This window comes from Paludibaculum fermentans (assembly GCF_051172195.1).
Taxonomy (GTDB): Bacteria; Acidobacteriota; Terriglobia; order Bryobacterales; family Bryobacteraceae; genus Paludibaculum; species Paludibaculum fermentans_A.
On the sequence record NZ_JBPJAQ010000001.1, the window covers coordinates 3,446,039 to 3,561,381 of the forward strand.

At 63.2% G+C, this 115,343-nt stretch carries 98 protein-coding genes (2 of these 98 running past the window's edge); 51 read left to right on the forward strand and 47 right to left on the reverse strand.

Annotation, left to right across the window (positions count from 1 at the left end; translation table 11 throughout):
• The 3 genes from ACR9Y2_RS14055 to ACR9Y2_RS14065 all read left to right on the forward strand — a co-directional run.
• On the forward strand, positions 1-673 hold the 3' portion of the coding sequence (locus tag ACR9Y2_RS14055) for an ABC transporter permease (RefSeq protein ID WP_435041965.1). The gene continues 74 nt to the left of window position 1, outside the view; the window shows 673 of its 747 coding nt (coding positions 75-747); its start codon lies off the left edge, out of view; the stop codon is at positions 671-673.
• Between the two features lie 2 nt (positions 674-675).
• The gene (locus ACR9Y2_RS14060) at positions 676-1,290 is read left to right on the forward strand and encodes a TetR/AcrR family transcriptional regulator (RefSeq protein ID WP_435041967.1); all 615 of its coding nucleotides are present in this window, start codon (positions 676-678) and stop codon (positions 1,288-1,290) included.
• A gap of 94 nt (positions 1,291-1,384) precedes the next feature.
• Entirely contained in the window at positions 1,385-2,020 is a 636-nt protein-coding gene (locus tag ACR9Y2_RS14065; protein WP_435041968.1) for a hypothetical protein, read from the forward strand.
• A 72-nt stretch (positions 2,021-2,092) separates the two neighbouring features.
• Here ACR9Y2_RS14065 and ACR9Y2_RS14070 read toward each other — a convergent pair whose 3' ends face one another.
• Positions 2,093-2,536, reverse strand: coding sequence for a hypothetical protein (locus ACR9Y2_RS14070; protein ID WP_435041969.1), 444 nt, complete (start codon positions 2,534-2,536; stop codon positions 2,093-2,095).
• Between the two features lie 245 nt (positions 2,537-2,781).
• On the opposite strand from ACR9Y2_RS14070, the gene ACR9Y2_RS14075 reads away from it, so the two are divergent.
• Together ACR9Y2_RS14075 and ACR9Y2_RS14080 are read left to right on the forward strand one after the other, a co-directional pair.
• Positions 2,782-3,768 (forward strand): hypothetical protein, encoded by a 987-nt coding sequence (locus ACR9Y2_RS14075; protein ID WP_435041971.1) that lies wholly within the window; start codon positions 2,782-2,784, stop codon positions 3,766-3,768.
• Between the two features lie 16 nt (positions 3,769-3,784).
• Entirely contained in the window at positions 3,785-6,535 is a 2,751-nt protein-coding gene (locus ACR9Y2_RS14080) for a GH116 family glycosyl-hydrolase (protein ID WP_435041972.1), read from the forward strand.
• A 69-nt stretch (positions 6,536-6,604) separates the two neighbouring features.
• Here ACR9Y2_RS14080 and ACR9Y2_RS14085 read toward each other — a convergent pair whose 3' ends face one another.
• Positions 6,605-7,078, reverse strand: coding sequence for a DinB family protein (locus tag ACR9Y2_RS14085; RefSeq protein WP_435041973.1), 474 nt, complete (start codon positions 7,076-7,078; stop codon positions 6,605-6,607).
• 89 nt (positions 7,079-7,167) lie between these two features.
• Between ACR9Y2_RS14085 and ACR9Y2_RS14090 the strand changes: the two genes are divergently transcribed.
• Positions 7,168-7,635: a MarR family winged helix-turn-helix transcriptional regulator gene (locus tag ACR9Y2_RS14090; protein WP_435041975.1), complete on the forward strand. Its 468-nt coding sequence runs from the start codon at positions 7,168-7,170 to the stop codon at positions 7,633-7,635.
• Between the two features lie 60 nt (positions 7,636-7,695).
• Positions 7,696-8,568, forward strand: a complete 873-nt coding sequence (locus ACR9Y2_RS14095; RefSeq protein WP_435041977.1) for a pirin family protein — start codon at positions 7,696-7,698, stop codon at positions 8,566-8,568.
• Positions 8,569-8,608: 40 nt separating this feature from the next.
• On the opposite strand, the gene ACR9Y2_RS14100 is transcribed toward ACR9Y2_RS14095, so the two are convergent.
• From ACR9Y2_RS14100 to ACR9Y2_RS14130, 7 genes are all read right to left on the reverse strand, one after another.
• Positions 8,609-9,961, reverse strand: a complete 1,353-nt coding sequence (locus ACR9Y2_RS14100; protein WP_435041978.1) for a sigma-54-dependent transcriptional regulator — start codon at positions 9,959-9,961, stop codon at positions 8,609-8,611.
• Complete coding sequence (locus ACR9Y2_RS14105) at positions 9,958-11,724, reverse strand: ATP-binding protein (protein WP_435041979.1); 1,767 nt, start codon at positions 11,722-11,724, stop codon at positions 9,958-9,960. The genes ACR9Y2_RS14100 and ACR9Y2_RS14105 overlap by 4 nt, the downstream gene beginning before the upstream one ends.
• Positions 11,721-12,980 (reverse strand): ABC transporter substrate-binding protein, encoded by a 1,260-nt coding sequence (locus ACR9Y2_RS14110; RefSeq protein ID WP_435041980.1) that lies wholly within the window; start codon positions 12,978-12,980, stop codon positions 11,721-11,723. The genes ACR9Y2_RS14105 and ACR9Y2_RS14110 overlap by 4 nt, the downstream gene beginning before the upstream one ends.
• Entirely contained in the window at positions 12,943-14,037 is a 1,095-nt protein-coding gene (locus ACR9Y2_RS14115; protein ID WP_435041982.1) for a hypothetical protein, read from the reverse strand. Before ACR9Y2_RS14115 ends, ACR9Y2_RS14110 begins: the two co-directional genes overlap by 38 nt.
• Before the next feature lie 64 nt (positions 14,038-14,101).
• Positions 14,102-15,247, reverse strand: a complete 1,146-nt coding sequence (locus ACR9Y2_RS14120) for an SPFH domain-containing protein (protein ID WP_435041984.1) — start codon at positions 15,245-15,247, stop codon at positions 14,102-14,104.
• Positions 15,171-15,755 (reverse strand): L,D-transpeptidase, encoded by a 585-nt coding sequence (locus tag ACR9Y2_RS14125; RefSeq protein ID WP_435041985.1) that lies wholly within the window; start codon positions 15,753-15,755, stop codon positions 15,171-15,173. Before ACR9Y2_RS14125 ends, ACR9Y2_RS14120 begins: the two co-directional genes overlap by 77 nt.
• A 116-nt stretch (positions 15,756-15,871) precedes the next feature.
• On the reverse strand, positions 15,872-16,732 hold the full coding sequence (locus ACR9Y2_RS14130) for a Nif3-like dinuclear metal center hexameric protein (RefSeq protein ID WP_435041986.1): 861 nt from the start codon (positions 16,730-16,732) through the stop codon (positions 15,872-15,874).
• 90 nt (positions 16,733-16,822) lie between these two features.
• Here ACR9Y2_RS14130 and ACR9Y2_RS14135 point away from each other — a divergent pair, with 90 nt between their 5' ends.
• Positions 16,823-18,145, forward strand: a complete 1,323-nt coding sequence (locus ACR9Y2_RS14135) for a glucuronyl esterase domain-containing protein (RefSeq protein ID WP_435041987.1) — start codon at positions 16,823-16,825, stop codon at positions 18,143-18,145.
• 57 nt (positions 18,146-18,202) lie between these two features.
• On the opposite strand, the gene ACR9Y2_RS14140 is transcribed toward ACR9Y2_RS14135, so the two are convergent.
• Together ACR9Y2_RS14140 and ACR9Y2_RS14145 are read right to left on the reverse strand one after the other, a co-directional pair.
• The gene (locus ACR9Y2_RS14140) at positions 18,203-21,553 is read right to left on the reverse strand and encodes a carboxypeptidase regulatory-like domain-containing protein (RefSeq protein WP_435041988.1); all 3,351 of its coding nucleotides are present in this window, start codon (positions 21,551-21,553) and stop codon (positions 18,203-18,205) included.
• 227 nt (positions 21,554-21,780) lie between these two features.
• A complete protein-coding gene (locus ACR9Y2_RS14145) occupies positions 21,781-22,857 on the reverse strand; it encodes a hypothetical protein (protein WP_435041989.1) in 1,077 nt (358 codons plus the stop codon).
• A 92-nt stretch (positions 22,858-22,949) separates the two neighbouring features.
• Here ACR9Y2_RS14145 and ACR9Y2_RS14150 point away from each other — a divergent pair, with 92 nt between their 5' ends.
• Positions 22,950-24,035, forward strand: a complete 1,086-nt coding sequence (locus ACR9Y2_RS14150; protein ID WP_435041990.1) for a carboxypeptidase regulatory-like domain-containing protein — start codon at positions 22,950-22,952, stop codon at positions 24,033-24,035.
• On the opposite strand, the gene ACR9Y2_RS14155 is transcribed toward ACR9Y2_RS14150, so the two are convergent.
• From ACR9Y2_RS14155 to ACR9Y2_RS14170, 4 genes are all read right to left on the reverse strand, one after another.
• Complete coding sequence (locus ACR9Y2_RS14155) at positions 24,026-24,460, reverse strand: DUF6924 domain-containing protein (RefSeq protein WP_435041991.1); 435 nt, start codon at positions 24,458-24,460, stop codon at positions 24,026-24,028. The genes ACR9Y2_RS14150 and ACR9Y2_RS14155 overlap by 10 nt on opposite strands.
• A gap of 200 nt (positions 24,461-24,660) precedes the next feature.
• Positions 24,661-25,140, reverse strand: a complete 480-nt coding sequence (locus ACR9Y2_RS14160; RefSeq protein ID WP_435041992.1) for an SRPBCC family protein — start codon at positions 25,138-25,140, stop codon at positions 24,661-24,663.
• On the reverse strand, positions 25,140-25,481 hold the full coding sequence (locus tag ACR9Y2_RS14165) for an ArsR/SmtB family transcription factor (RefSeq protein ID WP_435041993.1): 342 nt from the start codon (positions 25,479-25,481) through the stop codon (positions 25,140-25,142). The genes ACR9Y2_RS14160 and ACR9Y2_RS14165 overlap by 1 nt, the downstream gene beginning before the upstream one ends.
• A 260-nt stretch (positions 25,482-25,741) precedes the next feature.
• Positions 25,742-26,275 carry a two-CW domain-containing protein gene (locus ACR9Y2_RS14170; RefSeq protein ID WP_435041994.1) on the reverse strand — a complete coding sequence of 178 codons (534 nt, stop codon included), beginning with the start codon at positions 26,273-26,275 and terminating at the stop codon, positions 25,742-25,744.
• Here ACR9Y2_RS14170 and ACR9Y2_RS14175 point away from each other — a divergent pair.
• The 8 genes from ACR9Y2_RS14175 to ACR9Y2_RS14210 all read left to right on the forward strand — a co-directional run bounded on the left by ACR9Y2_RS14175 (position 26,164) and on the right by ACR9Y2_RS14210 (position 33,926).
• Positions 26,164-26,520, forward strand: coding sequence for a hypothetical protein (locus ACR9Y2_RS14175; RefSeq protein ID WP_435041995.1), 357 nt, complete (start codon positions 26,164-26,166; stop codon positions 26,518-26,520). The genes ACR9Y2_RS14170 and ACR9Y2_RS14175 overlap by 112 nt on opposite strands.
• Before the next feature lie 303 nt (positions 26,521-26,823).
• Positions 26,824-27,573: a hypothetical protein gene (locus ACR9Y2_RS14180; RefSeq protein ID WP_435041996.1), complete on the forward strand. Its 750-nt coding sequence runs from the start codon at positions 26,824-26,826 to the stop codon at positions 27,571-27,573.
• Positions 27,570-28,730 (forward strand): tetratricopeptide repeat protein, encoded by a 1,161-nt coding sequence (locus ACR9Y2_RS14185; protein WP_435041997.1) that lies wholly within the window; start codon positions 27,570-27,572, stop codon positions 28,728-28,730. Before ACR9Y2_RS14180 ends, ACR9Y2_RS14185 begins: the two co-directional genes overlap by 4 nt.
• Before the next feature lie 154 nt (positions 28,731-28,884).
• Positions 28,885-30,363, forward strand: coding sequence for a sensor histidine kinase (locus ACR9Y2_RS14190; RefSeq protein ID WP_435041998.1), 1,479 nt, complete (start codon positions 28,885-28,887; stop codon positions 30,361-30,363).
• A 3-nt stretch (positions 30,364-30,366) separates the two neighbouring features.
• A complete protein-coding gene (locus ACR9Y2_RS14195; protein ID WP_435041999.1) occupies positions 30,367-30,819 on the forward strand; it encodes a response regulator in 453 nt (150 codons plus the stop codon).
• Positions 30,820-30,825: 6 nt separating this feature from the next.
• Entirely contained in the window at positions 30,826-32,661 is a 1,836-nt protein-coding gene (locus ACR9Y2_RS14200; RefSeq protein ID WP_435042000.1) for a sigma 54-interacting transcriptional regulator, read from the forward strand.
• A 144-nt stretch (positions 32,662-32,805) separates the two neighbouring features.
• Complete coding sequence (locus ACR9Y2_RS14205; RefSeq protein WP_435042001.1) at positions 32,806-33,084, forward strand: hypothetical protein; 279 nt, start codon at positions 32,806-32,808, stop codon at positions 33,082-33,084.
• A 56-nt stretch (positions 33,085-33,140) separates the two neighbouring features.
• The gene (locus ACR9Y2_RS14210) at positions 33,141-33,926 is read left to right on the forward strand and encodes a sensor histidine kinase (protein ID WP_435042002.1); all 786 of its coding nucleotides are present in this window, start codon (positions 33,141-33,143) and stop codon (positions 33,924-33,926) included.
• A 122-nt stretch (positions 33,927-34,048) separates the two neighbouring features.
• Here ACR9Y2_RS14210 and ACR9Y2_RS14215 read toward each other — a convergent pair whose 3' ends face one another.
• From ACR9Y2_RS14215 to ACR9Y2_RS14235, 5 genes are all read right to left on the reverse strand, one after another.
• On the reverse strand, positions 34,049-35,263 hold the full coding sequence (locus tag ACR9Y2_RS14215; RefSeq protein WP_435042003.1) for a glycosyltransferase: 1,215 nt from the start codon (positions 35,261-35,263) through the stop codon (positions 34,049-34,051).
• Complete coding sequence (locus ACR9Y2_RS14220; protein WP_435042005.1) at positions 35,260-36,438, reverse strand: PHP domain-containing protein; 1,179 nt, start codon at positions 36,436-36,438, stop codon at positions 35,260-35,262. Before ACR9Y2_RS14220 ends, ACR9Y2_RS14215 begins: the two co-directional genes overlap by 4 nt.
• Positions 36,439-36,573: 135 nt before the next feature.
• Entirely contained in the window at positions 36,574-37,107 is a 534-nt protein-coding gene (locus ACR9Y2_RS14225) for a hypothetical protein (protein WP_435042006.1), read from the reverse strand.
• A gap of 73 nt (positions 37,108-37,180) precedes the next feature.
• The gene (locus tag ACR9Y2_RS14230) at positions 37,181-38,554 is read right to left on the reverse strand and encodes a M20/M25/M40 family metallo-hydrolase (protein ID WP_435042007.1); all 1,374 of its coding nucleotides are present in this window, start codon (positions 38,552-38,554) and stop codon (positions 37,181-37,183) included.
• 44 nt (positions 38,555-38,598) lie between these two features.
• The gene (locus tag ACR9Y2_RS14235) at positions 38,599-39,888 is read right to left on the reverse strand and encodes a hypothetical protein (RefSeq protein WP_435042010.1); all 1,290 of its coding nucleotides are present in this window, start codon (positions 39,886-39,888) and stop codon (positions 38,599-38,601) included.
• A gap of 140 nt (positions 39,889-40,028) precedes the next feature.
• Here ACR9Y2_RS14235 and ACR9Y2_RS14240 point away from each other — a divergent pair, with 140 nt between their 5' ends.
• The 4 genes from ACR9Y2_RS14240 (at position 40,029) to ACR9Y2_RS14255 (ending at position 48,829) form a co-directional block, all read left to right on the forward strand.
• Positions 40,029-43,328 carry a TonB-dependent receptor domain-containing protein gene (locus tag ACR9Y2_RS14240; protein WP_435042011.1) on the forward strand — a complete coding sequence of 1,100 codons (3,300 nt, stop codon included), beginning with the start codon at positions 40,029-40,031 and terminating at the stop codon, positions 43,326-43,328.
• Between the two features lie 308 nt (positions 43,329-43,636).
• A complete protein-coding gene (locus ACR9Y2_RS14245; protein WP_435042012.1) occupies positions 43,637-47,044 on the forward strand; it encodes a TonB-dependent receptor domain-containing protein in 3,408 nt (1,135 codons plus the stop codon).
• A 338-nt stretch (positions 47,045-47,382) separates the two neighbouring features.
• Positions 47,383-47,946: a DJ-1/PfpI family protein gene (locus tag ACR9Y2_RS14250; RefSeq protein ID WP_435042014.1), complete on the forward strand. Its 564-nt coding sequence runs from the start codon at positions 47,383-47,385 to the stop codon at positions 47,944-47,946.
• Positions 47,936-48,829 (forward strand): alpha/beta hydrolase, encoded by an 894-nt coding sequence (locus tag ACR9Y2_RS14255; protein ID WP_435042015.1) that lies wholly within the window; start codon positions 47,936-47,938, stop codon positions 48,827-48,829. The genes ACR9Y2_RS14250 and ACR9Y2_RS14255 overlap by 11 nt, the downstream gene beginning before the upstream one ends.
• A gap of 172 nt (positions 48,830-49,001) precedes the next feature.
• Here ACR9Y2_RS14255 and ACR9Y2_RS14260 read toward each other — a convergent pair whose 3' ends face one another.
• Positions 49,002-49,961 (reverse strand): GlxA family transcriptional regulator, encoded by a 960-nt coding sequence (locus ACR9Y2_RS14260; RefSeq protein WP_435042017.1) that lies wholly within the window; start codon positions 49,959-49,961, stop codon positions 49,002-49,004.
• Positions 49,962-50,031: 70 nt separating this feature from the next.
• Between ACR9Y2_RS14260 and ACR9Y2_RS14265 the strand changes: the two genes are divergently transcribed.
• Both ACR9Y2_RS14265 and ACR9Y2_RS14270 read left to right on the forward strand, forming a co-directional pair.
• On the forward strand, positions 50,032-50,886 hold the full coding sequence (locus ACR9Y2_RS14265; protein ID WP_435042018.1) for a DJ-1/PfpI family protein: 855 nt from the start codon (positions 50,032-50,034) through the stop codon (positions 50,884-50,886).
• Positions 50,887-51,364: 478 nt separating this feature from the next.
• Positions 51,365-51,718 carry an antibiotic biosynthesis monooxygenase family protein gene (locus ACR9Y2_RS14270; RefSeq protein ID WP_435042020.1) on the forward strand — a complete coding sequence of 118 codons (354 nt, stop codon included), beginning with the start codon at positions 51,365-51,367 and terminating at the stop codon, positions 51,716-51,718.
• Positions 51,719-51,996: 278 nt separating this feature from the next.
• Here the strand turns inward: ACR9Y2_RS14270 and ACR9Y2_RS14275 are convergent, their stop codons facing one another.
• Together ACR9Y2_RS14275 and ACR9Y2_RS14280 are read right to left on the reverse strand one after the other, a co-directional pair.
• Positions 51,997-53,976, reverse strand: coding sequence for an alpha-N-arabinofuranosidase (locus ACR9Y2_RS14275; protein WP_435042022.1), 1,980 nt, complete (start codon positions 53,974-53,976; stop codon positions 51,997-51,999).
• Positions 53,977-53,989: 13 nt separating this feature from the next.
• Positions 53,990-55,042, reverse strand: a complete 1,053-nt coding sequence (locus tag ACR9Y2_RS14280; protein ID WP_435042024.1) for an alpha/beta hydrolase — start codon at positions 55,040-55,042, stop codon at positions 53,990-53,992.
• 1,521 nt (positions 55,043-56,563) lie between these two features.
• Here ACR9Y2_RS14280 and ACR9Y2_RS14285 point away from each other — a divergent pair.
• On the forward strand, positions 56,564-57,154 hold the full coding sequence (locus ACR9Y2_RS14285) for a carboxypeptidase regulatory-like domain-containing protein (protein WP_435042025.1): 591 nt from the start codon (positions 56,564-56,566) through the stop codon (positions 57,152-57,154).
• A complete protein-coding gene (locus tag ACR9Y2_RS14290) occupies positions 57,133-57,336 on the forward strand; it encodes an XRE family transcriptional regulator (RefSeq protein WP_435042026.1) in 204 nt (67 codons plus the stop codon). Before ACR9Y2_RS14285 ends, ACR9Y2_RS14290 begins: the two co-directional genes overlap by 22 nt.
• A gap of 357 nt (positions 57,337-57,693) precedes the next feature.
• On the opposite strand, the gene ACR9Y2_RS14295 is transcribed toward ACR9Y2_RS14290, so the two are convergent.
• Positions 57,694-58,344, reverse strand: a complete 651-nt coding sequence (locus ACR9Y2_RS14295; protein ID WP_435042028.1) for a hypothetical protein — start codon at positions 58,342-58,344, stop codon at positions 57,694-57,696.
• A 1,116-nt stretch (positions 58,345-59,460) separates the two neighbouring features.
• Here ACR9Y2_RS14295 and ACR9Y2_RS14300 point away from each other — a divergent pair.
• Together ACR9Y2_RS14300 and ACR9Y2_RS14305 are read left to right on the forward strand one after the other, a co-directional pair.
• A complete protein-coding gene (locus ACR9Y2_RS14300; RefSeq protein WP_435042029.1) occupies positions 59,461-61,095 on the forward strand; it encodes an ABC-F family ATP-binding cassette domain-containing protein in 1,635 nt (544 codons plus the stop codon).
• A gap of 29 nt (positions 61,096-61,124) precedes the next feature.
• Complete coding sequence (locus tag ACR9Y2_RS14305; protein ID WP_435042030.1) at positions 61,125-62,156, forward strand: glycosyl hydrolase; 1,032 nt, start codon at positions 61,125-61,127, stop codon at positions 62,154-62,156.
• Here ACR9Y2_RS14305 and ACR9Y2_RS14310 read toward each other — a convergent pair.
• Positions 62,153-62,761 (reverse strand): hypothetical protein, encoded by a 609-nt coding sequence (locus ACR9Y2_RS14310; RefSeq protein ID WP_435042031.1) that lies wholly within the window; start codon positions 62,759-62,761, stop codon positions 62,153-62,155. The two genes, ACR9Y2_RS14305 and ACR9Y2_RS14310, sit on opposite strands and share 4 nt — an antisense overlap.
• 100 nt (positions 62,762-62,861) lie before the next feature.
• Between ACR9Y2_RS14310 and ACR9Y2_RS14315 the strand changes: the two genes are divergently transcribed.
• The 5 genes from ACR9Y2_RS14315 (at position 62,862) to ACR9Y2_RS14335 (ending at position 67,044) form a co-directional block, all read left to right on the forward strand.
• A complete protein-coding gene (locus ACR9Y2_RS14315; protein WP_435042032.1) occupies positions 62,862-63,464 on the forward strand; it encodes a sigma-70 family RNA polymerase sigma factor in 603 nt (200 codons plus the stop codon).
• Positions 63,457-65,463, forward strand: coding sequence for a protein kinase domain-containing protein (locus ACR9Y2_RS14320; protein ID WP_435042033.1), 2,007 nt, complete (start codon positions 63,457-63,459; stop codon positions 65,461-65,463). Before ACR9Y2_RS14315 ends, ACR9Y2_RS14320 begins: the two co-directional genes overlap by 8 nt.
• A complete protein-coding gene (locus ACR9Y2_RS14325) occupies positions 65,460-66,161 on the forward strand; it encodes a 3-keto-disaccharide hydrolase (protein WP_435042034.1) in 702 nt (233 codons plus the stop codon). Before ACR9Y2_RS14320 ends, ACR9Y2_RS14325 begins: the two co-directional genes overlap by 4 nt.
• 3 nt (positions 66,162-66,164) lie before the next feature.
• Positions 66,165-66,545: a cupin domain-containing protein gene (locus tag ACR9Y2_RS14330; RefSeq protein ID WP_435042035.1), complete on the forward strand. Its 381-nt coding sequence runs from the start codon at positions 66,165-66,167 to the stop codon at positions 66,543-66,545.
• A gap of 79 nt (positions 66,546-66,624) precedes the next feature.
• Positions 66,625-67,044, forward strand: a complete 420-nt coding sequence (locus ACR9Y2_RS14335; protein ID WP_435042036.1) for a c-type cytochrome — start codon at positions 66,625-66,627, stop codon at positions 67,042-67,044.
• Positions 67,045-67,065: 21 nt separating this feature from the next.
• Here the strand turns inward: ACR9Y2_RS14335 and ACR9Y2_RS14340 are convergent, their stop codons facing one another.
• Positions 67,066-67,488 carry a rhodanese-like domain-containing protein gene (locus ACR9Y2_RS14340; RefSeq protein ID WP_435042037.1) on the reverse strand — a complete coding sequence of 141 codons (423 nt, stop codon included), beginning with the start codon at positions 67,486-67,488 and terminating at the stop codon, positions 67,066-67,068.
• A 131-nt stretch (positions 67,489-67,619) separates the two neighbouring features.
• Between ACR9Y2_RS14340 and ACR9Y2_RS14345 the strand changes: the two genes are divergently transcribed.
• The 3 genes from ACR9Y2_RS14345 to ACR9Y2_RS14355 all read left to right on the forward strand — a co-directional run bounded on the left by ACR9Y2_RS14345 (position 67,620) and on the right by ACR9Y2_RS14355 (position 72,437).
• On the forward strand, positions 67,620-69,644 hold the full coding sequence (locus ACR9Y2_RS14345) for a M13 family metallopeptidase (RefSeq protein ID WP_435042038.1): 2,025 nt from the start codon (positions 67,620-67,622) through the stop codon (positions 69,642-69,644).
• Between the two features lie 123 nt (positions 69,645-69,767).
• Complete coding sequence (locus ACR9Y2_RS14350; protein WP_435042039.1) at positions 69,768-70,778, forward strand: LacI family DNA-binding transcriptional regulator; 1,011 nt, start codon at positions 69,768-69,770, stop codon at positions 70,776-70,778.
• Between the two features lie 63 nt (positions 70,779-70,841).
• Positions 70,842-72,437, forward strand: a complete 1,596-nt coding sequence (locus tag ACR9Y2_RS14355) for a hypothetical protein (protein WP_435042040.1) — start codon at positions 70,842-70,844, stop codon at positions 72,435-72,437.
• A gap of 55 nt (positions 72,438-72,492) precedes the next feature.
• On the opposite strand, the gene ACR9Y2_RS14360 is transcribed toward ACR9Y2_RS14355, so the two are convergent.
• A complete protein-coding gene (locus tag ACR9Y2_RS14360) occupies positions 72,493-73,542 on the reverse strand; it encodes a sugar phosphate isomerase/epimerase family protein (RefSeq protein WP_435042041.1) in 1,050 nt (349 codons plus the stop codon).
• A 127-nt stretch (positions 73,543-73,669) separates the two neighbouring features.
• On the opposite strand from ACR9Y2_RS14360, the gene ACR9Y2_RS14365 reads away from it, so the two are divergent.
• Positions 73,670-74,824, forward strand: coding sequence for a VOC family protein (locus ACR9Y2_RS14365; protein ID WP_435042042.1), 1,155 nt, complete (start codon positions 73,670-73,672; stop codon positions 74,822-74,824).
• On the opposite strand, the gene ACR9Y2_RS14370 is transcribed toward ACR9Y2_RS14365, so the two are convergent.
• On the reverse strand, positions 74,821-75,690 hold the full coding sequence (locus ACR9Y2_RS14370; protein ID WP_435042043.1) for a metallophosphoesterase family protein: 870 nt from the start codon (positions 75,688-75,690) through the stop codon (positions 74,821-74,823). The two genes, ACR9Y2_RS14365 and ACR9Y2_RS14370, sit on opposite strands and share 4 nt — an antisense overlap.
• Before the next feature lie 50 nt (positions 75,691-75,740).
• Entirely contained in the window at positions 75,741-77,828 is a 2,088-nt protein-coding gene (locus tag ACR9Y2_RS14375) for a 3-hydroxyacyl-CoA dehydrogenase NAD-binding domain-containing protein (RefSeq protein WP_435042044.1), read from the reverse strand.
• A 21-nt stretch (positions 77,829-77,849) separates the two neighbouring features.
• Here ACR9Y2_RS14375 and ACR9Y2_RS14380 point away from each other — a divergent pair, with 21 nt between their 5' ends.
• Positions 77,850-78,311, forward strand: a complete 462-nt coding sequence (locus tag ACR9Y2_RS14380; protein WP_435042046.1) for a PaaI family thioesterase — start codon at positions 77,850-77,852, stop codon at positions 78,309-78,311.
• Here ACR9Y2_RS14380 and ACR9Y2_RS14385 read toward each other — a convergent pair.
• The 3 genes from ACR9Y2_RS14385 to ACR9Y2_RS14395 form a co-directional block, all read right to left on the reverse strand.
• A complete protein-coding gene (locus ACR9Y2_RS14385) occupies positions 78,308-79,129 on the reverse strand; it encodes a hypothetical protein (protein WP_435042047.1) in 822 nt (273 codons plus the stop codon). The two genes, ACR9Y2_RS14380 and ACR9Y2_RS14385, sit on opposite strands and share 4 nt — an antisense overlap.
• A gap of 319 nt (positions 79,130-79,448) precedes the next feature.
• A complete protein-coding gene (locus ACR9Y2_RS14390; RefSeq protein ID WP_435042048.1) occupies positions 79,449-80,042 on the reverse strand; it encodes a hypothetical protein in 594 nt (197 codons plus the stop codon).
• 108 nt (positions 80,043-80,150) lie between these two features.
• Positions 80,151-80,432 carry a DUF5666 domain-containing protein gene (locus ACR9Y2_RS14395; protein ID WP_435042049.1) on the reverse strand — a complete coding sequence of 94 codons (282 nt, stop codon included), beginning with the start codon at positions 80,430-80,432 and terminating at the stop codon, positions 80,151-80,153.
• Between the two features lie 459 nt (positions 80,433-80,891).
• On the opposite strand from ACR9Y2_RS14395, the gene ACR9Y2_RS14400 reads away from it, so the two are divergent.
• The 4 genes from ACR9Y2_RS14400 to ACR9Y2_RS14415 all read left to right on the forward strand — a co-directional run bounded on the left by ACR9Y2_RS14400 (position 80,892) and on the right by ACR9Y2_RS14415 (position 90,127).
• Positions 80,892-83,357 carry an ABC transporter permease gene (locus ACR9Y2_RS14400; protein WP_435042050.1) on the forward strand — a complete coding sequence of 822 codons (2,466 nt, stop codon included), beginning with the start codon at positions 80,892-80,894 and terminating at the stop codon, positions 83,355-83,357.
• 88 nt (positions 83,358-83,445) lie between these two features.
• Positions 83,446-84,891, forward strand: coding sequence for an arabinose isomerase (locus ACR9Y2_RS14405; protein ID WP_435042051.1), 1,446 nt, complete (start codon positions 83,446-83,448; stop codon positions 84,889-84,891).
• Between the two features lie 64 nt (positions 84,892-84,955).
• Positions 84,956-86,356: a Gfo/Idh/MocA family protein gene (locus tag ACR9Y2_RS14410; protein ID WP_435042052.1), complete on the forward strand. Its 1,401-nt coding sequence runs from the start codon at positions 84,956-84,958 to the stop codon at positions 86,354-86,356.
• A 168-nt stretch (positions 86,357-86,524) separates the two neighbouring features.
• Positions 86,525-90,127 carry an ATP-binding protein gene (locus ACR9Y2_RS14415; protein WP_435042053.1) on the forward strand — a complete coding sequence of 1,201 codons (3,603 nt, stop codon included), beginning with the start codon at positions 86,525-86,527 and terminating at the stop codon, positions 90,125-90,127.
• Here ACR9Y2_RS14415 and ACR9Y2_RS14420 read toward each other — a convergent pair.
• Positions 90,124-91,515, reverse strand: a complete 1,392-nt coding sequence (locus tag ACR9Y2_RS14420) for a DUF1501 domain-containing protein (RefSeq protein ID WP_435042054.1) — start codon at positions 91,513-91,515, stop codon at positions 90,124-90,126. The genes ACR9Y2_RS14415 and ACR9Y2_RS14420 overlap by 4 nt on opposite strands.
• Positions 91,516-91,527: 12 nt before the next feature.
• Positions 91,528-93,762, reverse strand: a complete 2,235-nt coding sequence (locus tag ACR9Y2_RS14425; RefSeq protein WP_435042055.1) for a DUF1549 domain-containing protein — start codon at positions 93,760-93,762, stop codon at positions 91,528-91,530.
• A gap of 89 nt (positions 93,763-93,851) precedes the next feature.
• Here ACR9Y2_RS14425 and ACR9Y2_RS14430 point away from each other — a divergent pair, with 89 nt between their 5' ends.
• A complete protein-coding gene (locus tag ACR9Y2_RS14430; protein WP_435042056.1) occupies positions 93,852-94,223 on the forward strand; it encodes a DUF423 domain-containing protein in 372 nt (123 codons plus the stop codon).
• Between the two features lie 66 nt (positions 94,224-94,289).
• On the forward strand, positions 94,290-95,129 hold the full coding sequence (gene yaeI, locus ACR9Y2_RS14435) for a phosphodiesterase YaeI (protein ID WP_435042057.1): 840 nt from the start codon (positions 94,290-94,292) through the stop codon (positions 95,127-95,129).
• A 587-nt stretch (positions 95,130-95,716) separates the two neighbouring features.
• On the opposite strand, the gene ACR9Y2_RS14440 is transcribed toward yaeI, so the two are convergent.
• The 4 genes from ACR9Y2_RS14440 to ACR9Y2_RS14455 all read right to left on the reverse strand — a co-directional run bounded on the left by ACR9Y2_RS14440 (position 95,717) and on the right by ACR9Y2_RS14455 (position 99,642).
• The gene (locus ACR9Y2_RS14440) at positions 95,717-96,400 is read right to left on the reverse strand and encodes an adenylate kinase (protein WP_435042059.1); all 684 of its coding nucleotides are present in this window, start codon (positions 96,398-96,400) and stop codon (positions 95,717-95,719) included.
• Between the two features lie 42 nt (positions 96,401-96,442).
• On the reverse strand, positions 96,443-97,618 hold the full coding sequence (locus ACR9Y2_RS14445) for a pyridoxal phosphate-dependent aminotransferase (RefSeq protein ID WP_435042061.1): 1,176 nt from the start codon (positions 97,616-97,618) through the stop codon (positions 96,443-96,445).
• Positions 97,618-98,475 carry a fumarylacetoacetate hydrolase family protein gene (locus ACR9Y2_RS14450; RefSeq protein ID WP_435042063.1) on the reverse strand — a complete coding sequence of 286 codons (858 nt, stop codon included), beginning with the start codon at positions 98,473-98,475 and terminating at the stop codon, positions 97,618-97,620. The genes ACR9Y2_RS14445 and ACR9Y2_RS14450 overlap by 1 nt, the downstream gene beginning before the upstream one ends.
• Before the next feature lie 114 nt (positions 98,476-98,589).
• Positions 98,590-99,642, reverse strand: coding sequence for a hypothetical protein (locus tag ACR9Y2_RS14455; RefSeq protein ID WP_435042065.1), 1,053 nt, complete (start codon positions 99,640-99,642; stop codon positions 98,590-98,592).
• Positions 99,643-99,716: 74 nt separating this feature from the next.
• Between ACR9Y2_RS14455 and rpmB the strand changes: the two genes are divergently transcribed.
• From rpmB to ACR9Y2_RS14480, 5 genes are all read left to right on the forward strand, one after another.
• Positions 99,717-99,953 carry a 50S ribosomal protein L28 gene (gene rpmB, locus ACR9Y2_RS14460; RefSeq protein ID WP_435042066.1) on the forward strand — a complete coding sequence of 79 codons (237 nt, stop codon included), beginning with the start codon at positions 99,717-99,719 and terminating at the stop codon, positions 99,951-99,953.
• 9 nt (positions 99,954-99,962) lie between these two features.
• On the forward strand, positions 99,963-100,118 hold the full coding sequence (rpmG, locus tag ACR9Y2_RS14465) for a 50S ribosomal protein L33 (protein WP_194449013.1): 156 nt from the start codon (positions 99,963-99,965) through the stop codon (positions 100,116-100,118).
• Positions 100,119-100,236: 118 nt separating this feature from the next.
• Positions 100,237-101,379: a tetratricopeptide repeat protein gene (locus ACR9Y2_RS14470; RefSeq protein WP_435042068.1), complete on the forward strand. Its 1,143-nt coding sequence runs from the start codon at positions 100,237-100,239 to the stop codon at positions 101,377-101,379.
• Entirely contained in the window at positions 101,376-101,813 is a 438-nt protein-coding gene (locus ACR9Y2_RS14475) for a hypothetical protein (protein ID WP_435042069.1), read from the forward strand. The genes ACR9Y2_RS14470 and ACR9Y2_RS14475 overlap by 4 nt, the downstream gene beginning before the upstream one ends.
• Positions 101,814-101,826: 13 nt before the next feature.
• Positions 101,827-102,519 (forward strand): hypothetical protein, encoded by a 693-nt coding sequence (locus ACR9Y2_RS14480; RefSeq protein ID WP_435042071.1) that lies wholly within the window; start codon positions 101,827-101,829, stop codon positions 102,517-102,519.
• Positions 102,520-102,528: 9 nt separating this feature from the next.
• Here the strand turns inward: ACR9Y2_RS14480 and ACR9Y2_RS14485 are convergent, their stop codons facing one another.
• The 9 genes from ACR9Y2_RS14485 to lpxD form a co-directional block, all read right to left on the reverse strand.
• Positions 102,529-103,563 (reverse strand): serine hydrolase domain-containing protein, encoded by a 1,035-nt coding sequence (locus ACR9Y2_RS14485; protein WP_435042072.1) that lies wholly within the window; start codon positions 103,561-103,563, stop codon positions 102,529-102,531.
• A gap of 56 nt (positions 103,564-103,619) precedes the next feature.
• A complete protein-coding gene (locus ACR9Y2_RS14490) occupies positions 103,620-104,450 on the reverse strand; it encodes an AraC family transcriptional regulator (protein ID WP_435042073.1) in 831 nt (276 codons plus the stop codon).
• A 42-nt stretch (positions 104,451-104,492) separates the two neighbouring features.
• The gene (locus tag ACR9Y2_RS14495; protein WP_435042074.1) at positions 104,493-105,575 is read right to left on the reverse strand and encodes an AI-2E family transporter; all 1,083 of its coding nucleotides are present in this window, start codon (positions 105,573-105,575) and stop codon (positions 104,493-104,495) included.
• A gap of 5 nt (positions 105,576-105,580) precedes the next feature.
• Complete coding sequence (gene tsaE, locus ACR9Y2_RS14500; RefSeq protein ID WP_435042076.1) at positions 105,581-106,012, reverse strand: tRNA (adenosine(37)-N6)-threonylcarbamoyltransferase complex ATPase subunit type 1 TsaE; 432 nt, start codon at positions 106,010-106,012, stop codon at positions 105,581-105,583.
• On the reverse strand, positions 106,009-107,481 hold the full coding sequence (locus tag ACR9Y2_RS14505) for an NAD(P)H-hydrate dehydratase (protein WP_435042077.1): 1,473 nt from the start codon (positions 107,479-107,481) through the stop codon (positions 106,009-106,011). The genes tsaE and ACR9Y2_RS14505 overlap by 4 nt, the downstream gene beginning before the upstream one ends.
• A 13-nt stretch (positions 107,482-107,494) precedes the next feature.
• Positions 107,495-108,505, reverse strand: a complete 1,011-nt coding sequence (locus tag ACR9Y2_RS14510) for a potassium channel family protein (protein ID WP_435042078.1) — start codon at positions 108,503-108,505, stop codon at positions 107,495-107,497.
• A gap of 4 nt (positions 108,506-108,509) precedes the next feature.
• The gene (locus ACR9Y2_RS14515; RefSeq protein ID WP_435042079.1) at positions 108,510-110,516 is read right to left on the reverse strand and encodes a PP2C family protein-serine/threonine phosphatase; all 2,007 of its coding nucleotides are present in this window, start codon (positions 110,514-110,516) and stop codon (positions 108,510-108,512) included.
• 67 nt (positions 110,517-110,583) lie between these two features.
• Complete coding sequence (locus ACR9Y2_RS14520; protein WP_435042080.1) at positions 110,584-111,372, reverse strand: TIGR00730 family Rossman fold protein; 789 nt, start codon at positions 111,370-111,372, stop codon at positions 110,584-110,586.
• Positions 111,369-112,406 carry a UDP-3-O-(3-hydroxymyristoyl)glucosamine N-acyltransferase gene (lpxD, locus tag ACR9Y2_RS14525; RefSeq protein ID WP_435042081.1) on the reverse strand — a complete coding sequence of 346 codons (1,038 nt, stop codon included), beginning with the start codon at positions 112,404-112,406 and terminating at the stop codon, positions 111,369-111,371. The genes ACR9Y2_RS14520 and lpxD overlap by 4 nt, the downstream gene beginning before the upstream one ends.
• A gap of 135 nt (positions 112,407-112,541) precedes the next feature.
• Between lpxD and ACR9Y2_RS14530 the strand changes: the two genes are divergently transcribed.
• From ACR9Y2_RS14530 to ACR9Y2_RS14540, 3 genes are all read left to right on the forward strand, one after another.
• Entirely contained in the window at positions 112,542-113,738 is a 1,197-nt protein-coding gene (locus ACR9Y2_RS14530) for an inner membrane CreD family protein (protein WP_435042082.1), read from the forward strand.
• 18 nt (positions 113,739-113,756) lie between these two features.
• On the forward strand, positions 113,757-114,230 hold the full coding sequence (locus ACR9Y2_RS14535; RefSeq protein WP_435042083.1) for a TlpA family protein disulfide reductase: 474 nt from the start codon (positions 113,757-113,759) through the stop codon (positions 114,228-114,230).
• 70 nt (positions 114,231-114,300) lie between these two features.
• Positions 114,301-115,343, forward strand: partial view of a hypothetical protein gene (locus ACR9Y2_RS14540; protein WP_435042084.1) — the 5' end (the start) only. It continues 1,735 nt past the right edge of the window; 1,043 of the gene's 2,778 nt are visible here — the first part of the coding sequence; its start codon is at positions 114,301-114,303; its stop codon lies off the right edge, out of view.

The following is a 115,343-nucleotide window of genomic DNA, read 5'->3' on the forward strand; positions in this document are numbered from 1 at the left end:
GCTGGGGCAGCCGCTGCTGTACCTGGTTGCGCTGGGTTTCGGCATGGGGCCCATCTTCCAGAAGGCCGGCCAGGGCAGCTACCTGCAGTTTGTGGCGCCTGGTGTGATCGCGATGTCGGTGCTGTTCAGTTCGGTGTTTTCGGGGATCGGCCTGCTGTGGGACCGGCAGTTCGGCTTCCTGAAGGAGACGTTGGTGGCTCCGGTGCCGCGGATCCAGATCATGCTGGGCAAGACACTTGGTGCGGCGACGGTGGCCGTGATCCAGGGCCTGCTGGTGGTGGTGGTCTGTTTCCTGGCGGGCTTCCGGGTTGCGAACCCGGCGATGCTGCCGTTCGCACTGCTGTTCATGGTGCTGATCGCTTGTGTGTTCAGCGCGCTGGGGACGGCGATTGGATCCGTCCTGGAGAACATGCAGGGCTTCCAGCTGATCATGAATTTCCTGGTGATGCCGATCTTCTTCCTGTCTGGCGCGCTATATCCGCTGAGCAATCTGCCCTCCGTGATGACGGCGGTTACGAGGCTGGATCCGTTAACCTATGGAGTGGATGGACTGCGGACTTCGCTGATTGGGGTTTCCCATTTCAGCCTGGGCCTCGATGCGCTGGTGCTTGTCAGCGTGGCGACGGTTCTGATGTTCGTGAGCAGCTACTTATTCTCGAAGATTCAGGTCTGACCATGGCTCGTACACGAAGCGTCAGTGCGCATCGAAAGGTCCTGGATGCAGCGCTGGCACTTTTTGCCGAGCGGGGCATCGACGGCACCAGCATGGACTCGGTAGCTGAGCAGTCGGGTGTCAGCAAGGCGACAATCTACAAGCACTGGGCTGATAAGGATGCGCTGATCCTCGAAGTGATGGCCGACATCAACGGCCTGAACGCGCGGCCCTCCTTCGATACAGGCAATACCCGGGCGGATGTGCGCGCGGTGCTGGCCTACCGGAACCCGGAAGGGGCCGAGGTGCACCAGAAGTTCATGCCGCACTGCATCGCTTACTCGGCGCGGAATCCGGAGTTCGGGCTGGCGTGGCGGCACATGGTGATGGAGCCGCCGCGCCGCGAATTGAGGCACCTGCTGCGGCTGGGGATTGAGCGGGGCGAACTGGAGCAGGATCTCGATGTCGAGGGCTCGCTGGCGTTGCTGCTGGGCCCGGTGCTGTATTGGTACATCTTCTTCAAGGGCACAAAGGAGAAGCCGACGGTGGTGGCGGAGCGGGTGGTGGATGCGTTCTGGCGGGCTTACGGTGTGAAGGCGGCGGGCGCTCGCGGCAAGGTAAAGCGCGCCAAGTCCTGAGGCCGGCGGCGTGGGTACGCAGGCCGATTGAGAAAATCTCATGAGCTGGTGATCCGGATCGCATTGTGTCTGCGCGTCTCTTCAGTGAGGAAACATGAAACTCACTGTTCTCGCTCTCGGAGCACTACTCACGGTGGCCGCCCACGGCGCCACTCTCTACGACACACTGGGTCCGGCCAACAGCTATCAGCTTTCCGGATCCACGATTGGCGGAGTCTATGACCAGGTGGTCGCGGACCTCTTCGAGCCCACCGTGGACGGGAAGATCAGCCAGATCACCCTGGCCATGGGCCATACCTCGGGGCAGAATCTCTATCGGCTGGACATCGTCGCCAACAATGGCGAGGAGGGCCCGACGGGTGCGAATCTCTTCACGCTCGATTTCAGCCTGACCGGATACCTTACGACACTGAACCTCTCGAACGGCCCCTCACTGCAGGCTGGTGGTCTCTATTGGATGGTGATCAGCGGCGCGGGTGAAGGCACGCAGGGCGCCTGGTGGGGCAACAGCGGCGGGTTCCGCGGCACCACCGGTTGGCACAACACGCAGCCCGGTTTCTCGGCGAACGCGGTGAACTGGCATCTGAATGGCGACAGCTATCTGAACGCGTTCCGGGTGAGCTCGGGGACGACGCCGCAAGATCCACTGGCCACGCCGGAGCCGTCCACTGCGCTGCTGGCTGGCCCCGCGCTGTTGCTGCTGGGCTGGCTGCGGCGGCGGAGGTCATAACGGACCTGGCGCCCTATCGACGAGCGCGCCCTCCACGTTGAGATGGCCGCCGTGGATTCCGGCGTCAGGGGCCTAGTCGGTGCTGCCCGCGACGCGCAAGGCGTCCTCAATTTCGTACACGCGGTCTTCCAGATCGCGGGTTGGTTTGCCGGCCGCCTGGGCCGTGTCGAGCTTCTTCTGAGCCGCCGCCAGCCGTTTCTGAAGTCCCTGCAGCTTCGGATCCGGTTTGGCCGGCGGCTGTTCTTTTTTAGGAGGCGCCGCAGCTGGGGCTGGTGTGGTTGCTGGAGCCTGTTTGCCGGGAGCCGCCTTTTTCGACTTGCCTGCTTTGTAGCGGAACGATGTCACAGCCGGCGGGGGCTTCAGGCCAGGTCCGAAATCGGCGCGATACTCCTCGGAAAGCTTCACGGCCTCCTGTAGCAGTTCGCGGAAGCGGGCCTCCATGGCAAGTTTGGCCTTGGCGCGCAGATCGCCTCCCTTTTGTTTCCACTGCTGATACTCGGCAATGACGTCGCTCATGATTTCCATCCTACCCTGTTTCTTCGCCCCTGCGCAGATGCATCGTACACTGGCGGGACTCCTTCAGGTTACGCCGTGCAGAGGGTGCTGATGTGAGCGGTGGGGGACCCCCAGGAACTGCTGTGATAGAGTGTTGCGCAACGGCGGTCAGCCGCGTCCGTGCTGAGGTCGCGAATGGGATCCCTCACAGGGGCTGGGCGCGCAGTTCATCACAGACTTTGTCACCGAAAGGACTTCCCAGGCCCATGGCGCAAGTAGGAATGGCGATTGCCGCATTGGCAGGCCTCAGTTTCGTCTGTAGCGCGGCTGTCACCGTAGAGAAGCAGAACTATCAGGGGTGGCGCAACAGCTACCGCATCAGCAACGGCGAGGTGGAACTGGTGGTGACCGGTGACGTCGGGCCTCGTGTGATTCGCTTTGGATTCGTGGGCGGGCAGAACCTGTTCAAGGAATACAAAGAGCAACTGGGCAAGAGCGGGGAGGCGCAGTTTCAGGCGCGGGGCGGCCACCGGCTATGGAAGGCTCCGGAGGATCCCGTGGCGACCTGGGCTCCGGACAACGTACCAGTGGATGTTCGGCAGACCGCAAACGGGGTGATCGCGCGTGAGCCGAAAGAGCCGCTAACAGGGCTCCAGAAAGAGATTGAGATCCGGCTGGCGGCCAGCGGCAGCGGCGTCACAGTAATCCACCGGCTCACGAATGGTTCGCTGTTCCCGCTGGAGTTCTCAGCCTGGGCGCTGACACAAATGGCCCAGGGTGGTACGGCTGTCACCGGGTTTCCGCCCCGTGGAAAGCATCCGGTGAATCTGGAAGCCACGAATCCGCTGGTCATGTGGGCGTACACGGATCTGGCGGACAAGCGCTGGACGTTCACGAAGAAGTATCTGATGCTGCGCCAGGACCCGGCCAATGCGGAACCGCAGAAGCTGGGGACGTTCAATGCGGATACGTGGGCCGTATATGTGCTGAACGGAGAGGCGTTCGTCAAACGGGTGAAGGCTGATCCGACTAAGACCTATCCAGACTTCGGCTGTTCGTTCGAGACGTTCACGAACGATGAGTTTCTGGAAGTGGAGACGGTGGGTCCGCTGACCAAATTACAGCCAGGGCAGACGGTGGAGCACGTGGAGAGCTGGAGTCTGCACAAGAATGTGCGTCTGAATGCGAAGACGGATGCTGCGTTGGACCAGGTGATTCTTCCGTTGGTCCGGATGACGAACGGAGCCCGTTAGCGGAGAGCGAGGATTCATGAGTCGAAAGCAGAGTGACGGTGGTCCCGGTCGAAGAGGCTTTCTGAGGACGGTGGCTCTGGGCGCTGCGGCGGTGCCGGCCTTGGAGCAGACGGCGGCTGGGCAGGCTGCTGCTGGCGTGCAGCCGGCTGCTTCCGCGGGGTTGGGGACTGCGTCCAGCGCTTTCGAGTACCCACGCTCTTTCCGCGGCCGGCAACTAGCGACCATCGCTTTTCCGCTGGGCGGTGTAGGCGCGGGGAGTGTGAGCCTGGGCGGGCGTGGACAACTGCGGGATTGGGAGATTTTCAATCGTCCGGAGAAGGGACGATTGCTGAACTACACGTTCCCGAGCATCTGGGCGCAGACTGGCACGGGCAAGCCGGTGGCTCGAGTACTGGAAGCGCGGCTGCTCTCGCCCTATCAGGTGGGCCGGGGTTTGGATCCGGCCCAGGTATCGGGGTTGACTCGGCTGGAGGACGCGAAGTTCACGGGCGAGTTCCCCATGGCGGGGATTGAATTCCGAGACCGGACGCTGCCGGTAAAAGTGAAGCTGGAGGCCTTCACGCCCTTCATCCCCTTGGAGCCCGACGATTCCGGGCTGCCGGTGGCCGTGCTGCGGTACAGGGTGACGAATCCGGGTAAGGTGGCGGCCAAGGTGTCGATCGCCTACTCCATGGATAATCCGGTCGGCTTGAACCCGCGTGCGCGACAGGAGCGTGGACGGGCTCCGGAGCAGGCTCGCACAAATGAATTCCGGACGGGCGAGGGGCTGCACGGCCTGATGATGACCGATGCCAAGGCCGAAGCCGGCGCTCCGATGACTGGTTCCGTTGCGCTCTGCATCCTGAACGCGGGCGATGGAAAGGTGACGCATCTACGCGGCTGGCAGAAAGCGAAGTGGTGGGCCAGCCCGCTGCTCTTCTGGGATGACTTCTCGGACGATGGGCAGCTGGGGCCTGAGCCGGAGTCACGGAATACGGTGGGGTCACTCTGCCTGCAGAGGACCATCGCTCCAGGTGCCGAGGCTAATTTCACGTTCCTGCTGGCCTGGCATTTTCCCAACCGGACGCCCGCTTGGTGCGGCTGGGTGGCGCCACAGGGCGACGAGAATGTTGTGATCGGCAACTACTACGCACAGCGTTTCGCGGATGCCTGGAAGGTGGCCGAGTACACGGCATCGCACCTGCCGCCCTTGGAGAAACGGACCCGTGCGTTCACGGCTGCCATCCGCGCATCGACGCTGCCCGCCGCTGTGAAGGACGCTGCGACTGCCAACCTCTCCACCCTGGTGACGAATACCTGTTTCCGAACGGCTGATGGCAAGTTCCGCGGCTTCGAGGGGATCGACGATGAGCGCGGCTGCTGCTTCGGCAACTGCACGCATGTATGGAACTATGAGGTGGCGACGCAGCATCTGTTCCCGTCGCTGGCGCGTTCGATGCGAGAGTCAGCCTTTGAACTCGGCGCGGCGATGCAAGGTGTGATCCCCATCCGTCTGATGATTCCGGAGAAGAAGCAGACTTCCGGGACGACCGCGGCCGATGGCACGATGGGGCAGATCATCAAGGCCTATCTGGACTACCGGCTTTCCGGCGACGAGGCCTGGCTGAGGAGTATGTGGCCGAAGATCAAACAGGCCATGGAATTCGCGTGGGTCGAAGGCGGCTGGGATGGCGATCGCGATGGTGTGGCCGAAGGTGTCCAGCACAACACTTACGACGTCGAGTTCTATGGGCCGAATCCGATGTGCGGCGTCTACTATCTGGGCGGACTGAGGGCCTGCGAAGAGATGGGCCGTGCCACGGGCGACACCGAGTTCGTCCGGCGGTGCGCGGGCCTGTTCCAAGCCGGCAGCCGCTGGATCGACGCGAACCTGTTCAATGGCCAACACTACATCCAGAAGATCCAAGGGATGCCGGTGGCGAAGATCGCGCAGCCGCTACGCTCCACCGGGGGAGCTGAGGATCCGGAGCATCCGGATTTCCAATTGGGCGAGGGCTGCCTGACCGACCAATTGATCGGGCAGTATCTGGCAGATCTGGCCGGACTGGGGCCGTTGCTTGACCCCGCGCACATCCGCAAGACCCTGGAGAGCATCTACCGCTACAACCATCGCTCCACCCTCACCAATCACGATTCGGTGGAGCGGATCTACGCCTTGAACGACGAGGCGGCGGTACTGATCTGTGATTATGCGGCGGGCAAGCGGCCGCGCATCCCATTTCCTTATGCCTCGGAGGCATGGACGGGCATCGAGTACCTGTTCGGGACTCAGCTCATCGCCGCTGGAATGGTCAGTGAGGGTACGCAGTGTTTCGAGGACGTACGCCGGCGATACGACGGAGAGAAGCGCAATCCCTGGGACGAGATCGAGTGCGGCCACCACTATGCGCGCGCGATGTCGGCGTGGTCCGGCGTGCTGGCTCTGACAGGCTTCCAGTATCACGGCGGCGCCGGCAGCCTCGCCGTCATGCCGAGAATCCGGCCCGAGAACTTCACGTCGTTCTGGTCGACCGGCGGCGGCTGGGGCATGTTTGCCCACTCGATGAAGGGCGGGCGTACTCAGCTCTCAGTCTCGGTCACGGAAGGCAAGCTGTCGTGCCGGACGGTTGAGGTGTCCGGCGACGTTCCGTCCGGCGGAACCTCGGCAGCCAGCATCGGCCACCGCAAGCTGGTCCACGAGGTGAAGCGGGAAGGGAAGCGGGTTCGTTTCGTATTTGCTGAACCGCTGGAGATCGCGAGTGGGGAAACGTTGACGCTCTCGGTCTAGGCTCCGGTGCCCACGGAGGCGGAGGATCATTCAACCGGTCCGCCGCCTCCGACTTTGTTACGACCCTCGTCAGCGCGCGGCGATTGCCTCAATCTGACGCAAGTGATTGATGTCGTGCCCCGCCATCGTTTCCACCAAAACCCCAAAGGACATGGTGCCCCGCTCAGGGTGTGTGAGGAGTTTCGAGAAATCCGCGGGCGGGATGGAATGGATGAAGGCTATGTTCCATTGCCTCACCGTACTGAAAGTCGTGAGTGCGGCTTCCGTGGAATAGGGGGCATAAGAGAACGCCCACCGGTCCTGGTCGAACGGCTGGATGATGTGATGTTCGTCGGAGATGGATTGCCGCAAACGAAAAGCGAAAACGATTTCGGTGTCCGCAAGATGACAGAGGATCTCCCGAGCGTTCCATTTGCCCTCGGACGGCGGAACATTGGCACGCTCGGGTCCCAGACTAGTGAACAACTCCTGTAGCCGCGCAGGCGTCCCGGCAATGATTTGCTGGGGATCGCCCCCGCCTGTGAAGGAAGCATAGGGGTTCATAGGGGTCGAATGTAGCACACACCCGGCGGTGGTGCTCGACCGCTTGAATCTTTTCTTGATATCAAGCATCTCTATGTCAAGAGAACAAGATGCAGAACGGCAATCCAACTGATCACAAGGCTCTGGCGGTTCATCTTTGGCTGGTCCTCTCGCGGGCGGCACATGTGATTGAGATGCACGCGGTAAGAAGCATCGAATCGATGGGCATCGGCAAGAGCGACTTCGCGGTGCTTGAGGCGCTGCTGCATAAGGGATCGCTGCCGGTGAACCAACTGGGCCGAAAGGTATTGCTGACCAGCGGCTCGATCACCACGGCGGTGGATCGTCTGGAAGAGCGCGGCCTGGTCCAGCGGTGCAACGATGCGAAAGACCGCCGGGCCCGTATCGTCTCACTGACCCAGGCTGGCTCGGAGTTGGCGGAGAAGCTCTTCGCCGCCCACTCGGAAGACATGGAATGCGCGGCCGCGGTGATTTCGGAAGAAGAGCAGGTGACCCTGATCCATCTGCTGCGCAAGCTGGGCCTGGGGGCCGGGGCGTTGCTGCGCCCGCCTTCTTAGAGAACGGTGGGCTGCGCATCCCCAATGAGCAACAGAGTGGCAAAAGAAATGAGGATGAATATGAGCGAATTCAAAAAACTGACTGGTGTCCACGGCTCCGGTTCCACGCACTGGGTGGGCGATGGTTTCCCGGTACGCAACCTGTTTCCTTCGAACGGCCTGAACGGCGAGGTGAGTCCGTTCCTGATGCTGGACTACGCCGGCCCGCGCATGTTTGAACCGGCGGCCCGGCCGCGGGGCGTGGGCGAGCATCCGCACCGCGGGTTTGAGACGGTGACGATTGCGTACCAGGGTTCAGTGGCGCATCGTGATTCCGCCGGCAACTCCGGTGTGATTGGACCGGGCGACGTCCAGTGGATGACCGCTGCTTCGGGTGTGGTCCACGAAGAGATGCACGAGGCGGAGTTTACGAAGAAGGGCGGCATCTTTGAGATGGTGCAGCTTTGGGTGAACCTGCCGGCCAAGGAAAAGATGTCGAAGCCGCGCTACCAGGGCATCGAGAGCGCGCAGATTCCGGTGGTCGATCTCGGCGAAGGCGCCACGGCCCGCATCATCGCCGGTTCCTGGGCGGATGCGCAGGGCGCCGCTCGGACCGTCACTCCGGTGGAGTTGTTCGACCTGCGGATGAAGGCGGGCGCCAAGGTCGAGATCCCGGTGCCTGAGGGCCACAATGCGGCGGTCGTGCTGTTGCGCGGCGGCGTGACCTTGAACGGAGAGAAGACCGTCAAGGGTGAGGCGCAGATCGCGACCTTCACCACACATGGCGGACTGATTGCAGTGGAGGCCCTGGAAGACACGACCCTGTTGATTCTGGGCGGCGAGCCCATCAACGAGCCCGTGGCCAGCTACGGCCCGTTCGTCATGAACACCCGCGAGCAGATCATGCAGGCGATTGAAGACTTCAACGCCGGCAGGATGGGGCGGCTGAGCTAAGCGGATCGCGAAAATGGCCCGGCGTGACTGCCGGGCCTATTTACTGCCCTTTGCGCAGCGACTCGACTTCGATGCCCGCCTGCGCGCATTTCTTGTAGAGATGACTGCGTTCCAGGCCCAGCGCCCGAGCCGTCTCCGTCATGTTGTACTGCTGGCGTTTCAGCTCCTGGAGGATGGTCTCTTTCTCGAAGGCGTCCATCCGGGCGGCCAGCGTCCCGGTCGCCGCGCCAGCTTCCCTCGAATGCGGCAGGCAGAGGCGCACGGCCTCCTCATCCACGTCGCCTTCGGCCAGCAGCAGCGCCCGTTCTACTGCATTGCGCAGCTCGCGGACATTGCCCGGCCAGGAATATCCTTCCAGCGCCTGCAGCGCTCCGCTGGTGAAGCCCCGCACGCGCCATCCGTTTTGCTGGCTGATCTGCGCCGCCAGATGCTCCACCAGTACCGGAATGTCGCCCTTGCGGTCACGCAGCGGCGGCAGTTGGACCGGGATGACGTAGACGCGGTGGAAGAGATCCTGGCGGAAGCTGCCCGCGCGCACTTGCTCCTCGAGGTTGCGATGCGTGGCGACGACCACCCGGACGTCTACGCGCACCGTGCTGCTGGAGCCGATGCGCTCGATCTCTCCCTCCTCCAGCACCCTGAGGAACTTGGCCTGCATCACGGCCGGCATGTCGCCGATCTCGTCGAGAAACAAGGTGCCGCCATGAGCCTGTTCGAATTTGCCCAACTGGCGGGAGGTGGCTCCGGTGAACGATCCCTTCTCGTGGCCGAACAGCTCCGACTCGATCAGCTCCTGCGGGACGGCTGCACAGTTCAGCGTGATGAAAGGGCCGCCCCGGCGGTGGCTCTTCTCGTGGACAGCCCGGGCGATGAGCTCCTTTCCCGTGCCGGTCTCGCCGAGAATGCAGACGCGCGACTCGCCGCTGGCGACACGTTCCACCTGGGTCATCACCCGGCGCATGGCGTCGCTCTTCCAGACGATCTCGTGACGGCCCACACGCTGCCGCAATTCGCGGTTCTCGGCTTCGAGGCGGGTCAGCTTGAGAGCGTTGTCGAGCGCCAGCAGCAGCCGGTCGGTGGAGAGCGGTTTCTCCAGAAAGTCGAGTGCGCCCAACTTCGTGGCGCGCACGGCCATGTCGACGGTAGCCTGGCCCGAGACCATGATCACCGGCGTGGAAATGCCCAGCCCCCGAATCTCTTCCAGCAGGGCGATGCCGTCCTTATCCGGCATGACCACATCCGAGAGGATGAGGTCGAAGACCTGCGTGCGGACACATTCCAATGCGCGCTGGGCACTGTCGGCGAGAGTCGTCTGGTGGCCGGCCAGGCGGAAGGCGAGAGAGAGCGATGCCAGGGTATTGGCTTCGTCGTCGACAATCAGCAGGTGGCTCACTCGATCCTCCCAGTGGGCAGCGTGATCAGGAAACGCGCGCCTTTGCCCGGCTCGCTGGTCACGCTGATCTTACCCTGGTGGTCGCTGACGACGCTCTGGACGATGGCCAGCCCCAGGCCGGTGCCGTGGCGTTTCGTTGTGTAGTAGGGCGTGAACAGCCGCTCGCACTCTTCCTGCGTCAAACCCTGGCCACTATCGGAAACTTCCAGGGAGACACTGCCGCCGGCTTGCGCGGTGAGGATGCGGAGTGTGCCGCCGGCCGGCATGGCATCCATGGCATTCAGCACCAGATTCTTCAGCGCACGGCCCATCTGCTCCTGGTCGAGCTGGACGGGCAGCGGCTCGACGGAGAGCTGCAGGGCGAGTTCGATGGGTGCCGTTGTCCGCGCGGCAAACTGGGCTTCGAACAGACGCACGACGCCCCGCACCACCTCATTCAACTCGGCTGGCCCTTTGGTGGGCTGCGGCATCTTGGCGAAGTCGCTGAAGCGGTCGACGATGCCGCGCAAATTGCCGAGCTCGGCGAGCAGGGTAGAGGTACACTGCTCGAACACCTCCTCAAATTGCTGCGGATGGTGGGCACGCGCCTTGCGCAGATTCTCCACCGTAATCTGCAGTGGAAATAGAGGATTCTTCAATTCATGCGCGAGCCGCCGGGCCAACTCGCGCCAAGCAGCGACACGTTCTGCCTGGATGGCGCGGGCTCGCTGTTCCGAGAGCTGCACGGTCATCGCGTTGAACGATTCGGCCAGATCGCCGATCTCGTCTCCGGGCGAGATGGTCACCTGCGCATTCAGATCCCCGCCGGCCACGGCCTTGGCGCCGGCAGCCAGCAGTTTGACGGGCCGCGTCACGCGTTCCGTGGTCCACAATCCGGTGAGCAACCCCAGCAGGATGCCCGATGCGCCCACCAGCAGGCCGGTCCACAGGATCGAGCGCTGCAGCCGGATCTGCTCTCTCAGTGATGTCCCGATGAAAAGGACGCCCACCACTTTGCCGCCGCTGAGGAACGGCATGGCCTGCAGCGCTTCGGCGCTCTCATTGGATGCGTCCCACTGTATGGTGGCGTTGGCGGGCTTGCCGGTGCGCTCCACTTCGCCGGCCAGCGAGGCAAGCCGCATTCCTTGAGCCAGGGGGCCATTCGCGTCGAACACCTCCTGGTCGGACAGCCACAGCATGGCGCGGGTGCCGGGGCTGGCGCCGATCGAGGCTAAGAACGATGGATTCAGCCGCTCGGCGCCGAGTACAAGGATCTTCTTTTCGCCCGCGTTCACCGTCCGGACCGCGGCCAGCGCGGCGGCGCTGCCTTCCTGTGTCGGGACTCGAGTCAAGAACGGATCCGGCGAGGTTCGGCCGTTCTCGGCGCCAGCCCAATCATTCTTATAGCCGAACCGGGCGGGCCAATGAGCGGAGGAAAGGATGGAGAGGTCGGGCTGGACCAGATCAAGGAAGTCGAGGCTTTGCGTCTCGGCCAGCGTGCGCGCGTCGTTGAGCAGCAGCGACAGGTCGGGGGCGGCCCGGTTTGCCTCAATCGCGACACGGATCGCTGTTTCTGAGGCAGCCGCCTTCTGGACCCGCGCCGCCACCTCCTGGCCACGCATCGAGAGATCTTTCTGGAACTGGCGCAGCGCGGTCTGTCGCCGGTCCAGGTCCATCCGCTCAAACGTAAGGCGCGTCCAAAGCGAAATGGCTCCTGTAGCGAGAGCCACACTGCCCGTGACGGTGAGCGAGGTGATAAGCAGAAGTTTCGTGCGGAATGTCATGGACGCGCCTCAGGCAGCCACACGTCGGCTAGGGTCCAGCGTACGGCCGGGTTCCACTGCCGAACACGCGGATTCACCAGATAGGAGGCCGGCAGGTGGACGATGGGGATCACCCGGAACCCCTCCAGCAGCGCCTGCTCCCGCTCCCATCCGCTAGCGGCCCGCTGGACAGGCGGTAGCGCCAGGGCGAACTGGTCGAGCGTCCATTCGAGATCGGGTTGGGTGGCGCGCAGCCGGATCAGCCGCAGTCCGGGGCTGCCGGTCGTGGTCCGCAGCGTCAGGCCCGCTTCGGCCGCATTTAAGGCGATCCGTTCCGCCACGCTTTGCAGGACGGGATCCTGCCGGTCGTACGAGAACGAGAGCGGTGCGGATCCGGCGGCCAATTGCCTGGCTTTGATGAGATCCCGGTCTGTCGGGAAGACGAAGGCATAGCCACTAAGCCACTGCGGCGCCAGGGCTCCGCTGGTCTCACCCCACTTTTGGAGCAGCACACTTTGGATGGCGCTGCGGTCCAGGGACAATGCGACAGCTTCCCTCTGAGCGGGGGTGGCGGCGTTGTCGAAGACGATCGCGAGCGTCTCCAGCAGCGGCGATTGCAGCACGATGCTCCCCCGCTGCCGGGCGCGCCTCACCTCGGTGATGAGGATCTCCGCGATATCCGCGCGTCCCATCTCGAAGTCCAGTGCCTGCTCGCGCAGTGGGCGGCCCATGCGGATTTCAATGGAGTCCAGGAACGGCCGTCCGCCCCAATAGTTTTCATTCGCGGCCAGGACGATACTCGTGTTGGGTTCGAACTGCGCCAGCCTGAACGGGCCCGTGCCGACCAGCGCGCCGTCCGATCCGCGGATCACCAGCGCATTCCTGGGCCGGGCGAGATCCCGCAAAATCTGCTCGATGGGCCGGTCGTCCGCAATGCTGATGACTCCTCCGGGCGGCGCCCACGGTACTCCATTGTGAAACTGCACCTTCGAGCGTGCCGAGAAGACCCACTTCCTGCGCGCGGTGTCGTGGATCCAAGCAGTGGCGAGCAAGGGCTGGGGCTCGCCGCGATCGTCCAGCCGGACGAGCGTCTCGTACACCTGTCCGATCAATTGTTCCTTGGCGGCAGCCTCCGCCGGCTCGATGGCAATGTCGGTGGGGTCGAGATTGCGCACTACCGCGCGGATCTCGATTCTCAACGTCCCGCCGTAGTGCGGTCGCTGCCCTGCAGCCAGCAGGTTAGCGGCTGCAATCCAGAGTAAGGCTATACGCTGCATATCTTCCTGAATTGGCCATGCGGCAAACCACGAGAGCGCCGCCCGGAGAGGGCCAGATCGCGGTCACCAAACCTGGCAATTCCGAGGGCTCCGAGGTCTCCACTGCCCGGCCATCCGCGATGCGGTAGGCGGTGACGACATCGAGTCCAGCTCTTGTGCTGGCTTTGGCCGCCAGCACCTGCCCGCCGCAGGCTGGTGCAAAGTCGCTGTTCCAATCGTCGATTGCGGCCAGCGGGCGCTGATCCTGGTTGTACAAATGAGTCCGGCCGTCGAGGCCCGAGAGCAGGTGTAAGGGCCTGGCGGGTGTGCCCAGCCGGGCATAGGAGTAGAAGGCCGGCCAACCCTCGGTTTCCAGGCTGTTGCGCGCCGGGGTGAAGTGAGCCGCGGTGGGACCCGCTTCGAACCCGGCCACCTGGTTGTCGCAGTTCAAATCGAGCGCCGGTTGCCAGGGGCCGCGGCAACTCAGGCCCGGGGCCAGCACGCGAAGGTTCTCCGCTTCGAGCAGCAACCGGCCGCGCGGATCGCGCACCGCCGGCATTTCCAGTTCGCGTGTGGAACTGGGTTCCCAGATGCCGGACCGGCGTGTGTATACTGTCACCTTTTCCGGATCGAGCACGACCAGGCGGTCCTGCGCCAGCAATGCGTCAAGAATGGGGCGTTCCTGCTCCCACAACAAGCGCCGTTCCAAAGTGGGCAGATTCGATGTGACCAACGCTGGTGGCCGGTAGGGCGCCATCTCCACTTCGCGTTCACTGTCGCGCCGGATTTCCACAATCAACAGGAATTCCCTTGGGCTTTCTGAGAGTGTCAGCCGCACTTCCGCCACCGGAGCCTGGCGCGGGGTCCGACGCCGCAAGGCGCGGTCGATCGCCCGCTGCGCCACGGCGAGGTCTGCATTGCTCAGGCTGGAGAGGTTCCGGCCGGTCAGGTGCACCGCGGTGCCCGCCGGGATGCGGGCTGCCACCCTGCGGCCCAATGCCTGCGCGGTCTCATCCAGCGTCTGCGCAAACACGATTTGCGAGACGAAAAACAGCACCGCAATGACTTTTTGGATCAACGCCCGGATCATAGCAGAATGCACACGGGGACGGGCCATTTCCTGCCCGCCCCCATAGCGCTCCTCATTGCGCGGAATGCCCGGTCATGGCGCTGCGCAGTACATCGGTGGCGAAGAAGTTCTTCACATCAGCGGGAATCATCATGATCTGCACCTTGTCGGAAAGGCGTTCGGCGATGATCTTCTGAATCAGCATGGGATTCTCCTTCAGTACCACCGCTTCCAACCGCATTTTCTCCGAATTGGCCGAGGCGACGCGCCGAATTCTCACCTCTTCGGCTTCCGCCAGTAGCTTTTGGCGTTCCGACTCTGCCCGGCTGTCCAACAGTTTGGCTTGCGCCTGCCCTTCGGCCTCCTTGATGGCGATGTCGCGCTGGCTGGAGGCTTCCATCTGGGCGACCTTTACCTCTTTCTCCTTGGCCTGCAACTCCACGGTGAGGCGTTCGTTCTCCTGCTCCTTCAGAAGCATGGCTTCCAGGCCGCGAGCGTATTCGGCGGGCAGTTGCACATCGCGCAGGATCACCTCCTTCACCACGATGCCATCCGCTGAAAGGCGCTTGGCGATGCGCCCGGCCGCGATCTGCCGGATCTCGTCGCGTTTGCCCGCGAAGAGGTCGCGGATAGGGTAGTTGGTGGTGAGTTCGCGGAACGCGCTGGTAACGACCGGCGCGACCACGTCTTCGTCCACCAATTCTGGTAGCGAGGTATGGATTTTGTAGAGTTGGTTTGGGTCCAGGCGGTAGCGCACCGTGACGGCCAGGCTCACGTTCAATCCCTCCTTGCTCTGCGAACGCAGTCCTTCCGGCTTCTTCTTCGGATCCTCAGAGGCGGCGGCGGTGAACACGCTCTCGCGAATGTTGTACAGCACAACGCTATCGATCATGGGTGTTACGGCGTGGACGCCGGGATATAGTGTACCGGGCAGGGGCCCGGAGATCTGGCTGACTCGGATCCCGGCGGAGCCGCTGGGGATCACGAGGATACTCAGCGCAATCAACACCGGCGGGACGGCCAGGATAGCCAGGCGCAGGCCGAGCCGCCACCGGATAGGGCGAACGGGTTCCGGTGCCCCCGCCGTTTCGACATCACCCTCCGCGGGTTCCACGCGGCGGACTTTCAGCAGCAGGTAAAGGTCATGGACGAGGATGATCGCCGCCGCCAGCAGCAACGATGCTCCGGTCGCCATCAAGAGGTACTTGAGCAACAACATTGAGGTGGTCTCCTTTGGGTTGGAACAATTCGGAAGTCTCGACGGACAGCTCGACCGTGGCGCCGACGTGCACGAGCTCGAACAGCTCTTCCACGTCCTCGTTGCGCATGCGGATGCAGCCTTTGGAAGCAGCCTTGCCGATGGAGTCGGGCCGGTTGGTGCCGTGGATGCCGTACCCCTTGACGCTCAGGCCCATCCAGCGCGTGCCCACTGGATTGGTCTTACCGGGTCCTACAACCTTCGTCGGGCCGTACCAGGTGGGATTCGGAATGCGATTGACGATCTCAAACGTGCCGGTGGGGCTGGGTGTCGTGGTTTTGCCAACCGCGACATCATAGATCTTCACCACCACGCCGTCTTCCACCAGCGCCAGCTTGCGGTCCGGGATACTGACCACAATCCGCTGAGCCGTGTTCGCATTCTCGGCGGCGCGCGACTGCGCCGCTGCCAGCATCACCACCGCCAACAGGCGGCTGAACTGTCCGTGTCCGTATTCCTTGTGTTCCATGCACACATGGAATGCAGGCCGGAGGCCAAACGTTATGTTATTGAAAATAAATAACTTGTATGTTTATTGGCGCGTGTCCGCTCAGACACGCCGTGTCTGCACAGACACGCGCCCACTCAGGCTGCCGGGCGCCAGAACGGTTCGCCGGCTGAGATCCATTCCACGGGTACTTCGGCAATAAATGTCTTCAGCCAATCCGCGCAGAGCCGCATGCCGGGCTCCTCTGAGACCTCATGCCCCAGGAAGATGACGCCTTTGCGGATGCCCGCCGTGATGACATCGCGGGCGTACGCTCCACCTTCCCATTCGGTTGATTCGCCGCCGACGAAGACCTCGGATTCCGGGTTCATCTTCACGGCGAACATCGGATTGCTGGCGCCCGGGTAGAGCACGACCCGGCTCACCCGCGTCTTGGGATCACCGACCACTCGCATCGTCCGCGACTTCATGCTCTTCTGCATCTGCTGCGCCAGTTGGCCCAATGGCAGTTCGGGCAGTACGCACAGGCGTGGGTCTTTTTCTGAAAGGTACTTCGTCCAGCCCAGATCCTGGATCAGGCCAGTGGTGACGGGGTCCGGTTTGCGCATGTGCCAGTGGTCGTGGAAACGCCAGACCACCAATCGGTTCTTCTCGATGAACTCGCGCTTGTGCTGGTACACCGGGTCTTCGGTCAACTGCGTCACGACGTCTGTATGCGAATAGAACGTCGGTTCATGCGTGATGATCAGGTTCTTTCCCGCGGCTGCGGCGCGCTGCAGCACCTCAAGGGTCGTCATGAAGGTGGTGGCAATGCCCTTCACCACGGTCTCTGGATTGCCGGCTTTGAATGTATCTATGGTTGCCGAACGCCAGGGGACTCCCACGTTCTTCTGGATGCGCTCCACCACCTGTTGCGCGGTCAATCCGGCGGGCTGTGCGGTTGCGGTGGCTGCCGCGAACAAGCCGAACTCCCGGCGGCTGAGGCGATCGTGAGACATGGAGTGCTCCTTTTCCAAATAGGCCTGGGCTGTCTGAATTATAGAAGAGCCATGCCCGGTCCTGAACCGCATTGGGGATAAGATGTCTGCATGCGATTCCAGCCCCGGCTCGCCACTACCCTTGCCGTCTTCGCCTGGTTCACGACTCAAGCAGGCGCGCAGACCCCTCCGCCGACGGCACCGGCGGCTGCCAAGCCACCTTCCGTCGTGGCCGGCTTCCCGGTCAACTACGATGAGGCTCTGGCGGGCGGTTACACACTGCCCGACGTCCTGAAACTGGTTAACGGCAAGCCGGTGAAGAACGCCAAAGACTGGAACACCAAGCGCCGCCCCGAACTCGTGAAGCTCTATGAGGAGCAACAGTTCGGCAGGATGCCGGGCCGCCCCGCCGCCATGAGCTTCGATGTCTTCGACAAGGGCACTCCGGCCATGGATGGTAAGGCGCTGCGCAAGCAAGTCACGGTCTACTTCTCGGCGGACAGGAACGGTCCCAAAGAAGACATTGTTATCTATGTGCCGGCGAAGGCCACGAAGCCTGTACCGCTTCTGCTGTGCATCAACTTCTCCCCCAACGCGGCTATCTTCGATGATCCTGGCATCAAGCTCGGCGAGATGTGGAATCGCGAGAAGAAGAAGGTGCCGGCGCAGCGCGGGACCGGGCTGGGCCGCATGAAGATCGACGGGCTGTTGGAGAAGGGCATTGGCGTCGCCGGCATCTACTATGGGGATATCGATCCGGACTTCCTGGGCGGCTTGCCTTTCGGAGTTCGCGCACTCTACTTGAAGCCGGGCCAGACGCAGCCGGCCGCCGACGAGTGGGGGACCATCAGCGCCTGGGCTTGGGGGCTGAGCCGGGCCATGGACTACCTGGAGACAGAGACGTCAGTCGATGCCAAACGGGTTGCGCTCTATGGCGTATCGCGCCTCGGCAAAACCGTACTCTGGGCCGGGGTCCACGATACACGCTTCGCACTGGTGGTGGCCAGTTGCTCCGGTGAAGGGGGAGCCGCCTTGAGCCGCCGCAATTTCGGCGAAACCATCGCGCACATGACCGCGGAGTCGCGCTTCGGCTACCAGTTTGCCGCCAACCGGGCCAAGTACGCTGAACATCCTGAGCAATGCCCGGTTGATGCGCACATGCTCGTCGCCTTGATGGCGCCCCGGCCGGTGTTCCTGCAGACCGGCGACACTGACCTGTGGTCCGATCCCACGGGCGAATTCCTCGCCGCCGCCGCAGCTGAGCCCGTCTACAAGCTGCTGGGTAAGCAGGGCCTCGGCACCGATCAGATGCCCAAGGCCGGCGAGCCCATCTTTCACGACATCGGCTATCACATGCATGCCGGCGGTCACGGCACCATCCCCGGCGACTGGGTGCCCATCACCAAATACCTCGAGATGTACCTGCATCCCTAAAAGAAAACGGGCAGCCCTGGCGGCCGCCCGTTGACTCGACTGGACTGGGACTTGCCCCTAGAAGATGAGCTTCAGGGCGAACTGCACATACCGCGGATCGAAGGTGGAACCGGAACGCCCGAAGGACGCGCTGGACAGATCCACCGTCGGAGCCGTGAAGTTCGTCTTGTTGAACAGGTTGTAGAACTCGCCCCGGAACTGCAGCCGAGCGCCTTCGTTGATCATCGGCAGTGCGAAGTTCTTGGCGAGCACCATGTCGGTCTGGTAGAGCGGGAAACCGTAGGCCACGTTGCGGCCCAGGTTGCCGAAGGGCGAAGTGACGGCAGGAATCGCCAGGTTCGCCCGGTTGAAGTAGTTGGTGTAGTCGCTACCTGCGGCCCGCACCCCGGCCGTGCCGTCGATCACGTTGGGTCGCAGCGCCACATTGCCTAAGAAGTCCGGCTGCCCGTCTGAAACGATGCCCGCCGTGTCGGGATAGCGGATGTTCAATGGCTGGCCGCTCTGTAGCGTCACAATCGAAGACACCTGCCATCCGCCAGTGATCGCATCCAGGGCATAGGGCATGCTCTTGCCCCAGCGACGGGCGCGGCCATACGGCACGTCGAACACGAAACTCGTCACCGAGTTGAAGCGCTGGTCGAAGCTCGACGCGCCCTTGTCGTTGGCTACGTTTCGAATGTCCTGCGGATTCGGACTGCCGCCGTTCGTCGACTCCAGCACCTGGCCCACTGTGTCGATCGCCTTCGAGTAGGTGAACGAGCTCAACAGGGTGACCCAGTCGGAGCGGTGCTCGAACTTCACCTGCAGGGAGTGATAGTTCGAGAAGGCCGTGGGCACAACGCCGGTGATGTTGTTGAACCCCTGATAAGGACGGCGTGCCAGCAGGGTGCCGCCCGTGGTCAGGCCAGAGGCAAGCTCCTGCGCGGTGATGGGCCGCGCCTGGTTGAAGTCGCCCAGGACCGGCAGGTGATCGGCGCGATTGCCGACGTAGGCCAGATCCAGCAGTGTGTCCTTGAATAGCGTCCGCTGGATGGTGAAGTGCCAGTTCTGCACGTAACCCCAGGGCGTTTTCGGATCGATGTAGAGAATCACGTTCGACGGCAAGCTCGTCGGGTAGCCCATCTCTCGCGTGCGGAAGCAGCCGCTGTAGTTGTTGTCGCTGCACAGCGTGCCGAGATTCGCGGCGCTGTTCAGGGCAGAGAAGCGGGTGACAAACGGAGCGTTCGTATCCAGGTACTCCGCCGAGGCCATGCGGTTCCAGAAGTTCCAGCCGAAGCCGTAGCCTCCGCGAAACACCGTCTTTGCATTCAACTGGTAGGCCGCGCCCAGGCGCGGAGCGAAGTTGTTGTGCTTCGTCTGCTGCAGGCTGCGGTCGGAATCCGAGGCCACAATCAACTTATTCTGGGCCGGATCGAAGTTGGCGAGCTTGTTGTCGGCATCGTAAACAGGCGTCATCAGCTCGTAGCGCAGGCCCATGTTCAGCGTGAGCTTGCTGTTCACGCGGTAATCGTCCTGCACAAAGAACCAGTTGCCGCGCTGCCGCGACCGGGCCTGCACCTGTGTCGCGAGTTGGTAGGACGAACGCGCGCCAAAGTAGAAATCGGCCAGCGAGTTGATTGTGTTGGCCACACCGGCGTAGGAGCCGAAGTTCTGCCCCGGGATGCGCGAATACAGGCCGCCGAAGCCGTCGATGCCATACAGCGGGTTCGTATCGTCCACCGTGATCGCCAGGTAGAGGCTCTCATACCCGGCCTTCAGATTGTGCCGGTTCAGGATCTTCGATACGTTCAGGCGGCCGTTCACCGTGGTGGGGAACTGCGCCTGCGGATTCGTCGACTGGCGTCCGAATCGAGGGAAACCCGTGATGTCCTGCGGCGTGATGCCGCCCTGGATGCGCGGCCCTTCCGGCAGTCCCGTGATCCCGAACAGCTCCTTCATCGAAGGTCCGCCGATGGCAGCCGGCAGCCGGTCCATGCCCAGCCGCGTCACCGCGAACCGGCCCTCCCAGACTTCGTTCGAGCGCCGCGCCCACGTCACCCCCGCGATGCCCTGCTGGTTGAAGGTGTCCAGATAGCCCAGGTTGTTGCCGCCCGAAAAGCCAGTGATCAGGCCGGGCGCGAAGATGTTCTGCTTGCGGTGTGTGTAGCGGAAGAACGTCGTCAACTGGTCGGTAAACTTGTGGTCAACCTTCACCGCGCCTTTGTCCTCGTCGAGTCGGTTCAGGTCGAAGCCGCCGAAGTTGTTGGTGATGCCGATCGCGCCCGCTCCAGTGCGATTGGGAGCCGGCAGTTCTGCCAGCACCTTGCGTGCGAACTTCGTCATCGGCACCGCCTGTCCAGCCGGGATCACCGTGCCGGCTGCGACACTGCGGCCCTGGTCATCGGTGAACGTGATCGGCACCCGAACGTCAACCGGTAGAATGCCGTTGCGCAGGTCGGCAGTCGGCAAGGAGGTCAACGCGAACGGAGCCAGCCGCCAGCGCGAGCCCTCATAGTCCACGAAGAAGAACGTGCGGTCCTTGACGATCGGACCGCCGAACGTCGCGCCAAACTGATTTCGCTTGTTGAGCGGCTTCTGGTTCAGCACCGGCTTGAAGAAGCCCGTCGCATTCAGTTTTTCGTTCTGCAGGAACTCCCACGCCGAGCCGTGAAACTTGTTGCCGCCCGACTTTGAAGCCACATTCATCACAGCGCCGCCGCTGCGGCCAAACTCGGCGGAATAGGCATTCACCACCATGCGGAACTCAGCCACCGAGTCCGGCGAAGGCTGTGCCGACTGGTTCGAAAAACCCTGATTGGTGGTGCCGTAGAAGTTGTTGTCCACCCCGTCCAGCAGGAAGTTGTTCCAGACACTGCGCAGGCCGTTGACGTTGTAGGACCCTTCCCGCCGGAACGCGATGGAGCCCTGATTGCCCACCTGCGATTGCCTTACGCCGGGCGCCAGCAGCGCCAAGCTGGAATAGGTGCGGCCCTGGAGAGGCAGTTCCACCATCTGCCGCGTGGCGATCACCTGGCCCTTGGACGAATTATCCGTCTCTAGCAATGGTACGGTGGCGTCGACAGTGACCACTTCATTTACCTGGCCGATCTTCAGCGTGAAGTCCACACGTTGCCGCGCATTCACGCTCACGGTGACATTCTCAGCGGAGCCTTTCGCAAAGCCTTTGGCTTCCGCCGTCAGGTGGTAGGTGCCGATGCGGACCGTTGGAAATGCAAACTCCCCTGATTCGCCTGTCGTGGAGGTGATGGCGATGCCGGTATCGTTGTTCCGCAGCGTGACAACAGCGGCCGAAAGCGGCGCGCCCTGCTCATCGCGTACTGCGCCGACGACAGCGGCGGAATCGAATTGCGCCCATACTGCAGGACAGATCAGGAGTGAAAACGCAAGTAGAGTGGATCGAATTGACATGGACCCCAAGTGCTCCCGTTACAAGAATTTCTCCATTACATCTTGCCGTGCAAAGGTTTCAACTCTGAGAATCTATCATGAAGGTTTGACTTCAGAGCCTCAATTAATTCGATTGTTTACGGGGAGTTACGCGATGATTCGCAGTGTGTGGAGCACGCCGGCGCAAGGGGCGCGGATGTAGTGCGCCCATGGCAGGTGGCGCGTCGCCTGGCTGCGGGAGCGCGGCTCTATTTACGGTTGATCCCGAGGAAACGGCCGGTTTCCCGGAACGTCGCGCGCAGGGCGCGTCCCGTTGCCTTGGTGCTCTTTGTTGCCGCATTCCCTGTTTTTACGCCTGCCGTTCCCAGCGCTCCCCATGCTTTATCCGCGCTTTTCATTACGGCCGTGTCTGTACTGCCGCCCGCGGCCGCCAGCGCTCCGCCCGTCTTGCTGCCGCTGGCAACCAGGGCATCCGCTGTCGAATCCCCGGCCAGAAGCACGGCTTGCGGAGTCCGCAACGGAACGTGCAGCGTCATTACGCCCGGATCCTTCCGCTTGCTTAGCGAAACCATCAGCTCTTCAGTAAAGTCGATGCCCAGTTTCTCCAACATGGGCCAGCGGGTCGACCGGATCCACCCAGCTCCATTCAGCAGCGCTGCGGCTTCGCCGATGTTGACGACACGGCTGGCCCGCCAGGACTTGCTGCCCTCGCACACATCGCTTCCGCAGCCCCACGTACAGGCGCCGCGATGGAGGAACGACGCGTGTTTCCCGCGAGACACCCAGACGGTCGCCCCACGGTCCTCTGCCTCCAGGTCCTTTGCCTTCGCCGCGCTGCTGAAGTCGCAGACCGTATCCTCGTGCGCGGCGGCATACCAGAACAGGGCCTTCCACTCCTCACGGGCTGTGGTCGTGGATTGATCCCGCACTAGGACGGACACGTGCTCAGCATCCAGGGCATGCCCGCCCCGGCCGCAGTCCCGCGTCCAGAGGTGGTAGTAATGCAATTCGATCAACCGCCCTGAGACCGTAGGCGATGTACGTGGAAACGACTGCCCGTACAGGGTGCCATTCCGGGCCAGCAATTGCGGCTGCGGCAATCCGGGCCGAAATTCGGCCGGCGACCCGTCACACTCGCCCGCGCTCAGTTGCAGCACCGGCACGAACTGCTCCAGAAGCGCCTGCTCCAGGTCATCGTCCAAACCGTCTCGATCCGCATCCAGGCTGACCGTTGCCCGGGCCTCCTTCGCCGCATTCGCCGGCGTCGAAGCCAACGCGGTGGATACCAACAGGAAAAGAGGCAGTACTGTCCGAAAAGAACCCACCTTCCCAGCCTAGCCCAATGCCAGTAATGGTGTCCGTGCTCCTGCAACCCTGCCCGCTTGCCGCCTTCTCCCACATGCCCTAACATGTGCAAATGCGTCTGGTCGCCACCGCATTTCTGATTTCCACTCCCGTTTTCGGCTGTTGGTGTGAAAATGCCTTCAGCCCTTGCCAGGAAATGCGGAGCGGGAAGACTGTTTTCGTCGCACGGGTAATCGTCGATAGCGGCGAAGGTCACGGATCTGGTCCTGCTCGCGTCGTCATCGAGGAGCCATTGTGGAACGTGCCCCAGGGTATGCGCGAAGTGGATGTTGACACAATGGCCGGAACCAGTTGTTATCGCCGGCTCAAGGCTGGTGAGCGGTATGTGATCTTTGCGGAATCAACTCCTGGGCTGAAGCCCCGCTTCTTCATGTCGTCCTGCTCCAGGACATTCTCCCTCGCGGGCAATGAACACATCCTCGATGCTCTGCGTGTGAAGGCGCAGGGTGGGCCCTCTCGAATTGTCGGCATCGTCACCCGAAGCGGCGTTTCCAACGCCACCCGCCGTCCAATTCCCGGCGTCACGGTCATGGCGCGATCCTCCGGCCAGGCGTTCGAGACCATCACGGACAAGGAAGGCCGCTATGAACTCCGAGCCTTGCCGCCGGGTAGCTATGAGTTCGCGGTGGCGAAGCCTGGATTCCTTCCCGACGATGAGTACAACAATACTCAGCCTGGCTGGCCCGCACGAAGAAAAGAATCAGAGCCATTCGGTGCGTTGCCTGCGCCGGTCAGCGTGCCCCTCGCCGCTGGATCCTGCGAAGTTTGGGATCTGGCCCTTTGGCCGCGCGGTCGCATTTCTGGCAAAGTCTCCTTTCCTGACGGTCGACCGGTCGCAGGTGTCCTTGTCCAGGCTGTTGAGTCCTACAGTCAGGATTGGAAAACATCGAAGCCAATGCGTACCGCCCGCACCGATGCCGCCGGACGCTATTTGATCGAGCCCTTACCGGGCAGCGACTACGTCGTTGCTGTGAATCCAGGCAGCGTTCGTGACCTCGCGCCATCCGCGGCAGTATTCTTCACCAATACGCCGGGTGAGTCCAAGCCTACTGAGGTCCGGGTGAAGGACGACGAGGAGTCCACGGGCGTAAATATTACCCTGCCTCTGGCGCGCCAGTTCGCGCCTGTTCACCGCTGAGGAAAGCCGCGAAAAACTCCGTCTTTCCCTGCTGAGTCCGCGAACTCGAAGAAATCCATGTTGGCGATGGATAGATTGTTCTCAATGGCCTGTATCGAGGACGGGATCGCCCGGAACGAGCGCCCTCTCTGCGTGTTCAGATCAACCACCAGAATTGGGAAATCCGCTTGGCGCAACGTCGTTCCATCCACTACGAACAACACCGAATGGTTGTAGTTCCTGGGTGCCAGCGCCACCAACTGGTCCTTGTTCAGGCCCCGGAACGCGACGTCATCCAGAAAGTCCACATGGGCGTAAAATGCATCGCCAGGCAGCTGTACCGGCGCGCGGATCAGTTCACAGATTCTCTTCCAAGTTGCCTCTTGAGCGAACTCAGTCCGGATCACGAGTGGATTCACGCTGCTGGGCAGAGTCTGGGAAGACAAGGGGTGGGGAGCGTGGCACGCGGTCGCAATCGCGCACATCAAGAGAGTGCCGCAGTAGATCCAGGCGCGCATCGCGTTTTATAACTCTATCCCAGGCTACAACTCGGTTGCGCCGTGGCACACGGCCGCCGGCTCGCGTGCTACTCCTGGTGTGCAATCTGCGGGCAGCCGGAGCAACTGGCCCCGGTTGCCCGCGATAGTCACAGCGCCGCCACCAGTTCGTCGATCTTCTGGTAGCACTCCTGCACGCCCAATTCCATGCCCGACTTCAGGCATAAGTCCCGCTCTTCCTTGCTGTCAAACACCATCTCCATCGAGAGTGTGGTTTGCCCGTCCCGCTCATCAAAGCTAATCGTAACCAGGGCGCCAGGGCCGGGCATCGCCTCAAAGACCTCAGTCCTCTGCAGCCGGCGCGGCGGATCGATCTCTGTGAATACTCCTGAGAATGCGACCTCCATCCCCGTGGGTGTGACAATCACCCAGCGCCAAGCGCCCCCCACCCGCAGGTCGATGTCGCACACCGTCATTGTGGTGGATCGCACGGCGTACCATTTCCGCACATGCTCCGGCTTCGTCCACACATCGAACAGGACTCGTGCCGGAGCCTCGAATACGCGCTGCATCAGGATCGTTCTGTCGTTGGGCAGCGTGAGCGTCCCTTCCCGCTTGATACCGTGCATCACTTGCTTTCCCCCTTCACCGTGATCTCCGCCAGATACTGATCCAGCCGCTCGAACGTCTCCTCCCAGTTGCTGCGGAACCGTTCCGCCCAGATCGCCACATCCTGCAATCGGGCCGCATTCAACCGGCAGGGCCGGCGCTGCGCATCTCGCCGTTGCACCACCAACCCCGCCTTCTGCAGAACTTTCAGGTGCTTTGAAACCCCGGGCAGGCTCATCTTGAGAGGGCCTGCCAGCGTGTTGACGGTCGCCTCGCCCGAAGCGAGCCGCTCCAGAATCGCCCGGCGCGTCGGGTCCGCCAGTGCTGCCAAAGTGGTGCTGAGCGCATCGGCAGTTTGCATTGTATATTTCACCAAGTAGTTAATTAACTAGTTGGAAGATTAGCAGGGCAAACGTATCGAGTCAATGAAAAAGTTCACTCCACTGTGCGGGAGGCACGGTTGCCGTGCAGTGCTGGTTGCGTCAGCGGTTCCCGGTGAACCATGACTGCTCATCCAGCGAATGTGCGATCAGCGTCAGTCGTGCTGGCAACCTGCTCGATGGAGACGGCCAGGCACAGTCGGCCTATATTGATGGGGACAAACGGTTTTGGCTTGGGTGCTTACAGCCGTGCCTGAACGGCCTTGAATGACTGGAAGTTCTTTCCTTCTTCCCTCTGAACCTGCTGGTAGAAGTCGCATTGCATGCAGTTTGAAAGCTTTTGGGCGAAGGATCCCTGCACTGTGCCGCCGCACAGTGTGCCCGTTAACGCCCAGCAGACCCGGCCGCCGCTCTGGCCGCCATTCAGTCCGCTGGCCTTCTCGTCCACTGCGGCTGGGCAAATGCCCAGGTCGGCGCTTCGGCTTCCCCCTGGTTGCCGGCCACACTTCTTGACATCCCAACAGTTAGAGTTCTGGTTCACCTGGAACCTCCAATCCCTTATCGGGAATAAAACAGGATATGTTAGTCTGAATATGGCTATCCTGCGTACCGGCCAGGCCGCTTCGGCCAAACCGGCGCCGGAAGCAGCGGATAGGCTTTCACATGCAACCACCACCGGAGCGAACCGCGCCCCTGGTCGCGGTGAAGCTCCTTCATACGGCCGTTTGGCTCTTCTTTGTTCTCTGCATCTTCGCGATCCCTGTTGCCGGCGCACTCCGGGAATTCATCTGGGCCGCCGCTCTCGCGGCGCTCGTCCTGATCGAATGCGCCGTACTGGTTGCCAACCATGGCCGCTGTCCGTCCACTGATTGGGCTGCTCGCTATACCGGCGCTCGCACGGACAACTTCGACATCTATCTCCCCCTCTGGCTCGCCCGCTATAACAAGCAGATCTTCGGCCCCGTCTTTCTTGCGGGTTCCCTTTACGCGCTGCTCCAGTGGTGGCGGGCCAGGCCCTAGAACCGGGACATTGGGAGAACCTCTTCGCTTCCCCCGGAGCGCCGTGATGACGCACTTCTCCTGCTTGCCGAACTTGTAACATTAACCCCCTGCTGTAGCCGCACCCGCGCGGAAATCGGGCACAGTAGAGCAGGGCAATCGATGAATCGGGCGGCATGTTCAGGGAATGGAACGGGCCTTCCGCAACATCGGGTACCTATGACTCGTTATGGAAGCAATGGAAGGTACACATACTACTTGAGAAGGCCAGGGCTTTTCGAACTCCATGACAGCGCCTGGTTCCCGGCGCATCTTCGGGATCTCGTGACTGAAGCGCTGCAGGCCGTTTGGGAGATGACGAATGCCTACCAGCCCATTGCGCCGCTGTTACGCGAGGCCTTGGCTGCCGCTGGCGCCACTCACGTCCTCGACCTCTGCTCCGGCGCGGGTGGTCCGTGGATCCAGCTTTCGCGCCACATGAGGGATTCCCATTGCTTTCCGGTCACCGTCTGCCTCACCGACAAACATCCAAACCTGGATGCTTTCGCCCGGGCGTCGCTGAACTCGGATGCACGCATCAATTTCCACCCGAAACCCGTAAATGCGGCCCGGGTACCGGCCGGGTTGACCGGCTTTCGCACAATCTTCTCTTCAGCGCATCACCTCTCCGCCGACGAACTCCGAAATGTCCTTGCCAATGCGCTCGCCGGCAGGACCGGCATTGCCATCTTCGAGGCCAGCCAGTGCGAACTGCGGACCCTGCTCTCCGTGCTGTGTGTGCCGCTGCTCGGCCTTCTCGCGACGCCGCGCATTCGTCCATTTCGCTGGTCTCGGCTCTTCTGGACTTACCTCATTCCAATTGTTCCCTTCACACTCCTATTCGATGGGTGGATGTCCTGTCTCCGATCCTATTCCCGGGAAGACTTCGAAGACCTGATTGAACCCCATTCCGGTGCCGCTTACCGCTGGCGGTTGGGCATCGAGCGGTCCGGTCTGGTGCCCATTACTTATCTCATCGGTTATCCGGTCAAAGGGGCAGGCCTTCCGGCTGGCGCCGCCTGGGAAGCCGGATGAACGCGAAGCCCAACCTGATTCTGCTGCTCACCCTCGCCCTGCCTGCGGTCCAGGTTGGCGCCGGCTCTTTTGAGTCGGCCCTCCGCCTTGCGGATCAATGGAAAGCGTCGGGGCAGTTTCAACGCGCCGAACGTGAATATGACCTCCTCCTGCAACGACGGGATCTTACTGCTTCGGAACACCGGCTGGTGCTCAGCCGCCGCGCGGTGCTTCTCATTGAGACGGAGCGACTCGACGAGGCTGAGGCGCTCGCCCGCCGAATCTATGAAGCCGACCTCCGTGACCACGGCACTTTCAGTTCAGAGACGGCCTCCGCTCTCAGCCTGCTCGGTGTCGCCATCACTCGTCAGCAACGCCTGGAAGAGGCACTCAACCATCTGGAGCAGGCCTCGCGCATTGCACGCTCCCTCTTAGGCCCGCGCCACCTCGAGACCGCACGGATCAATGTGAATCTGGCCTCAGGCTACGCACTCCACGGAGACTTGCGGCAAGCGGAGCGGACCCTCGTCGAATGCGAAGAGGTGATGTCCGCCGCACTTGGCCCGCATCACTGGGAAGTCGCGGTTGTCTCCCACGACCTCGGTTACCTCTATCTCAGGCAGGGCCGCCTGGACATGGCCGAATCGGAGTTTTTGCACGCCCTCACCGCTTGGCGGCGGCTGCTGGGAGAGAACAGCCCCAACTTCGTTAGAACCGCCAATCTCCTCATCCATGTGCAGTTCTCAAATCGGCGGTTTGCGCCCGCCCAGTTGCTGCTCACCCGTACCTTGCCCCTGGCGGCTGGGCTCTTCGGACCGGATCACCCTGAAACCGCGCGGGCACTTCTGAATCAGGCCCGCCTGGATTCCGCCCTCGGCCGTCCCGTCCAGTCGGCTGCAGCAGTGCGTCGTGCTGTGTGGATTCTCGCCCGGCGGGTCCCCGAAGCCAGGGACGAATTGCTCAACTCGATCGCTCTCTATCGAAGCCTCTTGCGAACCTCGGGGGATAAGCCCGGCGTTCAACGCCTCGATCGCTGGAGCCGCCGCATCCGCCGCGCCGGCCTGCAGCTCAATCACTCCACGTTCTCTTCCTGGCCCTGCGCCGTTGAACCCGGCGAAGCAGTCCGCACGGACGGCGGCCAATTCCAGCAGCAACCGCCAGGACCATTGCGCCAATAGCCCGCTGCTCCAGCCGTTCTGCTGTCCCCGGGTTGTCCGGTACGACGAGCCGAACCGGTTCCCAAATCGGGTTATCATAGTGCCTAACATTCGACCCTGACAAGGGTCTCTGGGTAACCTGGCTGGGCACGTCATGGCGCACCTGAATCCTCAAATGCCGAAACTCCATTCGCCCGCGGCGCGCCTTGCCCTGGCGGTGGCCTCCGTCCTGTTAGCTCTTCTCGCATCCCGCCTGATGGAGATGCTCCAGCTGCGCGACGCCGCGGTCCCCCTGTTCCTCTTCGCGCTCGCCATCACCGCCTGGTTCGGCGGCCCCGCTGCCGCCGCCGTCGCCCTGCTCCTCTCCTGCGTGAGCTTCGACTACTACTTTGTCGAGCCGCTCCACTCCCTCGTGGTCTCCCCCTCCGACCTGCCTTACTTCCTCGTCTTCAGTTCGTTCGCCCTGCTGGTCACCTGGTTCAGCTCTGTTCGGCGCCGCGTCGAGGCCGACCTCCGCGAAGCTCTAGATAAACTCGCCCTGGAAGTCGAAGAGCGCAACAGGCAGGCAAGCCTGTTGAACCTCACGCATGACACCATCTTCGTCCGTGACATGAGCGATACCATCACCTACTGGAATCGTGGTGCGCAGGAGTTGTTCGGCTGGACACCGGAGCAGGCTGTCGGCCGCCAGGCTCACGAGCTCCTGATGACCGTCTTTCCCCTGCCCATCGAGGAGATCCGCGCTGAGCTGCTGGCCGCCGGCCGCTGGGATGGCGAGCTGGAGAAGACCCGCTCCGACGGAACCCGCGTCTTCGTTGCCAGCCGCTGGTCTCTTCGCCGCGATGAACTGCAGCGCCCTGTCGCCATTCTCGAAACCAACAACGACATCACGGATCGCAAACAGCGCGAACAGGAGATCAATACCCTCAATCAGGAGCTGGGCAAACGCACGGTCGAGCTTGAGGCGATCAACAAAGAGCTCGAAGCCTTCGCCTATTCCATTTCGCACGACCTCCGTGCACCCCTGCGGCACATGGCCGGGTTTACTGAGCTGCTTCAGAAGAACGCCGCTCCTGTCCTCAACGACCGCAACAAGCGCTATGTCGCCATGGTTCTGGAATCGGCCCAGCGCATGGGTGCTCTCATCGACGATCTCCTGGCTTTCTCCCGCATCGGCCGCGCCGAAACGCGCATGACTAGCGTGAACCTCCAGCAACTCGTACAGGAAGCGCTGGCGGAAGTACGGCCCGAAGCTGCGAAGCGCGACATCGTTTGGACTGTCGGGTCACTCCCTTCCTCCTACGGCGACCGCTCCATGTTGCGCCTGGTTTTCGTGAACCTCGTCGCGAATGCCGTCAAGTTCACTCGCACCAGGCCTCGTTCCGAGATCGAAATCGGATGCCAGGGTCACGCGGATGGCCAGGTCGTACTCTTTGTTCGCGACAACGGCGTAGGGTTTGACATGCGCTATGTCAATAAATTGTTCGGTGTCTTTCAGCGGCTTCACCCGCCCGAAACTTTTGAGGGCACTGGCATCGGCCTCGCCACCGTGCAGCGCATTGTTCACCGCCACGGCGGCCGGGTGTGGGCTGAGAGTGTGCTCGATCAGGGCGCCACGTTCTACTTTTCACTTTCCACTTCAAAGGGAGTCTAATCGATGAGCAAGTTAGGAAGAATTCTTCTGGTCGAAGACGACCCCAAGGACGTGGAACTCACGTTGACTGCCTTGGAGGAGTACAACCTCGCCAACGAGGTGGTCGTGGCTCCCGATGGCGCCGAAGCCCTCGACTACCTCTATTGCCGCGGGAAATACAGCGACCGCGCGAACGACAATCCGGCTGTCCTCCTGCTGGATCTGAAGCTGCCCAAAGTCGACGGGCTGGAGGTCCTCCAGCAGATCAAATCGGATGCCCAACTGAGGTTGATTCCGGTTGTCGTGCTCACCTCCTCCAATCAGGAGAAGGACATGGTCGCCAGCTATCGCCTAGGCGTCAACGCCTATGTGGTCAAGCCGGTGGATTTCCACGAGTTCGTAAACGCCATCAAAGAATTGGGCGTGTTCTGGGCCATCATCAACGAGCCGCCGCCGGGCAGCATGCCGAAGAACTAGCCCGCAATGACTGCTCCGTTGCGCATCCTGTATCTCGAGGACGATCTCACCGACGCGGAACTCGTTCGGGCTTACCTGGATTCCGCTGACATCGACTGCGAAATCACGCGAGTGGAGACTGAAAACGCGTTCACCGCCTCGCTCGAAGAAGGTGGCTTCGACCTCATCCTGGCGGACTACACGCTTCCGTCCTTCGATGGCCTCTCCGCTCTGCGCATCGCCCGGCGACTCTGCCCCCAACTCCCCTTCCTCTTTGTCTCCGGAACGCTCGACGAGGAGGTTGCGATCGAGGCTCTCAAGATCGGCGCCACCGACTACGTCTTCAAAACCCGCCTTTCCAGAATGGTGCCCTCGGTGCAAAGGGCCCTGCGCGAAGCAGGCGAAAGAGCTGAACTGGCCCGCGCCGAGCACTCGCTCCGTCGCAGTGAAGCCTACCTCGCTGAAGCGCAGCGCATCAGCCACACCGGCAGCTTCGGCTGGGACGTCGACAGCGGGGAGGTTTACTGGTCCCGCGAAACGTTCCGCATCTTTGAGTACGATCCGTCCATCAAAATTACCCTCGACCACGTCACCCGGCGGACCCATCCCGACGACCTGCCCACATTGCACCAGGCCTTTCAGCGGCTGGCCGGAGAGAAGACGGAATTCGAATTGGAACACCGCCTCCTCATGCCCGACGGCTCAGTCAAACACCTCCACGTGCGGGGCCGTTCCAATGCCGGCGAATCCGGCCGCACTGAACTGCTCGGCGCGGTTTCCGACATCACGGACCGGAAGCGTGCCGACGCGGAACTCCAGCACGCTCTCGAAGAAATCCGCAAACTGCGCGACATTCTCTTCAAGGAGAACCTCGCCCTGCGCGAAGAAATCGCCAAGGCGTCGATGTTCGAAGAAATCGTCGGCGAGTCGCCCGTGCTGCGCTCCGTCCTCGCCCGTGTCGCCAAAGTGGCGCCGACTGACTCCACCGTTCTGATCACGGGCGAAACCGGCACGGGCAAGGAACTCGTGGCCCGCGCCATTCACAAACGCTCCAATCGTGCGGCCCGCGCCTTCGTCACCGTCAACTGCGCGGCTACTCCAGCCGCGCTGATCGCCTCCGAATTGTTTGGCCACGAAAAAGGCGCCTTCACGGGAGCCCTGCAACGGCGCCTCGGACGCTTTGAGCTCGCCGAGGGAGGTACCCTGTTTCTCGACGAAATCGGGGAACTGCCGCCCGAGACCCAAATCGCCCTCCTGCGCGTTCTCCAGGAACGCGAGTTCGATCGCCTCGGAGGTAGTCAGTCGATCCGCGCCGACGTACGCGTCATCGCCGCCACCAATCGCGATCTGGAAAAATCAGTCGCCGCCGGCCTGTTCCGCAACGACCTCTTCTACCGACTCAATGTGTTCCCCATCCAGACCCCAGCCCTCCGCGAGCGAACCGATGACATCCCCACCCTGATCGACTACTTCATCCACCGCTACTCCAGGAAGGCGGGCAAGAAGATCAGGACGATCGAAAAGCAGACCCTCGAATTGCTGCAAGCCTACTCCTGGCCCGGCAATATCCGCGAACTCCAGAACGTCATCGAACGCTCAGTCATCGTCTGTGAGTCGGACGTCTTCTCCGTCGATCCAAGCTGGATCACCCGCGAGCCGGCGCCGTCCGATGCGGCGGCCCCTGCCACCCACCACCTGCCCGCGAGCGAAGAAAAAGCGGAGATTGAGGCTGCTTTGGCCTCCACCGGCGGCCGGGTTTCCGGTCCTTCCGGCGCCGCCGCCCTTCTCAACATGCCAGCCTCCACCCTCGAGTCCAAGATCCGCTCCCTCAGGATCAATAAGTTCCGTTTCAAGAACGCCTGACCCACCGCTGGCGACTTCGTGAATTCCGTCGCGGGTTCGCGAAAATCTCGCGAATTCGCGAACTTACGACCATCGGCAGGCCTGTTTTCAGTGCTTTACGAGTGGCATGTAGCATGCTTAATCAAGCGCAGTGAATGGACGGACATGGTAATCATTCAGCGGACTGCCCAGCCGGGAGTTGTCCTGGCATTGAGCGGCCACATCGAGGTCGGGGATGTCCCGGAGATTCAACGCGTGGTGAGCCAGGAGACGGGCTGCGAACCGGTCAGGCTCGATCTGCAGGACATCACCCTGGTCGATCGGGAGGCTGTCCAGTTCCTCGCCGGCTGCGAAGCGAACGGCGTCGAACTGGGAAATTGTCCACCCTATCTCCGTCAGTGGATCAATACCGAATCGGGCAGCGATCGAGGTCCAGAGTGCTGAACGGCCGCGGATGAAGTCGTTCGAAACGATCATTCTTGGAAATGGGAAGGCTTGCAATGAGACTCGAAGGTATCGTAGAACCTGGAATCCATTCCGGCGCGACGCATTTCACCGGAGACCTCTCGCCACAAATCCTGGGCCGCCCAGTGGCGATCCATCGTTCCTTAGCTTCCGCCGCCCCGGGTACCGATGAACTTCCCCTGCGAGTGGACGAACGCGAGGCCGAACGCACCCGCATCGCCCGCGACCTCCACGACACCCTGCTGCAAGGCTTCTTCGCCGCATCCCTGCGCCTGCATTCAGTCCTGGATGATCTACCCGTGGATTGTCCCACCACGAAATCGAGGTTGAACGAGGTGCTTCAACTACTTGACCGCGTACTCGAGGAGGGGCGCTGCGCCGTGCAGGGATTACGCTCACCAGAAAACCGCATTTCCTCCCTGGGTGAGGCACTCGCGAATGTTCCAGAGGACTCCGGCTTGCCCGCTGAGGTCAGCTTTCAGGTGGTAGTCCTCGGCCATGAACGCAGACTCCGCGCCGGCCTCCAGGATGAGGTGTATCGTATCGGGCGGGAAGCGATCATCAACGCCCTCCGCCACGCACACGCCTGCAAGCTGGAGACGGAGATTGAATACAAGCACTCTGAACTCCGCCTCGTAGTCCGCGACAACGGATGTGGGATCGATCCACTAGCCATCGGCCGCGCCGGGCATTGGGGCCTCCAGGGCATGCGCGAACGGGCCGGCCGCCTCGGTGGCAAGCTCCGCATTCTGAGCCGGGCTGCCCTGGGCACGGAGATCGAACTCACCATTCCCAGCCGCATTGCATTTGAATCCAGGTAATCTCAGGCGCCGTTACTGGGCCAGGCCATCGCAATTGTGCGGAGGGCCGTGTCCAGGAGTTCGATGGATGCCTTCTAAGGTTGGCGCCCGCTTTGGGCAGACACGCACCGCTGTGGCGCGTCTCAAGCCTCCTCTGCCACCGCCGCCCTCACCCGTTCCTCCGCCTTTCTCCGCGCCACCAACGCCTCCCCATAGGCGGTGTATACCCCATCGAAGACCCGGTCCCACGATTGGCTCTCCGCGAACTCTCGCGCTGGCCGCCGCATAGCCCTGCGCTGCTCACTGTCTAGTGCCAACCGCACCACCTGCTCGATAAACGCGTCCTCGCCCTCACCAATCAGGCCCGTCTCGCCCGGCCTCACCAGGAACCTCGGGCCGCCTCGGCCCGTCACCACCACAGGTACTCCACTGGCCATCGCCTCGACCACCACGTTCCCATACGTGTCTGTCTCGGAAGGGAATGCGAACAGGTCCATGTCCGCGTAAGCCCGTGCCAGTTCGACGCCCCTCAGCACTCCGGTGAATCGCGCCCTCCGCAATCGAGACTCCAGCCACGCCCGCTCGCTCCCATCCCCGACAATCAGGAAGGAATACCGGCCCGGCATCGCCCGCTCCAGCACTGCCTCCACCTGGGCCAGTAACCGCACGTTCTTCTCCGGCGACAGTCGCCCCACGAATCCGATCACCACCTCGTCCGCGTCCGCTGGCCGGGTGCGCAGGGCGGGGTCGAACCGCTCCGGATCGCTCCCCCGCGTCATCAGCCGCACGGGCCGCCCCGTCTGTTCGTGCAGCAATGTACACAACTCCGGACTCGGGGCCAGCAGCACCTGCGCCAACTGGTAGAACCGCGCCGCCAGCCGCAGGGATGCTCGCTCGCCCCACTCATCCACACAGCCCGCCACCAGGTGCGGGAAGGGCTGCAGCAATCGCCGCAACCGCAGGCCTGCGTATTCGTGGACATTCGTGTGCCATGAAAGCACCAGCGGCACCCGCAGTTGATGCGCCAGCCACGCCGCCGGCAGCCCCATATCTCCAGGACCTGTCGCGTGAATCACGTCCGGCTCAAACTCACGCAACAGCTTCAGCATCGACGAGACATTCCGCCAGCACAGCAGGTCGAACGACAAATCGCGTTCCAGGTCCAGCCGCCAGGCGCTGCGCTCATATTCCGCCATCCAGAACTCGCTTTGCTTCTCGACTCTCGTCTTCACCCCATAGTGAATCGACAGGAACGGATACTGCCTCCGCCGTGCGACTTCGTGCAGGCTCCGGCTCGTCAGCGCCACTCCATTTACTTCATGGAAACTGTCGGTGAAAAAGGCGGCCCGCGGGATCACAGCGCTGCCTCCTCGCTACCGGAAAGCGCCGCCCGCACCATCTCGTGCACCCTCGAGTTGCTGAACAACTGCACCAACCCTACGAAGTGCCGCACCACCGCCGGACCCTCGCCGCACCACAACTCTGCAAGGGTCACCGGCTCGCCTCGCTCCGGCTGATACCAGACGCGCTCCGCCCACGACTCACGGCCCGCCGCATCCGGCAAGTGGCACAACGCATCGCGCATCACCTCGAAACACCGCAGCAGGAATGGCTCACGAAACTGCGGTAGCACCAGCATGTGGCTGGAGCCCTGCGTCCGCACTTCGTCCACAAATTCGCAGAACGTCGCTGCGTTCGTCAGGTTCACCACCGCATTCGGTTCCAACCCGTGCCGGTCACCCCCCGAAACCACCGGCAGGCCGCAATCCTGCCCCAGTTCCAGCACGGCCCGATTCTCGCTCCAGGGTCGCAACCCGTTGAACTCCAGGGCATGGATCCAGCCCCGGTGCCTGTGCAGGAACCCCGCAATCAGCGCCGCATGCCGCGCCCCTCCAATGCAGGCTTCATCCCACAACGGGTGGTTCAGCACCACCAGGGTCTCCCCAGACCCGTGCAACTCCTCCAATAGGCCCGCCAGCAGGTCCGCGTCCGGACTCGCCGAATACTCCCTCATCCCGGCTTCCAGGGCCGGCAGCGGACCGCGTGGAATGTTGTGGATGCCCAGGTGCACGAACGACGGGCCAAACGGCACCGTCCACTCCACGGAATGCGGTACCAATCGCGCCGGCTCCACCACCGTCAACAGCCTGGGAGCCTCCATGTTGTCGTGATCCGTCAACGACACCAGGGCCTCCAGGCCCAGGGTCTCCGTGATCTGCCGCCCCTCCAGTTCCAGTGCCTGGGGACCGCTCAAGGGCGGAGTCCACCATGCTCGCGTATAGTCAAGGTCGTTCCCGGTTCGCTCGCGATAGCGCCGCTCCTGCGCGCCCACCAGCGCACCCAGCACCGGGATGTGCGGCACATGCCGGGGAATGAACGAGAGAGTCTCCCGCGAGTGCATCGTGTGGCTGTGCAGCGATACTCCGCGGCGATACCGCGCTGCCGTCCTTGGCTCGCGCCATTGCAGGTCCATCCTGGTCCGGTTCAAGGTGCCTCCCTCGGTGCGGCCAATCTTGCCGGCCGCTCCGCGCATTCATCGCCACCAGGATCGGCCACCAGCCCTTGCAACTTGATGCAGAACGGATGAAACTGCGGAAACATTGCAGTCCGGTTCTGTTCTAGCCCAGGGCTCCGCTCGCCGCGCCCGTCCCCACCGCATCAGCATCCGCTACCTCTTCCAGGGCACAGCCCTCAGAAACCCGGCTACCAGCCCCGGTGTACGCCGAAAATCATCCATGATCGAGGTGCCCTCCGCCCCTGTCAAATACGCGCCTTCCCGTGTGCAATGCAGATGGAAAAGCGTTGACAGAATCGTGAGAACCGTTGAAGCCCATAGCCCGGTCCGCAACTGCGGAGTGCCCCGCACCAGATGCAAACCCAGCTCCAAGGCCTGCAACCCCAAAGGCATGACGACAAGACTCACCAGCGCGCCGTGCCACTCAGGTCGAACATGCCGCAACGACTGCGTGAATGCCCCGCAGAATCCAGTGGTGAGGATGCGCAGGATAAACTCCGCGGTCATGGCGCCCACGGCGGCCCGCCACCCTGACCTCAATGTCGTTATCAGGAACAGCAACGCCCGCATCGTCGCGCTGAACAACGCCGCCTTCCAATGCCACCCAACCCAAAGGACGCAAAACGGTTCCCGGCCCAGGCGCCGCAAAGCGCTGCCCAGGCTCTCCTCGTGTTCCGTACACGTCAAGCCATCAGGCTACAACCGGGCCATTCCATTTCCATGACAGACCCGCGCCAATTGTGTGGAAACCTACCCCCGCCTACTTCGACAACGCTTTCACAAACTCATAGAGAAACGTCTGCCCCTCATAAAACGACTTCACCGGCATCCGTTCGTCCCGGCCATGCGCCCGTACATCGTCGCGATCCAGAAAGAAGCCCTGCACCCCGTACGTCGGGATCCCGGCGCTCCGCAAATAGCGCCCGTCCGTGCCGCCCACCGCCATGCTGGGCACTGTGATTACGCCCGGCCACATCGTATCCGTAATCCGCGTAAAGGCCTTCATGATGTCGTCTCGCAGCGGCGACACCGGGCTGGCCCCTTCATTCGTGGTCACGCTGATCTTTACCTGGTCGTCCCCCACCAGCTTTGTCAGTTGAGCCACCACGCTCTCCACCGAATCGTCCGGCAGCAGCCGGCAATTCACATTCGCGGCGGCCAGTTGCGGCAGCGCATTGGTCGCGTGCCCGCCTTCCAGTTGGGTAGCCACGCAAGTGGTGCGCAGCATCGCATTCAACGGAGCGGACGCCGCCGCCACACGCCGCATGGCTGCCCGGTCTCCCTCCGCTACGCGAGCCATATCCGCCGCCAGCCCGCTCGCCTCCATCTTGGCCGACTGCCGGAAGTACTCCCTCGTCACTTCATTCAAGGCGAAATCAAACTCAAAGCCGCTCAACCGCTGCAGGGCCGCCGCCAGATGATAAATGGCGTTGTCCGGAACCGGGCGCGCGCTATGACCGCCCTTGTTGCGCACCTCCCAGCGCAGGTTCAGGAACTGCTTCTCCGCCAGCCCGATCTGGTGCTCCACTCGCTTGCCGCCCACCATCATGCCGCGCGCTCCCTCGTTCAACGCATACTCGGCATCAATCAGGGCGCGGTGCTTCTCAATCAGCCAGTTCACTCCGTTGTAGGGTCCGCCGCCTTCTTCGTCCGCCGTCAGCGCCAGAATCAGGTCCCGGTCCGGCCGGTAGTTCTCCCGCTTCAGCCGCAATAGCGTGGCCACCCACACCGCCGCCTGCGCCTTGTCATCCGACGTCCCACGGCCGTAGAAGTAGCCATCCTTCTCCAGGAAGACGAAAGGATCTACCGTCCAATCCTCCCGTTTGGCCTCCACCACATCGGTATGTGCCAGCAGCAGCAGCGGTTTGCGAGCCCCTGTACCCCTATACCGCACCACCACATTGGCCTTGGTCGGAATCGCTCCGCCGACAAAGATGTCCTCGACCGGGAAACCCGCCGCCTTGAATCGGGCCGCCACCGACTCGGCAATCGGAGTTGTGCTGCCCGTCGTAAACCCCGACTTCACCTCGATCATCTCCTGATAGATCACCCGGGCCAGTCGTTGTTCCGGCTCCGGTGGCATCACATCGGCAGCCCAGGCGGACAGACACAACAGGAAGATCGTGAATCGCATTGCGAAATTATGCCACAGCGGCGCGATCCCACCGCCTTGCACCCTTAATGGGTATGCACGGCCAGAATCTCATAGCTCTGCATCGTGTACTCCACATGCTTCACCCGCAGCAGCGCCTCAAAATGCGGCACTCCGTCGCCCTGCTGTGGGAGCTTGGCCAGAACCTCCTGGAAGAGCCGGTCCGTCGTCACCAGATTGGCTGCCGCTTCGGTGCCCGACATCTCCTGTCCTGACAGGATCAGGATATTGCCCGTCTTGCTCGGGTTTGGCAGGAAGGCGACCACCGAGAACCGTTCCCCGATCCCCGTGCCCGCCTCCGGCAGTGAGAAAGAAACCGGTTCACCCCCCACCGGCCGGCGATTCTCCACCCTGACACTGCGCGTCTTCTCGTCATACACGAAATGGAAGTCCAGCGATTCGTCAAACAGGTCGACCCACGGCACCGCTCGCCGGGAACCCACCAGGATGTGGTTCCCTTTTTGGAAATTCCGCAGGTTCAGGTCACGCGAGTAAAGGACGGACGTGCGCGCCGGGTCAAGCACCCTCGCAGCCCACAACCGCTTCATCAACATAATGTCAGCCAGCGACGTGTAGCGCCTCTCCATCAGGTAACGCAGCACGTCCTTCTTCTCGGCCGAATACTCCGGCTTGTCCAACTCTGTCCGGTACCCGCGGCTGACGTACTCGCTCAAAAGGATAGGTCGGTGAAGGATATCCTGCACGGCGGAAAAGGCCGCATCCGCGATCACGATGGTCGTCTCCTGGCCCGCTGGTGCAAACGCAGACCAGAAACGGCGCAGCACGGCGCCTTCGATGGCGGGTTCGGTTCGGCGCACGGCCAGCCAGATACTCAGGCACCCCAGCAGCAGGCACGCTATCGACAGCAGTCGCACCGTCCAGCGGTGACCCGCCGCCTCCACTTGGACTGACGCCTCCGCGGCCGGTGGAACCACCGCCGCTGTCCGCTCCCGCAGCACCGGCTCGTAAGTCCCCTTGGCGATCTCCAGCACCACCGGCTCGTCCCGGCCTTCATCGCTGAAGTAACGTTCCAGCCGCTTCCTCAGTTGCGATGCCTGCACTCGCACCAGGGTGTCCTGCGCCGAGTCGTAATCCGCCGACCGCTGGAACACGTCAACCCCAATGTCGTGGTCCCGGATCTCCACCACCCCGTCCACCCAGCAGCGGTGGCAAAGATAGATCAGCAGGTCTCGTAACTTCGCTGATCTCTGCAGGGGCCCTGAGTTACACACCCGCTCCACTACCGCCCAGCGGTCATCCATTTCCGCCGGCAGGGCGAACTTGGACTTCTCGCGGAGTGGTGCATCCCTCAGCATATGAGGAATAGTAACACCTCATGCTTATGAACGAGTTGCAGAAACTCTTCGCGGAGAATTCGCGAGAATTCACTTGTTCCGGCCCTGCAGGCTGGCCATGATACCTGGAGTCAAGATTACTGTACAAGGGGCTCACCAAGATGCTGACGTCTAGACTTGTCTCGCTGGCGTTACTGTTCGCCACCCTCCTCTCCGCCCAACAGATCACAGGTACGGTTACCGGCATTGCCACTGACCCGAGCGGCGCCGGACTGCCCGGTGTCGTGGTCAAGCTCACCAATCTCCAAACCAATGTCGCCCGCGAAACGGCCACCGAGGCCAGCGGCGCCTTCTCCGTGCCCTTCCTGCCCGCAGCCTCTTACTCGCTGACGGCCACCGCCAAGGGCTTTCGCACCTTCCAGATCGACTCCTTTGTTCTCCAGGTCGGCCAGACCGCCCGCCTCGATCTCGCGCTCGAGATCGGTGACGTCACCCAGACCCTCAACGTCTCCGGGAACATCGTCGCTCTTCAAACCGAATCCACTTCCGTGGGCGCCGTCATTAGCGCCGAGAGCATCGTCGACCTGCCTCTCAACGGTCGCAACTTCATCCAACTCGCCCAGTTGATCCCCGGTGTGAACCCGGGCACGCCCGGCTCCATCTCTGTCCGCCGCGGCCGCGGTTCCATCGGTGAAACCTCTTCTGCCTTCGGCGGCACCGGCATGTCGGCCAACGGCGCCCGCGACACCAACAACCGCTTCTACCTCGACGGCGTCGAGTTCATGGACTACGATGCCTACACTTACCCCTTCGCCCTCTCCGTCGACTCACTCGCCGAGTTCCGCGTCGAAACCTCCACCTTCTCCGCCGAGTACGGCGGCTCCCCCGGCGGCCAGGTCTCCATCCTCACGCGCCGCGGCGGCAATCAGTTTCGAGGCACCCTGTGGGAGTTCAACCGCAACGACGCCCTCACCCAGACCTACGACGCCATCGCCAAGACCTCCGTTGCCAATCCCCGCCTGAACCGCAATCAGTACGGAGCCAACATCGGCGGTCCCGTGCTGCTGCCTAAGATTTACAACGGTAAAAACAAGACCTTCTTCTTCTTTAACTGGGAAAGCGGCCGCCTCGCCTCCGGCGCCACCGCCTCTTACCGCCTGGTTCCGCCCACCGCAATGCGGAATGGCGATTTCAGCGGCCTGCGCGATGCCCGCACCGGCCAGTCCCTCACCTTGAAAGACCCAATGGGCGCCGGCATCGTCAATAACCAGATCCCCAAGTCGCTCCTCAGCCCCCAGGCCGTCGCGTTCCTCAAGTTCACACCGGAACCCAATACCGCCGTCGGCACCCAGAACTTCATCAATTCTCCGAGGAGCGCCGTAGCCACCCAGGACAACTACACCTACCGTCTCGATCACAACCTCACTTCCAAGGACTCCCTGGCCTTCCGCTACGTCCTGAACTCCACCAAGGAAAAGGGCACGCCCTACTGGGGCAATGATGTGCGCGACAACGATGCCAGGACCCAGAACCTCGCCGGCACCTGGACCCGCATGTTCAGCCCCACCATCGTCAACGAAGCCCGCTTCGGCTGGAACGATATGACCGAGGACGAGATCTTTGGCACCACCAACAATCCGGCCTTCGACATCGCCGGCGCCATGAAGCTCCCGCTCGTCTCCCGCCTTCCCATTGACTTCGGCCCGCCCAGCATCTCCATCGCCAACGGCCTGGACGGCGGCTACAGCGTCTTCGACCTCCAGCGCCAGATCGGCCCCCGCGTCCGCGCCAATGCCGTCTACAACTTCAACGACATCGTCTCCATGCAGCGCGGCAAACATTTCATCAAGATCGGTGCCGACTTCGTCCGCCGCGGCTTCACCTTCGAGCAGGCCCGCAACGCCCGCGGCACCTTCCGCTTCGACGGCACCTACACCGGCTCCTCCCTGGCCGACTTCATGCTCGGCTACGTCAAGTACGCCGAAATCAACCCGGATCACACCAACACCGACCTGAAGGGCCTCTGGCAGAGCTACTTCGTCCAGGACGATTGGAAGGTCACCCCCAATCTCACCGTCAACCTCGGCCTCCGCTACGACTATCTCCAGCCCCTCTTCGACTCCCAGGGCCGCATGGCCAACATCGAACAGAACGGTGTCTACGTCACTAAGCTCGTAACGCCCTCCACGGCCAGCTACCCGCGCATGGTCAGCGGCGATAAGAACAATTTCGCCCCGCGCGTGGGCCTCGCCTGGCGCCCCACCTTCGTCAAGGACTTCGTCGTGCGCGCCGGCTATGGCGTCTACTACAACCACGTACACCCCAACGCCCCCTTCGGCATGACCGAATCCTCCCAGGCCAAGGGCAGCTACCAGGTCGACGGAGCGCCCGCCGGCAAGCCCACCGTCTTCTTCAACGACCCGTTCGCCAGCGCCCTCTCGCCCACACCCCAGTTGAATGCCGTGCCGTCCAACGATCCCAACTATCGCGACGCCTACATCCAGCAGTGGAACCTCACCCTCCAGAAGAAGCTCATCGGCGGCTTCGTCCTGGATACCGGCTATGTCGCCTCCAAGAGCACACGCCTCAGCGTCACCCTGCCATCCATGAACCGGCCTGACGTGCTGGTCGATCCCCGTACCCCCGGCCTCGCTTCCATCAACGCCCGCCGCCCCAACCAGGCTTTCCAGCGCTCCATCCAGGGCGACAAGTCCATCGGCAACTCCAACTACCATTCCCTTCAGGTGCGCGCCGACCGCCGCATGAGCCGCGGCCTCAACCTGCTCACCTCCTACACCTGGTCCAAGTGCCTCTCCGGTCCCAGTGACATCGGCGCCGACATCGGCGGCGGCTCCTTCATCGGCACCCTCCAGAACATCTACGACATGCGCGGCGAACACTCCCTCTGCGGCTTCGACGTCACCCAGCGCTTCGTGCAGTCCGTCGTCTACGACATCCCCTTCTTTACCGGAGCCCCCTCCGTCATGCGTTCCCTCCTCGGCGGTTGGCAGGCGTCGTCCATCGTCGTCGCGCAGAGCGGCTTCCCCGCCGAGGTCGCCTTCGGTGTCGATACCACCGGCACCGGCGTCGGCTCCCGTCCCGACATGGTCGCCGGTCAGCAGGCGAACCTCGACCCCGGCGAACGCAGCTACCAGCGCTGGTTCAACACCGCCGCTTTTGCGGAACCCGCCTTCGGCCGCTACGGCAATGCCCCCCGCACCGGCGCCATCCGCCTGCCCGGCCTCGTCAACGTCGATTTCTCGGTGAATAAGCAATTCCGCATCGGAGAAACTCGCCGCGCCGAACTCCGCACCGAGTTCTACAATCTCTTCAACCACTACAACATCCAGCCCGGCTCCGTCGACCGCGGCATCCGCTCCGTCAACTTCGGCAAAGTCGGCTCCGGCCTCCAGGGCCAGACCACCCGCGTCATCCAGCTCGGCGCGAAGTTTTACTTCTGAGAAATCTCACAGCGCCAGTCCAACGTATCCCTACGTTTACACCAGTGCCGGTTCTCTTCCTTCCTGAGGAGAACCGGCCTTTTTTATTGAATCCAAGCCGGCAATCTGATATTTATCGACCCTGGGCTGGGCAGTCTGTGTCAGAACTCCCGCTAGCCGTGCGGCGAGGGATTGCGAGCCCAGGGCGCGAAGAGCTGGCCGAACTAGTGCCGCCCAACCCGGCGGGTCGATTCATCCGATCCTAACGTCCTGTTGAAGCAGTCGTAACCTCCGGTTGGTAGCCTCCGGAAAAAGGTCTCATCCATCAAATGAAACAGAAACCACTCTTGCTGGTAGTGTCGCTACTGGCCTGCTCCACCGCGGCGTGGCCGCAAACCTCAACGGGGACCATCATCGGCACTGTCACCGACGGCAGCGGTGCCGTGGTTGCCGCCGCAAACGTCACAGTCACCAACATCGGCACCAGTTCCAAACTGGATGTCATCACCAACGCGGAAGGCGACTACACCGCTCCGCTCCTCCCACCCGGCGACTACTCCGTCGCCGTCTCCGCGCCCGGCTTCAAGGCCTTCTCCCAAACCGGCATCCGGGTTCAGATTCAACAACAGGCCCGCGTCGACGTCGCCCTCCAGGTCGGCGCGGTCAGTGAAAGCGTCCAGGTCAAAGGCGATGCCGCCGTGGTCGAGGCCACTTCCTCCTCCGTCGGCAAAGTCGTCGACAACAAACGCATCGCCGATCTGCCCCTCAACACGCGCAACGTCTACAGCCTCGTCAACCTCACACCCGGTCTGGCCGGCAGCATCGGTAACGCCCACAACGGCGTCAGCTTCAGCGTAAACGGCGCGCGCGGCGGCACTTTTGACGTCCTGGTCGACGGCTCCAGTGGCGCCTTCCCCACTGTGAACGGCTTCGCCGGTGTCTCCGTCTTTCCCTCCGTCGATGCCGTAGCCGAATTCAAATTGCAGGCCCAGAACTTCCCCGCCGAGTTCGGCCGCAGCATGACCGCCGTCCTCAATCTCCTCTACAAATCCGGCGGCAACAACTTCCACGGCGGCGCCTTCGAGTTCCTCCGCAACTCCGTGCTCGACGCCAACAACTACTACGCCAACCAGCGCGGCGTCGGCCTCTCCAGCTTCAAGCGCAATCAGTTTGGAGGCAACCTCGGCGGCCCCATCCTGCGCAACAAACTCTTCTTCCTCACCGCCTTCGAAGGCCTGCGGGAACGCAGCTTCTCTGAACGCCTCACCACCGTCCCCACCACTCTGGAGCGCGCCGGCGACTTCTCCCAGACCCGCGCCACCGCCACCCAGGGCATCACCATCTTCGACCCGTTCACAACACGCGCCAACCCGTCCGGCTCCGGTTCCCTCCGCGACGCCTTCCCCGGCAACCTCATCCCTTCCAATCGCTGGGACGCCGTCGCCCGCAACGTCATCAAGTACTACCCCACGCCCAACCTGGCCGGCGACTCCATCGGGCGCAACAACTTCTACAACACCGGTTCCGCGCAGTTCAATACCGACAACTTCGACGTCCGCGTCGATCACAACCTCACTGACCGCCAGCGCCTCTTCGGCCGCTTCTCCTATCGCCGCTACTTCAACGGACCGCCCCAGCTCTTCCCCGGCGCCACCGGCATCGCCGAAGGCCGCATCAATAACAACGACTTCGGCCGCAACGCCGTGGTGGACTACACCAACACCGTCACGCCCACAGCCCTCCTCAACCTGCGCGTGTCCTTCGCCCGCAACCGCTTCCTCTACGACAACCAGGGCCTCGACTTCGTTCCCTCCAGCCTGGGTTTGCCCACCGCCCTCGATTCCGCCGTCGACCGCCTCATGTTTCCCCGCTTCGACGTCAGCACCCAAACCTCCCTCGGCGGCGGCGACCATCGCCAGAGCGGCTTCAATAACTACGGCCTGGCCGGCAGCTTCACGAAACTCTCCGGCAACCACACCCTCAAGGCCGGTTATGAAGGACGCATGCTCCGCATCAACGTCTGGGAAGCGCGTGCCGCCGGTACCTTCGGCTTCACCGCGGCCATGACGCAGGGACCCAACCCCGCGGTCAGCAGCTCCTCCGCCGGCTTCGGCTTCGCCTCATTCCTCCTCGGCGCCGGCACCAGCGGCAACTTCTACCAGAACTGGAAAAACGTCGCCGCCAACAGCTTCTACAACGCCTTCTACATCCAGGACGACTGGCGCATCACCCGCAAACTCACCCTCAATCTCGGCCTCCGCTACGACTTCGACACCCCGCGCACCGAACGCTTCAATCGCATGAGCTGGTTCGATCCTTCGCTGGCGTCACCCCTCGCCAACGTGAACGGCTACTCGAATCTCACCGGAGCGCTCCGCTTCGTCGGAGCCGACGGCAACGGCCGCTCGCAGTACTCCGGCGACTACAACAACTTCGCACCCCGCCTGGGCCTGGCCTACCAGATCAACAACAAGACCGCGGTCCGCGCCGGCTTCGCCCAGCTCTTTGGACCCAGCACCCTCGCCGCCCAGGGCACCGTCGGCCCCTACGGCTTCCGCGTGGAAACCAGCTGGATCACCAGCCTCGATGGCTTCACGCCCCTGAACCTCCTCAACAACCCGTTCCCCGGCGGCTTCCCTCCGGTACCGGGCTCCTCCCTCGGCGCCCGCACGGCCCTGGGCAGCAACCTCGACGCGCCCCTCAGCAACACCAACACTCCTTACACACTGCAGTACAACCTCACCCTGCAGCACGAACTCCCAGGAGCCGTTCTCCTCGAAGTGGCCTTTGTCGGCAACCGCGGACGCCAGCTCTCTCGAGGCGGCGAAGGCGGTTTCACCCTGAACCAGCTCAACCCGTCCTACCTGAGCCTGGGCTCGCAGCTCAATCAACTCGTCGACAACCCGTTCTTCGGACAGCCGAATGTCGGTGGAGTCATCGCCAACCGCCAGGTCGCCCGGGCCCAACTGCTGCGGCCTTATCCGCAGTACGGCAGCATCTATCCCTTGTTCTCCCAGGGCGCCACCTCCGACTACAACGCCCTCCAGACCACCTTCAGCAAACGTTACGCAAAAGGCATCACGTTCGAAGGCAGCTATACCTGGGCCAAGGCGATCGACACCGGCACCAGCTATCAGGACAGCTACAACGTGCTCGGCAGCCGCAGCATCTCCAGCGTCGACGTGCCCCACCGCCTGGTCTTCGGCGGAGTCTATGAACTGCCCGTCGGTCGCGGCCGCCGCTTCGGCACAGGCATGTCTCGCACCTTCGACGCCCTCATCGGCGGCTGGCAGGTGAACGGCATCTACACGCTCCAGTCCGGCAACCCGCTCGGCATCAGCGCCAGCGGCACCGCGGCCCTGTTCAGCGAGGCGTCCCGAGCCAACAACAACGGCCAGCGCGCCTCCCTCAGCGGAGACGCCCACGCCCGCCTGGACCGCTGGTTCGACACCAGCGTCTTCAGCCAGCCCGCGCCCTACACCCTCGGCAACCTGAGCCCGCTCATCGCCGACCTCCGCAACCACCACACCAACAACCTCGATCTCTCCGTCTTCAAGCAGTTCAAGCTGACGGAGAAGTTCTCCCTGCAATTCCGGGCGGAAGCCTTCAACTCACTGAACCGAGTCCGCTTCGCCAGCCCGAACACCAACGTCAATGGCGGAGCAAACTTCGGCCGGGTCACGGCCCAGGCCAACGACCCCCGGCAACTGCAGTTCGGACTCAAGCTGCTCTTCTAGAGCGCCGCAACCTCATCCGCCGCCAAAGGGAGCAGCCCGCGCTGCTCCCTTTGTCCTGGTCCTCCGCGACGAAAGCGAATCCAAACGCCATGAACCACGACCGCAAGGAACTGGCCCCCACCGCGTTGCGAACCACGACCGTAAGGAAGTGGTCCCCCCCCGCGTCGCGAACCGCGACTGGCAAGGAGCGGGCCCCCGCCACACACTGCCGGAACCCCAAACGGAGCCGCGAATGTAAATGAGCGGATAGACCACCGCAAAACGCCAATCAACGGTGCGACCCTCTACCCGCGCGCCGTCAGTGGAGCAACCCCACCCACCCGCATTACAGTAGAGGGATGCCCAAAATCCTGATCGTCACCGGCGACGCCGGCGAGTCCTACGAAGCACTCTATGCCGTGCACCGGTTCCAGGAGGAGAACTGGGACGCGGTCGTCGCCGCTCCCTCCAAACGCCGCCTCCACCTCGTCATGCACGACTTCGAGCCCGGCTGGGACACCTATGTCGAACGCCCCGGCTACGGCCTCGAATCCGACGTGACCTTCAACGAGGTCCGCGTCTCCGACTACGCCGCCATCCTCCTCCTCGGCGGCCGGGCGCCCGAGTACCTCCGCAACGACGCCAAGCTCCTCGACATCGTGCGCGAGTTCGACGCAGCGGGCAAGTGGATCTTCTCCATCTGCCACGGCATCCAGATCCTCGTCGCGGCCGGCCTGGCGCAAGGCAAACGCCTCACCTGCTACGAGCACGTTCGCTTCGAGGCCGAGCAGGGCGGCGGAACCTTCGTCAACCAGCAGGCCGTCCGCGATGGCCGCATCATCTCCGCCCAAACCTGGCAATCCCATCCCGATTTCTACCGCGAGATCTTCGCGCAGTTGGCCGCCAAGCCCGATGCCGCTTGATCCTGAAGTCGCGGCCCTGCTGGAGCGCCAGAAGGGCCAACCCCCTCGCTCTTCGCTCAGCGTCGCCGATACGCGCCAAAGGCTGCGCGACGCCGGAGCCCTCGCCGGGCCGCCGCCGTCCCTGGCACTCGTGGAAGACCTCCACTTGCCAGGCCTGCCGCCAGCCCGGCACTACAGCCCCACCACCGAGGCAGGCCAGCCGGTAGTCCTGTTCTTCCACGGTGGTCGCTTCTTCAGCGGCGATCTCGAAAGCCACGACACCGTCTGCCGCCTGCTGGCGATCTCCGCCGCCTGCCGTGTGATCGCGGTCGATTACCGCCTCGCCCCCGAGCACCCCTTTCCCGCCGCCGCCGAGGACGCCTGCCGCGCCCTGCAATGGGCCTCGGACCAGGGAGTGCCGGTCGCCATAGCCGGTGACAGCGCCGGAGCCAATCTGGCCGCCGTAGCCGCCCTGGCCCACCCCACCCCGGCCCTGCGCTGCCAGGTCCTCATCTATCCCATGCTCGACCCGCAAGGCAGTTCGCCCTCCTATGCCGAGTACGCCGATGGCTACGGCCCCGGAGCCATCGACATGCAGCGAGGCTGGACCCTCTACCTGCCGCCAGGCACAAACCCGCGCGATCCCCTGGCATCGCCCCTCTATGCCGCGGACACTTCAGGCCAGCCGCCAGCACTCATCCTCACGGCCGAATGCGACACGTTGCGAGACGAAGGCGAAGCCTATGCGAGCAAGCTGATCGAGTCCGGAAACCCAGTGCAACTGCGCCGCTACCCCGGCACCATCCACGGCTTCTTCACCATGCCCGGAACCCTAAGCGTCGCCCGAGAGGCAATCCACGACGTCGCCGCCTTCCTCCGTCTCCACCTCGGCCCGGCGCACTAACTGGCCGTAACAACCCAGCCGCATCCACACTCCGCACATTGTGGGGCGAGATTCATCTTGCGCGGGGGTTCACCCCCGCTCCTTACACCGGAATTTGCCGGCGCATACTCGAGAATCCAGGAGTAACGCCCATTTGGACCGCCCATCCCGAGGACCGGAGTCTTTTCCCCCATCACCTGCTGAACTGCTCACGGTAGAGTCTCGGAGATACCCCGATCTCTTCCGTAAACGCCCGGCGCATCACTTCCGCTCCCCCAAATCCGCAGGCTCCGGCGATCTCCTCCAGCCCACGGCCACTCTGTTCGAGCAGTCTTCGAGCCGCCTCGACCCTCGCGCGTCGAACATAGAGCGCCGGTGTAGTCCCGAACTTCGACGTGAAGACTCTCGCGAAGTTCCTCTGGCTCATGGCGACCTTTTCTGCCAACCGGCTCACCGTCAGGTCAGAGGCGAGATGGTCCGCGATCCACGACTGCAGTGCAAGCAGCGGCTGTGGCGGCGGAGCCTGTGCCTCCAGGGCTACGCTGAACTGCGACTGGCCGCCCGGCCGCCTCAGGAACACGACAAGATATCTCGCGATGGTCAACGCCAGCGCGCCGCCCAGATCCTCCTCCACCAAAGCCAGGGCGAGGTCGATGCCCGCTGTGACCCCGGCCGATGTGTAAACCTTCCCGTCCCTGATCCAGATCGGCTTGGGATTGACGTCGATCTGCGGGTAGCGTTCTGCCAAATCGTTCGCAAACCGCCAGTGCGTAGCCACCTGCTTCCGATCGAGCAGCCCCGCCGGTGCCAGCACGAAGGCCCCCGTGCAAATGGATCCGATCCGCCGGACCCTGGTGCTCATGTGATTCAGCCACGCGCACAATCGCTTGTCGTCTAGGAAACTCTGCGCGCCCGGCCCTCCTGCAACCAGGAGAGTATCCACGGGCTGTTGCACTTTCGTGTAGTGACAGTCCGCCAGCATCCGCCCGCCGCAACTGCCCTCGATGATTCGATTCCGCGACGAAGAAGCCAGCGTGATCCGATATGCTGCCGAGGCCGATTCACTCTTCGCCGCAAAGGAGAACACGGTCATCGGGCCGATCACATCCAATTCCAGGGCCGGAGGGATCGCCAGGATGACAATGTGTCGCATTGGCCGAAAACGTGGTGTTTTTGTCTGAACTGTCATTCGAGTTCCACCTATGATCGTAGCGGAGACTCACATGCCATCCATCAGACACATCGCACTTCTTTGCGGGATCGCCGGAATCCTGTCGGCGCAGCCCGCGAAGACGGACGCACCACGCAAGGTCGCCTTCCTCATTGCACCAGGCGCCGTGATGATCGATTTTACTGGCCCCTGGGAAGTCTTTCAGGATGTCGACATGGCTGGCTCCACCATGGATAACCGCAAGGGCGCCTTTGAGCTGTTTACCGTGGCCGAATCCGCCTCACCCATCAGGGTTTCCGGCGGAATGCAGATCGTTCCTGATTACACGTTCCAGAACGCGCCTCAGCCCGATATCATCGTCGTGCCTGCCCTGCATACCTCGAAACCGATGCTGCAGTGGCTCCGCACCGCAAGCCGGAAAGCCGAGCTGACGATGTCCGTCTGCGCCGGTGCATTCGCTATGGCCGAAGCAGGACTGCTCGAAGGAAAACCGGCCACAATCCACCATATGTTTTTCGATGGCTTTGCCGCGAGGTTCCCCAAGGTCGAACTCAAACGCGGCGTTCGCTTCGTCGATGCGGGACAGGTTGCCTCCGCCGCCGGGCTTACCTCCGGCATTGATCTGGCCCTTCACGTTGTCGAGCGTTTTCACGGACGGGACGTCGCGGCCAAAACAGCCGACATGTTGGAGCACGAATCTCTCAGTTGGCAGAATCCGGAGCAAACCATGGACGCCCGCTGGCTGCGCGCGGGCACGCCCTCCGGAGGCCAGGTGGATGTAGTCTGCGGCATGAATATACCTGCGGAAACAAAAATCACCCTGTCTCATCGAGGCAAGACCTATCATTTCTGCAGCGAACAATGTAAGCGCAGTTTCTCCGAGTCACCCGGCCAGTTCGTGAAGTAATTCGGCAACCGCCTGCGTCGGATTTGTGACGCCGAAGCGCACGTCAGGATCGGGCTATCAGCGTTCGCCCTTCTCTACGGCCAGCAAAGACCCATCCGCCCGAAGGGCGCCTGCCGGATTCCTCCCGCATTCGGACTTCGCCTGCCAAATCCTGCCGGAGCACAATGGCGTGGCTCTGCGCTTCCTGCTTGGATGCATTGGGCCGTCAATCGTGCGCTAAGGGGCGAGGCAATCAACTGCAACGCACATTGCGTTTTTGTGTCCGCATCGCTCGGCCACAACGAGTGTTGAGATTCTCAATCTCGATACCTCTTCCACTTCAGGTGTCCTGCGATTCTCAGGGGGAACCCCGCTCAACCCGGTCAGCCTGTGCTAGCTTCGGCGTATGCACCCCGAGGGTAGGACCCGCCGGCGATCCTTCCTGCTGGCCTCATTGACGGCGCTGCCGGGTTGCGTCACCACACGGAGGAATCCTGCAATGGCTGCACCCCAGTCGCCGGATGAGCACAAGCCGAAACCAGCCATCGCCCGAATCTGGCGCGGCCGCGTGAAACGCGAGCGCGCCGACGAATACGAAAAGTACAACTTCGAGGCCGGCATCCAACCCCTGATTCAGAAGGCCCTGGGCGTCCAATGCCTTCGGGAGGATCGCGAGACGGAGACTGAGTTCATAACGATCTCTTACTGGGAAAGTGTCGAAGCGATGTCGCGTTTCACCGGCGGAGAGCCCACCCGGATCCACCATCTGCCGCGCGATCCCGAGTTCCTCATAGAACTCCCCACAAGCGTCCAGATCCTCCGGATCTACCAAAGCCACGGCCGCATCGGCTAGCGTTCCTGCCTGTTCCCCGCCACGGCGTACGCACGCTCACTCAGTTCCTTTTCTTTGCTAGAATCCGCAAGCCCACCACCTTTTAGCGAGTGACAATCGTCGAGCTACGGAACAGCCGCCCCCCACCACCGTTCGGCCGCCGCAACGAACACCGGCCCCAGGAACCGCCACCGGAATAGAGCCCCCATCGCTCAGTGCGCCGCCAAAGCGCCCGAATCCGCCCGCCCCCCGTTGGCGAGACACGGAGTTTGGGGAGTGGTGGCGGTGCCTGCGGTGGGTCAGGCCTCTTGGAACGTAATTACGGCGACTGTGTATGGCTCCAGGTCAAGGCTGAATTCTTTGGAGTAGTTCAGCTCGCGGCTGATCGGAACGATCGCCTTGGGATGATCGAGCGAGGCGGAATCCGTGAGCCCGGCGCTGATGGTGTAGAGGCGCCCTGTCGCATTCTCCATAGCGCTTCGTCCCTGGAGTCGAACGTACAGGATGTTCCGCCGGCCTTCGTAGTTCACCGCCTTGATCACAATCCGGCGGCCGTCCGCGCTGCGGGTCGCGATCGCGTCTACTGAGCCGGGGCGCCAATCCTCCGGCTTCATGGTCGCAATCTCGTCGAAGAAAGCTTTCCGATCGGGAATGTCACGGAAGGTGCCGCTGCTGGAGGCAAGGTACCGCTCCGCGTAGTGCGCCCGGAAGAGCTTCTCCACGAGGTAAGCCGATCCTGGAAACCAGGAGACGTGGTCGTGGTAGATGAACGAGGTCCACGTCGGATCGTCCGTCGTGTTTCGCATCAGCAGCGCCGGGCAACTCATGCTCAATCCGGGGCTGAGTTGCTCATACAGGATCAGATTGCCCGCGGCATGGAGTCCGGCCCTCCAATCGTAGGTGCGCGAAAGATTCCATTCGAGGACGCCGATTTCAATCCGCGGATGCGCCGACGCACGGATGTAGTCGCGCAGCTTCGAAAGGTAGTTCCCGATGCGGCGGAGCCCCGTTTCGAATCCCAGCGGTTCGTACTCGTAGTTGTGCACGCCCAGAACGTCGAAGTTCTTGCCGGCCAGGTCGATGATCTTCTGGCTCCAGATCATGTCATTCGATCGCTTCTGTCCACACGCGACAATTCGAGCACCGGGGGCGAGCTCGCGGAGTCTGCTGCCGTAGACGTTAACGATCTCTGCATAGCGCTCCGGCGTAAAGCCGTTGTTCATCGGCTCATTGTCAATCTGGAAGTACCGCACCCCGTACGGTTCGGAGTGTCCGTTGGCGGCTCGAACCTTACCCCATTCGGTCGTCGGTGGGTCGTTCAGATAACGCACCCAATCCATCGCATACTGCAGTTGGTCAGGGCCGGTGCCGGGCGCTGGCAGGACGATCAGCGGTTCACTCCCCAGCTTGCGGCAAAGACTCAGGAACTCATCGGTCCCGAAGCCGTAGTAATCCGAATAGCCGCCCCAGAAAACATTGGGCGTGTAGCGGCGCGACACATGCGGGCCGATGCCGTCCTTCCATTTGTAGGTGGAGGCGAACGAGCCGCCCGGCCACCGGATGAATGGCGGAGCGAGATCGCGTAGTGCTTCCAGCAGGTCCGGGCGCAGCATTCCGTTGCGCCTGGCATCGGCGCGCATCATGGAGAAGTAGTCGACCAGAAGCGTTCCGGTGCCCTCAGCCACCAGCTCAACCGAGGCCTGCGCGTCCGTCACGGAACTGGAGAACGAGAACGGGAGTTCCTGCCAATCCGAACCAGCCGGAGCCAGCGGCACGGATGCAATCGGTGCACCCTTCGAGTCGACTGCTCGAAGCCTGAAACGTGCCGATCCGGCTTCTCTTCTGATGAAAATCGATCCGTCGTACACCTGCCCGGCGGCCAGATAGATCCGGCCCTGCCTGATTCCGGCCCGGCCCCCTTCGCACTTCAGCCGGACACTTTTCTTCCCGTTCCGGAAATCGATATCAACGTGCTCAACCGCCCCACGCTCTGAAAAGGGCTGCCAGTACGTTTCGAAATCCTTCCCTTCAAATCCACAACCCCGAATCTGTTCAGCGTACAATCCGTCGACGGCAGAATGGTTGATCTCTTCCAGGAAGTGACCATAGATCCGTTTGTCGATGGAACCGATCGTCCGCTCTGTATCGATGAGGAGGATGGCCACTCTGGCGTCCGCGGCCGCCGGGCCGGCGCTCTGTGCCAGAAGGCTGGATGAGGGGGCGGACAAAGGCCCCGCGATCGCGGCGGCCGAATGCTTCAGAAAGTGGCGGCGATCCATGGGAGGCTCCTGCTCATTGACACCCGGCACCTGCGCACAGATGCTTGTTGAAAAACGGCATGACGAAGTTCTGAAATCGGACGGCGACCGCGCTGGTGTGGGTGCCGGAGTAGATCTCAAAGAAGTTTGCAATCCCGTAGGTATTCAGAATTTCGTGCAGTTCCTTGGCGCCCGCGCGGAGCCCGTCCTGGTCGCCAACATCGATGGCGATGGCACGATACTGCCGCAGGTTGCCGATGTACTGATGAACAAACACCAGCGGCGCATTGGCAGCCCACCGGTTGAGCACGCTCTGTTGCGGAACGCCGTCTTTTGACGGCAGATCGAGATACAGCGGCGGGTTCTTTGGATTCGGTGACCATGCCGCGGCCGTGGCCAGCTGCGCCCGTTGGCCAAAGTTCAGCTTTGCCGAGTCAGCGGGTGCCTTCACCTCTTCGAGCGCCTTGTCCATGGCCGGGTTCGATGGCCCACCGCTGCGCGCAGCCATGCAGCACGGGCTCATGATGTATAAACTTCCGAATACATCGGAGTGCTTCATGCCGATCCGGCTTGCCCCATAGCCGCCCATGGAGTGCCCCACCAAACCGCGGCTGCTGCGTTTGGGGATGGTCCTGTAATGCGCGTCAATGTACTGCACCACATCGCGGGCAACGTACTGCTCAAAATCACCGGTTGTGACCGAACTCGAATACATGGACCCGTTGTGGACCGTCTTGGAGTCGGGCAGCACGACGATCATCTCCTGGGCGCCCTTGGCAAAGGCGCCCTCGATCACCTGCGGCGTATGGATCTCCTTGGACCACTGCTCCGCGCCAATGCTATAGCCGTGAAGCGCGTAGACAACCGGATACCGCTTCTTCTTGTTGGAGGAGTAGCTGGGCGGCAGATAGACAATCGCGTCGCGATCGACGGCATTGCCCTCGAGATTGCCTTCAAGCGCCGTGCCGTGAATCTTAATCATCTCGACCGTGACCGCTTTGGCCGCAGGTTCCACGGAAGGAACCTCAGTCTTCACCTGGCAAAATCCTGTGACAGCGAAGCAAAGGGTAATCAGTAGCGCTTTCATGACGGATCGGAACCTCGCAGATTTCTCCGTCACTCTATCAGAGACCGCGAGCCTCACTCGTACCTGCAGGAGCGAAATGCAGGCAGACGATGAACGCTAGGTTTCCAGGATCCGGAAAACTGGTCAGTACAAGCGTCACACTGCTGCTGTTGGCAGTGGGATTCATGACCGCCTCGCTGCCCGCGCGCCACGCCACCCGCCTCGACCCATGGGCTGCCCTGCGGACCGAGTAGCCGTCCACGGAACTGGCCCGACGTTAAAAAGTTCCCGTGGCCCTCCGAGCCGCAAAAGCCGATGAAAGCCTCATGGCCAATCCCGTTGGGACGGCGGATCCCCAGGTCCGCGGTTGACCCCCTGGTCAACCACGCTCGGGCGAGTCGTCGCAAGCCAGCCCAACCCCCAAAGGAACCTAACTCCAGTTCCCTCCACCGCCGTGATCCAGCAGCCCCCATGAACCCTGTCGTGACAACGACCATACTCCAACTCGCTCAGAAGCCATCCCACGTGCGAACCTGAGGTCGAGGCGAACTGGCACGCTACCTTCGCTGAACCAGGCGCGCTTCAGCGAGCCCGCCCGACCGGAGGCAGTTAGTTCTCCGGCAGGGATACGCACATCGGCCGAACTGTAAATACACCAGGGATCCACATGGGTAAAGTGCTAATGCTGTTGACCTACCTCAGTGCCGCGGCTGCAATGGGTGGGCAGAATCTCTTGTCGTCTGACGAAGTCGGAGAGACGAGGATCGACCGCGGTGAAGCGAAGCAGTTGGCTCTCGAGGTGTTGCGTCCATCCTTGGGAGCTGTTTCTCTGGAAAGTTGCACATTGAGTAAGTACAGCCCTGACATGTATTGCTTTACGGCGGTCTGGCCCAATCCCAAGGGGAGTCCGATTGTTGGCTACTATGCCGTCAATCCCAGGACGGCCGATGTGTGGAACGCGAGGAGCTGTGAGCACATCACGAGCCCCTCCTTGGAAGAGAAACAGGAAGCGCTCCGAAAGCGCTTCAAGTACAGCAGACAGGAATTCAAACGGCTCGGGTTCCTCAAACCGTTGTGCATCACAGGCCGAGAGCAATAGAGTGGAGTCGACCGCGCTCGAGCTCCAGCGGAGTCGGTCGATTGGCGCGGCGCCTGCCCAAACTTCCTCTCCTCGCAGTTGGTGGAACAAAAGCACCCGCGCAGCGTATCTCGCATTCGGAAAGTGCACACCACCGGCCGCGGGATAGTCTGGTGCCGTGGCCGGTATTCTGCCGTCCAGGACTGGAAACGCACCATCGGACAGCGCTGGTGTTAAGGTCAGGATGGATATGCTGAATTTGCCGGGGAATACAGTCGGAATCGGTCAGGCTATTTCCATTCGCGAGCTACTTCACTGGACCGGCATCGTCGGTGATAACAACAACGCCCAGACGGGGAGGAAGCGGCCCAGCCGTGAGACGGCCTTGGGGTCGGCTGGATCCACACCGGCTTGGAAGAAGTACTGCTTGGGCCAGTAGTGGTCAACCTGGAGAGGAGTAATCGATGCGGCGCTGGAGGATCTCTGTCTGTTGTGGGGTGGTTGGCTTCGTCTTTCTTGGTGGCCCGGCGCCGGCAGCAGGGCAATCACCGGCACAGGCCTCATTCTTCGGAACGATCACCGATATTTCCGGAGGACGGATCGACGGAGCTGTTTTGAAGTTGGAGCGCCTGGATCGGCCAGCCGGAGTTGTTGTTGTGAATGCAGAGAAGGGGAAGTATCTGGTCCCTCCCTTGCCCGACGGGGATTATTCCCTGGAGGCAACGGCCCCTGGATTTCTGACGGTGAAGCATTACCCTCTCAGGGTTCGCTTTCCCGAAATCTTCCAATTTGACTTCAGCGTGCATGTCGGATGGGGCATTGCGGACGGGGTAGGCGACGCAAATCCGTTTTGTCGTTTCTTTGGAGCACTGCGCAGGCAGGAAGTTCGAGTAGCAAATGCCACGGTATGCCTGATTCGGAATCAGCGAGCGAGTTGCTCGATCACGAATAGCCTGGGGCAATACTTCGTGCGGGTAATTGCTGGCTCGTACGAGGTAAAGGTCGAAGAGAACGGGCTGCTGAAATCATCAAAATGCTCGACAAAGAGCGTTTGACAGTGCGCCAGGCACATCACCGCACCGGCATCGCGGCGGCCGACTTCTCCCGAATCCGGAACGCAGACCTTGGGCGCTTCACCGCTGATCGGCTCATGTCGATCATCAATCGCCTGGGCTCGCGAGTGGAAGTGAGAATCCGCGTCAGGCGCGTTCAAGCCACCCAGCCGCTTCCGGCCTGAAGATCGGTCCGGCCAACTACTGCTTCACTGCCAGTTTCCTGTCGGCCACTTCGACGAGAACCAGCAACCGCTCCCGCTCACCTGAATAGGATGGGGGACATCCATGATATGTAGTTGTCAAGGAGCAGGGGGACACACTGTCCCTCGCCCGGACACCCGAAACCAACCACCCCAAAACGACGGCCAGACCGTCCTCCCCCGCCCATCCATCCCCGATTCCACCCACAACCCAGCCCCCGCTCAAACCCGGTCACAGGTTTTCAAAATAAACTGAACTATCCGCTAACCATCTGATCCGCCAGAACTTACCGGAGCCGCTCCGCCTACCCTGGCCACCCCTTCTTTGGACCTCGTCCACTACAATCCCGGCCAAGGAGATTTATGAAGAGACGAACGGGATCGGATCAGGCTCGAAGGAATGGAGCGCTCGGCGGCGGACCCGTCACGTCCGTAGAAAACACCCATGCCCGGTGTCCCGGCAGCGCCACCCGCGCAGCACTCAGGAGCAAACCGCGCTGACGACGAGCGCCGGGCACCACCACCATGACAAAGCAACCCATCTCCGAGCGCCGACTCGCCGCCAATCGCGCCAACGCCCAGAAATCGACTGGCCCCCGCACGCCCGAAGGCAAGCGCCGCGTCGCCCAAAACGCCAGCCGCCACAACCTCTATTCGAAACTCCATCACCTCCCAGAGGAGATCGCTGACCTCCTCTACCGCCAGGCGCTGGAGAATACAGCGGACATCGCCGATCTGCGCTTCCGGGCCCTCCTCGTCCACCGCTTCATGCTCCGTGGCCACGAGCGCCGCCTCTTCCAACTCGAAGGCAAGCTCTGGGCCGAAGCCCTCCGGGTCAACGATGGAATCGTGTCCAACGCCTCCCTCTGGATCCGCGGGAAGCAAGGCGACGTAGTCCAGGCCCTGGGCCGCTATCATGCCTGGATCTGCGCCCGCATCCGGCAGGTCCAGAAGGCCGCCTTCCCCTATCTCATAGGAGACGAAGCCCACCAGGCAGCCCTCCCCGCCAGGGCCGTAACCCTCCTGGCCTCCGTGGCCGGCTGCGCCACGCCCATAACCGTATCAGTCCAGGCCGCCCCAACCTGCCAATCCGAGCGAGAGTCCTCAACCGCCGGCAGTCCAAACACCACCTCAATGAACCCGGGCCTGCAACTCCTCTTAAGAGGCCGCGGCTTCCGAGCCGTAAGACCGGTCCCAGCCCCCCAGGCCGTAAAAGCCATCCGCCCACCCACCGTCCCCGGCCTAAGCCTCCGCTATCTGAACCAGTCCCGCAAACCAAGCCCGCCCACCAAAGCGGACACCCCTGCAACGAACCACGACCGTCAGGGAGTGGTCCCCACCGCGCTGCGAACCCCGACTGGAAAGGAGTCCCGCATGCCCCTCCGAGCCGCCAAACGAGAGGAAGCCGCGCACCCAATCCCCGAGCGTCAGCGACGGGCTGACCCGGCCCAATCCCCGCTATGCGAGGCATCAAACCCAACGCACCCCCAACCCTCCACCCCAACCACCAGCCCAGCCCCGGAGCCAAAGCGACGGGCAACCAGCGCGACCTCCACGACAAACACGACAAACCCCACCCAGCCCCCAACCCCCCAATCCACTCCCCCCGAGCGAACAAACCCAAGCCCCCAACCTCCATCCGGCCTACCCCGCCCCTCGACGTAACACCAGCCACACCGCCAAACCTCAACCCCAACGTCTAACCCCCATCCCCAAAACCCAGCCCCGGTCCACCCCCAAAGGGTGACCGACCATGCTCTTTGACATCCAAACCTCATCCATCTCTGCGCTGTCCCCCCGTACTCCCCAGGTGGCGGCGACCAACCCTCCAGGGCAGGGGACAGCCAGACCTTTCACTTCTCACAACCAACAGAAAAAGAGAGGCTTATCTCCGTATCCAGAGCCGCACTCGCCCGACGGGTCCTCCCGATAACGCCGCCCACCTGTCCCTGCCCATCTCCTAACAACCGGGCATGCAGCCGCATCAGGGATCGCCCCAACTTCCCCCTCCATCCGCCGCGGGCCCACCCCGCTTTGTACACTGAAAGGAGACTGCCTCTACGTGCGACACCGCCGTCCGGCGGCGTTTGTCCCCCTTGGTTCCCGATGATCTCTTTCTCCAACGTCAATAAACAGTACGGCAAGCAACTCATCTTCGTTGAGGCCTCCTATCAGCTCAACCCCGGCGAAAAGGTCGGTCTCGTCGGCCCTAACGGCTCCGGCAAGACCACCCTCTTCCGCATGATCGTCGGCGAGGAGTTCCCCGACGAGGGCGAACTCTCCGTACCCAAAAAGCTCACCGTCGGCTACTTCCGCCAGGACGTCGAGGAGATGAACGGCCGTTCCGTCCTCGACGAGGCCATCGCCGGCAGCGGCCGCGTCGGCGACCTCCACCACGAACTCGAAGCCCTCAACCATGCCCTCGGCGACCCCGATCAGGCCGACGACATGGACCGCATCCTCTCCCGCTTCGGCGAAGTCCAGGAAGAGTACGAGCACCTCGGCGGCTACACCATCGAGGCCCAGGCCCGCGAAGTCCTCAGCGGACTCGGCTTCTCCGAAGAACAGATCGACGGCGATGTCGGAGCCCTCTCCGGCGGTTGGAAGATGCGCGTGGCCCTCGCCCGCGTCCTCCTCGGCCGGCCCGACATCCTGCTCATGGACGAGCCCACCAACCACCTCGACATCGAGTCCATCATCTGGCTCGAACAGTTCCTCAAGTCGCTCCCCGGCACCCTCCTCATGACCTCGCACGACCGCGAGTTCATGAACCGCATCGTCACCAAAATCGTCGAGATCGACGCCGGCGAAATCGTCTCCTACTCCGGCAACTACGACTTCTACGAACGCGAACGCGCCATCCGCGAGGCCAATCAGCAGGCCGCCTTCACCCGCCAGCAGGCCATGCTCGCCAAGCAGCAGCGCTTCATCGAACGCTTCAAGACTCACGCCGCCAAAGCCGCCCAGGTCCAGAGCCGAATCAAGTCCCTCGACAAGATCGAACGCATCGAACTCCCTAAAAAACGCCAGGTCGTGAAGTTCGAGTTCCGCGTCCCGCCTCGCTCCGGCGACCAGGTCGCCGTCATCGAGAACCTCTACAAGAGCTACGGCTCGCGCACCATCTACCAGGGCCTCAACTTCACCGTCCGCCGCGGCGAACGCTGGGCCGTCATGGGCCGCAACGGGGCGGGGAAGACCACCCTCCTCAAGATGATCGCCGGAGCCCTCCAGCCCGACGCAGGCACCGTCCGCCTCGGCGCCAGCCTCAAAATGGGCTACTTCGCCCAGCAGTCCCTCGACGTGCTCGACTACGACCTCACCGTCCTCGAACAGTTGCAGCGCGACTTCCCCCTCGACGGCATCGGAGCGCTACGCACCCTCGCCGGAGCCTTCCAGTTCTGCGGCGACGACGTCGAAAAGCCCATCCGCGCCCTCTCCGGCGGCGAAAAGTCCCGCCTCGCCATGGCCCGCATGCTCTACGATCCGCCCAACTTCCTCGTCCTCGACGAGCCCACCAACCACCTCGACCTCGCCACCAAGGAGATGCTCGTCGATGCCCTCAAGGAGTTCGAAGGCACCATGATCTTCGTCTCCCACGACCGCACCTTCCTGCGCGGCCTGGGCTCCCGCGTCCTGGAACTCAGCGGCGACGAAAGCGACCGCAACCCGCACATCTATCCCGGCTCCTACATCGAGTACGTGGCCCGCACCGGTCACGAAGCGCCGGGCATCCACTCCTGATCCACAGTGGGATACCAGGGACAAACCACATGTGGAAACGCGCCGCCCCCCTCCTGCTGGCCATGAGCGCCTTTGCCCAGCCCTCGCTGCTCTCGCCGGTCCCGGCCCCCTGTGAGCCCGTCAACCCGAACGCCACGCCGGAGGCCCGCTCCCTCCTGCGGACCCTCTGCGCCCTCTCCGGCAAGTCCATCCTCTCCGGCCAGCACAACTTCCCCAACCACCGCTCCCAGCACAGCGACCAGTTGGCCGCCAAGGTCGGCAAATACCCCTATGTCTGGGGCTCCGACTTCGGCTTCACCGGGGGCGATGACAAAGACTCCATCGCCGGCCGTGACGCCATGATCGAGGAGGCGAAAAGGCAGTTTGCCGCCGGCTCCATCATCACCCTCATGTGGCACGCCGTCCGCCCCCTCGACGACGAGCCCGTCTCCGCCGGCAGCGGCTGGCGCGGCAGCGTCCAGGCCAAACTGACAGACGATCAATGGGCCGCCCTGACGACCCCCGGTACGGAACTCAACCGCCGCTGGCTGGCTCAACTCGACGTCGTGGCCGGCCATCTGAAGAAGCTCCGCGACGCGAAGATCCCCGTCCTCTGGCGCCCCTATCACGAGAACAACGGCAACTGGTTCTGGTGGGGCGGCCGCAAGGGCGAGACCGGCTACATCGCCCTCTACCGCATGACCTACGAACGTCTCGTGAACTTCCACCGCCTCGACAACCTCATCTGGGTCTGGAACGAGAACGCCCACACCGGCCGCGCCACCAGTCCTTACTACGACTTCTTCCCCGGCCTCCAATACGTCGATGTCCTCGCCACCGACGTCTACGGCGAGTTCAAACAGAGCTACTACGACGACCTCGTCGCCCTCGCCGCCGGCAAGCCCGTGGCGCTCGGTGAAGTGGGCCAACCGCCCTCCGCCGAGGTGCTCAGCAACCAGCCCCGCTGGGTCTGGTTCATGGGTTGGTCCGACATCTTCGACCGCCGCGCCGGCGACGCCCATAAGGCGCTCTTCGACGACCCACGCACCCTGTCCCGCGGAGCGGCGCTGCCTGCACCCTAATTGCTCGCCAGCAGGGTCTGCCTCCGGGCTTGCAGCCCGCTGTGCATCTGCGACACCTGCGCCGGCGTGAAGCTCATCTGGCCCCGGCACATGGAGACATACTCACTCCGCGCCCAACCCGCCTTCATCACGCCCGGCCCGTGCTCCAGTTTCTTCAGCAGCAGGTGGCCCAGCTCATGCGCGATGGCGTAGCCCAGCAGGGCGGATGTGCCGGGGATGTCCACATAGGAGTCGGCGAACTGCTTCAGCCTCGGGAAGATGATGGCCGCATGGGTGCCCGCGCCCAGCATCGGGAAAGCGAAGCCCATCGCCCCGGCGGAGCGTGCTTCCCGCCTGTCCTTCATCAGGATGTTCAGCACCAGCACCGTCGGATCGCCCGTCTCCTTGCAGTGGCCTTCGCCGGCCTGAAACTCGGGCCTGGCGCAATCGATCCACGTGACGCTGATCCCGGCTTCCTCGAACACCCGGCCGGCCACCCGCTGCGCCTCGTTCAGCATGGAGGTTGAGACGTGCGCCTGGTTGGACAGCATCACGGTGATGCCGGTCTGCGCGGCGGCCGCGCTCGCCATCCAGATCATCATTCCGGCTAAGGTGCCCAGTTTCATTGTCTTGTCCTCCCCGGCAGCGCTTCCAAATCGCTGCTCGCCGGACAAGGCGGGAACCTCGCGGGAAAACTCTAACGGGGGGCTGAAAAGAATTTGGGCCGTGCTACAATCGGCTCTCCTGGGACGCGCGATGGAGCCCTCAATCAACGTCACCGGCTTGCTGAACGCCTGGCGAATCGGCGATCAGGCGGCGCTCGACCGGCTCATGCCGATGCTCTACGAGGAGCTGCGCCGCACCGCCCGCCACTACATGCGGCTGGAACGCGCCGGCCACTCGTTCCAGACCAACGATCTGGTCAACGAGGCCTATCTCCGGCTGCTCGGCACTCATCAGGTCGAGTATCAGGACCGCGTCCACTTCTTCGCCCTCGCCGCCCAGATGATGCGCCGCGTCCTCGTCGACCACGCCCGCTCCCGTGGCTATCAGAAGCGCGGCGGCGGCGTGAAACGCATCCCCCTGGAAGAGTCCATGGTCATGGCGCCGGGCCGCGAGTCCGAGGTCGTCCAGCTCGACGACGCGCTGAATGAGCTCGTCAAACAGGATGCCCGCAAAGCCCGCATCGTCGAGTTGCGCTTCTTCGCCGGACTCAGCGTCGAGGAAACCGCCACCGTGTTGAAGGTCTCCACGCAAACCGTGCTGCGCGACTGGAAGCTCGCCAAAGCCTGGCTGCTGCGCCACATGAGCCAGGCCGACGATGACTGAAGACGCCCGCTGGCGCCGTGTGGAGCTCCTCTTCCATGCCGCCCTCGATTGCCCGTCCGGGCAGCGCGATGCCTATCTCGTGGACGCCTGCGCCGGTGATGAAAGCCTGCTGCGCGAGGTCCACTCCCTGCTCGGCTACGAGGGCCAGCGGGACTCGCTGCTCGAGGTCCCGGCCTGGGCGAACCTCACCGTCGGTGAAGACAAGCCTCCCCCGGTCCTGGCGCCGGGTGACAGCCTGGGCCCCTATACGATCGTCAAGCCGCTGGGAGCCGGCGGCATGGGACAGGTCTACCAGGCTCGGGATGAACGCCTCGTGCGCGACGTCGCCCTGAAGCTACTGCACCCCGCGCTGGCGCAGGATCCCGCCTATATGGCGCGCTTCCGCCGCGAGGCCCGCCTCCTCGCCCTGTTGGACCATCCCAATATCGCCGGGCTCTATGCCTACGAGCTGCACGGGGACTCAGTCGTTCTCGTCCTGGAGTTCGTCCAGGGCCGGTCCCTGGCCGAACACCTCGGGCGAAGCGAAGCGGACGAGCCGGAGGCCTTCCGCCTCGCCCTCCAGATCGCTTCCGCGCTGGAGGCGGCCCATGCCCGGGGCATCGTCCATCGTGATCTCAAGCCCGGCAACATCATGGTGCTGCCCAACGGCGCCGTGAAGCTGCTCGACTTCGGCCTCGCCCGCCGCGATCTGGGTGACCAGGACCCCACCCGCACACGCTCCAGCCTGTCCCTGCGAACGACCGAGGGCGCCATCCTCGGCAGCATCCCTTACATGGCGCCGGAGCAGGCCGAAGGCCGCACGGCCACCGCCCGCTCCGACATCTTCTCGCTGGGCGTCGTCCTCTATGAGATGCTCTCCGGCCGCCAGGCCTTCCGGCGGGAAACGGCCCTGCGCAGTCTCACGGCCCTCATCCGCGAGGAGCCGCCGACGCTCGATTCGCTCCGCCTCGGCCTGACTCCGGGCTTGTCCGCGTTCGTGGCCACCTGCCTGTCCAAAGCGCCGGAGCAGCGCCCGCCTGACATGTCCAAGGTCATCGAGAGCCTGCATCGCCTCCAGCGCTGGCGCCACGAAGTGCCTTACCCGCGCATCACTCCTGGCGCGCCGCGCCGCTGGAGACTGTGGCTCTGGTTGCTTGCGGTCCTCCTCACGGCGAGCGTTGGAGGCTACTACCTATTGAATCGCCAGGCGCCAGTGGCGGCCTTCACCTCGTACCCCGGCATCGAGACTGCCCCCGCTGTCTCGCCGGACGGCGCAACCGTGGCGTTCGACTGGAATGGAGGCGGCGACAACCGCTTCCATATCTACCTCCAACCGTCAGCCGGAGGAGGTCCGCGGCGGCTGACACAGCGCCCGGAATCAGAGACGAATCCCGTCTGGTCACCCGACGGCCAACGGCTCGCTTTCGACCAGTCCGAGTCCGGCATCTACGTCTCTGATGTCTCTGGAGCCGGTCATGCCCTCGTCTCCGGCTATTCCACTGAGCTCCATCCGGCCTGGTCGCCGGATGGCTCCTCGCTCTACTTCACGACCGAGACGAACGCTCAGCCCGCCATCTGGCGCGTCTCCACGCAGGGCGGCGCGCCGGAACTGGTCCTGGATCAGGCCGGCTACCGCGTGCGGTTCTCGCCCGACGGACGCTTCCTCTACTACCTCAAGAGCCGGCAGGCCGGTCAGTTGTGGCGCCGGCCCGTCTCCGGCGGCACCGCTGAACTCGTCCACCCGGATATCCGCAATCCCAACTTCGTGGTCCTGAACGGCGCCCTGCTGCTGCTCGACGCAACCAGCGACCCCAACGCCCCACCGCACTCCGCCCAACTCTGCCTGTTCCGCCTCGCTAGCCGGACAATGGAGTTCCTGCCCGTCCAGGAGGCGCAGGCCGTGGTCGGCGACGGGATCTCACTGAGTCCGGATGGACTCACCCTGTTCCACAGCAAAGGCGGCGACCTCGTCCGCTCCGCCATCCCCGCCGGCGCGTTGCCGCTACAATCAGGCAAGTGACCCGCCGCTCCGCTCTTCTCCTCCTCACCGCCGCCCGCGCCACACCGGCCACCTTGTTCGATGGCACGAGCTTCCGCAACTTCCGGACTCCATCCGGGCTCACCAGTCCCGATGTCAGTTGGCGCATCCAGGGCGGCGTCCTCGAAACGATCCCCGACGCCCGCCGCCAATGCGATCTATGGACCGCCGCTGAGTACGATCACTTCGACCTGGCCTTTGAATGGAAGGTCGCCCCCGGCGCCAACACCGGCATCAAGTACCTCATCCAGGCCACGGCCACGGACAAGCTCCATGACGCACAGGGCGAGTTCCTGCACGAGACCTCGCTGGGCTTCGAGTTCCAACTGGTGGACGACGCTTCAACCGCCGGGTCAGACCAGGCGGCTCACGCCTCCGGAGCGCTCTACAACTACCTGCCGCCCACCGAACGCGCCGCCAAACCCGCAGGCGAATGGAACACCGGACGTCTGAAAGTCCAAGGTGAGGAAGTCGAACACTGGCTCAACGGCAAGCGCGTGCTGGCCTACTCTTTCCACTCGCCGGAGCTCAAAGCCGCCCTGGCCGCAAAGAAGCTGAACAGTGCCCGTATGCTCGAACGGCTGGAACACCGCAAGACCGCGATCGCCTTCCAGCACCATGAGTCCTCCGCCAGCTTCCGGTCCATCGACATCCAGGTGCTGCCGCCGGTGCGAAACTAGGGCATGATCCACGCCGAGAACACAGCGCTGGTACTGCTCGACGCCGAAACCGAAGGCCAGGTATTTCGCCCCGGCTTCGCCCGCAAGATCATCCGCACGAACGACCTCATGACCGTCGTGATCGACATCGAAGGCGGACCCTGGGCGGAGCCCGACCCGATGCACTTCCACTCGCACGAGCAGGTCAGCTACGTCGCGGCCGGCGAGATCCTCTTTCTGTGCGGAGGCCAGCCGCCACGCAAGCTCGGCGCTGGGGATCTCTTCGCCGTCGCCTCTGGAGTCCCGCACTCCATCCAGCTCCTCTCGCCCACCGCCCGCTTAGTGGATACCTTCCATCCCATCCGCGAGGACTTCCTCCAGGAAGAAATGTCCGGCCGGGGGTAACCGAATGGCCGCCAACTCCGCTAGTATCTCCATGGCGGTTCCCCGTGATCCGCCGAGAGGGCTCAAACAAGGAGTAACGATGACGACTAAGACCTTACTGGTCAAGGGCTCCAGGGGATTTGTGTTCGCGGCATTCCTGGCCGCCGCGACCCTTTGTGCGCAGCCGCCTGCACCCACTAACCTGCAGGTGCTACCGAAAGATATCCCTCGGCCGCAACTGATGAACACCATGCGCGCCTTCAACCAGGCGCTGGGTGTGCAGTGCGATTTCTGCCATGTGGCCCGCGAGTTCGCGAAGGACGACAAGGAAGAGAAAGTGGTCGCCCGCGCCATGCTGAAGATGGTGATGAACGTCCGCGAGAACGGCGACAAGTTCGCGCCCGGCGGCCGCGCCGAGAAGGTTGCCTGCTGGACGTGCCACCGCGGTGAAGCGCACATCACGCTGCCCGAACCGCCTGCCCAGGGCCCGCCGCGCGGCGCGCCTCCGGCCAAGCAGTAGTCCTGTTCGGGGAAACGGTCCTCAGTGGCCGTTTCCCTCCACCTGGAACCCGTCCCTGACCCACCACTCCAACCCGCCGATCATCTCCTTCACCCGGAAGCCCAGGGCGGCGAACCGCAGGGCGCCCTTCGTCGACGCATTGCACCCCGGCCCATCACAATAGGTAATCACCACGGTGTCTCGGGAGATGCCCGCGGTGGTCTCCGCCCGCAGCGTCCGGTGCGGGATGTTCAGCGCGCCGGGCACATGCCCTTCGGCATAGCGTTCCGGGCTGCGCACATCGACGACCACGAAGCCATTGACCCCTTTCTCCATATCGGCCTGCACGTCTGACGGATCGGTCTCCAGGGAGAGTTTGGCGGCGAAATGGCGTTGAGCCGTCTCCGGATCGGCCGCCGGGGTTTCCAGCACGGAAGAGAATCTGGGGGCGGTGGTGGTGCTCATAAGGTATTCCCTAATCTAGCCCTGGAACGGCAGGTTGAATAGGGCCACTTTGTATAGAATGAAGGGCCGGCGAACGCGCCGCTGGGGGCCGAAAGACGGTAGATTAGGTACTGATCTTTGGGAGAACCCCTATGAAACTCCACCATACCCTTCTGCTGGGCGCAGGCCTGGCCACGATCCTGTTCGCGCAGCAAACCGGCAGCAGCGGCATCGATCGCTCGAATCTTGATACGGCCTGTAAGCCTTGCGACGACTTCTGGCGCTACGCCAACGGCGGCTGGCTGGATAAGAACCCGATTCCAGGCCGGTACCCCTCGTGGGGCACGATGTCTGTGATGAATGAAGGGAACCGGGAACGGCTACGGACGATTCTGGAAGCGGCGGCGGCCAACAAGAGCGCCCCGGCCAGTTCGAACGAGCGCAAGATCGGGGACTTCTATGCCAGCTGCATGGACACGGCGGCCATCGAGTCGCGCGGCCTGAAGCCGATCCAGGCGCAGCTCGACCGCATCGCGGGGGTGAAGGACACCGCCGGCATGGCCGCGGCCCTGAACGACTTCCAGCAGATGACGCTGATTGGACCGTACTTCGTCATGGGCGGCCAGGATCAGCGGAGTTCCAAAGACGTGATCGCCAATGTCGGAGTGGGCGGCCTCTCCCTGCCTGACCGCGACTACTACTTCAAGACGGACCCGCGTAGCGTGAAGATCCGCGAAGAGTACGTGGCGCATGTGGCCAAGATGATGGAGTTGCTGGGCGACAAGCCGGAAGCCGCCGCCGCGGAAGCCAAGGCGGTGCTCGATTTCGAGACAGCCATCGCGGGCGCGATGATGACCAACGTGCAGCGCCGCGATCCCGATGCCCGTTATCACAAGATGGACATGGCGGGGCTCAAGACGCTGGCTCCGGGGCTCGACTGGAGCGGCCTGTTCAAGCAATTCCACATCGCCGAGACGACGCCCATCAACGTGGCCGAGCCGGAGACCCTGAAGAAGCTGAACTCGCAGCTGACGGCTGCTTCGCTGGCCGACTGGAAGACGTGGGCGCGCTGGCGCACGGTGAGCAGTGCGGCCGACATGCTGCCGAAGGCCTTTGAGGACGAGGATTTCCGTTTCAGCCGCACGGTGCTGGCCGGAGTGAAAGAGCAGCAGCCGCGCTGGCAGACCTGCACGATCGCAGTGGATCGCAACCTGGGTGAGGCCCTGGGTGAAGTCTTCGTGAAGAAGCACTTCCCGCCCGAGGCCAAACGCCGCATGAACGAGCTGGTGGAGAACCTGCGCGAGGCGCTGCGTGAACAGCTTCAGGCGGCCGACTGGCTGACTCCCGAGACGCGGAAGAATGCGGTGGCCAAGCTGAACGCCTTTGTGCCCAAGGTGGGCTATCCCGACAAGTGGCGCGACTACTCGGCCGTCAAGGTGGATCCGAAGGCCTACTTCGAGAACTCGCAGGTGGCCAGCCTGCACAACCGGCTGTACCAGTTGGCGAAGATCGGCAAGCCGGTGAACCGCAACGATTGGGGCATGACGCCGCCGACGGTGAACGCCTATTACAGCCCGCTGATGAACGAGATCGTATTCCCGGCCGGCATCCTGCAGTCGCCCATGTTCGACCTGCAGGCCGATGACGCGGTGAACTACGGCGCCATCGCGGCCGTGATCGGCCACGAGATGGGGCACGGCTTTGACGACCAGGGGTCGAAGTTCGATGCGGAAGGCAATCGCAAGGACTGGTGGACGGTGGGAGACCGCCAGAAGTTCGACGCGAAGGCCGGCTGTGTGATCCATCAGTTCGACACGATGGATGTGGGTGAGGGACTGCACCACACCGGCAAGCTGGTGGTGGGTGAGGCGATGGGCGACCTGGGCGGACTGACGCTGGCGTACGAGGCCTACAAACGGACGCTGAAGGGCAAACCCGGTCCGGTGATCGATGGCTTCACGGCCGATCAGCGGTTCTTCCTGGCGTTCGCCAGGGTATGGGGTTCGCAGTACCGGCCGGAGGCGATGCGGCTGCAATTGAACACGAATCCGCATCCGCTGGCGAAGTTCCGCGCGAACGGAACGGTGATGAACATGCCGGCCTTCCATGAGGCGTTCAAATGCAAGCAGGGTGACCCGATGGTGCGCCCGGCCGAGCAGCAGTGTAAGCTCTGGTAATTGTCATAAATTCCGCCGGCGCCAAACGGGGGCGCCGGCGGAATTTGACGCCAGCCCTCGCCAAGTGATAAACCCGTGCTTCATGCGCCAAGTGGCCGCGCAGGGAATCAAGGAGATTCTGGGATGAATCTTGAAGATGTCGCACAGCGAGCCGGTGTCTCAACGGCAACCGTCTCGCGCGTGCTGAACAACATCGGGGTGGTGAGGGACGCCACTCGTGAGCGTGTCCTGAAGGCCGTGGAAGAGTTGAAATACTATCCGAATATGCACGCCCGGGCGTTGGCCGCGGGCAGCAACCGGACTATCGGCATCATCGTTTCGAACCTGGAAAATCCTTTCTTTCTTGACGTGTTCCGCAGCCTGGAAGCAGAGGCGAACCGCAATGGTTATGAAGTCCTGGTGGCGAATACCGACTACCAGGTGGACCGCCTGAAGGCCAGTGTCCGCCTGATGATCGGGCGGCGGCTGGGCGGGTTGGCGCTGGTGGTATCGGAGATGGACGAGGCCCTGCTGGAAGAGCTGGCTGAGCGCAAGGTGCCGACGGTGGTTTATGACGTCGGTACGCCGCGCGAGAGCATCATCAGTATCAAGGTGAACTACCGTACCGCGGTGCAGCAGATCGCGGAGTATTTGTACGGCTTGGGTCACCGGCGATTTGCCTTCATCGGGCATCACACCACGCTGGGGCCGCTGAATGACCGGCGCCAGACGTTTGTCGACGTGATGGAGAACTTCGCGCCGCAGGTGGAGTTTCGGACCGTGGCCGACCTGGACGGCCTGGCCGGCGGGCGCAGCGCGGTGCGGCAGATCTACCAATCCGGGTTCCGGCCGACGGCCATCGTCTGCGTAAACGACTTCATGGCGCTGGGCGTATTGCGGCAGTTGAAGGACCTGGGGCTGCGGGTGCCGGATGACGTGTCGGTGACAGGCTTTGACGGGCTCGACCTGGCGGATGTCGTTTCGCCGGCGCTGACGACGGCGCGGCTGGCCCGGGACCTGATTGGGCACCGCATTTTCGAGAGCTTCACGGCGGACGCGGCGCGGTTGGAAGAGATCCGCGAGACACTCATCCAGCCCGAGTTGATCGTGCGGGAATCCAGCGGTCCGGTGCCGGTGCTGACGAACGTCCATTAAGCTCCCGCCGAATCGTGCATTCGGAATCCAGATTCCAGCTACACTCACAGCATGTCCAGGCGCATGAAGTGGATCCTCGGGTCCGCGGTGGCGGCAGGCCTGATTCTGGCCGGGTTGTTTGTGGCTGGGATCATCTTGTCGCGCCGGTTTGAGCCGTTCCTGCGGGAACAGACCATCGCCTATCTGGAGACGCGCTTCCGCGCCAATGTCTCGTTGAAAAGCATCCATATCAACGTTCCGTTGAAGTCGCCCCTGGACCTCGTCTTCCACAAGGGCAAGATGATCAAGGTGCGTGTCAACGGGGAAGACCTGGACGTGCGGCTGAAGAGCATGCCCACCGCGCCTTCGATCCTCAAGATGCGGAAGTTCCTCTTCGAGGCGGATCTGGACGCCGTATTGAGCGGCAAGGCGCTGGTGAACCGTGTCAACCTGGAGGGCTTTGAGATCAACATTCCTCCGAAGGTAGACCGGCCCAAGCTGGCGAACAGCCTGCAGGCGCCGGAGCCGGAGGCTGGGGCGGAGAAGCCGCAGAAGGTGGAGGTGCTGATCGAGGAGGTGCTGGCCAGCGGCAGCACGCTGACGATCCTACCGAAGGACGCCACGAAGGCTCCGCTGGTATTCCGGATCCACACGCTGCGGCTGGAGTCGGCCGGGACGGGCGTCGCCATGAAGTACCAGGCGCAACTGACGAACGCCAAGCCGCCAGGGTTGATCGACTGCACTGGCACGTTTGGGCCGTGGGTGGCGGATAGTCCCTCGGACACTCCGCTGACCGGCAAATACAAGTTCGACAACGCTGACCTGGGCGTCTTCAAAGGCATCGCCGGGCTGCTGTTTTCCACCGGCGATTTCAAGGGGACGCTGGACGAGATCACGGTGGATGGCGAGACGAGGGTGCCGGAGTTCCGGTTGACCATGAGCGGCAACCGCCTGCCGCTGACGACGAAGTATCACGCGCTGGTGGATGGGACGAACGGCAATACCCGGCTGGAGCCTGTGGAGGGGATGCTGGGTTCCACGGCGTTCACGGTGCGCGGCGGCGTCGTGCGGAATGCAGGCGCGAAGGGCAAGACCGTGGACCTGAAGACTGTGATGCCCAAGGGCCGGCTGCAGGACGTGCTGATGCTGGCGATGAAGGGCGATAAGCCGTTCATGAAAGGCGGGATCCATCTCGACTTCCGGGTGGTGCTGCCGCCAGGACAGGGGGAGATCGCCGACAGGCTGCGGCTCAACGGGTCGTTCCAACTGATCGACGCATTGTTCAGCAGCCCACAGGTGCAGGAGGGGCTGGATTCGCTCAGCCGGCGGGCACAGGGGCAGCCGCAGAACGAAGAGCTGGGTGAGATTCCATCCCAGATGTCCGGTGACTTCGTGATGGCGGAAGGGAAGATCGAGTTCCCGAAACTGGGGTTTGAGATTCCCGGCGCCGAGGTGGACCTGGCCGGCAACTATGTCTTCCATTCGCAGGAGCTGGATTTCCATGGGACGGCCCGCATGCAGGCGCGCCTCTCGCAGATGATGAAGTCGAGGTGGAAGAGGCTGGCGCTGAAGCCGGTGGATCCGTTCTTTGCGAAGGACGGCTACGGGATGGTGGCGAAGATCAAGATCACGGGGACACGGGAGAAGCCGTCGTTCGGGCTGGACCGGGGTAAGAAGTAAGGAAAAGGGCAGCCCTGGCGAGCTGCCCTTCTGGATTCGGAACTGACGGACGAGGCTATTCGAGGCCGAGGATGCGGCGGTTGCGCTTGGAGTCGGAGGCGCCGCCGGCAAAGTCGTCGAAGGCCTTCTTGGGTACGTCGATGAGGTGGGCTTCGATGAACGGAGCGCCTTCGGCCGCGCCCTGGGCGGCGTCCTTGAAGCAGCATTCCCATTCGAGAACCGCCCAGCTCTTATAGCCGGCCGCGGTGAGGCGCGAGAAGACCTGGCCGAAATCGACCTGGCCGTCGCCGAGAGAGCGGAAGCGGCCTGGACGGTTCTTCCAGTCGGCATAGCCGCCGTAGACGCCCGCTTTGGCGGACGGCACGAACTCAGCATCCTTCACATGGAAGGCCTTGATGTAGGGGCCGTAGGTGTCGATGAAGCCGATGTAGTCCATGCACTGCAGGACGAAGTGCGACGGATCGTAATTGATGCCGAGGCGGGGGTGGTTGCCGGTGGCTTCCAGCAGGCGCTCGAAGGTGAGGCCGTCGTGCAGGTCTTCGCCGGGGTGCAGTTCGAAGGCGAAGTCGACTCCATGTTTGTCGGCGAAGTCGAAGATGGGTTTCCAGCGCTTGGCGAGTTCCTTGAAGGCTTCCTCGACGAGGCCGCCGGGACGCTGCGGCCAGGGATAGACGGTGGGCCAGAGCAGGGCGCCGGTGAAGGACGGGGTGACGCTGAGGCCGAGGTTCTTCGAGGCCTTGATGACGAGCTTCAACTGTTCGACGGCCCACTTGGCGCGGGCCTTGGGGTTGCCGCGCACTTCCGGAGCGGCGAAGCCATCGAAGAGTTCGTCGTAAGCGGGGTGGACGGCCACGAGCTGGCCCTGCAGGTGCGAAGCGAGTTCAGTGATCTCGAGGCCGTTCATCTGGCCTTTGAGGTCCTGGCAGTAGGTCTTCGATTCGGCGGCCTTCTTCAGGTCGATCACCCGGCTGTCCCACGATGGGATCTGGACGCCGATGTAGCCGAGTTCCTTGGCCCAGGCAGTGATATTGGGCAGGCTATTGAACGGCTCTTCGTCGCCCATGAACTGGGCCAGGAAAATGGCGGGTCCTTTTATTTGTGACATGATCGCCTCTCAGAGAATAGTTGGTATCAACCCTCAACATCGTATGCCATCCGTGAGGAGGTTGCACCATTCACGGCGTGCAGGCGGAATCCTGGGCTGCGGCAGCGTCATCCATTGAACAGAAAGTATGAATTGGATCTGTTCGACCTGCGGAGTGCAGCAGGAAGCCAGTGAGCAGGCGCCGGAGCGGTGCCCGATCTGTGACGACGCCCGGCAGTATGTGGGCTGGGCGGGCCAACGCTGGACGACCCTGGAAGAGCTGCGGGCCCGGCATCGCAATGTGATCACGGAAGAAGAACCGGGCGTCTGGTCGATTGTCACCGAGCCCACATTCGGCATCGGCCAGCGCGCGTTTCTCGTGCGGACGGACGAGGGCAACATCCTGTGGGATTGCATCTCGCTGCTGGATGACGAGACGGTACGGGCCGTGACGGAGCTGGGCGGGATCCAGGCGATTGCCATCTCGCACCCGCACTACTACTCGTCGATGATCGAATGGAGCGACGCGTTCGGCGGAGCGCCGGTGTGGATCCACGAAGACGAGCGGGACTGGCTGCAACGGCGCAGCGGCGCGGTGCGGCTGTGGGTAGGCGAGACGGCGAGCCTGCCGGGCGGGGCGACGCTGATCCGCTGCGGCGGGCATTTTGATGGGTATCAGGTACTGCACCAGGCGGGCGCGCTGTTCGCGGGCGACCAGCCCCAGGTGGCGATGGACCGGCGCTGGACGAGCTTCCTCTACAGCTATCCGAACATGGTGCCGTTGGGATCGGCGGCGGTGAAGCGGATTGTGGCGGCGCTGGAGCCGTATGAGTTCGAGCGCCTGTACGGCGCCTTTCCAGGCAAGACCATCCGCGAAGATGCGAAGGGAGCGGTGCGCCGCTCGGCTGAGCGCTATCTGCAGGCGATTGACGCGTCGCTGGAACACTACACAGAGAGCCAGCAGCAACTGGTGGTGGAGCTGTATGTGCGCAACGTGCGTGTGTCGGCGGAGTTCTACCAGCGGCTGGGCTTCCAGGTGGAGCGGGCGGAAGAGCATTTCGTGGCGCTGAACTGGGAGCGGTCGAGGCTGCTGCTGGAAGAGATTCCCGGGCAGCCGGAACCGCCGTCCACGGTGGTGGCCAACATGCGGATCCTGGTGCCGGACGTGAACCACTACTGGACGTTGTGCCAGGAGCTGGGCCTGCGCGTGATCAAGCCCGTGGAAGACCGCTACTACGGATTGCGCGACTTCACGGTGGTGTCGCCGGACGGCCTGGGGCTGCGGTTCGCGACGCTGATCTAGTTGCGCCAGGGCAGGAGTACGGTCTTGCCGTTCTTTTCCATGTTGCCGCCGAAGGCGTGCAGCGTGAACGCTCCGCCGGTCTTGCCGAGGCGGGTCTCCACCCAGCCGACGGGCTCTGAGTCGTTGAAGTTATAACCGACCGCCGGCAGATTGAGCAGGTGGATGCCCTCCCAGGCTTCGTACTTGTAGGCGTGCGAGTGGCCATAGAGGACGGCCTTCACCTTGCGATGCGGCTTCAGGATTTCGAAGAAGCGGGGCGCGTCGAGCAGCGAGGTATCGCCATCGTCCAGCGTGTGGTGGACGAAGAGGATGGTGGGCAGGTCGCTGGAGGACTTGAGGAATTCCGAGAGCCACGTGCGCTGGGCTTTGCCGAGCAGGCCGGGCGTCGAATTCGCCTCGATGAGGGAATCCAGCACGATGACCCGTACGGCGGGCCCCTCCACGACCAGCACGTGTTTCTGCTGGACGCTTTGAATGCCGGCCTGCGTCTTGCCGAAGACGTCGAGGAAGTTCTTGCGGTGATCGTGATTGCCCAGGGCCATGGCGACGGGCAGCGTCGAGGAGAGGGGCTTGAGCAGGGTCTGGACGGCCGCGTAATCCTCGGGCAGGCCTTTCAGGCGGGCGATGTCGCCGCAGTGGAGGACCGCCTCGGGTTTGGCCGCCTCGATCTCAGTAACCACGCGTTTAAGATTGGCCACGGGGTTGAAACCGCGATAGGTATCCGACGCATCCGCCGGGATGTGCGTGTCCGAGATCAGCGCCCAGTGCATCTCCGGCTCAGCGGAGCGCAGCAGCGAGACACCCGCGCCGGCCATGGCGAGCGCGAACGTGCGGCGGGAGAGAGAAGGGATCGAGGCGTACGGCATCTTACCCCACAGTGTACCCAGCGGCCGGTGTGACGCGCTGCCGCTACCGGCTACTGGCTCCAGCGGCCCGACCTGGCGGAGTGCTCCAGCAGGGCGGCCGGTTTCCAGAACGGGCCGAACTCGTCGTAGAGCGCGCGCATGCGATCGGCCACGCGCTGCAGCCCCAGAGTTTCGGCATAGTGCATGGGCCCGCCACGCCAGGCAGGGAAGCCATAACCGTTGACGTAGACGATATCGATGTCGACGGGACGTAGGGCGATGCCTTCCTCCAGCAGGCGGGCGCCTTCGTTGATGAGGGCGAAGAGGGTTCGCTCGAGGATTTCGCTGTGGGTGAAGCTGCGCTGGGGGATGGCCTGGCAGGCGGCGTATTCGCGGACCAGGCGCTCGACCTCGGGGTCGGGTGACGGCTTGCGTTGATCGTCGTAGAGATACCAGCCGGCGCCGGACTTCTGGCCATAGCGGCCGCGGGCAAAGAGTTCGTCCTCGAAGGAAGCGGCTTCGATGTGCGGGATGCCCAGGCGGATGGCCTCCTGGCGGACGCGCCAGGCGACATCCACACCGGCGAGGTCGCCGACCGCCAGGGGGCCCATGGCCATGCCCCAGTCCGTGAGGGCCCGGTCGACCTGCTCGACGGAGGCACCCTCTTCCACCAGGCGGATGGCCTCGTGGCGATAGGGTCCGAACATGCGATTGCCGATGAAACCGAAGGCGTTGCCGGAGAGGACGCCGACTTTCTTGAGGGTCTTGGCCAGCTCCATGGCGGTGGCGATGACGGCGGGCGAGGTGGCTTTACCGCGCACCACTTCCAGCAGCCGCATGACGTTGGCGGGGCTGAAGAAGTGGGTGCCGATGACCCATTCCGGGCGGTTGGTGACGGAAGCGATTTCGTCGATATCGAGCGTCGAGGTGTTGGTGGCCAGGATGGCGCCCTCGCGGACGACCGCGTCGAGGTCGGAGAAGACGTGCTTCTTGAGGGCGAGTTCTTCGAAGACGGCTTCGACGACAATGTCGGCTTCTTCGAATCCGTCGTAATGCAGGACGGGCTTGATCAGTTCCAGGCGCTGGCCGGCCGCTTCGGCGGTGAGGCGGCCGCGTTTGACGGAGTTTTCGTAGTTGCGGCGGATGGAAGCGAGGCCGAGGTCGAGGGCGCCCTGGGTGGTCTCCTTGAGGACAACGGGGACGCCCGCGTTGGCGAAACACATGGCGATGCCGCCGCCCATGGTGCCGGCACCTACGACTGCGGCGCGGCGGAGAGGCAGGGGCTGGACTTCCTTGGGCAGGCCCGGGATGCGGCCGACGGCGCGTTCGCCGAAGAAGACGTGGATGAGGGCTTTGGATTGAGTTCCGAAGAGGCACTCGCTGAAGAGGCGGGCTTCGTTCGTGATGCCGGCGTCGAAGTCGAGGCGGGCGGTGGCGGCAATGGATTCCAGGGCGGCGAGGGGTGCGGCTTGGCCCTTGAGTTTGGTGCGGCAGGAGTCCTGGAAGAGGGTCCTGAGGGACTCCGCGGCGGCCGGGTCGAGAAGCTTGGCGGTGAGGTCGCGGGTACGCCGGACGGGTGGATGTTCGTTGGCAAAGGCGACAGCGCCGGTGAGGAGGTCGCCTTCGATGAGGCGGTCGACGATGCCGCTGGCGAGGGCTTCGGCGGCACTGACGGGCTCGCCGAACGCGCACATGCGCATGGCGGTTTCGACCCCGGCGAGGCGCGGCAATCGCTGCGTGCCGCCGGCCCCGGGGATGAGGCCGAGTTTCACTTCGGGCTGGCCGACTTTGGCGGACGGGACGGCCACGCGGTAGTGGCCGGACATGGCTGTTTCCAGCCCGCCGCCGAGCGCTGTGCCGTGCAGGGCCATGATGACGGGCTTCGGGGCGTTCTCGATCTCAGTGAGGATCTCGTTCAGGTTCAGGGGCGGCGCTTCGCCGGAGACGATGCGGCCGAACTCGCGGATGTCGGCGCCGGCGATGAAGGTGCGGCCTGCCCCGATAACGACCACGGCGTGGACGGAGTCGTCGGAGGCGGCGGCGCGGACCGCGGCGGCGATGCCCTCGGGCACCCCGGGGCTGAGCGCGTTCACAGGTGGATTGTTGATGGTGACTACCAGGACGGTGCCCTGCCGGGCGGTGGTGACGAGGTCGCTCATAGAGTTGTCCTACACTTAAATTTGAAGCCCCAGCCCCTGAACATCAAAGAGCTCAACGAGCTCATCCTCAAGATGCCATTCAACCACCATTTGGGACTGCGCGTGACGCGTGTCTACAAAGATGGATTGACGCTGGAGTGCGAGATGCGGCCCGAGCTGTCGAACGGGCTGGGCACGCTGCATGGCGGAGTGACGGCCAGCCTGGTGGACGCAGCGGTGGGCATCGCCGTGATTGGCGCGCGGGGCGGGGCTCCGGCGACGACCGTGGAGATGAAGCTGAATTACCTGCGGCCGGCGACACATGGGAAGGTGCGGGCGCGGGCGCGCCTGTTAAAGGTGGGCCGGACGCTGGCGGTGGGCAGTGTGGACGTCCACGATTCACACGGCCACACCATCGCGACGGGGCTGGCGACGTATATGCTGCTGGAGGCCGGAACGGGATCCGGCCCCGGTAACCTGGCCACCGGGGCCGGCAAATCCTAGGCCTGTGAAATGACCTTTGACGCGTAGCGGCGGATGTCGGCCCGATTGCCCGACTGCATGTCGAGCTTGGTGTTGGCCGGCGGCATGTCGGTGGGCGGCGGCCCGATCTCGTACTCCACTTCGAGGCAGAATCGCGCGGAGTTGTGCTCCGCCCAGTTCTCTTTCTTGAAGAAGAAGACCAGGCGGCCGCCACTCATGCGCACGCCTTTCGTGATGAGGAAGGCGGCATTCGGAATGTTCTTCCAGGTGAGGCCGCGATCGACCGTGAACTGATACCACTGCTCGGCGACCAGTTGGCCGGGCTTGCGGGGGCTGCAGCAGATCACGCTGGGGTGTTTGGTGGAGTGGTCGTCGGTACAGTTGCCGAAGTGCCCGCCATCGGGGGATGCGCCGTGGAAGAACTCCATGGGCACGCTGGCCTGGACATAGTTGAACGGCTCGGCGGCCGGCGAAGTGCGGAACCTGACGTGCTCCCTTGTGCCGACTTCCCGCAGGGAGGACATGTCTCCGGTGGAACTTTGCCAGGTCAGGCTGCAGTTGTGGTGGTAGGAGCCTACTTCGAGCATCACCACCTTGCCGCTGTTGCCGGGGTAGGCGTAAGCGCCGACGCCGAAATAGGAGAGTGCCATCTTCGGCTTGACCGGGCAGCCGCAGATCTTCACTTTGGCGGTCTCGACGAGGTGTGTGAGGGCTTGTTTGTACTTCTGCTGTTTGTCAGCCGGAATGTAGAAGATCAGATCCTGGATGCGTTCCCGCTGCGGAGGCGTGAAGTTGTGGCCGTCGCGGAACTGCGCCAGATAGTCGACCAGGCTGGACAAGGAACTCTCCTTGATCCGGCCGATGTGAGGGTTTGCCGCGGTAAGCAAACGACCGAAGTAGTCGGGAGCATAGCCCCCGTGAAGGCGGACAATCCCAGTTCCCATCTGTATACTGCCTTTCGATGTCGAGAGTGGACTTTCCCCCAGAGGATGCCGCTGCCGCGACGCCTGACCGGGCGTCTGACTCGGCCTATACAGCATAGGGGAATGGGATGAATCCGTCCAGTCGGGTCCAGATCGAACTGTAAGAAAGGCTACACAAAGCGAATACGGCACCAATGGATGTGGTGCTGCTTGCGCATCCTGGATGTTCCAAGGCCTAGTTATAGAACGAGAGGTCGGTGCTCGCCTTGCCGGCGATGCTGGCCACCTGGCTGAAGGTCTGGCCGTTCAGGACGATGGTGCGGCGGATGGAGATGACGGAAGCGCCGGTGCGGTCCTGGTACCGGCAGTACGAGTTCGGGATTGCCTGGGGCAGGCGGGCCAGCACGGCCTGGTCGTGGATCACCAGGGAGGCGACCTCGAATTCGGAGATGGTCGTTTGGCCGCCGCTTTCCAGCACCTCCTGGACCCGTACGTGGTCGAGGGTCGTGTAGTCTTCCGACAAGGTGCCGGACATATAGATAGACCGGCTGCGTCCGCCATTGCCGCGAATGCGGCCGGTGACGGTGAAAGTTCGGCCGTCCCACTCTACGGGCAGCGCCGGCGCGGTATGGTCGGTGGCCATGCTGTTGATGTGGATACTGGGCGACTCCCGCTCTTTGCGGTTGTGTCCGTTGGCGTCTTTGAGGGATGGAAATTCGACGACCAGCTTGGCGGAGACACTAGCGGCGATCGACTTCACACTTCGGAAGAAGGCCATGGGATCGGCCTTGGTGGTCAACTGCAACGGGGACTCCTCTGTGGGTTCCATGGTGGGATTACCGCGGGTCGGGTCACCTGCGGGCGGAAATGCAAAGCACGCGGGCTCCCCTGAGGAAACCCGCGCGCTCCCTTCTACTGAGGTGATTTGGATGTCAGGTTAGGCGCTACGCACCTCCAGGGCTTCCAGTTTTCCATCGCTGCGGAGCACCGCGACGATTTTCACTTCCATGCCGGGCTTCAGACTTTTGAAGCTCAGTCCCCGCGAGTAGCGGGTGGAGGAGGTGGCCACGATCGGCACGCTGGTGCCCTGAACCTGGACCACACTCTGGTCCTGGTCTACGGCCTCAATCTTGCCGGTCACCTCCTGCTTCTCCGCTGCTTGGGCTTCCTGGTGAGTGGGCCGGGCACCCCCCTCCGATTGGGCAGTGTAAGTGCCCATTGAGGTGTTCCCAATTGCCAAAGCACTCACCAGGAGAACTGAGGCCGCGGATCCTAATGTCAGGCTTAGTTTCATCGGCTTGCTCCTGATTTTCTCGTGCGGCCGCCGCACCGGTTCCCGCCGGCGGAGCACTTCCTGAGCGGGTATTCGAGAGGGAGAACCGGGCGCAATGTCGATTCTCCGAGGTGTTTTCCGCTCATGCCAAATTAAATGCAGGAAGGCGGCCAAACCCGTAAATGATAGAAAATAAAAACATTGTGATGGCGCTGTGGGGCTGGAGGTCCGGTAGCATCTACGGAAACCGGTGTGTGCGCCAGTACTTTTTTCCGTGGAGGTTTCCCGGGATGGAACAGGGGGCGAAGCGGAACGCTTCGATTTTCACTGAGATTTTGCCGAACAATCCCGCCAGCTGTTCGTTATATGGTTCATGCGCCTTCCGGCGCCACCTGAGAGAGAGGGATGCCCATGCTCGAAGACCTGCGGTTTGCCATCCGAATGATCAGGAAGTCGCCCGGCTTCGCAGCGATTGCCATTTTCACGCTGGCGCTGGCGATTGGCGCCAATAGTGCCATTTTCAGCGTGGTGAACGGGGTGTTGTTGAAGCCGCTGCCTTATAACGAGACCGAGCGCCTGGTGGGCGTGTGGCACACTGCGCCGGGATTGAACTTCCCGCTGCTGAACGCCTCGCCGTCGACCTACTTCACCTACCGCGAGGAAGGCCGGGTGTTTGAGCAGATCGGGCTGTACAACAACGACTCGCTGACGGTAACGGGCTTGGGCGAACCGGAGCAGGTGGACGCGATGGAATGGACCGAGGGCGTGCTGCAGGTGCTGCGCGTGGCTCCGGCGCTGGGGCGGGCGTTCACGGCCAAGGATATGCAGGTGGGCAGTCCGGATACGGTGATGATGTCCTATGCTTACTGGCAGCGGCGCTTTGGCGGCGCTCCGGATGCGGTGGGGCGGATCCTGACGGTCAATGGGCGGCCGTTCGAGATCATCGGCATCCTGCCGCAGAACTTCCGCTTCCTGGACGAGCGGGCCGATCTGTTCACCCCGTTGCAGTTCAAGCGGGAGTCGGTCTTCGTGGGCAATTTCAGCTACGAGTCGCTGGCGCGGCTGAAGCCTGGAGTCACTCTCGAGCAAGCGAACGCCGATGTGGCGCGCATGCTGCCGATGATGATGGAGAAGTTCCCGATGGCGCCGGGCATCGCGAAGCAGATGTTCATCGATGCCAAATTCGGGCCGAAGGTGCGGCCGCTGAAGGAAGACGTCGTGGGCGACAGCGGCAATGTGCTGTGGGTGCTGATGGGCGTGGCCGGCATGGTGCTGGCGATCGCGTGCGCGAACGTGGCCAACCTGCTGCTGGTGCGGGCCGAGGGACGGCAGCAGGAACTGGCCCTGCGGACCGCGCTGGGGGCGCATTGGACACAGATCGCCCGCAAACTGATGGTGGAGAGCATGACCCTGGGCGTCATCGGCGGAGTGCTGGGCCTGGGCCTCGCCTGGGGCGGGGTGAAACTGCTGGTCAGCAAGGGTCCGACCAACATTCCACGGCTCGACCAGATTTCCATCGATGGGCCGGTGTTGCTCTTTACGCTGGGCGTGGCCCTGTTGTCCGGCGTGCTCTTCGGGCTGATCCCCGTTTTCAAGTACGCCACTCCGCATCTTTCGCTCACTCTTCGCGAAGGCGGCCGCGGGTCGAGCGAAGGCCGCGAGCGTCACCGGACGCGCAAGATCCTGGTGGTGTCGCAAGTGGCGCTGGCACTGGTGCTGCTGATCAGTTCCGGCCTCATGATCCGGACGTTCCAGAGCATGCGGAATGTGCAGCCGGGGTTCCTGAATCCGGCCCAGGTGCTGACGATGCGGATTACCATCCCAGAGGCGCAGGTCAAGGATGCGATGCAGGTGCTGCAGATGCAACAACGCCTGATCCAGGGGATCCAGGCGATCCCCGGAGTGGTGTCGGCCAGCATGACGAACAGCGTCACGATGGACGGAAGCAACAGCAACGATCCCATCTTCGTAGAGGACTTTCCGTCGGCGGAAGGAAAACTGCCGCCCATCCGGCGGTTCAAGCACATCGGGCCGGGTTCCTTCAGGACCATGGGCAACACGCTGGTCGCCGGCCGCGACCTCACCTGGGCTGACATTCAGCGGATGTCGCCGGTGGTGATGATCAGTGAGAACCTGGCGCGCGAATACTGGAAGGATCCGGCGAAGGCCCTGGGCCGGCGGATCCGCGAGTCGCCGACCTCCGATTGGCGCGAGATCATTGGCGTGGTGGGCACCGAGTACGACAACGGCGTTCACAAAGAGGCGCCGAAGATTGTGTACTGGCCCAGCCTGATCCCGCGGTTCTGGGGCGAGACGATGAATGTGCGGCGCTCGATGACGTTCACCGTCCGCAGTCCGCGAGTCGGTTCGGCCGCTTTCCTGAAAGAGGTGCAGGCGGCGGTCTGGGCGGTGAATCCGTCGCTGCCGACGGCGAATGTCCGTACGCTGCAGACGATTTACGCGCGGTCGATGACGCGGACCACGTTCACGCTGCTGATGCTGGCGCTGGCGGGCGGCGTGGCCCTGATTCTGGGCGTAGTGGGCATTTACGGCGTGATCTCCTATGCGGTTTCGAGAAGGACACGGGAGATTGGCATCCGCATCGCCCTGGGCGCGCAGCAGACGCAGGTGCAAGGGCTGTTTGTCCGGGATGGGGCGGTGCTGATCGCCATGGGCCTGGTGATCGGCCTGGCGGCTTCAGCGGGGGTCACCCGGGCGCTGTCGACGTTGCTGTTCGGTGTGAAGGCGATGGATGCGCTGACTTACGCCGTGGTCTCGGCGGCACTGGCGGCGGCGGCGCTGCTGGCGTGCTACCTGCCGGCGCGGCGGGCGACTTCGGTGGATCCGGCCAGCGCCCTGCGCAGCGAATAGCGCCGCCAGCGGAGTTGCAACTCCAGAAATCCCTTTGGGATACTCGCTGCCAGGACCGCCGGCCCGCCGCGGCGGCCTGGAGCCCTACATGTCCAACGACCACTCCGGCCACGCGCCGGCCAAATCTGACGCGGTGTCCGTGCGAGGGCGCGTGGGCGTCTTCGGGATCGGGCTGGCTGCCTATTGGCCGCAGTTTTCCGGCCTGCGGGAGCGGCTGTGCGGCTACCAGGCCGAGGTGGAGACGCATGTCACCGGCCTCGGGCTGGAAGTGGTGTCGGCGGGGTTGGTGGACTCGGCCATGGGCGCCCAGGACGCGGCCCGGCTCTTCGCGGCGTCGGACCTGGACCTGATCCTCTGCTACGTGGGCACCTACGCGACCTCGTCGCAGGTGCTGCCCGTGGTGCAGCGGGCTAAACTGCCGGTGCTGGTGTTGAACCTGCAACCGTCGTCGGCGCTCGACTATGAGAACGTCGATACCGGCGAGTGGCTGGCCAACTGCTCCACCTGTTGTGTGCCCGAAATCGCGAATGTATTCGCTAGGGCACGGGTCCAGTTTCGAGTGGTGTCGGGCACGTTACGCGACGATCCCGAGGCCTGGGGTGAGATCGAGGAGTGGTGCCTGGCGGCGCGCGCGGCGGCGGCGCTGCGGTCGAGCCGCATCGGCTTCCTCGGGCATACCTATCCCGGCATGCTCGACATGTACTCCGACTTCACGATGGTCAGCGCGCAGACCGGCGCGCATATCGAAGTCCTGGAGATGTGCGATCTCGACCGCTGTGTGCGCGAGGCGGGAGCAGAGGAAGTGGCGGAGAAGTCGCGGGTGGCGCGCGAGATGTTCACGCTGGAGAATGTTCCGGACGGTGATCTCGAGTGGGCGGCGCGCGTCGCCGCCGGGCTCGACCGCATGGTGGACGGCTTCTCGCTGAACGGCCTGACTTACTACTACCGCGGGCTGGACGGGAATCCGTATGAACGCCTGGGGGCGGGCGTGATTCTCGGCAACTCGCTGCTGACGGCGCGCGGCATTCCGGCCAGCGGGGAGGGCGACCTGAAGACCTGCCTGGCGATGATGATCCTCGACCGGTTGGGCGCCGGCGGCTCGTTCACCGAATTCTACGCGATGGACTTCCGCGAGAACTTCGTGCTGATGGGCCATGACGGGCCGGGCCATCTGGCGATCACAGACCGGAAGCCGGTGCTGCGCGGGCTGGGTCTCTATCACGGCAAACGCGGCAGCGGGGTCAGCGTGGAGTTCAACGTCAAGACGGGGCCGGTGACCTTGCTGGCGATGACGCAGACGGCGGAAGGGTCGCTGAAGATGATTACGGCGCAGGGCGTCTCGGAGCCCGGCCCGACCATGAAGATCGGCAACACGAATTCGAGGCTCCGCTTCCCGCTGGGGCCGCGTGAATTTGTGAATCGCTGGTGCGCTGAAGGTCCGACACACCATTGCGCGCTGGGTGTCGGCCACGTCGAACGGACCATCGCGAAGCTGGGTGAACTGCTGCAGATTCCCGTGGTCAAAGTCTGTTGAACGGCGCGCGCCCGCCCGGCCTCGACTTGAGATAAGCTTACGAGGCAAGAAGCGAGGAATCGCCATGAGTGAAAACCAAACAGACACCACTTCACGCCGCCAGTTCTTAAGCAACACCGGCCGGACCGCCGGCGTTTCGGCCCTGGCCGGCATTGCTCTGCCGCACGTGCATGCGGCGGAGAACAACACGATTTCCGTAGCCCTGGTGGGCTGCGGCGGCCGTGGCACCGGCGCCGCGGTGAACGCCCTTTCGGTCACGAATGGCCCCGTGAAGCTGGTGGCCATGGCCGACGTGGTGCCCAAGAAGATGAGCGACAGCTACGACAAGCTGAAGACTCAATTCGCGGGCCAGGTGGATGTACCGCCGGAGCGGCGCTTCCTGGGTTTCGACGCCTACAAGCAGGCGATGGACGCGATGAAGCCGGGCGATGTGGTGATCCTGGGTACGCCGCCGGCCTTCCGCTGGGTCCAGTTCACGCATGCCATCGACCGCGGCCTGCACACGTTCATGGAGAAGCCGGTGACGGTGGACGGCCCCACGACGAAGCGCATGCTGAAGCTGGGCGAACTTGCCAGCCAGAAGAACCTCAAGGTGGGCGTCGGCCTGATGGTGCGCCACTGCCGCGCGCGGCAGGAGTTGCTGGCCCGCATTCAACAGGGCCAGATTGGTGAGATTGTCGCCATGCGCGGCTACCGCATGGGACAGGGCGGCGGCACCGCTCCGCCGAAGCCGGAAGGCATCAGTGAGCTCACTTACCAGATCTCGCGTTTCCACGCGTTCCTGTGGGCCAGCGGCGGCGTCTTCAGCGATTACTATATTCACCAGATCGACGAATGCAGCTGGATGAAGGGCGCCTGGCCGGTGGAAGCGCACGCCGTCGGCGGACGCCACTACCGCGGCGATTCGCTGGACCAGAACTTCGACGTCTACTCCGTGCAGTACACATTCCCGGACGGCACCAAGCTGTACTTCGACGGCCGGAACATGGCGGGCGCACGCGACGAATTCGCCAGCTATGCGCACGGCTCCAAGGGCTCCGCGGTGATTTCCACGATGTCGCATACGCCCGGCATGACGCGGATCTATAAGGGCCAGAAGATGCCCACGGTGACCTCCAAGAAGGACCTGCCCCTGCCCGAGGATCCCAACCTGGTGTGGGCCTATCCGCAGCCCGAGAAGAGCCCCTACCAATACGAGTGGGACGACCTGATGGAGGCGATCCGGAAGGACAAGCCGTACAACGAAGTGAAGCGCGGCGCTGAAGCGAGCCTGGTGGCCTCGATGGGCCGCATGGCCGCCCATACGGGCCAGATCATCACATTCGACCAGATGATGAACTGCCCGCACGAGTTTGCTCCGGATGTGGACAAGCTCACCATGGATGGGCCGCCTCCGCTGCGGCTGGGACCGGACGGCAAGTATCCGGTGCCCGAGCCCGGCATCAAGAAGGACCGCGAGTATTAGTGAGCGCCCGGGTCTGTCCTCACAAATATGTGAAATAACGGATGGACTAGCGGAAAAGCGGGGAGTAGACTTCCGAACTGAGATAGGCTGTTACTCTCAGTTCTTCACATGAAAGTGATGGAAGGCAGCTCCCCCAGCTCAGTTTTCAGTTGGGGGCACGGAAGAGCATTGGGCCGCCGGCTCGCGCCAGCGGCCCGGCCCACTCGCGGAACGACTCTTCCGGCGGCCGCCCCGGCTTTGCTTCCAGCGGTGCTGCTGCTCTGCGGTGCAGCACTTTCCGCCGCACAGGACTCACCGCTTTCCAACGATTACGTCGTCAGTAATTGGCAAACCGAGCAGGGTTTGCCCGAGAACTCCGCCACCTCGTTTGTCCTCTCACCCGACGGCCATCTCTGGTTTGGCACCTTCCGCGGACTGGTGCGTTTTGACGGGCATAAGTTCATCGTCTTCGACCAGAGCCGGATCCCGGTGCTGCCGGACCAGGGAATCGTGAACCTGCATCGGGATCGCGCCGGCGAGATGTGGATCAGCACCTTATCGGGACTGGTGTACGGGCATGAGGGTTCGTGGACCGCGCTCGGTCCGCAGCAGGGGTGGACCGGCACGTATGTCCGGCACTTTGCCAACGCGGGCGACGGTGCGGTGTTCGTGGTCACTTTCAAGCAGCAGCTCTTTCGCTTTGCCGGGGGCCGGTTCACGACGCTGGCGCCGCCGCCCGGGCGGTTGGATCCGACCTTCATTTATGCCGACAAAGCTGGGCAGATCCGCGCGGTGAACCGCGATTTCAGCAGCCTGTGGACGCCGGGCGGCTGGCAGAGCGAACCCTTGCCAAAGGAGATCGGCCAGGACACAGTGCAGTCCTGGGCCGTCGCGCAGGACGGGCTCCTATGGGTTCTGCGCCATGACACGCTTTATAAGCTCGACGGGAGCCGCCTGGTGTCCAAAGTGCGGCTGGACCAGTCCGTTTCCAATCTCTGGTCGCTGACGGAAGACAGTTCCGGATTGCTATGGGCCTGTTCCTCGCGGCTCGGGCTATTCCGGATCAGGGCGGACGGGCATGTAAACCGTTACTCCACGGCCACGGGCCTGCCCAGCAACGGGGTCCGGTTTGTCTATCCGGACCAGCACGGCAATCGCTGGATTGGCACGGACGGTGGGGGGCTTGTGCGCATCCGGGAGAAACGGCTGGAGACCATCGGCCGCGAAAGCGGGCTGCCGGATTTCCCGGTGAAGGCGGCCGCGCCGGGACGGGATGGGCGCGTATTCATCGCGACTTTCGGCGCCGGGTTGTTTCAATTCCAGGACAACCGTCTTTCCCGTCTGGCCGTGCCCGGTTACAAGGAACTCTATCCGCAGACCCTGCTGGTCGATCGCAAGGGCGTGCTCTGGCTGGGGGGCTTTGAGTGCGGGCTGTTCCAACTGCGGGAGGGCATCAGCCGCCAGGTACTCAAGCCCGAGGAAGGGTTTCAGAACATCGAGAGTATCTTCGAAGACTCGCACGGCCGGGTGTGGGTCTCGGAGACGCGTGGCAAGACCGCGCGCTTCAGCGGCGACTCCGTCTCGCGGTATGACGCACCGGCCCAACCCCGGGGCATATCCATCCGCAGCATTGCGGAAGACCGCGGTAGCGGCGCAATCTGGGGGGCGGGCGATGCCGGCCTGTTCCGGTTTGTCGAGGGCCGGGGTTTCCAGCCTGTCACCGGCACTGACGGCAAACCTCTGCCGCCATTAAACACGATCTTTCCGCTGGAGGGGCAAGGCATCTGGGCGGCTCCGGCCACCGGCGGGCTGGTGTTGTGGAAAGACGGCAAGGTGGTGCCTCTAGGGTCCGGCCAGATTCCTGCTGCGATTGTCGGCGGCATGCTGGAACTGGACGGCCACATCTGGATGGCCACCAACCGCGGGGTGTGGCGATTCCGCAAGGCCGATCTTTTGCGGGCTGCTTCCGGTGATACGCAACCGTGCGAGTGGCAGCAGTTCGATCGCGACGATGGCCTGCCCAGCCTGGAGTGCTCCTTCGACCATCAGCCTTCGATCCAGGCCGACGGGCAGGGCCGCATCTGGGTGCCCACGCTCAAAGGCGTCGCCATCCTGGATCCCCTGCGGCTGCGGCTGAGGGCCGATCCGGTACCAGCGCGGATCGAAGAAGTCGTCTACCTGGCGAGGGATGGCTCGCAGCACCGCCTGCCCGTGGAGGAGTCGGAGCCAGTGAAGATTCCGCCCGGCAGCCTGGATGTTCACGTGTTGTACACGGCACTGGACCTCTCGAACCAGGACAAGATCCGATTCGCCTACACGCTTTCGCAGGATGGCACAGTGGTCGCTTCGGGTGAGCGTACCGAAAGGGAGATCGTCTTCGCCAAGCTGCCGCCGGGCGAGTATCGCTTCGGCCTGCGGGTGCGGAATGCCGACGGCTATTGGAATCCTTCCGCTGTCGAGATCCGGCTGAACCGCGAGCCGTTTCACTGGGAGACCGGATGGTTCCGCGCGGGCATCGCACTGTTCTCCCTGGCGATGGTCACTGGAGTTGTTCTCTTTGGCGCCCGGCGGCATTCCGTCAAACAGTTGCGCCGGCTGTCGAAGGAGAAGACCCGCGCTGAAACAGAGGCGCGGCTGCTGCACTCCACCCGCATGGAGAGCATCGGACGCCTGGCGGGGGGCGTGGCCCACGACTTCAATAACCTCCTCACCATCGTCAACGGCTATTCCGAACTGCTGCTGCTGGAGCTGGAGGATGACGAAGAGAAACGGGCCAAGGTGGAGAACATCCACGCAGCCGGCCAGCGCGCGGCGGAACTCACCCGGCAATTGCTGGCCTTCAGCCGCAGCCAGGCTGAGAACCTGGTGCCGCTGGACCTGAACGCCGTGGTGCGCGATACGGCCAGGCTGCTGCAGCGGCTGCTGGGTGAAGGCATCCAATTGGAGCTGCAACTGGAAGAAGGCATTGGCTGCATCATGGGAGACCGCGCCCAGTTGGGCCAGGTGCTTTTGAATCTTGTGGTGAATGCCCGCGACGCCATGCCGGACGGCGGCGCCGTGGTGATCAGGACGAACAAGGACTTGGTGGAGGCTGGGGCGTCTTCCAGGAATCCGGGGCTCAACCCTGGTCTCTACGCGGTACTCAGTGTGGAGGACAACGGCGTGGGTATGGACCCCGAGACCATCCGGCACGCTTTCGAGCCGTTCTACACTACGAAACCGCCGGGCCAGGGCACCGGCATGGGGCTCGCCATTGTGTATGGCGTCGTCAAGAGAGCGGGCGGCCGGATCAACGTGGAGAGCCAGGTGGGCCGGGGCTCGCGGTTCGCAATCCACTTCCCCTCTGTGAGCGCGGCCGATGTGGAAACCGGGCCGAAGCAGGAGGCGTCACGGCCCGACTTCCAGCCAGCGACGATCCTGTTGGTGGAGGATGACGCGGCCGTACGCGGCGTCGCCGCCCGGATCCTCACCTCGAACGGATACCGCGTGCTGGAGGCTGGAGGTGGCACGGAGGCACTGGCGCTGCTGGAGCGGCAGGAACCTATGCCCGATCTGCTGCTTTCCGACGTCGTCATGCCGGGCATGTCCGGCTTTGTCCTGGCCGAGCGGCTGGCTGCGATCCATCCAGGGCTCAAAGTGGTGTTTGTCTCGGGCTATTCCGGCCCGGCCGGCGAAGCCGCCAGCCCGGACAAACCGGAAAAGCCCACACTCCGCAAGCCGTTCACCAGTTCCGCCCTGCTGAGCACCGTCCACGAAGCGCTTTCCGGCAACGGCCGGACCACCGGGCACTAAGCGAAGAGCCCGTCCACGGCATGCCCCTTGGCGTCCTTGGTGACGTAGAAGGGCCGTTTTTCGTAGACCTCCGCGTAATCGTGCGGAATACCCAGCGACCGATAAATGCTGGCGTGCAGGTCCTCGATGGTCACCGGATCCCTGACGATCCTGCAGGGCCGTTCGTCGGCCGTCTCGCCATAGACGGACCCCTTTTTGATTCCGCCGCCGAACAGCAGCACACTGGACGCTTCCGTGAAGTGGCGGTGCATCCCGTAGTGCTTCGGCTCCGTCATCACGTCCGGCTGTTTTACCTGATCCTGCACGGTATTGCCGGGCTTGCCCTCGGTGACCATATCGCGGCCGAACTCGCTGGCCAGCACGATGAGCGTGCGGTCGAGCAATCCGCGCTCTTCCAGGTCGAGGATCAGTTGCGAAACCGGCCGGTCGATGGTCTCCTTCATGCCCTGCGCGCGGGTGTGGCCATTCTCGTGGGTGTCCCAGTAGCGGAAGGGAATGTACTCCGTGGACACCTCGACGAAGCGCACGCCGGCTTCCACCAGGCGGCGGGCCAGCAGGCAGCCCTGTCCAAAGCGGCTGGTGTTGTAGACGTCGTATTTCGCCTTCGGTTCCAGGTCGAGGTCGAAGGCCTTGGCGGCCGGGGACATCAGCAGGCGGTGGGCATTTTCCACGGAACGCAACAGCGATTCCTTCTGTGCGTCACTGCCCGAAGCCATCAGTGCATTGCTCTTCATGAGGTGCTGATAGGTTTCGAAGCGCCGTTTGAACCGCAGTTCACTGAACTCCTTCGGGGGCCGCACGGCGGAGACCGCATCCGACGGATCGGGGATGTTGAAGGGCGCGAATTCGCTGCCCAGGAAGCCCGAGGTCGTATAGGCCTTGACGGAATCGCTCTCGGCGCCGATCTCGAGATTCTGGCCGATGTTGACGAAGGCGGGTACGTCCGGCTTGCGCGGCCCCAGGATCTTCGCAATCCAGGAACCCATGTGCGGTACCGGCACCGGCTGAGGCGGGGCATACCCGGTGTGCCAGTGGTATTGATGCTTGGAGTGCAGGATGAAGCCGAGGTCGCCCACGCGGTGCGACCGCAGCAGCGTGCCGCGATTCATCACCTTGGCGATACGCTCCAGGCCCTCTGAGATGCGCACGCCATCGACGCTGGTGGGGATCGAACCGAAAGTGCTCAGCACTTCGCTCGACGGGCGGCCGGGTTCAAACTCCGTCTTCCGCTTCGGATCGAAAGTCTCGGTCTGCGCCATGCCGCCGGCCATCCAGAGCAGGATCATGCAATCCGCCTTGGCTGGCAGCAGCTTGTTGCCCGCCTGGCCGAACGCCGGGGTCACCGCGGCGGCGGCCGCGCTTGCCAACAGTTCTCGTCGCGTCATCATGATGGATCACCCCTAGCGAATGAACTGAAACTCGGGCGAAAGCAGCACGGTCCAGAGCAGGTCCTGCAGGCCTTCGCGATCCACCCGGCCGCTTTTGGCGACCAGGCTGGTGGCGATGCTCAGCTCCTCCGGCGCGGGTTGCCGGCTGAGGGCGTGCTCGTACAACTGCTTGACCAGGCCCTCGGGCGTCCGCGCGGCCTTGGGCCTGGGCAGCGGGGGTTCTCCCGTCGCAGCCACCAGTTTGCGCGGGTTGGGCGCCTCGTCGAACACGAATCCGCGCACTGCCGGCGAGATGTCCGATTGATTCGAGCTGGCATCCACGGCCAGCAGGGCCTGGAACCGCGTGTAGCCCTTGTCCTTGAGATCGAGCAGCGTCTCCTTGCCCAGGATGACCTCGCCCGGAACCGGCACCGCGCCGTTGGGCCCGACGAACTGGGCGTCGCGCCACGCCAGCTTCACGCGGGAGGGATCGTAGGAATCGACATCGGTGACCAGCAGGTGCAGTTCCTTGCGGCCGGTGATGTCGACATCCACCTTGGCCTTGCCGTTGCCGCGCAGGGTGCCGCTGTCGAACAGGCTGGCCGGAGCGGGGTCGGGCTGATCGGTGAGCCGCTTGGCGCCGTCTCCCAGCCAGTCGTTGAGCACACGCCCGTTGGTCAGTTCGAGGGCTTGCAGGGTGGTGGAGTCGGTTTGGCGTTCGGTCACCGCGCCATCGCGCGTGGGGCGGCCCAAGGCTCGTGTCATCGAATTGGCCTTGAAGCGCCACTCCCGGGCGTACTGGCCAGGCACGGGGCGGTTATCCACACGCGTACGCCACTCGCCGGTGAGCGACGCCACCGCGTCGGCGAACTGTTCCGCCGTCATGCGCCGCGGCCAGGGACCTTTGAACACATAGCCGGCGTCGCGCAGGTTGCCACCCGCCACGCTGGGGCCCTGGTAGGTCTTCGAGAGCATCAGCGTGCGCAGCAGGTGCTTCATGTCATAGCGGTGCTCGACGAAATCGGCGGCCAGCCATTCCATCAGCTCCGGATTCCAGGCCGGTCCTTCCATCTCGTCGATGGGCTCAACCAACCCGCGGCCGAACAGCAGCCGCCAGACCCTGTTGACGATGGTGCGGGCGAACAGGCCGTTGTCTTTCGACGTGAACATGCGCGCCGCGGCCGCCCGCTTCTCTTCCACTGCTGCCTTGGCGTCGATGCCGCCGAGTTCCGGGAACAGGAAGGTCGTCTCGGCCATCTTGCCGGTAGCCATGTCGCACTTCACAATCTCCAGCGGCTCGTTGGTGAAGAAGCTGGCCAGCGCGTAGGCCTCGCGCAGCTTCCAGTGGCTGATGAAGCTGTCGTGACAGGAGTTGCACTTCAAATTGATGCCCAGAAACACCTGGGCGGAGTTCTGGGCGGCCTGCATCGCCGGCGTCTGCGAGGCGTTCACTGTGCCGCGCCAGGTGACGCCGCGCACAAACCCGGCCGGGCCGTCTTTGTCCTGGGGCGCCAGCAGTGTGCGCACGAACTCGTCGTAGGGCTTGTTCTCCTCCAGCGATTTGAGCAGCCAGGGAGAGATCGAGGCGCGGTCGCCGTGATAGATGACACCCTCGTCGTTGTGCAGCAGGTCGTTCCAGAAGCTGATCCAGTTCTCGGCATAATTGCGCTGGTTGGCCAGAAGTTCGTCCACCAGGCGCGCTCGCTTGTCCGGACGGGTATCTGACTCGAAGCGGTGTTGCTCTTCCGGTGAGGGCAGCAGGCCCCACAGATCCAGATAGACCCGGCGGGCGAAGACGGCGTCGTCGACTACACCCGGGGCCGCCACCGTGTGGGCCTGGTAGTAGGCGGCCATCAGGGAGTCGACGCTGCCCGCGGTGGGCGGCTTCAGCGCCAGGGAGAACTTCGCGGCAGGGGCGGAGGTCACCTCACCCCGCGCGCCTTCATCGATCCAGCGGCGGATGGTGGCGATCTCACGCTCAGAGAGCGGCGCGCCGCCCATCGGCATGCGCGGGGCCTTGCTTCCGTCGATGCGCTGCACGAGTAAGGACTTGGCGCTGTTTCCGGGAATGAGGGCCGCCCCACTGGCGCCGCCGCGCAGGATGTCATTGCGCATGGCCAGCGAAAGCCCGCCCTGCCCGCGGGCGCCGTTATGGCACATCAGGCATTTCTCGACAAACACCGGATGCACCTGTCGAGCGAAATCGACGGTTTGCGCGGAGAGCGCGCAGCACACGCCCAGTCCCAGAACAGCCCAGCCGTACAGCATGACCTGCATTTTAATACGGCGCGGCTCAGAGGGTTAGCAAAGGGGGCGCGAAAGCCCGCTCTTCCAGCCGCTATGTTTACCATGGAGGTATGCCCTGGTCCGCAATTGCCTCCCTTCTGCTCGCCGTCGCCGTGGCGCTGGGCGCCTTTGGAGCCCACGGGCTGAAGGAGCGCCTCGACGCATACAGCATGGGGATCTGGGAGAAGGCCGTTCTCTACCACTTCCTCCACGCCCTGGGGCTGCTGATCGTGCCGCTGTTCGCGAAACTCGGGCTGCTGCCGGAGTCTGCCGCCAACCGCATCAGCCTGCTGCTGGTGGCGGGGATCCTGCTCTTCAGCGGCAGCTTGTACACCCTGGCGTTGACCGGGGTTCGCACCCTGGGCGCGGTCACCCCCCTGGGCGGCGTTGCGTTTATCGCGGCCTGGCTGTACCTCTGCCTGGCGCTGCTGCGTACCCGCTAGCCGTCCTCCTGTCGTGATACTGCTCGATTTTTCACAGATTCCTGCGACAATGAATTCCAATCCGGGATGCTGACGCGAAGAAAACTGCTGAAAGGCGCCCTGCTCAGCGCGCCAGCGGCCTGTGCCTACCCGGTGCTGTGGGAACCGCGCTGGCTGGAAGTCACGCACACCCGGGTTCCGGTGAAGACTGCCGCCCGGCAGCCGCTGCGGATTCTGCAATTGACCGACCTGCATTCGTCGTGGTGTGTGCCCATGTCGTTGATTGAAGATGCGATCACACAAGGCCTGGCGAACAAACCCGACATCGTCTGCCTCACCGGAGATTTCATTACGCGCGAAGACGACGTCGATGTGGCGGCGTATCTACCGCGCCTTCGGCGGCTAGCGCAGGCTTGCCCGACCTTCGCCGTGCTGGGCAATCACGACAGCGGAACCGTCGGGCCGCTCAGGGCCGGGTTCTCCAGCCACCTGTTTGTGGAGCGCCTGCTGGAAGACGCGGGCATCCACCTGCTTCACAATCGATCGCAGGCCATCGACATTCGGGGGCAGAAATGGCGCCTGGCCGGGATCGGTGACTTGTGGTCGGGCGAAGCTGAGCCCGAACTGGCCTTCCACGCGGACCCGGAGAACCTTCCCACGGTCCTGCTGGCGCATAACCCGGATAGCAAAGAGGTGGTCCAGCGCTACCGCTGGGATCTCATGATCTGCGGTCACACGCACGGGGGGCAGGTGATGGTGCCGTTCGACGGGCCGCGCTACGCGCCTGTCCGCGATAAAAGGTTTGTCGCTGGATTGCGCGCCTGGGACACACGGCAGGTCTATGTGTCCCGGGGCGTAGGTAATCTGTATGGCGTGCGTTGGATGTGCCGGCCGGAAGTCACCTTGCTGGAGGTCAGCCACGGCTGACGGGCAGGTGCGGCTGGCGGGTCTAGGCTACCGCGGCTTGGCGGAGTGGTTGCGGCACAATTCTCTGGTTCCTGGCGGCCTGCTCCCGCATCACGAGCTGAACGAAGGCAGGCGCTTTGCTCTGGCAATTGGAGTCTGGATACATGGCGGCGAATAACTGGCGAATTATAGCGCCATCCAGAGTTCCGGCGATTTGCACCAGGTCCCGGCCGGATTGAGAAATACAGGTCTGGCACGTGAGCGATACTTCCCGGCAGTGTGCCAACTGCTGATCGGCCCTCGGTCTCCCCACAGGCATCGGTTGTCTCTCCCCAAAAGCATTCAAAGCATTGCACGCTCTTCGTCGCGCTTGGCTTTCTTGAGTGCCGTACTTGTAAACGGCACTCTCTAAACTTACGTGAGTAAAGGCCTTACAAACAGCCGACAGGAGAGGGGGGTGAAGAGGTTATGTGCGGGGGGTGCCGTACCCCTACTTTGAGGGGGTGCGGCTCTAGTACCTACTAGGATCAGTCACGCTGAAATAAATAAGGCACATGGACCGGCGTAGTCGCCAGCCATGTGCCTGATACTAAAGAGAATTGAGGATACTACGAAAGATGATCCTGTATTTTTGCAAACACATCGTCCGGTGCGCCCAACCCCTCTACCTTATAGTACGTACTGGTACTGTAGTGATCGATCAGTGGGGCCGTGCTGCGTACGTAGGCGGAAAGACGGTTCTTTACTGTATCCTCGCAGTCATCTGCGCGCTGTTGCAGGTCGATATGGCACTTGTCGCACTTGCCCGGTTCGGCTGGCGGATGGCTCTGAATGTTGTAGATCGCGGAGCATTGCGGGCAGTAGCGGCGATTGCAGGTGCGCGCGATGAGATGCTCGGCGGGGACGTCGATGTGCACCACGGTGGGTTGGGGGTAGCCCAATTCTTCCAGCAGGCCGGCGAGGTATTTCGCCTGCTCCACGGTACGCGGATAACCGTCCAGCATGAACCCGCCCTTGCAGTCTTCCTGGCCCAACCGGGAACGCACGATCTTGTTCACCAGGTCGTCGCTGAGCAGGCCGCCGGTGATGGTGACGCCCGCGGCAATGCGGCCCAGTTCGGAACCGGCGCGGATCTCGGCACGGATCATCTCGCCGGTCGAGATGGAGGGGATTCCGAAGTGTTTGGCGAGACGTTCCGCCTGGGTGCCCTTGCCGCAACCAGGAGGTCCCAGCAGGAGAAGAATGCGTGTGGTGGCTGGAGCCTGGGTAAGGGGTTCGGTTGCGGTGGTCATGACTGCCTCTTCTGGCAGTCTATCGCTAAGTTTCTAATTAAGTCAATGAGATCTCAATATACCGGTAATGCGTTGCAGCGCGGCCTGAAACACCTCCGGCCGCGGCAGCAGGCTGGCCACCAGGAAGCCCTCGCGCTGGAAGTCGTAGAAGTATCCGGGCTGCAGCCAGATAGAGTGATTCTCCAGCAGCATCAGGGCCCACTCCTCATCGCTGTGGATGCGCGGCACTTCCAGCATGGCGCACCAGCCGCCTTCGGGCGTCCGGACGCGGCAATTGCCACCCGAACCCACGGCTGCCTGCAGGTTCTCGAGGTTGCCCGCCGTGCGCGTACGGATCGAGTTCTGAATCCGCGGCGTCAGCTCCAGCCAGCGCGCCGCGGCGTGCTGAATGGGTGCGCTCACAGGCAGGTAGCTGTCGGCGATCCATTCCAGCCGTTCCAGAGCTTCTGCTTTCAGTGAGGCGGGTCCGGCAACATGAATCCAGCCCAGTTTCATTTGCGGCAGTCCTGAGATCTTCGACAGGCCGCTGAGGGTGAAGGTCAGCGCCAGGTGCGGACCCTGCAGGGCGGACACACGCTGCGGATCCTGCCGCCAGGCGTAGTCGAAGAAGACCTCGTCGGAAATGATCGCCAGCCCGCGATAGGCCGCGAACTCCTGCAATCTCAACCAGATGTCGCGCTTCAGGTAGGTGCCGGTCGGATTGTTGGGATTGACCAGGACGATCGCCCTGGTGCGTGGATGCACCAACCGGTCCAGTTCAGAGATATCCAGGCCCCAGGCCAATTCCTCGATCAGAGGATATTGCACCACCTGCACGGAGTCCAGTTCGGCCAGGCATTCAAAGAGGGGGTAGGATGGCCGCGGCACCAGCACGGCATCGCCCGGGTCGCATAGCAGCTTGAATAGCCAGCCGTAAGCCTCACTGGTGCTGCCAGCCAGAATCAGGCTGCCCGGATCCGCCGCCACGCCCTGGCCGGCATGCCACTCCGCGATCGCCTCCCGCGCCTCCAGCAGTCCGCGCGCCGTCGGCTCATACGTGATCGATCTCGTATCCTGCAGCGCAGCCAGGATTTCCTCGCGCGGGTAAGCGATATCCTCGCGAGTCGGGTTGGAGACGGTCAGGTCGATGATAGGCGCACCGGCCGCCTTCAACTCCGCCAGCACGCGGGTGAGGCGATTCGGAGAGAGGCTGGCAGGGGTGCGCCCGGAGAACAACACTAGACTTCCGCGACCACGGGGTTGCGCAGCGAGCCCAGCCCCTGCACCGTGACCACCGTCTCATCGCCCGCCTTCAGCCAGCGCGGCGGCTTGTGGCCGAAGCCGACCCCGGCCGGAGTCCCGGTGGTGACGATGTCGCCCGGCTCGAGCGTGAACACGCTGGACAGGTACTCGATGAGTTGCGGAATGTTGAAGATCAGGTTGCTGGTGTTGGAGTTCTGCAGCGTCTCGCCGTTGATCTCCATGCGGATGTCCAGGTTGTGCGGATCCGGGATTTCGTCGGCCGTCGTCAGCCACGGGCCGGTTGGGGCGAAGGAGTCGAAGGTCTTGCCCATCAGCCATTGGGAAGTCGCCATCTGGAAGTCGCGGGCGCTGACGTCGTTCACGCACATGTAGCCGTAGACGTGCTCGCGCCACTGGTCCGCCGGGATATGCCGCCCGCCCACCCCGATCACGAAGGCAAATTCCGCTTCATAGTCCGGCTTGACTGAGTTTTTGGGGAGAATGACGGGCGCTCCGGGGCCGATGATGCAATTGGAGAACTTACTGAAGATGGTCGGGACCGAGGGGATTTCCATCTTCGTTTCCGCGGCATGGTCGCGATAGTTCAGGCCCACGCAGATGAACTTGGGCGGGCGGGGCACTGGAGCCAGCAGGACCACGTCAGCCAGAGGCTTTCCGGCATTGGCCGGCAGCGATTTGAGATAGCCGTCGATGGCTGCGCGGGCGGCGGCTCCTCCGGCGATCACACTCAAAACACTGGCAAATCCCAGCGGCTGCAGGCTGAACACCTGTTCCCCGGTCACTACGCCGGCCAGCGCCACCTCGCCGGGGCTCATATAGGTCACAAGACGCATGGACTCTCCTTACCACGAGTGTAGCTAAGCCGGCCGGAAGCGGCTCAAAATCTCCAGTATTCTGGACGTTTCCCGGATGTTGGGCCGCCTCTCCGGCAAGCGGCCCGTGCCGGTCTAGAAGAGGCCCGCGGCCTTGAGGTCAATCAGGGCGATCACCTGTTTCGTATGGCCCGTATTGAAAAGGACATACCGCCCTGAGTGGTCGAAGGACGCATGGGCATGGCTGGCCCGCACTCCTTCCCGCAGGCCGGAGGCGAGCAGGCGCCGATTGTCGGTCGCGGATTCGATCAGCCACAGATTGCCCTTGTTGTCGTCGGCGACCAGGAACTTGCCATCCGGACGGGCATGCACGTGCCAGTAGTCGCCCGGCAGCAGGCGGCTTTTGCCTTCCACGTCGACAAAGAGGATGCCGACCTTGTCCATAATCATGGTCATCTCGCCCGTCTGGGGCACCCACGACTCGTGCGTCATCCATTCTTTCAAGGGCGTGACCCACTGCTTGGGATCAGTGGAGGAGTAGAACGGGCGGTTGCCTGAGCCGTCGTCGTTCACCAGCCAGCTGCGCTGCGGGGCATAGCCGCCGGTCTCCCATACATAGAAGATGAGGGGCAGCGAGGGGTGGTGCTGGATGTGGCCGATGCGGAAGCCCTGGGTGATGACGGTCTTGTAGGTACCCGTGGCGAGGTCCATCAGGCCGATCTCCCAGGTCTTTGCATCGCGCTGCTTGCTGACGACAAGCGACTTGAGGTCGGCCGTGAAACTGGGCTGCTGATGGCCGCCCACATGCGGTTGGGGGATCTCTCCGATACGCCGTTCGCGGTTGGCGGCCAGGTCGAGCTCAGTCACTTGAGACCCGCGCATGTAATAGAGAAGATTGGCGTTTTTGGGGTGTGGGCAGGCGGAGTAAGGAGATACGCCTTCGCCAGTGGTCACCTGGTGGACGGTGCGGGTTCTCACATTCAGGCGGAAGATCTGATTGCCGCCAGCGAAGATGACATTGGCGTCGTCGGCCGTGAAATTGGAAAAATGATAGTAGAGATTCATCGACAGGACGCCGGGGGCGGCGAATTCGAAGATCTCCAGGGAACTCCTTGGATCCTTATAAGTCTGTGCAGTTAAAAGGGTTGAGGTCGCTAGCAGGGCGACGGTGAGAGTGCGCGTTGGCATAACGGGTCTTATCAGTGTATAATTCTTGGAAGGGATTCCCTGCATTCCCCGCCACATCGTAACCGGAGATCGAAATGTCCAAGTATTGCCCTGTCACAGGTAAGAAGCCCGTCAGTGGGAACAGGGTGTCTCACGCCAACAACAAGTCGAAGCGCGTGTTCGAACCCAACATGCACGAGAAGCGCCTCTGGTCGCCGGCCCTGGGCCGGTTTATCCGGCTTCGCGTGAGCGCCCGCGGTCTGAGAACCATCGACAAGCTCGGCGTCGACGCCGTTCTGGCCAAAATGAAGAGCCAGGGCATCCAGTTCTAGGAGAATTCCATGGCGCGCATCATCATCAAACTTGTTTCCACGGCTGGCACGGGGAGCTTCTACACCACCACGAAGAACCCGAAGACCAAGACCGAGAAGATGCTCATCAAGAAATTCGACCCCAAGATCCGCAAGCACGTTGACTTTAAGGAAGCCAAGGTCTAGCCGGCTTTCTTCGACGTTTCCTCCGCAACCAAAAAGGCCGCCCCGGTGGGCGGCCTTTTCGTATTTGCGGCCGCCCGCCCCGGCATTCGCTCCCCGCAAGCCCTAGAATGAGGGTGTAATGAACTGTTCACCCGTACTGCTGCCCATGCTGCTGTGTTCGCTCTGCTCCGCGCAGGATACAGCCAGCCCGCAGGAGCAGATGAAGGTCCATCTCGACGCCGGCCGCTACCCCCAGGCCATCCAGGTGATCCAGGCCGCCATCGCCAAGGACCCGAAGAACATCGGGTGGCAGTTCAACCTCGCCTACGCTTTCACCATGAACGGCCAGGACGCCGAGGCGATCGCCGCCTACAAGCGTGTTCTCAGCATGAACGGCCCGCCCAAGGTCGACCTGGCGCCGGCGCGCTCCAACCTGGCGCAACTCCTGGTGAAAACCGGAGCCTTCCAGGAGGCCGTGCCCCTGCTGGAGGAGATCAGCCAGAAACGGCCCACCGACCCCAAGCCCTTCTACCTGCTGGGCCGGGCGTATGCCGGGCTGGGCGACTGGGCGAAATCGACACCTGCTTTCGAGAAAGCGATCGAATTGGATCCCAGGGATACGGCTACCCTGCTGGAACTGGCCGACGTCTACGAGCGCGCCAAACAGCCCGAGAAGGCCGCGGCCCTCTATGCCAAACTGCCGGACGATCCGGCGGCGCAGGAGCGGCGCGGCGTCCTGCTGCTGCAGGCAGGCGACCTGCCGGGTGCCATCCAGAGCCTGGAAGCGGCACGCGCCAAGAGCCCCACCCCAGCCGTCCTCTATGCCCTGTCGACCGCTTACCTGCGCTCCAAGCAGCTCGACAAAAGCCTGCCCCTCGCCGAGCAGATTGTAGCGGCCGAGCCCAATAACTTCGACATGCGCATGTTCTACGGCCGCATGCTGCGCGACCAGAAACGTTATGACGACGCCGTCAAGCAGTTCTATGCCGCCGTGAACGTGAAGAAGGATTCACGCGAAGCCTGGAACGAATTCGCTGCAATGCTCATCCTTCTGAAGAAGTACGATGCGGCGTTGACCGCGCTGGAGCAGGTGAAAGCCATGAACGGCGAGACTCCGGCGTATTATTACTTCCGGGCGACGATGTTCGATGCAATGGCGCAGCACAAGCCGGCGTTGGAGAACTACCTCAAGTTCCTGTCCATCAGCGAGGGGAAGTTCCCTGATGAAGAGTGGAAGGCTCGCCAGAGGGCGGACGCGCTCAAAAAGGTGGTGAATCGATGACAGGGCGGTTGTGGCTGACGGCCATTCTGATTGCTGGATCCTCGCTGCTGCGGGCCGATGTCGACGAGATCAGGAAAGAACCCGACCTGCTCAAACGATTTGAACGCTCCATCGAGCTGGCCGAGGCCCAGTCGAAAGTCGCGAACACGCTCGTCAAGGATAACGGCAGCCGCACAGAACTGATGCGCGCCCTCACCGAGATCGGCGCCGCCACCAAGTTGGCCCTCGAGTCATTGCGCGAGACCGGAAAGAAACCGGCCAAGCTCTCCCGGCAGTACAAGAAGGGTGAACTCAAGACACAGGCTGTGATGAGGCAGCTAAAGGATCTGGTGCTGGCCCTGGGCTTCGAAGACCGCCCGGCGGCCGAGAAGATCCGTGACGAAGTGACGGTGACGCACGAGGAGTTTCTGCTCGGCGTCATGACCGGGAAATAAGGAGGGATGAGGCATGCGATTCCTACTGGCCCTGCTTCTGCTGGCCGCGCCGCTGGCCGCCCAGAAAGACTTTCTGACCGCCGACGAAACGGACCAGGTCCGGATCGTGCAGGATCCCGATGAACGGCTGGCCCTCTATGTGAAGTTCGCCCAGCAGCGGATCTCCCTGCTCGATCAGCTCTTCGCGAAACAGAAGGCAGGCCGCAGCGGCCTGATCCACGACACGCTGGAGCAGTACACCGAGATCATGGACGCCATCGATTCTTACGTCGACAACAGCATTCACAAGCAGAAGCCGCCGACGTCCCTGGGCCTGGTGGCCAAAACCCAGAAGGAGATGGTGGCCCAACTGGAGAAGTTTGCCGAACTCGAGGCTCCGGACAAGGGCCGCTATCAGTTCGCGCTCGACCAGGCGATTGAAACCACCAAGGACAGCGTCGAAATCAACGAGCAGGACCTGAAGTCCCGCACCCACGACGTGGAGATGCGCGAGGCGGAACTGAAGAAGCAACGCGACGAACTGCTCACACCGCAGGGCAAGGAAGAAGCCCAGAAACAGCAGACCCGCATCGCCTCGGAGAAGGAAGGCGTCGCACCGGGCAAGAAGAAGCCTTCGCTACTCAAGCCGGGCGAAAAACTGGGCGACAGCCTGCCCGCCCCCGCTGCGTCCAAGGACGAGAAGGACAAGAAGGACAAGAAGAAGTGACCGCGCGGGCTACGGTTCAACGCTCTTCAGGATGTACTCCGTCAGCAGCCGGTCGCTGAGTTGGTGCGATGCGCGCACCCCAAAGTTCGTCGTCGTGATCACCACCACCAGGTCCAGGGCCGGGAACACCGCGACTTTATTCCCGCCATTGCCCTGCATCAGGAATGCAGCATATTTCTTCGTGCCTACGGGGAACGCTTTGACCCACCATAGGTAACCGTACTCCGTGTCGTCATTCACCTGGGCATGCGGCTGGGTGGAGGCAGCCACCCACTCCTTGGAGACGATCTGCCGGCCGTTGGCCTGGCCGCCATGCGCGTACAGCAGCCCGAGTTGCAGCAGGTCGCGGCTGCGCAGTTCCAGCCCGCCGCCGGTTTGCGCGATGCCCGTCGGCGAGAACTGCCACTCAGCCTTCTTGATCCCCAGCGGCGCAAAAAGATTGGCTTCCGCGAACGCGGGCACAGTCGAGCGGGTGGCGCGCTCAATCACTCCGCCCAACGTCGTCACGCCGGCCGTGCAGTAGCTGAAACTGCGGCCGTAAGGCGAGTCTTTCGGCTTCTTTACCCAGGCCGGAAAGCCGCGCACCGGCAGATCCAGCGTGAACTGGATCCAATCCTCAATCAGGTACATCCGCTCTTCATTTCCGCGCGAGAACTGATTCTCGTCGTCGCACTCCAGTAGCGAACTCATCGTGAGCAGATCCTCCACCGTGATCTTCTCCTTGCGCGGATCCGGATTCGCCACCGGGTGTTTGTCGGGAAAGAACCCGAACACCGCGGCGTCCGTCCCGGAGAGCAGCTTTTTGTCGATGGCAATCCCAATCAGCATGCCGGCGACAGTCTTCGTGGCGGACCGCGTATTGCGGAGAGCCTCGGCTCCGCCCTTGTCGAAATACTCCTCGTAGACGATGGAGCCGTGGCGCGCCACCACCACGCTGGTGATCTCCTTGAACTCGCCGGCCCGGATGGCCTGCGTCATGGGAGCAAGTGCCTGGGCCGAAACAAGTCCGGCCGTGGCGAAGGCGAGCAGAAAGCTGCGAAGCATGTTCTGAGTATTGGCTGCGAAGGGGCAGCGTGTCTTGTACCCGCGGAGCGGATTGGTCACCGGGCAACATGCGCGCGCCGGTATTCGCTGGGCGACACGGCGAACGCCTTGCGAAAGGCCTTGGAGAAATGGCTTTGATCCGCGAAGCCCGCATCCAGCGCGATCTCGGCGATGGGTTGCTGCTGACGCCTCAGCAGGCCGGCCGCCCGTTCCAGGCGGCAGTGCCGCAGGTAGTCGCCGGGCGTGCACTGGTAGAACTCGCGGAACGTGCGAGCCAGGTGGACAGGATGGACTCCGGCGGCCTGTGCGACCTCGGAGACGCTAAGATTCAAGGCGCTGCTGTCGTGGATCAACGCCCGGGCGGTTTTGAGCCAGGCGGGCGGTTGGCGGTGCCGGCGGTCCGCCGCCCGCGCCATTTCGGCCATCAGCTCCAGGCAGAGCCCTTCGGCGGCCAGCGGCGACACCCGGTCCCACTGGCGGCACTCGCGGAACAGCCGTTGCGCCAGTTGCAGCGGCGGGCCTTCCCGGAAGGCGGTAGGCCTGTCCAGCGGCTCCAGGAATTGCCTGATCCGCTGCAGGCCCGCACCGGAAACCGAAATGGTCAGGAACCGTCCGTCCAGGGTGTGGAACCGGTCCCGATGCGTGGTCCCCGGCGGATTGTAGATCAGCAGCGGCGGCCGGCACAGGGGCGGAGCCTTGGCCGCGGAGGAAATATACGTCCCGTCGAGCAGCAGCACCAGGTGTGCGTCTTCGTGCGTATGGCGCGCGACTTCGTCCGCCGGCACGGTGGGCGTCAGTTCGGACAGCGCGAACCCGCCCGTCTCCCGCCTCGACGCACAGGCGCCAAGAAACTGGCCGTGCGGCAGAATGAGGGCTTGTGGATCCACAAAGGGTATACGCTCGGCAGCGCCGCTTTGTTCGCGACCAGGCTAAGTCTGTTTGATCTCCAGCTCGACCATCGGCTGCGTGTACTCCTCGCGCAGCATGCGGAAGACGGCGATGGCGACTGAGAAGATCACCGGTCCGGCGAACAGCCCAATGAAGCCGAAAGCCTGCAACCCGCCCATCAGGGCGAAGAAGACGACAAGGGTGTTCATCTCCGTGCGCCCGCTCAGCACCAGGGGGCGGACGATATTATCGGACATGCTGATGGCCAGCACGCCCCACAACAGCATGAACAAGGCCTTGCCCCAGGCTCCGTGGGCGAGCAGGATCAGTGCGGCGGGCCCCCACACGATGGCAGTGCCGGCCAGGGGCAGCAGTGAGCAAATGGCGGCTACTGAGCCCCACAGGAATGGCGCGTGCAATCCCGTAAACCAGAAAGCCAGGCCGGTGAGCACGCCCTGGGCCGCACCCACGGCGATGAACCCATATACGTTGGCCACAATCGCGTCCGAGATCGTCTGCAGCAATTCCCTGGTCCGCGATTCCGGCAAAGGCATCCAGCGCAGGATTCCTGCCCAGATGGCGTTGCCCTCCAGGAAGAGAAAGAACATGACGAACAGGCTCAGCACGAGGTCGCCCAGCGTGCTGGTGAGGTTCCCCAGCAGCGAGCCGCTCCACTGCAGCAGCGATGTGCTCAACGACTGCATGCGCTGCAAGACCAGCGCCTGGACGTTCGGCGCGGGCATGCCCGTCTGCGCCGCCACCCACTGCACCGGCGGATCCAGCAGATCGTTCAGATACTGGCCCCAGCCGCCCTTCTCCGCGCTCTGCTGCGCCAGTTGATTGTAGGTGGACGTCGCTTCATTGATGATGGTGACTGTCAGCATCGCCAGCGGCACCAGCACGGCCACAATCATCAGCAGCGTGGTGAGCAAAGCCGACAGCGCCGGCCGTTTCAATCGGGCAGAGAGCCCGTGGAACAGTGGCTGCGCCGCGATCGCCAGTACCAGGGCAAAGAAGATGGGATGCAGGAACGGCAACAGCAGCAGGTAGACCAGCGCCGCCATGGCGATGGCCAGCACGGACAGGGCAATCAGGGGGCGGCTCAGGCCTGCAGACTCAGTCATCTGCTTCAGGGTAGCTCAGTGACCGTCAAAACACGCGTTTCTTCGCCCTGGACCTCGATCCGGATCTCGATCCGCTCCGCCGGCAGCAGGGCAGGGAAGCGCTCCGCCCACTCCAGCAGCACGACCGCGGGGCGCTCGAAAATCTCCTCCAGGCCCAGTGTTTCCACCTCCGCCTGCGTGTCCAGGCGGTAAAGGTCGATGTGATACAGGTCGCCTTCGTCGCCATACTCGTGGATCAGCGGGAACGTCGGGCTGGAGACATCATCGGCCCTGGCCGAGCCCAATCCTTCAGCAATACCCTTCGCCAGCGTCGTCTTGCCCGCCCCCAGATTGCCGATCAGCAGCACGATGCACGGCCTGGCCCAGGCCGCTGCCAGCACGCGGCCGAGCTCGATGGTTTCGTCCTCGTTCGTTGTGGTGTAGCGCGTGCTTATCATGCCTGTGTTTCGCGAATGGCGGCCGGCAGGTAGCGGATCAGGTCAGTGGCCGTCAGTGATTGCTCAGTCAATTCGGCCGCACCCAGTTCCCCGGCGCGTCCGTGCAGCCACACCGCCGCCAGGACGGCCTGTTCACGCCGATCGGGCCATTGCGCCATCAGCCCCGCGATCATGCCTGTCAGGATATCCCCGCTGCCGCCCGTCGCCATGGCGGGGGTGCCGCTGGGATTGAGGAACGCGCGGCCATCCGGAAAGGCCGTGACCGTGCGCTGGCCCTTCAGCACCAGCACCACATTGCGCTCCATGGCGAACTTGCGCGCGACACCCACCCGATCGGCCTGGATGTCCGTCGTCTTGCAGCCTGCCAGGCGCGACATTTCGCCCGGATGCGGCGTCAGCACGCGCCACGGTCCCGGCCCATGAAACGCGGTGCCCGCCAGGGCATTCAATCCATCGGCGTCGATCACCAGCGGCAGCGCCGACTGCGCAAACAGCCGCTGCGCGACCCCCGCCAGATCCGGTTCCACACCCAGGCCCGGCCCAATCGCCAGAACGTCCTTGCCGCCCGGATCCTGTGCGATCGACTGCGTCATCAGCTCCGGAGCCAGCGCCGTCACCGTCCGCCGTTCTTCTTCCGAGGTGGCCACCGTCACCAGCCCCGCGCCAATCTTCAGCGCCGCCAGTCCGGACATCGCCGCCGCCCCGCCCTTGCCCGGAGCGCCGCCAATCACCAGCACATGCCCGAAATCGCCCTTATGCGATCCTGGGGGCCGCGGTTCGAAGAGCCGGCGAAACAAGCGAGGCTCCACGAGATTCAGCCAGTACTCCGGGCTCTTATCCATCAGCGATGCCGGAGTGCCGATCTGCACCACATGCAGCCTGCCCACACGGTCGCAGGTCGGCGGGATCACCTGCTCCACCTTCGGCGCCGTAAACGTCACCGTATCCGCGGCCCGAACCGACTCGCCACCGTCAAACAAGCCCGACGGCACGTCGACGCTCACCACCGCGGCGCCCGGGAAGCCGCCGTTGATCTCGCGAATCCAATCCAGGGCGGGCGGCCTTGCCGGACCTTCCAGGCCCGTGCCCAGCAGCGCATCGATCACCAGCGTGGCGGCCCGCATCCGCGGCTCCAGCGTGCGCGTCACGCGCGTGCCCGTCACCTGCAGCATCTTCCAGTTGGTGGCCGTGTCGTCTTTGAACTCCGTAGGCGGATAGGCCAGCACCACGTCCAGTGAGCGTGGTTTGAAGCGGATGTTCAGCTGCCGCGCAATCACCAGGCCGTCGCCGCCGTTATTGCCCTTGCCGCAGATCACCACAATGCGATGCTGGTCCAAAGGCCCGTAGTGCCGCTCCAGGAACTCCACAAAACGGCAGCCCGCGTTTTCCATCAGCACGAGGCCGGGCACACCCGCCTCCATCGTGAGATGGTCGATTGCCCGCATCTGTCCGCCGGTCAGAACCTTCATGTTGTCACCAGTCTTAAGAGACCGCCCCGGTCACCCGGCTCTCCAGCCGCCGCAGCGGCTCCGACTCGCCCATCACAATCAGGTAGTCCTGCACCTGGATCACCGCATCAGCGGGGGGATTGAACACCATCTTACCGTCAGCGCGGCGGATTGCCAGCACGATCACCTTCAGCTCGCTGCGGATGCGCAGGTCGGCCAGCGATTTGCCCACCAGGTCGCTGCCCGCGCCCACTTCCAACTGCTCAATGCCAACGTCGAGACCGATGTTGGTGGTGGCGAAATCCAGAAACTGGCGGACATGCGGCTTCAGCAGCGACTGCGCCAGCCTGGTGCCGGTCATGACATACGGCGCGAACACGGCATCCGCGCCCACCTGCCGCATCTTCCTCTCCGCTTCTTCTTCCGCCGCCCGGGCCGCCACCCGGATCTTCGGATTCAGTGTCTTGGCCGAAATGACGGCGAACAGGTTGTCGGCGTCCGTAGCCAGGGCGGCGATCAGGCCGCGGGCGTGCGTCACCCGGACTTCATACAGCGTCTCGTCGCGCGTGGAGTCACCCAGGCAGGCCAGGTAGCCCGCGCGCATCGCCCAGTCCACACGGTCTTCCCGGCGATCGATGATGACGAGCGGTACGCCGGCCTGCCGCAATTCCGCCGCCGAACCCCGGCCCACGCGGCCAAAGCCGCAGATGATGTAGTGATTCTCCAGCTTGTCGATCATCTTCTTCGCTCGCCTCTTCACCAACAGGTTGCCGAACTGCAGTTCGATGATGGTCTGCGTCATCACGCCCAGCGCCAGCAGCAGCATGCTCACGCTCAACAGCATGTAGAACGTATTGAAGACCCGCGCCGCCTGGCTCAACGGCCGGATCTCGCCATAGCCCACCGTCGTCATGGTCATCACCGCCATGTAGATGGCGTCCAGCACCGGATAATGCGCGACAAAGATGTACCCGAGTGTGCCGACGGTGACGGTGCCGGCAATCGCTGCGGCGACAAACGAAATGCGGCGGAACTGCGGGGTCACTCCCTCAGACCTTTCTCGCCAGCAACAGCGTCATATCGTCCTGCAATTCCGAGGAGGCGGTCCACTTCGTGACTTCTTCCACAATCTTCGCCGCGATCTCGGCTCCGTCCTTATCGGCGTGCGCCAGCAGCAGGGCAATCAGGCGGTCTTCGCCGAACATCTCGCCATAGGCGTTCTCCGGCTCGGTGATGCCGTCCGTGTAGCAGGCCAGCAGATCGCCCGGCTCCAGCCGGATACGGCTCTCACTATACTCCGCGAAGGGGAATGCGCCCACGACCAGGCCATTCGAATCCAGCAGCGTCGCCTTGCCGTTGCGGATCAGGATCGGCGACAGGTGGCCGCCGTTCGTGTAGCTCAACGTGCTGGCTACTTCGTCGTACACACTGAAGAAGAATGTGGCGTACTTCTCCGGGGCGGTCGACAGGTACAGGTGCTGGTTCAGGTTCGACACCAGTTGCGACGGCGACACGCGCGGCGCCGAATAGCCTTCACCCATCCCCACCGCCGCCGCCGTCGCCATCTCAGTGGAGTGGCGCAGCTCGCACCGCAGGGCCGATTGCAGCGTCGCCATCAGCAGCGCGGCCGAGATGCCCTTGCCGGCGACATCCCCGATCACCAGCGCCAGTTGGCTGTCGCTGATGGTCTGGTAGTCGAAATAGTCGCCCGACACCATCCGCGCGGCTGTGCAGAAGGAGGTCACCCGTAACGACCCCAGTCCGGACATCGGTTTCGGATGCAGTTGATCCTGCACCTCGCGCGCGATCTCCAGCTCGGCCTGCATCTTCTGCCGCTCTTTCTCCGATTGCAGCAGCCTCTCCAGATTCCCGGCCATGATGTTGAACGACGTCCCAAGCTCCGCCAACTGGTCGTTTCCATTCACCTGGATGCGGTGCGTCAGGTCGCCTTCGCGGATATGCACCGTCGCCTCGTACAGCTCATGCACTGCCAGCGTCATCGTGCGCGACAGCGACACGCCGATGTAGAACGAGATCACCTCCACCACCAGGAAGACAATGCCGCAGAAGGTGAAGAACACCAGCAGCGACGGTACGTCCGTCCCCGTATCGGCGCTGAACACGATCTTCATCGGACCGGAGATGCGCGTCACCACCCCCAGGAAATTCGTCCTGCTGACGCCCGGTTTCTCCCATACGGGCACGCCCAGCCGCACGCCCCACTTCAGGCGGAAGTCCAGGAAACTGGTCGCGCTCGGGACCCCGGTCGACGCTACAGCGGTCGCGTTGACGGCCTCCTCCGGCACCGCCGGATGCAGGCGGTAGTCCAACTCCCTCGCCTCTTCCGCGGTCAACCCGATCGGCGCCAGTTGAATGTCGCCCAGTTGCGGCACCAGCGACTGCAGAAACGTCCGCGTCACCGGCACCAGGATCACGACCTCAGTCTTCGGGCCGCCAGTATGCGCCCACAGGAAGAAGGTCTTATCCCGCACCACCAGTCCGGCTGACTCCGGATGCCCGGCCGGCGGCACCTCCAGCTTGGCGTCCTCCGGGTACCGCACTTCCTTCCCATCCTGGTCGTGCACCAGGATCTGCAGTCCCGGATACCGGTCGTGGAAGATGAAGCCGGAGCGCTTGACCGCCTCCGCCCTCGATTGGGCCGAGACTCTCGCCAACGACCCCGCCGTCTGCCGCAGCGAGTTCACGCGCCGGTCCATCTCCATGTTCAATAGATAGGCCGCAATCTGGCCGGAGATCATCCACGCACCCGTGATCGTCAGCACGGCCAGCAGCAGGATGGGCACCACCGCGATGAACAGGTAGGCGACAATCAGCCGGTTGCGCAGCCGCCAGATGGCGCGCCGCACCAGCCGCACGCCCACCCTCCAGATCGTGGCGAAACCGAAGAAGACCGTGACCAGCAACAACAAAAGGCCCGGCAGTGAATCGAGACCGCCCCGCCAATAGAGAATGGCGGAGAGTGCGAAAAAGACGGCAAAGAGCCTCTCGATCCAGCCAAGCGAACGGATGGAATGCAGCCAGCCTGTTAAGGCCATTCGGGTATCAGGTTACTAGATTTCCAGCCTGCGGTCTTTATGTTATGCAACGCGGCCCGTGTTCCCCTCAAATGCGCGACTTGGCGATATCCGGCATCTCGTCCACCGCCCGCACCTGGTGCGGCTGCAGATAGTTCCGCGTCAGGAAGTCTTTCAGGTGGTCCAACGCCGTGTGCGGATCGTCTACGAAGTCCATCAACTTGATGTCCTCCTTCGAGATCACACCATACTTGGCCAGCGCCTCGAAGTTGATCACCTCGTTCCAGAAATCGCTGCCGTACAACATGATCATGATCTTCTTCTCGAGCTTCTGCGTCTGCACCAGCGTCAGAATTTCGCTCAGCTCGTCCAAGGTGCCGAAGCCGCCCGGAAACACCACCAGCGCCTTGGCCAGGTAGGCGAACCAGAACTTGCGCATGAAGAAGTAGTTGAACTGGAAGTTCAGCTCCGGCGACAGATAAGGATTCGGGTACTGCTCGTGCGGCAGCGCGATATTCAAGCCAATCGACTTACCCCCGGCATCCCGAGCGCCCCGGTTCGCTGCTTCCATGATGCCCGGACCCCCGCCCGTGCACACCACAAAGCGCCGCGTCGGCGGCTGCAGCGCGTCCGACCATTGCGTGATCAGCCGCGCAAACTCCCGCGCGCCGCTGTAGTACTTCGCCAGGGGACCCTCTTCCTGGATCCGGGCCGACCCGAAGAACACCACAGTGTCCCGGATTTTCTCTTGGCTGAAGCGGTCGAGCGGCTCCAGATACTCCGACAGGATTCGTATGGAACGCCCGTTCCAGCTATCCAGGAATGCCTCGTTCTTGTAGGCGAACGGAGCCCGGTTTTGATGTGCGCTTTTCTTCATTCCGACTTTCCGGTCAGCGTGGATTCCAGTTCCTTGACGCGTTTCTCCAATTGTCTCACCGTCTTCAGAAGCTCAGGCAGCTTCGGATAGGCCGTGATCGCCCGCCGCCAGTCGCCCGCATCGAATGCCGGCGATCCCGACACAATACTGCCCGCCGCCACATCGTGTCCAATGCCGCTCTGCGCGTACACTATGGCGTTGTCGTGAATCGTCAGGTGGCCCGAAATGCCCACCTGCCCGGCCAGCAGGACATTCTTCTTGAGGATGGTCGACCCGGCCAGCCCCGTCTGCGAGCAGATGATATTGTCCTCACCCACTTCACAGGCGTGGCCGATCTGCACCAGGGAGTCGATCTTCGCCCCGCGCCGCACCCGCGTCTCGCCCACCGTTGCGCGGTCCACCGACGTCAGCGTCTGGATCTCGACATCGTCCTCAATCACCACCGGGCCCGACTGCACGATCTTGAAATGCGACCCGTCCTTGCGCTTCGCAAACCCAAATCCGTCGCCGCCGATGATCACGCCGTTCTGCAGAATGACACGATGGCCAATCCGGCAGTGCTCCCGCACCACGCAGTGCGCATGGCCCAGGAAGTCATCGCCGATCTCCGCGCCTTCATAGATGACCACCAGCGGATGGATCACCGCGTTGCGCCCGATCTTTACATGCTCGCCGATCACGGCTCCAGCCCCGATCGAGGCGTTCTCCCCGATCGTCGCCGTCGGGGCGATCACCGCCGCCGGATGGATGCCCGCCGCCGGCTTGGGCGGCTGATAGAACAACGCCAGGGCTCGCGCGAAGTCCAGATATGGGTTCTCGCTCACCACCACGGGGATGGGCAGCTCCGGAACCGAGGCGGCCGCAATGATCGCCGCGGCCTGCGTATTCTTCACCTTGTGCGCGTACTTCGGATTCGCCAGAAACGTGATCTGGGACGCGGATGCATACTCCATACCGGCTACGCCGCTGATCTCCACGCCGCCGTCTCCACGCAGGTCGCAGCCTAACTGTTCCGCCAGTTCCTGTAACTTCATTCAGCCTCAGGGTAGCGCAACGGGCAGCGTGCCAGCGTTGCAGGATGCGCTACGATTCGAATGTTGGCAGTTGAAATAACTTTATATCAAAAAGTACTTTACACTATGGCGAACAGCGGGCATACTGGTCCCATCATGTTCAAACGCCTCGCCGCCATCGGCTTCATCTTCGTCTGCACTTCCATCGCCTGGGCCATCCTGGCCGCCACCATTTACAGCCGTAGCAGCGCCTCCGGCTCCAGCCTGCGGGGACGAGTCGAATCCGTCTGGGGCTCGGAACTCACGCAGCAGCCGCCTGTCGCCGCGGTCGATTCCCTCAACGCCACCGGCGGCGTCGAGACCCACGTGCTGCCCATCATGCGCAGTGACCTGCGCGTGAAGCTGGCCCTCCAGCCCCGCCAGAAGGGTCTCCTCTGGTTCAGTACCTACGCCGTCAACTTCGAGGGCGTCTATACGTTGACCAATGACACCGGGCGCGCCGTCCAGGTCCGCCTCACCTTCCCCCTGCCCGCCAAACAGGCGGTCTACGACGGACTCACCATCCTGCGCGATGGCCAGGCGTTATCCACCGAGAACCGCGACGGAGCGCTCTTCACCCATCTCAACCTCGACCTCGGCGAGTCGCTCAACCTTCATGTCGCCTACCGCTCCCAGGGCCTCGATCGGTGGCAGTATCGCTTCGGCGAGGCCGCCGGCCAGATTCGAAATTTCCAATGCAAGGTGGTCACCGATTTCCGCGACATCGACTTCCCCGACAACACCCTCGCGCCCACCGCCAAACGCGATGCCCCGGCCGGGTGGGACCTCCAGTGGACTTACTCCAGCCTCGTCTCCGGAGTCCCCATCGCCGTCACCATGCCCGTCAAGGCCCAGCCCGGGCCCCTGGCCGGCGAGATCAGCACCTTCGTCCCGGTCTCGCTCTTCTTTTTCTTCTTTCTCATGCTGGTCATCACAACAATGAAGCGCATCGACCTGCACCCCATGAACTACTTCTTCCTGGCCTGCGCCTTCTTCGCCTTCCACCTGCTGCTGGCCTATCTGGTCGATCACATCTCCATCCACGCCGCCTTCTTCATCAGTTCCGCCGTTTCCGTCCTGCTGGTCGTCAGCTACCTGCGCATCGTGGTCGGCCTGCGCTTCGCACTGGTCGAAGCCGGGCTCGCACAATTCGCCTATCTGGTGCTGTTCTCTTACGCTTTCTTCTTCCCCGGCTACACCGGCCTCGCCATCACCATCGGTTCCATCTGCACCCTCTTCGCGGTCATGCAATGGACCGGCCGCGTCAGATGGTCGGAACGCTTTTCTCCGGCCGCCATCCAGCCCGCCGCATAGTAGTACCGTAGAGAAGTCATGCCTCGCCGCCGTGCTTTCCTTGCATTCCTTGGTTCCTTCGGTGCCGGATTGCAGGCCTTTCCCGTGGAAGAGGCGCCCGATTTCCGCGGCACCACTATCAAGGGGCAGAAATTCTCCAAAGCCTCGCTCAAAGGCACTCCCGTTCTCATCCAGTTCTGGGCTACCTGGTGCGGAGTCTGCCGCCGCGATCAGCCGGCTGTCGATGCCCTCGTCGAAGAGTATGGAGACCGCCTGACCGTCCTTGCCGTCAGCGTCAACGAATCGGAACGCATCGTCCGCAAATATCTGGCGAATTCGCCGCGCAAAGGCCAGATCGTGCTGAGCGAGACAACCAACCTGCCGGCTATCTTTGGGGCCCGGGCATTTCCGCACTATGTCCTGCTGGATGCCGCATCCCGCTTGAAAGCAGACGTGGAAGGCGGCATCGGCGACGCTGGTCTGCATCAACTGCTCAAACGCGTGAATCTGTGAGCAGGTGTCCAGCACGGTAAACTGGTATTTGGTACTCAGACGGAACAGTTCGTGGTTCGCAGCCCTAGCTGTGTCTGCAGCCGTGCTGCGGGCGCAAAGCACGCCGCCCAGGCCCGCCACTGAGCTGCAGCGGGCCGCCGACGAATTCAAAGTCCTCTCGCGCGAGCTCGGCTTCCGCGAGGACAGTCCCAAGAAGGCATCCAACAGCGGAGCCAGCCGTCCACAATTTCACGGGCGCCTTTCAGAGAACTTCCGTAACGACGTCCTGGATGCCGTCCCGCACGAGATCGCCCAGCGCGGTGGCGACAAGAACCTGCTGCGCCGCAACCAGTGGGGCTTCAACGTCAGCGGACCCGTCATCATCCCCAGGCTCTATAACGGCGGCCGCAAGACCTTCTTCTCCCTCAGCTACGAGGGCGTCCGGGAACGCATCGGCCGCAGCTCCCTCCGCACCGTCCCCATCGCCACTGAACGCGAAGGCGACTACAGCCAGGTGGTCGATAGCGCCGGCGAACCCCAGGAGATCTACGACCCCTCCACCACGCGCCTGAATCCCGCCTATAACCCTTCGCTGGAGATCTCGCGCGACAACCTGCAGTACATCAAGGATCCTTACCCCAACAACCGCATCCCGGTCGACCGCCAGGATCCCATCGCCCGCAAGATCCTTGCCTTCTACCCCCAGCCCAACTCCGACGCCGGTCCCTTCTTCCGCAATAACTACTTCGCCGTCGCGCCCGAGACCAACAAGGCCAGCGGCATGATCGCCAAAGTCGATCACTCATTCCTCGAAAAGCACCGCCTCGCCGTCAGCTACGCCTTCACCAACGGCTTCGCCGGCAGCGCCACCTTCATTCCGAATGCAGCCGACTCCGCCGCGCCCGACCGCAACTATGTCAACCGACGCGGCTCCCTCGAATACGTCTACACCGCCTCGCCCCAGAGTGTGAATACGCTCACCTTCGAGGCCCACAGCGACGTCAACGAGAACGTCAGCGACAGCGGCGACTGGCCCGCCCAACTCGGTCTCACCGGCGTGCCCGGCCAGGCCTTCCCGCGCATCGAACTCGGCAGCTACCTCGCCATGGGCCGCAACAGCCCCCAGGCACGCAA

Coding starts and splice junctions, on each gene's coding strand:
- ACR9Y2_RS14320 (WP_435042033.1), top strand. CDS start 63,457: ATGACTGAAGACGCCCGCTGGCGCCGTGTGGAGCTCCTCTTCCATGCC.
- ACR9Y2_RS14195 (WP_435041999.1), top strand. CDS start 30,367: ATGAGCAAGTTAGGAAGAATTCTTCTGGTCGAAGACGACCCCAAGGAC.
- ACR9Y2_RS14450 (WP_435042063.1), bottom strand. CDS start 98,475: ATGCGTCTTGTGACCTATATGAGCCCCGGCGAGGTGGCGCTGGCCGGC.
- ACR9Y2_RS14235 (WP_435042010.1), bottom strand. CDS start 39,888: ATGCTGAGGGATGCACCACTCCGCGAGAAGTCCAAGTTCGCCCTGCCG.
- ACR9Y2_RS14400 (WP_435042050.1), top strand. CDS start 80,892: ATGCCCATGCTCGAAGACCTGCGGTTTGCCATCCGAATGATCAGGAAG.
- ACR9Y2_RS14135 (WP_435041987.1), top strand. CDS start 16,823: ATGCGATTCCAGCCCCGGCTCGCCACTACCCTTGCCGTCTTCGCCTGG.
- ACR9Y2_RS14410 (WP_435042052.1), top strand. CDS start 84,956: ATGAGTGAAAACCAAACAGACACCACTTCACGCCGCCAGTTCTTAAGC.
- ACR9Y2_RS14110 (WP_435041980.1), bottom strand. CDS start 12,980: ATGCAGCGTATAGCCTTACTCTGGATTGCAGCCGCTAACCTGCTGGCT.
- ACR9Y2_RS14345 (WP_435042038.1), top strand. CDS start 67,620: ATGAAACTCCACCATACCCTTCTGCTGGGCGCAGGCCTGGCCACGATC.
- ACR9Y2_RS14230 (WP_435042007.1), bottom strand. CDS start 38,554: ATGCGATTCACGATCTTCCTGTTGTGTCTGTCCGCCTGGGCTGCCGAT.
- ACR9Y2_RS14190 (WP_435041998.1), top strand. CDS start 28,885: ATGCCGAAACTCCATTCGCCCGCGGCGCGCCTTGCCCTGGCGGTGGCC.
- ACR9Y2_RS14365 (WP_435042042.1), top strand. CDS start 73,670: ATGAATTGGATCTGTTCGACCTGCGGAGTGCAGCAGGAAGCCAGTGAG.
- ACR9Y2_RS14105 (WP_435041979.1), bottom strand. CDS start 11,724: ATGACATTCCGCACGAAACTTCTGCTTATCACCTCGCTCACCGTCACG.
- ACR9Y2_RS14255 (WP_435042015.1), top strand. CDS start 47,936: ATGCCGCTTGATCCTGAAGTCGCGGCCCTGCTGGAGCGCCAGAAGGGC.
- lpxD (WP_435042081.1), bottom strand. CDS start 112,406: ATGAAGTTACAGGAACTGGCGGAACAGTTAGGCTGCGACCTGCGTGGA.
- ACR9Y2_RS14140 (WP_435041988.1), bottom strand. CDS start 21,553: ATGTCAATTCGATCCACTCTACTTGCGTTTTCACTCCTGATCTGTCCT.
- ACR9Y2_RS14095 (WP_435041977.1), top strand. CDS start 7,696: ATGAGCGAATTCAAAAAACTGACTGGTGTCCACGGCTCCGGTTCCACG.
- ACR9Y2_RS14065 (WP_435041968.1), top strand. CDS start 1,385: ATGAAACTCACTGTTCTCGCTCTCGGAGCACTACTCACGGTGGCCGCC.
- ACR9Y2_RS14245 (WP_435042012.1), top strand. CDS start 43,637: ATGAAACAGAAACCACTCTTGCTGGTAGTGTCGCTACTGGCCTGCTCC.
- ACR9Y2_RS14285 (WP_435042025.1), top strand. CDS start 56,564: ATGCGGCGCTGGAGGATCTCTGTCTGTTGTGGGGTGGTTGGCTTCGTC.
- ACR9Y2_RS14485 (WP_435042072.1), bottom strand. CDS start 103,563: ATGCTTCGCAGCTTTCTGCTCGCCTTCGCCACGGCCGGACTTGTTTCG.
- ACR9Y2_RS14535 (WP_435042083.1), top strand. CDS start 113,757: ATGCCTCGCCGCCGTGCTTTCCTTGCATTCCTTGGTTCCTTCGGTGCC.
- ACR9Y2_RS14265 (WP_435042018.1), top strand. CDS start 50,032: ATGCCATCCATCAGACACATCGCACTTCTTTGCGGGATCGCCGGAATC.
- ACR9Y2_RS14120 (WP_435041984.1), bottom strand. CDS start 15,247: ATGTTGTTGCTCAAGTACCTCTTGATGGCGACCGGAGCATCGTTGCTG.
- ACR9Y2_RS14090 (WP_435041975.1), top strand. CDS start 7,168: ATGCAGAACGGCAATCCAACTGATCACAAGGCTCTGGCGGTTCATCTT.
- ACR9Y2_RS14200 (WP_435042000.1), top strand. CDS start 30,826: ATGACTGCTCCGTTGCGCATCCTGTATCTCGAGGACGATCTCACCGAC.
- ACR9Y2_RS14275 (WP_435042022.1), bottom strand. CDS start 53,976: ATGGATCGCCGCCACTTTCTGAAGCATTCGGCCGCCGCGATCGCGGGG.
- tsaE (WP_435042076.1), bottom strand. CDS start 106,012: ATGATAAGCACGCGCTACACCACAACGAACGAGGACGAAACCATCGAG.
- ACR9Y2_RS14370 (WP_435042043.1), bottom strand. CDS start 75,690: ATGCCGTACGCCTCGATCCCTTCTCTCTCCCGCCGCACGTTCGCGCTC.
- ACR9Y2_RS14060 (WP_435041967.1), top strand. CDS start 676: ATGGCTCGTACACGAAGCGTCAGTGCGCATCGAAAGGTCCTGGATGCA.
- ACR9Y2_RS14160 (WP_435041992.1), bottom strand. CDS start 25,140: ATGCACGGTATCAAGCGGGAAGGGACGCTCACGCTGCCCAACGACAGA.
- ACR9Y2_RS14080 (WP_435041972.1), top strand. CDS start 3,785: ATGAGTCGAAAGCAGAGTGACGGTGGTCCCGGTCGAAGAGGCTTTCTG.
- ACR9Y2_RS14260 (WP_435042017.1), bottom strand. CDS start 49,961: ATGCGACACATTGTCATCCTGGCGATCCCTCCGGCCCTGGAATTGGAT.
- ACR9Y2_RS14430 (WP_435042056.1), top strand. CDS start 93,852: ATGCCCTGGTCCGCAATTGCCTCCCTTCTGCTCGCCGTCGCCGTGGCG.
- ACR9Y2_RS14475 (WP_435042069.1), top strand. CDS start 101,376: ATGACAGGGCGGTTGTGGCTGACGGCCATTCTGATTGCTGGATCCTCG.
- ACR9Y2_RS14335 (WP_435042036.1), top strand. CDS start 66,625: ATGACGACTAAGACCTTACTGGTCAAGGGCTCCAGGGGATTTGTGTTC.
- ACR9Y2_RS14220 (WP_435042005.1), bottom strand. CDS start 36,438: ATGCGCGGAGCGGCCGGCAAGATTGGCCGCACCGAGGGAGGCACCTTG.
- ACR9Y2_RS14130 (WP_435041986.1), bottom strand. CDS start 16,732: ATGTCTCACGATCGCCTCAGCCGCCGGGAGTTCGGCTTGTTCGCGGCA.
- ACR9Y2_RS14470 (WP_435042068.1), top strand. CDS start 100,237: ATGAACTGTTCACCCGTACTGCTGCCCATGCTGCTGTGTTCGCTCTGC.
- rpmG (WP_194449013.1), top strand. CDS start 99,963: ATGGCGCGCATCATCATCAAACTTGTTTCCACGGCTGGCACGGGGAGC.
- ACR9Y2_RS14375 (WP_435042044.1), bottom strand. CDS start 77,828: ATGAGCGACCTCGTCACCACCGCCCGGCAGGGCACCGTCCTGGTAGTC.
- ACR9Y2_RS14395 (WP_435042049.1), bottom strand. CDS start 80,432: ATGGGCACTTACACTGCCCAATCGGAGGGGGGTGCCCGGCCCACTCAC.
- ACR9Y2_RS14360 (WP_435042041.1), bottom strand. CDS start 73,542: ATGTCACAAATAAAAGGACCCGCCATTTTCCTGGCCCAGTTCATGGGC.
- ACR9Y2_RS14390 (WP_435042048.1), bottom strand. CDS start 80,042: ATGGAACCCACAGAGGAGTCCCCGTTGCAGTTGACCACCAAGGCCGAT.
- ACR9Y2_RS14240 (WP_435042011.1), top strand. CDS start 40,029: ATGCTGACGTCTAGACTTGTCTCGCTGGCGTTACTGTTCGCCACCCTC.
- ACR9Y2_RS14085 (WP_435041973.1), bottom strand. CDS start 7,078: ATGAACCCCTATGCTTCCTTCACAGGCGGGGGCGATCCCCAGCAAATC.
- ACR9Y2_RS14290 (WP_435042026.1), top strand. CDS start 57,133: ATGCTCGACAAAGAGCGTTTGACAGTGCGCCAGGCACATCACCGCACC.
- ACR9Y2_RS14300 (WP_435042029.1), top strand. CDS start 59,461: ATGATCTCTTTCTCCAACGTCAATAAACAGTACGGCAAGCAACTCATC.
- ACR9Y2_RS14520 (WP_435042080.1), bottom strand. CDS start 111,372: ATGAAGAAAAGCGCACATCAAAACCGGGCTCCGTTCGCCTACAAGAAC.
- rpmB (WP_435042066.1), top strand. CDS start 99,717: ATGTCCAAGTATTGCCCTGTCACAGGTAAGAAGCCCGTCAGTGGGAAC.
- ACR9Y2_RS14250 (WP_435042014.1), top strand. CDS start 47,383: ATGCCCAAAATCCTGATCGTCACCGGCGACGCCGGCGAGTCCTACGAA.
- ACR9Y2_RS14330 (WP_435042035.1), top strand. CDS start 66,165: ATGATCCACGCCGAGAACACAGCGCTGGTACTGCTCGACGCCGAAACC.
- ACR9Y2_RS14350 (WP_435042039.1), top strand. CDS start 69,768: ATGAATCTTGAAGATGTCGCACAGCGAGCCGGTGTCTCAACGGCAACC.
- ACR9Y2_RS14185 (WP_435041997.1), top strand. CDS start 27,570: ATGAACGCGAAGCCCAACCTGATTCTGCTGCTCACCCTCGCCCTGCCT.
- ACR9Y2_RS14425 (WP_435042055.1), bottom strand. CDS start 93,762: ATGCTGTACGGCTGGGCTGTTCTGGGACTGGGCGTGTGCTGCGCGCTC.
- ACR9Y2_RS14530 (WP_435042082.1), top strand. CDS start 112,542: ATGTTCAAACGCCTCGCCGCCATCGGCTTCATCTTCGTCTGCACTTCC.
- yaeI (WP_435042057.1), top strand. CDS start 94,290: ATGCTGACGCGAAGAAAACTGCTGAAAGGCGCCCTGCTCAGCGCGCCA.
- ACR9Y2_RS14405 (WP_435042051.1), top strand. CDS start 83,446: ATGTCCAACGACCACTCCGGCCACGCGCCGGCCAAATCTGACGCGGTG.
- ACR9Y2_RS14070 (WP_435041969.1), bottom strand. CDS start 2,536: ATGAGCGACGTCATTGCCGAGTATCAGCAGTGGAAACAAAAGGGAGGC.
- ACR9Y2_RS14205 (WP_435042001.1), top strand. CDS start 32,806: ATGGTAATCATTCAGCGGACTGCCCAGCCGGGAGTTGTCCTGGCATTG.
- ACR9Y2_RS14420 (WP_435042054.1), bottom strand. CDS start 91,515: ATGATGACGCGACGAGAACTGTTGGCAAGCGCGGCCGCCGCCGCGGTG.
- ACR9Y2_RS14125 (WP_435041985.1), bottom strand. CDS start 15,755: ATGGAACACAAGGAATACGGACACGGACAGTTCAGCCGCCTGTTGGCG.
- ACR9Y2_RS14210 (WP_435042002.1), top strand. CDS start 33,141: ATGAGACTCGAAGGTATCGTAGAACCTGGAATCCATTCCGGCGCGACG.
- ACR9Y2_RS14270 (WP_435042020.1), top strand. CDS start 51,365: ATGGCTGCACCCCAGTCGCCGGATGAGCACAAGCCGAAACCAGCCATC.
- ACR9Y2_RS14480 (WP_435042071.1), top strand. CDS start 101,827: ATGCGATTCCTACTGGCCCTGCTTCTGCTGGCCGCGCCGCTGGCCGCC.
- ACR9Y2_RS14075 (WP_435041971.1), top strand. CDS start 2,782: ATGGCGCAAGTAGGAATGGCGATTGCCGCATTGGCAGGCCTCAGTTTC.
- ACR9Y2_RS14305 (WP_435042030.1), top strand. CDS start 61,125: ATGTGGAAACGCGCCGCCCCCCTCCTGCTGGCCATGAGCGCCTTTGCC.
- ACR9Y2_RS14310 (WP_435042031.1), bottom strand. CDS start 62,761: ATGAAACTGGGCACCTTAGCCGGAATGATGATCTGGATGGCGAGCGCG.
- ACR9Y2_RS14455 (WP_435042065.1), bottom strand. CDS start 99,642: ATGCCAACGCGCACTCTCACCGTCGCCCTGCTAGCGACCTCAACCCTT.
- ACR9Y2_RS14280 (WP_435042024.1), bottom strand. CDS start 55,042: ATGAAAGCGCTACTGATTACCCTTTGCTTCGCTGTCACAGGATTTTGC.
- ACR9Y2_RS14505 (WP_435042077.1), bottom strand. CDS start 107,481: ATGAAGGTTCTGACCGGCGGACAGATGCGGGCAATCGACCATCTCACG.
- ACR9Y2_RS14355 (WP_435042040.1), top strand. CDS start 70,842: ATGAAGTGGATCCTCGGGTCCGCGGTGGCGGCAGGCCTGATTCTGGCC.
- ACR9Y2_RS14495 (WP_435042074.1), bottom strand. CDS start 105,575: ATGACTGAGTCTGCAGGCCTGAGCCGCCCCCTGATTGCCCTGTCCGTG.
- ACR9Y2_RS14515 (WP_435042079.1), bottom strand. CDS start 110,516: ATGGCCTTAACAGGCTGGCTGCATTCCATCCGTTCGCTTGGCTGGATC.
- ACR9Y2_RS14340 (WP_435042037.1), bottom strand. CDS start 67,488: ATGAGCACCACCACCGCCCCCAGATTCTCTTCCGTGCTGGAAACCCCG.
- ACR9Y2_RS14150 (WP_435041990.1), top strand. CDS start 22,950: ATGCGTCTGGTCGCCACCGCATTTCTGATTTCCACTCCCGTTTTCGGC.
- ACR9Y2_RS14440 (WP_435042059.1), bottom strand. CDS start 96,400: ATGACCACCGCAACCGAACCCCTTACCCAGGCTCCAGCCACCACACGC.
- ACR9Y2_RS14165 (WP_435041993.1), bottom strand. CDS start 25,481: ATGCAAACTGCCGATGCGCTCAGCACCACTTTGGCAGCACTGGCGGAC.
- ACR9Y2_RS14175 (WP_435041995.1), top strand. CDS start 26,164: ATGCAACCACCACCGGAGCGAACCGCGCCCCTGGTCGCGGTGAAGCTC.